Here is a 114,520-nt window from a genome sequence, read left to right on the forward strand (position 1 = left end):
GCTGGAAGTGGTGACCTCGAAAGCGGGCGCCATCAGCTCTACCTATTACCAGCCGAACCTGGGCGGCGATATGGCCGCGGTGCGCGGCATGGTCAAGGCGCTGGCGGAAACCCATCGCGCCCGCATCGCCGCGGGCGAAAAAGGCCTGTTTGACGAAGCCTTTATTAACGCGGCGACGCAGGGCGTGGAAGATTATCTGGCGGCGGTAGACGCTACCAGCTGGGAGCAGATCGAGCAGCAGTCTGGCCTGAGCGAGCAGCAGCTGCGCGAAGCGGCGGCAATCTATCAGAGCGCCGATCGCGTTATCTGTACCTGGGCGATGGGCATCACGCAGCATAAACACTCCGTCGACACCGTGCGCGAGATTGTTAACCTGCAGCTGCTGTTTGGACAGCTCGGCAAGAAAGGCGCCGGCCTCTGCCCGGTGCGCGGCCACAGCAATGTGCAGGGCAACCGTACGATGGGCATCGATGAGAAGCCGTCTCAGGCGTTCCTCGACGCGCTGGCGAATCACTTCAATTTCGAACCGCCGCGCGCGCCGGGCCACAACACCGTTGAAGCGCTGGAAGCGATGCTGCGCGACGAGATCAAAGTGCTGATCGCGCTGGGCGGCAACCTTGCCGCCGCCGCGCCGGATAGCCCGCGCACCGAAGAAGCGATGCAGCGTTGCGGCCTGACCGTGCATATCAGCACCAAGCTGAACCGCAGCCATCTGGTGCCGGGCAAAGAGAGCCTGATTCTGCCGACGCTGGGCCGTACCGAGCAGGATATTCAGGCGACCGGTTCGCAGTTTATTACCGTAGAAGATTCTTTCAGCATGGTGCACGCCTCTGAAGGCGTCGGCAAACCGCTGGCCGATACGCAGCGTTCTGAAACTGCTATCGTGGCAGGCATCGCCAATGCGGTGCTCAGCAGCTTTAAGGTCGACTGGCTGGCGCTGGCGGCGGATTACAACAAAATCCGCGATCATATCGCCGCGACCATCCCGGGCTTTGCCGATTTCAATAAGAAGTGCGAGCAGCCGGGCGGCTTCTATCTGGGCAACGCCGCGGCGGAGCTGCGTTTCAACACGCCGGGCGGCAAAGCGCATTTCAGCGCCGCCGCGCTGCCGACCTCGCTATTCCCGCAGCTGGGCGACGTCAAAGTGCCGTTTACGTTGCAGTCGCTGCGCTCGCATGACCAGTACAACACTACGATTTACGGCCTCGATGACCGTTATCGCGGCGTGTACGGCCAGCGCGAAGTGCTGTTCATCAACCCGGAAGATATGAGCGAACTGGGCTACGAGGCCGGTCAGAACGTTGATATCGAAACCCTGTGGAATGACGGCATCACCCGTCGCGTCAGCGGCTTTAAGCTGGTGCCTTATAACATTCCGCGCGGCAACCTGGCGGCCTACTACCCGGAAACCAACCCGCTGGTGCCCCTTTCCAGCTTTGGCGACGGCAGCGGCACGCCGACCTCCAAATCGGTGCCGGTGAAAATTTCTTTGACGCCTGAAGTGGTCACGCAGCGTATTGCCTGATAGCCTGTAAGCCCGTGTAAAAAGCCGGATCTTTCCGGCTTTTTACGTTTATTACACCTTGCCGCAGAACAGGTAATCGCGTAAAACTGTCTGCCGCTCTTAGGCCACGAAACTGAATTCAACTATGTTCCAGGATAATCCGCTGCTTGCGCAGCTCAAAGAGAAGCTCCATGCCCAGACGCCGCGTGTCGAAGGGTGGTAAAAGGCACCGAAAAAGGTTTCGGTTTCTTAGAAGTCGATGCGCAGAAAAGCTACTTTATTCCGCCGCCGCAGATGAAAAAAGTGATGGCGGGCGACCGCGTTATCGCTGCGTTGCAAACCGATAAAGACCGCGAAATCGCCGAGCCGGAGACGCTGGTTGAGCCATTCCTGACGCGCTTTGTTGGCCGGGTGCAGAAAAAAGATGACCGCCTTTCTATCGTTCCCGATCATCCGCTGATTAAAGACAACATTCCCTGCCGTCCTGTGCGTAGCCTGCAACATGATTTTCAGGCAGGCGACTGGGCCGTGGCGGAAATGCGTCGCCATCCGTTAAAAGGCGATCGTGGATTTTACGCGGAGCTTACCGAATTTATCACCACCGGCGACGATCATCTGGCGCCGTGGTGGGTGACACTGTCACGTCACAATCTGGAGCGCGAAGCCCCAGCGGTTGAATTCAGCGAGATGCTGGACGAGCAACTGGCACGCGAAGATCTCACCGCGCTCGATTTCGTCACCATCGACAGCGCCAGCACCGAAGATATGGACGATGCGCTCTATGTCGAAGAACTGGCGGACAACGCGCTGCGTCTGACCATCGCCATTGCCGATCCGACCGCCTGGGTGCCGGCCGACAGCAAGCTGGACGCCATGGCCGCCGAGCGCGCGTTCACCAACTATCTGCCGGGCTTTAATATCCCGATGCTGCCGCGCGAACTTTCTGACAACGTCTGCTCACTGCGTCCCAACGAACGCCGCCCGGCGCTCGCCTGTCGCGTTACCGTGGCGCAGGACGGCGCGCTCTCCGACGTGCAATTTTTCGCCGCCTGGATCGAATCGAAAGCCAAGCTGGTTTACGACGAGGTTTCCGACTGGCTGGAGAACAGCGGCGAATGGCAGCCGCAGAGTGAAGCGATCGCGCAGCAGATCCGTTTACTGCATCGTCTCTGCCAGGCGCGCGTCCAATGGCGCCAGCAGCATGCGCTGGTGTTTAAAGATCGCCCCGACTACCGCTTCCTGCTGGGTGAAAAAGGCGAAGTGCTGGACATTATCGCCGAGCCGCGCCGCATCGCCAACCGCATTGTGGAAGAAGCGATGATCGCCGCCAACATCTGCGCCGCGATGGTGCTGCGCGAGAAGCTTGGCTTCGGCATCTATAACGTTCACCTGGGCTTCGATCTTGCAAATGCCGAACAGGCGGCGGCCGTGCTGGCGAACCACGGCGTGACCGCCGACGCCGCCGCGATGGCGACGCTGGAAGGTTTCCGCGAGCTGCGTCGCCAGCTGGACGCGCAGCCGACCCAGTTCCTCGACAGCCGTATCCGCCGCTTCCAGTCGTTTGCGGAAATCAGCACCGAGCCTGGCCCGCATTTCGGCCTCGGCCTTGAAGCATACGCCACCTGGACTTCCCCGATCCGTAAGTATGGCGATATGGTCAACCATCGTCTGCTGAAAGCGATTATCCGTGGTGAAAGCGCCCAGCGCCCAACCGAAGAGGTGACGCTGAAGATGGGCGAGCGTCGTCGTCTGAACCGTATGGCTGAACGCGACGTTAGCGACTGGCTCTACGCGCGCTTCCTGCAAAAAGCGGCGGGCAGCGATACCCGTTTCAGCGCCGAGATCATTGACGTTTCCCGCGGCGGCATGCGCGTGCGCCTGCTGGATAACGGTGCCGTCGCCTTTATTCCGGCCCCGTTCATTCACGCCGTGCGCGATGAGCTGGTATGCAGCCAGGAAAACGGTACGGTACAGGTAAAAGGCGAAGTGGTGTATCGCGTGACCGACGTGATTGAGGTGACCATCGCCGAAGTACGGATGGAAACTCGCAGCATCGTCGCACGTCCGGCAGCCTAATTAGATTGCCCCCAGGGACAGCGTCTGCGCTGTCCCTTCTTTTTTCCTTATCGCGTTGCCCGCCCCGCAGTAAAAAACGCCTGCCGCCTCACACTTCTCTTAAATATCCCTTTCTTTAACAATTCATTAAATTATTTTTAACTTGTTATTCCTTCCGACCCTCTTCCCTCTGGATCTAACAAGGAGTTAGTCATGAGAAACGTCAAAACCGGTTTGATCTGGTTAGCCGTGGCGTTGATTGGCGCGTTTGCATTCGCCATGCTGGCGATTAATCGGGGCGAGCCGGTTAACGCCGTCTGGCTGGTGGTCGCTGCGGTGGCCAGCTACAGCATCGCCTATCGCTTTTACAGTCTGTTTATCGCCAGAAATATTTTTGAGCTTAACGACAATCGAATAACCCCTGCCGAGCGCTATAACGACGGACTCGACTACGTGCCCACCAACAAATGGGTGCTGTTTGGCCATCACTTTGCCGCTATCGCCGGAGCCGGTCCGCTGGTTGGACCGATTTTGGCGGCGCAGATGGGTTTTCTGCCCGGCACTATCTGGATTCTGGTGGGCGTGATGCTGGCGGGCGCAGTGCAAGATTTTCTGGTGCTGTTTATCTCTACGCGCCGCGACGGTCGCTCGCTGGGCGAAATGGCGCGTCAGGAACTGGGCGCGTTCGCTGGCGTGATCACCATGCTCGGCGCGCTGGGCGTGATGATTATCATCCTCTCGGCGCTGGCGCTGGTGGTGGTAAAAGCGCTGGCGAACAGTCCCTGGGGCCTGTTTACTATCGCCGCCACCATTCCAATCGCGCTGTTTATGGGCATCTGGATGCGGTTTCTGCGCCCCGGCAAAATCGCAGAGGTATCGATTATCGGCTTTGTGCTGATGATGGCGGCAATTATTTACGGCGGCGATATTGCGCAGCACCCTTACTGGGGCCCCTTCTTTACGCTGAAGGGGACCACCCTGACCTGGGTGCTGGTCGCCTACGGCTTTATCGCCTCGGTACTGCCGGTATGGCTGCTGCTGGCGCCGCGTGATTATCTTTCCACTTTCCTGAAAATCGGCGTAATCGTCGGCTTGGCGATCGGCATTCTTTTTGCCATGCCGGAGATGAAGATGCCGGCAATTTCACGCTTTATCGACGGCAGCGGCCCGGTTTTCTCCGGCGCGCTGTTCCCCTTCCTGTTTATCACCATCGCCTGCGGCGCGATTTCCGGCTTTCATGCGCTGGTCTCCAGCGGCACGACGCCCAAGCTGGTGGAGCGGGAAAGCCACATCCGCTTTATCGGCTACGGCGCGATGCTGATGGAGTCGTTTGTGGCGATCATGGCGCTGATCTGCGCCTCGGTGATCGATCCGGGCGTCTACTTCGCGATGAACTCCCCGGCGGCGCTGATCGGCACGACCGTGGAAAACGCTTCACAGGTGATTAACGGTTGGGGCTTTGTGGTGACGCCGGAGATGCTGAACGGCATCGCGCGCGACGTCGGCGAAGCGTCGATCCTGTCGCGCGCCGGCGGCGCGCCTACTTTCGCCGTCGGCATGGCGCATATTATTACCGACGTGTTTAACAGCCGCGCAATGATGGCCTTCTGGTATCACTTCGCTATTCTGTTCGAGGCGCTGTTTATTCTTACCGCCGTCGACGCCGGGACCCGCGCCTGCCGTTTTATGGTGCAGGACCTGGCCGGTACGCTGATTCCGGGCCTGGCGAACAACCGCTCCTGGCTCGGCAATATGGCGGGCACCACCGTAGCGGTGGCGGGCTGGGGCTTTTTCGTTTATCAGGGCGTGGTCGATCCGCTGGGCGGCATCAATACCCTCTGGCCCCTGTTCGGCATTGGCAATCAGATGCTGGCGTCGATGGCGCTGATTCTGGGCACCGTGGTGCTGTTTAAGATGAAGAAACAGCGCTACGCCTGGGTGACGATTCTGCCAACGGCGTGGCTGTTTGTTACCTCAATGACCGCTGGCTGGCAGAAAATCTTCCATGAAAAACCCGCGATCGGTTTTCTTGCCCAGGCCAATAAGTTCAGCAAGGCGATTGATGAAGGCGTGGTGATCGCGCCGGCGAAAAGCGTCGCGGATATGCAAACCATTGTGTTAAGCAATCAGATTAACGCCGCGCTCTGCGCTTTCTTTATGCTGGTGGCGGTTACCATGCTGATCGCCGCGTTCTTTGTCATTCGCCGCGCGCTGAAAAGCGAACGCCCCACTACGCATGAGACCGACGCGGCGCTGCGTAAGGAGGCCCGTCATGTCTGATTTTTTTTCGCTGGCGCCTCCTAAAACGGGAAAAATTTATCGCTGTCGTCCGCTGGCGCCGGCCAGCGCGCCGTCACCGCGAGGGCTGCGCCTGTTCTGGCAACGTCTGGCGCAAAGTTTCCGTCTGATGGTGGGCGTGCAGGATTATCAAAACTATCTGCGTCATATGCAACAGCATCATCCAGCGGCGACGCCGATGACGGAAAAAGCCTTTCATCGCTACTGTCTGGAAGCGCGCTTCCCCAGCAAGGGCGGCAAAATCGGAAAGTGCCCCTGTTGAAACATCAACAAGTGTTACCTTTCGACGATGGCTGTTAGCATCACAATGTAAATTCAATCCATCCGGCGCCATAATACATGGCGCCTTATTGTTGTCGGCCGCGTAAAATGTTAATTTTTTGCGAGAAAAATATTCTTCCATGAGTGTGCTGTGCTTATATATTTGGCCGGAAAGTATTACTAAAATAACAATAGTCGCGCGATCTGCTTACAGGACGGTCCATATGCTTGAAGATCAGGGACAAACGTTGCTCTTTACGCTGTTTGGCACCCGCAGCCCCTACTGGCACCTTACATCCGACAGCGATGCACTCCGGCTGTCACGCGAAGAGCTGGCGGAAACGAATCTCGCCGTGCCGCTCTCTTCCTCTCAGGCGCAGCTGCTGCGCGCTATGACGGTGGTGACCTCCAGCGTTAACCTGGTGATTAATTTACGCGGCGAAGAACTGCCGATGCATTTTGTCGGCCGCAAGATCAATCAGGATGAATGGGCCGGCACCGCCTCCGCCTGGGGTGACACCTCATCCGTGGCGCGGGATCTAACCCAGGGGCTTTCTTTTGCCGAACAGGTGGTTTCAGAAGCCAATTCGGTCATCGTTATTCTCGATCAGCACGGCAACATTCAGCGTTTCAATCGCCTCAGCGAAGAATATACCGGCCTGAAAGAGCAGGAAGTGATTGGCCGCAACGTGTTTAAGCTCTTTATGACCAAGCAGGAAGCGCTGGCGTCGCGCCGCAATATCACCGGCTTTTTCCGTGACGGCAGCTCTTATGAGGTGGAGCGCTGGGTCAAAACGCGCAAAGGTCAGCGCCTGTTTCTGTTCCGCAATAAATTCGTCCACAGCGGCAGCGGCAAAAATGAAATCTTTCTGATCTGTTCCGGCACCGATATTACTGAAGAACGCCGAGCGCAGGAGCGACTGCGCGTGCTGGCCAATACCGATACCGTGACCGGTCTGCCGAACCGCAACGCCATTCATCAGCGCATGACCGAAGTGCTGGAAAAGCGTGAAGATCGGCAGGTCGGCGTGGTCTATATGGATCTTGATAACTTTAAAAAGGTCAACGACGCCTACGGGCATATGTTCGGCGATCAGCTGTTGCAGGCGGTTTCGCTGGCGGTGCTCTCCTGCCTGGAGCCGGAACAGACGCTGGGACGACTCGGCGGCGACGAATTTATCGTGCTGGCGGAAAAAACCACCCAGGAAGCGCTGGAGGCGTTGGCCGTGCGCATCCTGGCGCGTCTGCGTCAGCCTTTCCGCATCGGTCTGATCGAAGTTTATACCGGCTGTTCAGTGGGCATCGCGCTGGCGCCGCACCATGGCGAAGATCGCGAAAGTCTGATTCGCAACGCCGATACGGCGATGTATCACGCCAAAGAGAACGGCCGCGGTCAGGCTTGCGTCTTTTCGCCGGAAATGAACCAGCGGGTCTTTGAATATCTCTGGCTCGATACCAACCTGCGCAAAGCGCTGGAGCACCAACAGCTGATAATCCATTATCAGCCTAAAATCAGCGAAGGCGGCAAAGTGGTCGGCGCCGAGGCGCTGGTGCGCTGGCTTTCGCCGGAACGCGGCATGATCCCGCCTAACGAATTTATCTCCTATGCCGAAGAGTCCGGTCTGATTGTGCCGCTCGGACGCTGGGTGATGCTGACGGCGTTACAGCAGATTATCGCATGGCGGCGCCAGGGCATTCACCTGCGCGTCGCGGTGAACGTCTCCGCACGGCAGCTGCTCGATCAAAGCATCTATAACGATTTAAAAGAGGCGCTGCAACAGAACGGCATCAGCGTCAGCCCTATTGATATCGAGCTGACCGAAAGCTGTTTGATTGAAAATGAGCAGCAGGCGCTGCGTCTGATGAATCAGTTCCGTGAGTTGGGCGCCGAAGTGCATCTTGATGATTTCGGTACTGGCTATTCGTCGCTGTCGCAGCTGGCGCGCGTGCCGATTGACGCCATTAAGCTCGATCAGAGTTTTGTCCGCAGCGTTAATGAACGTCCGGTTTCACAGTCGCTGGTACATGCGATCGTGGCGGTAGCGAAGGCGCTGCATCTGCGCGTGATTGCCGAAGGCGTGGAAACGGAGCTGGAGGAGCAGTTTCTGCTGGAGAACGGCGTAGATGAGCGGCAGGGTTACTATTACGGGAAGCCAATGCCCGCAGACCAACTGGAGCATTGGCTTGCTCAGCGTCCTGCCAAGCCTTAATTTAATCCGTTAGCTGGCTTTACGCAGCTGCGAACTGAGACGGTTTTGCAGCTGAACCAGCCGCGCCATATAGGCGATATCCTTTTCTTCAATGGAAAAAGCGAAATCGACCCAGTCTTCCGTGATATCCATCAGCTCAGCGCGAGTTAACTGCAGCACGCGCTGACGCGCTTTCAGCATCGCCTTAACGCCATTGAGCTTGGGACGCAGCGTATCGATAAAAGTGCGGGTGGCGCGATAGCTCTCGCCCGGCTGGAACAGCCGGTCCACCAGACCGCGCGTTTCAAACCATTCGGCGGTATGGCTCTCCCCTTCGCAAATCAACTCCTCCGCCAGCTTCATCCCCGCGCGCCGCGCCACCAGCGAGTAGCCCCCCATTCCCGGAAAAAGGTTAAATGCGATCTCCGGAAAACCCATGCGGGCATTATTCTGTGCCAACAGAAAGTGATGCGCCAGCGCCGCTTCAAAGCCGCCGCCCAGCGCGCTGCCTTCCACCATGGCGATAGTCACCGCGCCGGTGTCGAAACCGCGCGCCGCCGCGTGAATGCAGTCCACGCAGGCGCGCGCATAGGCGCGCAGCGCTTCACGCCGTCCATTTTGTATGCAATCAACGAAAAAGCTTAAATCGCCGCCCGCGTTAAACATCTGCGGCACCAGCGAACCAGTCACCCAAAAATCGATGGGCAGGCCGGAGCGCTGCGCGGCATAGCTCAGGTTCATAATCTCCTCTATCAGCCCGTGATTAAAGGAAGGACGCGGCTCCGCACGCAACATCATCCACATGGTGCGGCGCTCCTCTTCGTAATAAGCATCGAGTTGGGTAGTTTGTCCAGCTTCGGTGAACAGTCTGCAGGTGGGTTGGTTAATCACTGACATAGTCTCATCCTCTGTATAATTGATGCGTTAAACGCAACACCAGCGTAATGCAGAGCGAGACAACACTGAATGAAGGACTGATTTTTAAGATAAAAAACAGAAAACCTCCCCGATTGCGCAACCGGAGAGGCGAAAGGAGTCTTATTTAATCGCGGCGCGCTGACTGGCTGCGACGCGGTGGCTTTTCACTCTCTTCGAGTAAACCGCAGTAATGATTGGCACCAGAATCGAGGTAACGATAACCGAGGTGGCGACCAGCGCCGTGGCGGCTGGCGCTACCGGTTTGAACTGCGGCACCATCTCTGCAATCAGCACCGGCGTTGCGACCGCCGCGCCCGCCGAGCTGGAGGCGGCCACGCCTGCCGTGCCGTCCCCGCCGCCAATCAGTCGATCGGCGATAATCAGCGGAATGCCGGTCACGACAATGACGGCGATGCCCAGCATAATGCCCAGCAGGCCGGTTTGCGCAATCACTGAGAGATCGATGGTGTTGCCCAGTGCGAAAGCGAAGAACGGGATGAGCGTCTGCACCGCTTTGCCGAAAAACTCACGCAGTTCCGGATCAAGATTGCCCAGCGCGAAGCCCACCAGGAACGGCAGTACCGCGCCGACAAAGACGTGCGGCTCAAACGAGGCGATGCCGGCAGTGCCCAGAATAACCATGGTCATTAACGGACCGGATTCCAGCGACATCAGCACAAAAGCGCCTGCCTCTTCCTTAGTGCCGTACTGCTGCATCAATGAGGCGTAAAGTCCGCCGTTGGTCATATCCATTGCGGCGACCAGCGCCAGCGTTGACAGCCCGGCGAACATGCCGACTTCAAAGCCGTTCTCCGGCACGATGCGCGAGGCAATGGCGGCAACCACCCAGGCAACGGCGATTTTAGTCACTACCAGCGTGCCCGATTTGCGCAGTACGGTGCCGGTGGCGCTCAATTTAATCGATGCGCCCATACAGAAGAACCAGACGGCCAGAATCGGAACGGTTCCGCTCATCAGTCCGTTGGTAAAAGAGCCGAGATACTTCCCGCCTTCCGGCGCCAGCGTATGGCAAAGCGCCCCCAGAAACAGAGGCACCAGCATCATGCCGCCCGGAATTTTATCGATAGCGCGTTTAATTTGCATGTTGTCTCCCACCTTAGTTAAGCAAGACGACGGATCAATCCTGCGTGCCCATAAGGGCGATGGCGACAACATAGCGCTATTCACTTTCAGAAACAGTGATCTTGTCTGTGAAATTAAAACGCTGTTTCATTATTAAATGAACAGCAGTTTGTTTTTGTGAAGGGCGTCAGCTTTTTTGCCCGTAATAAGCATTGGCGCCATGCTTGCGCAACCAGTGTTTATCAAGCAGCGCCTGCTGCATAGCCGGAAGCGCCGGCGCGAGCTGCTGGCTGAACAGCGCCATATAAGCCAGCTCCTCCAGCACCACTGCGTTATGCACTGCGGCATGCGCGTCTTTGCCCCAGGCGAACGGTCCGTGGGAGTAAACCAGCGCCGCCGGGATTGCCAGCGGCGCAATATCGCGCTGACGCAAGGTTTCAATAATCACGTTACCGGTTTCCCACTCATAACGATCGGCAATCTCCTCATCGGTCATCATGCGCGTACAGGGAACGGCGCCGTAGAAATCATCCGCGTGGGTGGTGCCCCAGGCGGGAATATCACGTCCCGCCTGCGCCCAGATGGTCGCATGGCGCGAATGGGTATGAACGATGCCGCCGACATCGGGCCAGGCGAGATAGAGCGCGCGATGGGTATCGGTGTCGGATGAAGGACGTTTATCCCCTTCTACGATCTCGCCGCTTTCTAACGCCACGACCACCATATCCTCTCGTTTCATGCTGCTGTAGCTGACGCCGGAAGGTTTAATCACCAGCAGACCGTGCTCGCGATCAATCGCGCTGACGTTGCCCCAGGTAAATGTCACCAGATTGTGCTCCGGCAGCGCCAGGTTTGCTTCAAGCACCTGTTCTTTGAGTTGTTCCAGCATAATTTTCCCTTCCAGCATTCTGTGAATGCACTATTGTTAAGGGGCTGGCGCGGCAAAGGTATGGAAGCGCTGGCTGATTAGGCGGCGCAATTTTGCTGTGAAGCGATTTTTGCGCGCTTATTTAGGAGTTTTTAACCTGTTGTAACTTTTGGTAGTGCCTATAATTAGTTTATGCAATTGAACCGGGGGTGATTGTTAGCACCCTTATGGTTAGAAGGTAATTGCTGTTCCTGGCGCATAAAGCAGGATCGGGATCTGTGCAGTTCTGTTGCGCAAGCGGCATGAACAGGGATGTGAACCGATCTAAAATAAACCGTCAGCGGACCTGATACGCAGAGTGAGCCGTCTATACTTAAAGGGTTTCCTCTGTGAGCAACAATTAAGGAGAAGTTATTATGACAAAGAATGCAAAACGCATTTCCGCTACTGTACTGGCCGCTGTGGTCGTGATGTCGCTTTCAGGCTGTAGCAACTGGTCCAAACGCGATCGCAACACAGCTATCGGCGCTGGCGCCGGCGCAATTGGCGGCTCCGTGCTGACCAACGGCAGCGGTTTAGGCACCATTGGCGGCGCCGCAGTTGGTGGTATTATCGGTCACCAGATTGACTGATGCATAATTTATAATAATTACAGGCTACGCAGCGCATCTGCTTATTATTCTCTGACGAGGCCGCTTATTGAGCGGCCTCGTTTTTTATTAACCGCCGGCCAGCTTGACCTTAAAGCCTTTCGCTTCCAGCAGCGCTTTCAGCTCATCGCGCTTATCGCCCTGAATCTCGATAACGCCCTCTTTCGCCGCCCCGCCGCAGCCGCATTTTTTCTTCAGCTCCGCCGCCAGCTTCGTCAGTTCCGCATCATCCAGATCGAGGCCGGTGATCAAGCACACGCCTTTACCCTTGCGCCCGCTGGTCTGCCGTTGAATACGCACGATGCCGTCGCCTTTTGGCCGCGCCGCTTTCAGCTCCGGCTGTGCGATGCGCCCGCCGTCGGTAGAATAGACCAGTGGATTGTCTTTACTCATACGCGCTCCTTCAGTGAAGTCAGAATAGCTTGCAGCGTGGCGGCCGGATCGTCGGACTGGGTGATCGGACGTCCAATCACCATATAGTCCACGCCCGCCTGCTGCGCCTCTACCGGCGTCATAATGCGCCGCTGATCGCCCACCTCGCTGCCTGCCGGACGAATGCCCGGCGTCACAAGCTGAAACGCCTGACCCCGCTGCTGCCTGAACTGCGCCGCCTCGTGCGCCGAGCAGACTACGCCATCAAGGCCGCACTGCTGCGTCAGTCGCGCCAGACGCGCCGCATGTTCCGCCGGCGTCGCCGTAATGCCGATATCAAGCAGATCGGCGGCTTCCATGCTGGTCAACACCGTTACCGCAATCAGCAGCGGCGCGTCATCGCCAAAGCCATTCAGCGCTTCGCGGGCAGCTGTCATCATACGCGCCCCGCCGCTGGCATGGACATTCACCATCCAGACGCCCAGCTCGGCGGCGGCGGCCACTGCATGCGCCACGGTATTAGGGATATCGTGGAATTTCAGATCGAGAAATACCTCAAAACCACGCTGGTGCAGGTCACGCACAATCTGCGGCCCAAAGAGCGTGAACATCTCTTTGCCTACTTTCATTCTGCAACTGGCGGGATCGATACGGTCGACAAAGGCCAGCGCGCGGTCGCGGTCAGCATAATCAAGCGCGACCAGAACAGGCGAATCAGTTCGGTTTTGAGATTGTGACATGTCTATTCCTTCAACTGTGGGGCACCGCACGGCGCAGGGGAAAACGGCAAGCATTCTACCTGCGCGGCGCAGTGGAAAACAGTCTTAAGCTACGCCGCACATCGCCATTCTCGCTCTGTCAGGCGAATTTTCCGCGCCGTTGAGGCGGAGAATAAGGTTTAGCCTTTAGTATGTTGTAACTAATAGGGATAATTCACGCCTGGCGATTGCGGCGCGAACAGGGATTTCAACAGGGAACGTCGGGGCGGAGACAGACGCGACGCAGGGCGGCGCGCCGTTACTGGCCATCCAGCCCGCGGATCGGCTTAACGGTAGACCATGCCCGACAGGATGGGCAGTGCCAGTAAAGCGCGTGGGCGGTAAAGCCGCATTTCTGGCAGCGGTAACGCGGTTTGGTGCGGATCTGCTCACCCACCATATCGCGCAGCACCATCAGGCTCTCTTTGGCGCGCCCATCTTCTGCTTCATGCAGGTGAAAGTCCATCAAGCGATGAAAGACGCGCATTGTCGGATGGCGTTGCAACTGACGATTGATATAGACCTGCGCCACTTCGGCGCCCTGCTCATGTTCAAGTATATCGGCCAGATAGAGCTCAGCCTGCGCGCCGGTATTTTCCTCCACGCAACGGCGCAGATAGTCCGCCCAGGCTTCCGGCTGCGCCAGATGTTGATAGCAGATTTCCAGCATTTCCAGCGTTTCGCTGACCAGCTCTTTGTCCTGCTCGATCACCCGTTGCAGATGACCGGTCGCTCTGGCGTAATCCCCCTTCGCCATAAAGATACGACCCATCATAATGGAAACGCGCGCGCTCTGACGATCCGCCGCCTCCCCTTTTTTCAACAGGCCGAGCGCGCGATCGAGATCGTCGCTGCCCATCGCCTGCAGGGCCAGCTCGCAGTAGAAATGGGCGATTTCCATCTGATGGCGGCTTTTGCCGAGCTTCACCAGCTTTTCAGCGACATCGATCGCTTTCTGCCATTCGCTGGTGGCCTGATAAATGATCAACAGCTGCTGTAGCGCGCTGAGACGAAAATCGGTTTCGTCGGTCAGCTGGCCAAACATCTCTTCCGCCCGATCGTACAGCCCCGCCGCCATGTAATCGCGGCCCAGCTGCTGCACCGCCAGCAGACGCTGGTCGTAGCTTAGCGAGGCGCTTTCCATCAGCGACTGATGGATACGTATCGCGCGGTCTACCTCGCCGCGAGAGCGAAACAGGTTGCCCAGCGTCAGGTGCGCCTCCACCGTGCCGCTGTCCTCTTTCAGCATGTCAAGAAACAGATCGACCGCTTTATCTTGCTGGTTTGAGAGCAGAAAGTTTACGCCGGTCACATAGTCGCGCGACAGACGGTTGGCTTCCTGCTGTTTATCCTGCTGCGCACTTCTGCGCCCCATGTACCAGCCGTAGGCGGCGGCCACGGGCAGTAACAGAAACAGCAGTTCCAACATGGAGAGTTATTCCTTGACGACGGTCGTGGGTGACGGAGTCACGTTTTCAGTCTGCACAGTTTGCTGCTGCAGACGCTTCAGCTTGCGCTGGGCATTCGCCAGCGCCACGCGCACCCGCAGCCAGAAAAGGCCGCATATCGCCCAGCCCAGTACAAATCCCGCGCCGAACAGCGAAGCCAGCAGCGTGGAAATACGATATTCGCCCTGTGCGATCAGGAAGTTAAATGAGACAACCTGGTCATTATGCGCGCCGAGCGTAACGGAGATGATGAATATCACCAGAACCAGTAAAAAGAGCAGTAAATATTTCACGTTTCGTCCTGTAATTCGGTGTAAGCCAAAGGATTATGCCAAAAATGTTATAAGGATGCTTGATCAGAAACCGGCTAAAGATAACATCCCGGTCATTATTTTGTTGTCATGTACAGGTTATGGGGCCGGAAAAGCGCTTTGCAATCAGGATTTTTTCTCTTCTTCACGCTGCGCGATCTCCTGATGTTCGTCCGGCGGGATGGTTAACGGCCCGCACAGCCGCTGCGCCAGCCAGGTCGCCAGCGTCACCAACAGCCAGCTGATCCAGGTAGCGACCAGCAGATCGCGCGGCCAGTGCATTCCCAGCAGCACCCGGCTGCCCATTACCGCGGCTGCCCAGATCATCAGCAGCGCGACGGTTTTGCGGTGGCGACGCGGCCACAGCAGTCCGACTCCCAGCAGCGCCCAACTGGCGGCAAACATGGTATGCCCGGACGGAAAAGCGAAGCCCGTTTCAAATGCCCAGTGGCGCTTCAGCCACAGCGGAATATGATTATCATCGGCCACCAGCCGCTCTACCATCTGGCCGCGCGCCTGCCGATCGAGCTGATAAAAGCGATCGCCCGGCACGCCGTGCGTCTTCTCAAGCCAGAGCACATAGGGCCGCGGCTCCTGCACCAGCGTTTTGATCCAGGATTTGGTGTACTGCCCCGCCACGATCGCCGTAATCATGATCGCCAGCAGAAACAGCGCAGGCTTTAACCGAAAGCGCAAACACCAGAGAAACCATGCGCAGAGAATCGCACTGGTCAGTATACCCCAGGGCCGCGTCACGGTTTCCGTCATCCAGAACAGGAAGCGTAGCCCCGGTCCACTGGCGCCAGGCTGCCACTGCCAGCCGGAAAGCCATATCAACAACGGCATCACCGACAGTAACAGAGCGCCCAGGGCGGTGCGTTTTGCTATCTCCAGCATGCTGCTTCCTTATCATTAACCTGAAAACGAATAGAGAGATTTAATAATAGTTTATAAATGAATAACATAACCATAATAACGTGGATAATCGTGCGTTATCGCATCAATCGTTGTGACGGATTACCTGTAGCACGGCGGGTTATGGCAAAATAGCACGCATTGATTTCGGTCAAGCTGACCACGACGCGCTACTTTGATGATAGCGCAACCTATGACGGTTCTGGAGAGTCACATGCAGCTTAAACGGGTGGCAGAAGCTAAACTGCCCACGCCCTGGGGCGATTTCCTCATGGTGGGATTCGAAGAATTGGCTACCGGCCACGATCATGTCGCGCTGGTATTTGGCGATATTAGCGGCAGCGAAGCGGTGCTGGCGCGCGTACATTCCGAATGTCTGACCGGCGACGCGCTGTTCAGCCTGCGCTGCGACTGCGGCTTCCAGCTGGAAGCGGCGCTGAACGCCATTGCGGAACAGGGGCGCGGCGTTCTGCTCTATCATCGTCAGGAAGGCCGCAATATCGGCCTGCTGAATAAAATTCGCGCCTATGCGCTGCAGGATAAAGGCTACGATACGGTCGAAGCTAACCACCATCTCGGCTTCGCCGCAGATGAGCGCGATTTCACGCTGTGCGCCGATATGTTCAAGCTGCTGGGCGTAGATGAAGTCCGTCTGTTGACGAATAACCCGCGTAAAGTGGAGATCCTCAGCGAAGCGGGCATCAATATCGTTGAGCGCGTGCCGCTGATTGTCGGGCGCAACCCTGAAAACGCGCACTATCTCGATACCAAAGCGGAAAAGATGGGACATCTGCTGCCGAAATCGTGATAAAGAAAAGCCGGGCTAAGCCCGGCTTTTTTATCAGTTCAGCATATTGCGAATCACATAGTGCAGGATGCCGTCATGCTGATAGTAGGTCAGCTCATTGCCGGTATCGATGCGGCAGCGCGTTTCCAGCACCTCCTGACGGCCGTCCGGGCGCGTCAGCGTCACCTTCACCGTGCCGCCCGGCGTCAGGTCAGCCAGATTTTCAACATCAATCAGCTCGTCGCCCGTCAGTTGCAGAGTCTTACGCGTGACGCCCTGCGGGAACTCCAGCGGCAGGATGCCCATTCCGATCAGGTTGGAACGGTGAATACGCTCAAAAGATTCGCAAATCACCACGCGTACGCCTAACAGACGTGGCCCTTTCGCCGCCCAGTCACGGCTGGAGCCGGAGCCATACTCTTTCCCGGCGATCACCGCCAGCGGGACGCCCTGCTGCTGCCAGATCATGGCGGCGTCATAGATCGACATCGGTTCGCCATCCGGCCCGACGCGCGTCATGCCCCCTTCCACGCCGGGCACCATTTCGTTGCGGATGCGGATATTGGCGAAGGTGCCGCGCATCATCACTTCGTGGTTACCGCGTCGCGAACCGTAGGAGTTAAAGTCGCCGCGCTCTACGCCGCGCTCCAGCAGATAGCGCCCGGCCGGGCTTTCCGCCTTGATGCTGCCTGCGGGCGAAATATGGTCGGTGGTGACCGAATCCCCCAGCATTGCCAGAATGCGTGCGCCTTTAATGTCTTCTACCGGTCGCGGCGTTTTCTCCATATCGTCGAAGAAAGGCGACAGACGAATATAGGTTGAGCCCTCATCCCAGTTATAGGTCGCCGCTTCGCTGACGCTGATCTGCTGCCACTCCGGCGTGCCGTCGAACACCTCGGCGTACTCTTTATTGAACATATCGCTGGAGACCTGCTGCACTGCCGCAGTGATCTCATCCGGCGTCGGCCAGATATCGCGCAGATAAACCGGTTTGCCGGTCTTGTCTTCGCCGATCGGATCGTCCTGCAGATTAATATTCATATTGCCCGCCAGCGCGTAGGCGACCACCAGCGGCGGCGAAGCGAGCCAGTTGGTTTTAATCAAAGGATGAATACGGCCTTCAAAGTTACGGTTGCCCGACAACACCGCGCCCACGGTCAGATCGCCTTCTTTAATCGCGCCTTCGATATTTTCCGGCAGCGGGCCGGAGTTGCCGATACAGGTGGCGCAGCCATAGCCCACCAGGTTAAAGCCGAGCTTATCGAGATAAGGCGTCAGGCGCGCCGTCGCCAGATAATCGGAAACCACTTTCGATCCCGGCGCCAGCGAAGCTTTCACCCACGGCTTGCGCTGCAGTCCCAGCGTCACGGCTTTTTTCGCCAGCAGGCCCGCGGCCATCAGCACGCTGGGGTTGGACGTGTTGGTACAAGAGGTGATGGCGGCGATCGCTACCGCGCCGTCACTCAGCTCATATTCATTTTCGCCGTCGCGGTAGACTACCGGATGATGTTCTTTCTGCGCATGGTTCAGCTCCAGCTCATGGCTCTGCTGGAACGCCTGCGGCACAGCCGCCAGCGATACACGATCCTGCGGGCGTTTCGGGCCAGCTAAACTCGCTTCCACCTCGTGCATATCAAGCGCCAGCGTGCTGGTGAAAACCGGCTCTTCGCCAGGCTCGCGCCACAGCCCCTGCGCTTTCGTGTAGGCTTCAACCAGTGCTACCTGTTCTGTGCTGCGACCGGTGAGCTTCATATAGCCCAGCGTGACGTTATCGACAGGAAAAAAGCCGCAGGTCGCACCATACTCCGGCGCCATATTAGCGATGGTGGCGCGATCCGCCAACGGCAGATCGTCAAGGCCGTCGCCGTAAAACTCAACGAATTTACCGACAACGCCATGTTTACGCAGCATCTGCGTAACGGTCAGCACCAGGTCGGTAGCGGTAATGCCCGGACGCAGCTTGCCGGTCAGCTTAAAGCCCACCACATCCGGGATCAGCATCGATACCGGTTGACCCAACATGGCGGCCTCCGCCTCAATGCCGCCTACGCCCCACCCCAGCACGCCGAGGCCGTTGATCATCGTGGTATGGGAATCGGTGCCAACCAGCGTATCGGGATAAGCGATCTGTCTGCCGTCCTGCTCTTCATGCCAGACAGCCTTACCCAAATATTCAAGGTTAACCTGATGGCAGATGCCGGTGCCGGGCGGCACGACGCGGAACTTGTCGAAGGCTTTTTGCCCCCAACGCAGGAAAACGTAACGCTCGTGGTTGCGCTCCATCTCAAGACGGACGTTTTCGCCAAACGCATCGTCGTCGCCAAAGCGATCAACGGTGACAGAGTGGTCGATTACCAGATCCACCGGCGAAAGCGGATTCACGCGCGACACATCGCCGCCGAGACGTTTAACCGCCTCGCGCATCGCCGCCAAATCCACGACCGCCGGCACACCGGTAAAATCCTGCATCAGTACGCGCGCGGGACGATAGGCGATCTCGCGATCGGCATGGGCGGTTTTCTGCCAGTCGGCCAGCGTCTGAATATCTTCGGCGGTAACAGAGCTTTCATCCTGCCAGCGCAGCAGGTTTTCCAGCAAAACTTTCAGGGATTTCGGTAAGCGGGAGAGATCGCCTAACTGCTGAGCGGCACGCGGAAGACTAAAGAAATGGTAGCGTTGACCATTCACATCCAACGTATCCAGGCTCTTATCTCGCAGGGATAACGACATAGCTCCTCCTTTTTATAATGATCTTAATAACCCGAGGGATGACAAGGTCTGTGTTAAAGATAGTACAAACTCAAGTTAACGTTTTGATAACAACACGAATTGACACGTCGGGAAGGAAAAGCGCACGGGCGGAAAAGCAAAACGCCCCGCTGTAGACAGACGGGGCGCCGAATCGAAAATCACGGTGAGAGAGGTTATTGCATGAACAGCCAGGCGGCAGTCACCCACACCAACAGTGAATAGGCAGAAGCGCTAAAAAACGAGAACATTGAAATATTCATTAGACACCCTCTCAGGTCGATTTCCGACCACCAGACAGAGAACACCGAATCTATTTAACGCTCTAAATAGATTCTACCGAATGCTGTGATTGTTTAAATTTATCAGGCGGTATAAAGACGCCCCGATCGCGCTGGCGATAAACAGGAAGGAAAAATGAATAGTTATTTTTGATTGCTGTGTTAATGCGAATAATTATGATTTATTTATTTTTGTTATCGAGCATTAATTCAATAAAACTGCGCTGAGCATCGTTAAGACTCCACTCTTCCGGAATCATCACTTTTTCCTGCGGCTTAGGTGGGCAGCCGCCCGTTTTTAATTTGCGGACCGGCTGCGCTTTGATACGCAATGCTTGTTCCCACATAATTAACTCCACATCTGCCAAACCAGTAAGGCGACAACTATCCAAAACAGGCCGGAAGCAGCAAACACTGCAAGCCAAGCTTTACGACGAATGCTCATGCCGTTGCGGGCTGTGTTGGTAGAATTGTCCTGAACGCCAGGTTGTACTGATATTCTCATAGCCATAGTTTTTGATAATCACTCTCAATAAAATGATTGTTAACACCAATCAGCTTTTAGGAGAAATCCTAAACATTTTAAGACCAAAAATCCAGCTATTTTTCTTGCATTCAACGATTAGTACTATTTATCGTTGATATAAATTCCTATCAGCAAAACTTAACTAACCCACCCGTTTTTAATCTTTACTTAACTCAAATAACGTTACGAAATCGGCTAACCGGTCCAATTAATACCTGATAAAACATTTCCGAACTGCCTGTCGTCTACGGTTGCGGCTTGGTTTAACTTGAGTATGAGAATAGTCCTGGCAGTGTGCAAAAACGCCTGTACAAAAATGTGTACTGTTTCGCATTTAATTAATAACAATAAAAAAACATGTGATGAATGTTTCATTTACAGAAAAATGATCCTAAAGATTCTGAAATCTGTGCAATCAGTTGGTATTAAAGAAAAAAGGCCGCGAAGGCGGCCTTATTCCCTGTTAATTTCTGGGGTTTAATTATTTATAGGGCAGGCGAATATCTTTAAACATCGCTTCAATATCTTCGTTAGAGCGCAAAGCGACGGCGGCATCTACTACGTCGCGGGTCAGATGCGGCGCAAAACGCTGAATAAAATCATACATATAGCTGCGTAAAAAGGTGCTGCGCCTGAAGCCGATTTTCGTTGTGCTGTTGGTGAAGATTTCAGAGGCTTCAATACGCACCAGGTCGGGATCGGAGACCGGATCGACCGCCATGCTGGCGATAACGCCTACGCCCAGCCCCAGCCGTACATAGGTTTTAATCACGTCGGCATCGGTCGCGGTGAAGACGATGCGCGGCGACAGTCCTGCCCGATTAAAGGCAGTATCCAGCTCAGAACGCCCGGTAAAGCCGAAGGTATAGGTGACCAGCGGATATTCCGCCAGTTCCTCAATGGTGACATTGCTTTTCCCCGCTAACGGATGATCGGGCGTGACGACAATCGCCCGGTTCCAGTGGTAGCAAGGCAACATAATTAAATCATCATAAAGATGCAGCGCTTCGGTGGCGATGGCGAAATCGGCGTTCCCTTTTGAGACTGCCTCCGCGATCTGCGTCGGCGAGCCCTGATGCATATGCAGCGAGACACGCGGATAGCGTTCGATAAAGCCTTTAATCACGCCCGGCAAAGCGTAACGCGCCTGCGTATGGGTGGTCGCGACATAAAGCGAGCCTTTATCCGGCCAGGTGTGTTCGCCAGCGACGGATTTAATCGCATCCACTTTTGACAGCACTTCACGCGCGATCCGAATAATTTCTTCGCCAGCTGGCGTGACCTGCGTCAGATGTTTGCCGCTGCGGGCAAAAATCTGAATGCCCAGCTCATCTTCCAGCATGCGCACCTGCTTGCTGATACCCGGCTGCGAGGTGTACAGCCCTTCGGCGGTAGAAGAAACGTTCAGATTGTGATTAACCACTTCCACGATGTAACGCAGCTGCTGCAATTTCATAGTTATTCATCCCGAGATAACGCCACGCGCTGAACCCGCGCGCAATCAGGGGAAACGCCTCTAAGCAAAGGCGCCGCGGACGGGTATAGCACCAGGAAAATTCAGAAGGTAAAGCTATAACAACTATAACATTTTCGTGTCTGATGTATAGCTTTTAGCTATAAGGCAGTAAAAGAAAAGGCCAGTCGATGACTGGCCTTGTGAAGCGGGACGCTTATTTTTCCGTGACGCGCCATTCGCCGTCGACATAGAAGGCGGACCAGCCGGTGGCCTTTCCCTCCTTCTCGGAGCTGACGTACTGCTGCTTCGTCTTACGACTGAAGCGCACCAGCGTCTTATTGCCCTGATCGTCTGTTGCTGGCGCATCGGCTAAATAGCGCAGCTTTTCCGGCAGGCGATCGCGGAAGCGTTGCAGCTCCTCGACCAGCGGCGCGCGGGTTTCACGCGATTTCGGGAAGGTGTTGGCGGCCAGGAATACCCCAGCGGCGCCGTCACGCAGCACGAAGTAAGCATCCGATTTTTCGCACTGCAATTCAGGCAGCGGCACCGGATCTTCTTTCGGCGGCGCCACCTCGCCGTTACGCAAGATTTTGCGAGTATTTTTACACTCGTCGTTGGTGCAGGCCATATATTTGCCGAAGCGCCCCATTTTCAGGTGCATTTCAGAGCCGCATTTTTCGCACTCAACGATCGGGCCGTCATACCCTTTGATGCGGAATTCGCCCTGTTCGATCTCATAGCCGTCGCAGCTGGGGTTGTTACCACAGACATGCAGTTTGCGCTGGTTATCGATCAAATAGCTGTCCATCGCCGTGCCGCATTTCTGGCAGCGACGACGGGCGCGCAGCGCGTTAGTTTCCGCATCGTCCCCCTCCAGAATATTCAGAACCTCGTTTTCCGGGATCAGGTTGATGGTCTGTTTGCAGCGCTCTTTCGGCGGCAGCGCATAGCCGGAACAGCCGAGGAACACCCCGGTGCTGGCGGTACGGATGCCCATTTTGCGGCCGCAGGTCGGACAGTCAATGGAGGTCAGCACCATCGGGTTCGGCTGCATGCCGCCCTCTTCAGGATCTTTCTCCGCCTGCTCCAGCTGCTTGCTGAAATCGGCAAAGAAGTGATCCAGCACCGCTTTCCATTCGGCCTGGTCGTTCGCTACCTGGTCAAGACTGTCTTCCATATGCGCGGTGAAATCGTAATTCATCAGCTCGCGAAAGTTCTCTTCCAGACGGTCGGTGACGATCTCGCCCATTTTTTCCGCATAGAAACGGCGGCTTTCCACGCGCACATAGCCGCGATCCTGAATGGTGGAAATAATCGAGGCGTAGGTCGACGGACGGCCAATGCCGCGTTTTTCCAGTTCGCGCACCAGCGAGGCTTCGCTAAAGCGCGCCGGTGGTTTGGTGAAATGCTGGCTCGGATTAAGCTGTTGCAGGCTCAGCTCATCGCCGATTTCAATCGCCGGCAGAATGCGATCTTCATCGCCTTTGCGCAGCGCGGGCATTACTTTCGTCCAGCCGTCGAAGCGTAAAATACGCCCTTTCGCTTTCAGCTTAAAGTCACCCGCCGCCACTGTCAGCGTGGTGGAGTCATACTGCGCTGGCACCATCTGGCAGGCGACGAACTGACGCCAGATCAGCTGATAAAGCTTCTGCGCGTCCGCTTCCATATCCTTCAGCTGTTCAGCCTGAATCGTCACGTCGGACGGGCGAATCGCTTCGTGCGCTTCCTGTGAATTTTCTTTGCTGGCGTAGGCGTTCGCGGTCTTCGGCAGATATTTTTCGCCGAAATTGCTTTCAATATAACCGCGCGCCATCGCCACGGCGTCCTGGCTCAGGTTGGTGGAGTCGGTACGCATATAGGTGATATGGCCCGCCTCATAGAGCCGCTGCGCCAGCGCCATCGTGCGTTTTACGCCGAAACCGAGACGGGTGCTGGCCGCCTGCTGTAACGTGGAGGTGATAAAAGGCGCCCCCGGCTTGCTGCTGGTCGGCCGGTCTTCACGATCTTCCACATGAAAGCGGGCTTTTTCCAGCAGGCTGACCGCCGCCTGGGTCTGCTCTTTATTTACCGGGCGGAAAGGCTTGTCGCCCTGATGCGTTACCTGCATCGGCAGATCGCTGCCTTTCGGCGTAGTCAGATCGGCGCTCAGTTCCCAGTACTCTTCCGGCACGAACGCTTTAATTTCACGCTCACGCTCCACCACCAGCCGCACCGCCACCGACTGCACGCGCCCAGCGGAAAGACCGCGGGCGATCTTTTTCCACAGCAGCGGAGAGACCATATAGCCCACCACGCGGTCCATAAAGCGGCGCGCCTGCTGCGCATTGACGCGCTCGATATTCAGTTCGCCCGGCTTTTCAAACGCCTGACGAATCGCATTTTTGGTGATTTCGTTAAACACTACGCGGCTGAAGCGTTTGTCGTCGCCACCGATCACTTCCCGCAGGTGCCAGGCGATGGCTTCCCCTTCGCGGTCAAGGTCGGTTGCGAGATAGACGTGATCGGCTTCCTGCGCCAGCGCTTTCAGTTCGGAGACAACTTTCTCTTTGCCGGGCAAAATTTGATAGTCAGCTTTCCAGCCATGCCAGGGATCGACGCCCATACGGCTAACCAGCGCCGTTTTTTCATCTTTCTTGCCTTTTTTGGCTGGTTTAGCGTCAGCGCTCTTTTTCACCGTCGAGCCACTGGTCGGCAAATCACGTATATGACCCACGCTGGACTTCACAACGTAGTCTTTACCGAGATATTTATTAATCGTTTTGGCCTTTGCCGGGGACTCGACTATTACGAGAGCTTTACCCATATTTACCTTTACCTGATGAATACGTCCGAATGTAATGATGGCGTTTTTCAGCGTTGCCAGTCAGCGTGCCAATCTATATTGCTGCGGGTCGCGAAGAATTCAACCCGACCTGATTTAAAGCAGAAGACCACGTTGAAGCCAGCCTATGATGCTGATTAACGGCCCCTTTTAGCCGAAAACCGGCGCTTCCTGCTGCCAGCGTAAAGCCATTTTTACGCCCGGACCCTGAAACGCCCACACTGTACCTGATAAAATCGGATACGCAACTTAATTAGCATCTCGCCTGGTTTTGCGCCACCTTTATGACTTTTTTCTGCTGTCAGAATATCCACACTTAATTTGCGGTCAGCCACGACAGGCCAGTAATATAGAAGAGAATGTAGTTCTGTCAAAATGGGGTTAAATAATGAACGCAAAAACGATGCCGCTTTCACGAGACGCCATCCTTGAAAAAGCCAGTGCGTTAATCCGCGAGCATGATGATTATTTTGCCGGGGTTGAGGTCAGCGACGTGGAGCAAAATGGCGGGCTGCTGGTGTTTCGCGGCAACTATTTTCTGGATGAAAATGGTCTGCCGACGGCGAAAAGCACGGCGGTGTTTAATATATTTAAAGCGTTGACGGTGGCGCTGTCAGAAAAATACCACCTGGCGAAATAGTGCCCGGACGCGCCGGGCACATAAGTTTTACAGCAGCGGTTTGTCGCCGCGCTGCCACAGCTTTAACAGCTGGCGCGCGGCGCTGTCGGCGGCGCTTTGTGTAAAGCGATCCATCAGCTTTTTACGGCGCGTGTAGCGGACGTTAACGACGTTAAACTGCTCCATGCGTCCGATAATAATATCGTCGCTGGTGCCCAACGCGTCGATAAGCTTGTTCTCCAGCGCCTGGCTTCCGTACCAGTATTCACCGGTAGCGACGCGATCGATATCCAGTACCGGACGCATTTGCTGCACGAACGATTTAAACAGCTGATGCGTTTCGTTTAAATCTTCGCGGAATTTATTGCGGCCCTGTTCGGTATTTTCGCCAAACAGCGTTAGCGTGCGCTTATATTCGCCCGCCGTATGCAACTCAACATCAATATCATTGCGCTTCAGCAGACGATTAAAGTTGGGCACCTGCGCCACCACGCCAATCGAGCCGATAATGGCGAACGGCGCGGCGATAATCCGATCGGCCACACAGGCCATCATATAGCCGCCGCTGGCGGCGACCTTATCCACCGCGACCGTTAAGCGGATATTTTTTTCGCGCAGCCGTTGCAATTGCGACGCCGCCAGGCCGTAGCCGTGTACCACGCCGCCTGGGCTTTCCAGCCGCAGCAGCACTTCATCCTGTTCACGCGCCACCGCCATCACTGCGGAAATCTCCTCGCGCAGCGACGAGACTTCGCCAGCATCCATGCTGCCTTTAAAGTCGAGCACATAGAGTGTAGGCTTGTTATCCTGACGCGGCAGCCCTTGCTTCGCGCGCTGCTTTGCCGCCTTCGCCTCCTGTTTCTGCTTTTTCTTTTCCGCTTTTTGCCGCAGCTTCTGCTCATGCGGCGGCAGCGCCGCCAGCAGCATCTCATTTTTCATTTCCCGGTAGCGCTCGTTAAGCTGCGCAACCTGAAGCTGTCCGGCCCGTCCGCGCTTGCGCTGCGTCACATTGACTAAAATGACGGCAATCGCCGCAATGGCGACGACAACGGTAACAACTTTCGCTAAAAACAGGGCATACCAAAAGAGTAAATCCATGCGTTCCGCCTTTGCTTATTTCCTTTCTGAAACCAGTGCGTAGTGTAGCCGAGTCGGTCCGCTTCGTCGCCTGTAAAGCAGCGCGGCACCCGAAATGGCGGCGGCGACGTTGAACTGAAATGCGTTTTCAGGCATAACACCCCTATTAGCCGCCCTCAGCCCTGCTGAGCTATTATCGCCGAGGAAGACGTTTTGCATTATCAACCGAAAAGCGACCTGCTTGATCACCGTATTATTCTTGTTACCGGCGCCAGCGACGGCATTGGCCGTGAAGCGGCGTTGACCTACGCCCGCTATGGCGCCCAGGTTATTTTGCTGGGCCGCAACGCAGAGAAGCTGCAGCGCGTCAGCGACGACATCAGCGCGCTGGGAAAAGCGGCCCCGCTGATCCGCCTGCTCGATCTGGCGGAAGTCACGCCTGAAAGCTGTCGTCAGTTTGCCGATGAGCTGGCGCAGCAGGTTCCGCGTCTTGACGGCGTGCTGCACAATGCCGGGCTGCTGGGCGAGATCGTTCCCCTTGCCGATCTCGCACCGGAGATATGGCAGCAGGTAATGCGCGTCAACGTCGACGCCACCTTTTTCCTGACTCAGGCGCTGCTGCCGCTGCTGCTGAAATCGGAAGCGGGATCGCTGGTGTTCACCACCTCCAGCGTCGGTCGCATCGGGCGTTCCGGCTGGGGCGCCTACGCCGTATCGAAATTCGCCACCGAAGGCATGATGCAGGTGCTGGCGGAAGAGTATAAAAACCGTAATCTGCGGGTAAACTGCATCAATCCAGGCGGAACGCGCACGAAAATGCGCGCCAGCGCCTTCCCGGAAGAAGATGCCGGCAAGCTGAAAACGCCCGCGGAAATTATGCCGATTTATCTCTATCTGATGGGTGACGACAGCCGCCGTAAAACCGGCGTCAGCTTCGATGCGCAACCGGGCCGCAAACCGGGGCCGGCGGAATAATGGCGCAGGATCGTCACCAGCAGCGCCAGCAGCGCCTGAAAGAACAGGTGGATGCCCGCATCGCCGCCGCCAGCGAAACGCGCGGTATCCTGATGGTATTTACCGGCAACGGCAAAGGGAAAACCACCGCCGCCTTTGGCACGGCCGCACGCGCCGTCGGGCATCAGAAAAAAGTGGGCGTGATCCAGTTTATTAAGGGAGAGTGGCCGAACGGCGAACGCAACCTGCTGGAGCCGCACGGCGTCGAGTTCCAGGTAATGGCCACCGGCTTTACCTGGGAAACGCAGGACCGCGCAGCGGATACCCATGCCTGCCTTGCCGTCTGGCAGCATGCGCGGCGGATGCTGAACGATGAAACGCTCGATTTAGTCCTGCTGGATGAGCTGACCTATATGGTCAGCTTCGACTATCTGCCGCTGGATGAGGTTATTACCGCGCTGCGTCAGCGTCCGGCGCATCAGAGCGTGATCATTACCGGCCGCGGCTGCCATCGCGATATTCTGGCGCTGGCCGACACCGTCAGCGAAATGCGTCCGGTCAAACACGCCTTTGACGCCGGTATTCAGGCGCAGCAGGGCATCGACTGGTAGCCGTGAAGCGCTTTCCCGCAGTCGCTTATCTGCCGGGCACGTCAACGTTAGCGTCGTCGGCAATCGAGCGGCGGCAAGGTAACGCGTCTTTCCGGTGATAACCGGCTGGCTGGAAAGTAAAAAGGCATCCCGGAGGATGCCTTTTTTATTAACCGCGTTTTGCCGGCCGGCGATTATTGCCCAGCTGCGCATGGCGCTTCACGGCGCGACGGATCTGATTTGCTTTGGTGCGGCGGCGATCTTTTTCCACCGGCACCTTGCTGACGATTTCCGGCGGCAGCTCCACCAGCTCGCGCAGGTAGTTTACCGGCTGCAGATCCAACTCGGTCCAGCCGCCGCGCGGCAGGCCTTTCGGCAGCGTAATGTCGCCGTAGCGCACGCGGATCAGACGGCTGACCTGTACGCCTACCGCTTCCCACAGGCGACGCACTTCACGGTTGCGCCCTTCTGTCAGGGTGACGCTGTACCACTGGTTCATGCCTTCGCCGCCGGTGAACTTAATGGTGCGGAACGAGGCCGGGCCATCTTCCAGCTGGACGCCCTGGCTTAGCTGACGAATTTTCGTATCGTCAACCTGGCCGAAAACGCGCACGGCATATTCACGTTCAACCTCACGGCTCGGATGCATCAGGCGGTTCGCCAGCTCTCCGTCAGTGGTGAACAGCAGCAGACCGCAGGTATTGACGTCCAGACGGCCTACGGCGATCCAGCGCGCGCCACGTAAACGCGGCAGGCGATCGAATACCGTCGGGCGGCCTTCCGGGTCGTTACGGGTGCACAGCTCCCCTTCCGGCTTGTAATAAGCCAGCACGCGGCAAACCTGTTGGGCGGATTCGCTGATGGAGACGACATGGCCGTCGATACGGATTTTCACCGTGGCGTTGGGTTCGATACGGTCGCCCAGGGTCGCCAGTTTGCCGTCGACGCTGATGCGTCCGGCAGAGATCATTGCTTCGATTTCACGACGAGAACCGTGACCGGCCCGCGCCAAAACTTTTTGTAACTTTTCGCTCATTGAGCTGCCTCGCTGTCGCCTTCACAGGCGTCGTTTGTTGCTTCTGTCACGGCGTGGCGAGCCATGACCTGAAAGGAGGGATTGCCCTGAAACGTTGGTTTTCCAGCGTCCAGGGTCAATGTGGCCGCACAGTATACATGAAGTTTAGTGACTTGCCTGTGTTTCCTCTCTGAGGCTGTAGTTTTCCGCAGCGCTGCCGATAGGCGATTTGGCGATCGTCTATCATAAAAACGAGATCAACACGCGGCCGGTCGGTGATTAGCGGAAGGGACGGCTGTCGCCCACGCCTTCGCGGATCACTTCCGGCGTATCGCTGGTTAAATCCACGACCGTGGTCGGCTGTTGTCCCAGCGTGCCGCCGTCGATAATCAGATCCACCAGCTTGCCGATGCGATCCTGGATCTCCTCAGGATCGGATTCGGTAAAGTCGTTGCCCGGCAGCATCAGCGACGTGGACATCATCGGCTCGTTAAGCGCCTCCAACAGCGCCAGCGCCACCGGATTAGACGGCACGCGCAGACCAATGGTTTTACGCTTATCGTTCATCAGGCGGCGCGGCACCTCTTTGGTTCCTTTCAGAATAAAGGTGTAGCTGCCAGGCGTATTGTTTTTAATCAGGCGAAACGCGCTGTTATCAACGTGCGCGTAGGTCGACAGCTCAGAGAGATCGCGACAAACCAGCGTGAAGTTGTGGCTGCCGTCCAGCTGACGAATGCGACAGATACGCTCCATGGCGTTTTTATCCTCCAGCCGACAGCCCAGCGCATAGCCGGAATCGGTGGGATAGACAATCACGCCGCCTTTATTAAGGGTGTCAACCGCCTGGCTAATCAGACGCGGCTGCGGATTATCAGGATGAATATGGAAAATTTGATTCATAGCTAACCTCTTATCCCCTCTCCGCAGAAGGCATCAACACAGGAAAACGACTCCATACGGCTTCGACGCCGCCCGGCAGCCACAGCTTTTTACCCAGCTCAATCCACGGACAGGGTTGGTGAAAATCAGAGCCCTGAGACGCCGCCAGATTATAGTCCTGTGCGTAGCGTCCCAGCTGGCTGCGTTCGTTTGGCGGCTGCTGGCACTGCGCCACCTCCATCGCATCGCCGCCGACGTCGGCGAAATGCGCAATCAGGCGCTTCAGCCATTTGGCGGACAACCCGTAACGCCCGGGATGCGCCAGCACGGCATAACCGCCGGAATGATGAATAGCATCAACGGCTTGTTTAATTGTACACCATTGTGGCGGCGCATAGCCGGTTTTGCCGCGCGCCAGATAGTGCTTAAAAACATTCGCCATATTGTCGGCCTTGCCCTGCGCGATCAGCCAGCGGGCGAAATGCCCGCGCGTAATCGCGCCGCCTTCCGCCAGCGCCAGCGCGCCTTCCAGCGCGCCGGGGATCTGCGCCTTCTCCAGACGCTCCGCCATCAGTCTGGCGCGCGCCAGACGACATTCCGTCTGTCCCGCCAGAAAATCGACGATAGCGGGATGCGCGGGATCGATGCCGAGACCCACAATATGAATTTCGTGATTTTCCCACAGCGTTGAGGCTTCAACGCCGTTAATTAAATGCAGCGGAAGCTGCCGCGTCGCAATCGCTTCCCTGGCGGCCGCCAGGCCCGCCACGCTGTCATGGTCGGTGATGGCCAGCACGCCTACGCGCATCTCGACGGCGCGCTGCACCAGCTCCGCGGGCGTCAGCAAACCATCCGACGCGCGGGTGTGGCTGTGCAAATCATAAATGGGAAACGCGCTTATCGACGTGGTTGCGGTCAAAATAACTCCTGAGAAACATAACGATTCGACGCATCATAGCGGATTAACCGCTATATAAAAAAGTATTGACATTCACCTCCTGAACCCGTTAACTAGTACACAAGTTCACGCGAGGGTGTCCATGATGATGTTTAATCACGAATTGATGACTGGTTGGTGGCGCGCTTCCGTTCAAGGGCGACGACGTCACGCATAACGATCACCATGCTGATACCTGAGCCCGCCAACAACGCGGGCTTTTTTTTGAGCGAATTTCAGAGAACCGATTATGTTGAATGCAAAACCACAATTAAAACTGATTACCGGATCGGCGCCCTACCGTGAAGATCCCGCCGCGGTTTTCCATCAGCTGTGCGGCGCCCGCCCGGCGACCTTACTGCTGGAGTCAGCGGATATCGACAGCAAGCGCAACCTGAAAAGCCTGTTGATCGTCGACAGCGCGCTGCGCATCACCGCAATGGGCAACCAGGTCACCGTACAGGCGCTGTCGGAGAACGGCGCCCAGCTGCTGCCGCTGCTTGACGCCGCGCTGCCAGCAGAAGTGAAAAACCAGGCGCGTCCCGATGGCCGCCTGCTTGATTTCCCACAGGTTGATGATGAGCAGGATGAAGATTCCCGCCTGAAATCACTGTCGGTGTTTGACGCGCTGCGCATCATCGCCCAGCTGGTTAAGGCGCCGCAGGAGGAGCGCGAGGCGCTGCTGCTCGGCGGTCTGTTCGCCTACGACCTGGTGGCTGGCTTTGAGCCGCTGCCGCCGCTGCGTAACGAGCAGCGCTGCCCCGATTACTGTTTCTATCTGGCGGAAACGCTGTTGGTAATTGATCACCAGCGCCAGAGCGCGCGGCTGCAGGCCAGCCTGTTCGCGCCCTCCACCAGCGAATTCCAGCGCCTGCAGCGTCGCATTCACCAGTTGCATGAACAGATGCTGCAGCCCGCACAGCCGCTGCCGGTGCAACGCGTCGAGGAGATGGCGCTTAGCTGCAGCCAGAGCGATGAAGAGTACTGCGAAGTGGTGCGTTCCATGCAGGAGGCGATCCGCATCGGCGAAATCTTTCAGGTCGTGCCGTCGCGCCGCTTCTCCCTGCCCTGTCCTTCACCGCTGGCGGCCTACGAAACGCTGAAAAACAACAATCCCAGCCCCTATATGTTTTTTATGCAGGACGGCGACTTCACGCTGTTCGGCGCCTCGCCGGAAAGCTCGCTGAAATATGACGCCGCCTCGCGCCAGATAGAAATTTACCCGATTGCCGGTTCGCGCCCGCGCGGCCGCCACGTCGACGGCTCGCTGGACCGCGATCTCGACAGCCGCATCGAACTGGAGATGCGCACCGATCATAAAGAACTGGCGGAACATCTGATGCTGGTCGACCTGGCGCGCAACGATCTGGCGCGCATCTGCGAACCGGGCAGCCGCTATGTCGCCGACCTGACCAAAGTGGATCGCTACACCTTTATTATGCATCTGGTGTCGCGCGTCGTCGGCACGCTGCGCAACGATCTGGATGTGCTGCACGCCTATCGCGCCTGCATGAACATGGGCACCCTGAGCGGCGCGCCGAAAGTGCGCGCGATGCAGCTTATTGCCGGCGCGGAAGGTACGCGCCGCGGCGCTTACGGCGGGGCCGTCGGCTACTTTACCGCCAGCGGCGATCTCGACACCTGCATCATCATCCGTTCCGCCTGGGTAGAAGATGGCATCGCCACCGTACAGGCTGGCGCTGGCGTGGTGCTCGATTCGCAGCCACAGGCTGAAGCGGATGAAAGCCGCAATAAGGCGCGCGCGGTGCTGCGCGCCATCGCTACCGCACATCACTGCAAGGAGACGTTCTGATGGCCGATATCCTGCTGCTCGATAATATCGATTCCTTTACCTATAACCTGGTCGATCAGCTGCGTACCTTTGGTCATCGCGTGGTGATCTACCGCAACACCGTTGCGGCCGATACGCTGACTGAACGGCTGCAACAGATGGAAAATCCGGTGCTGATGCTGTCGCCCGGCCCCGGCGCCCCGGCCGATGCAGGCTGCATGCCTGAACTGCTGCGCCGCCTGCGCGGCCGCCTGCCGATTATCGGCATCTGCCTTGGACATCAGGCGATCATCGAGGCCTACGGCGGCCGCGTTAGCCAGGCGGGCGAAATCCTGCACGGCAAAGCGTCCGCCATTACTCATGACGAACAGCAGATGTTCGCCGGATTAAGCAATCCGCTGCCGGTGGCGCGCTACCACTCGCTGGTGGGCAGCGATACGCCCGATGAGCTGGTGGTGAACGCCACCTTTAACGGTATGGTCATGGCGGTGCGTCACGACGCCGACCGGGTGTGCGGCTTTCAGTTCCATCCCGAATCTATTCTGACCACGCAGGGCGCGCGCCTGCTGGAACAAACCCTGGCCTGGGCGCTGGCATAAGCGGAGGAGAACGCGATGCACCATATTCTGGAGAAATTATATCAGGCGCAGACCCTGACGCAGGCGGAAAGCCACCAGCTGTTTACCGCGATTATCACCGGTCAGCTGGAGCCGACGCAGCTGGCGGCGGCGCTGGTGGCGATGAAAGTGCGCGGCGAGCGGCCGGAAGAGATCGCCGGCGCCGCCTCGGCGCTGCTGGCCGACGCGCGCCCTTTCCCGCGCCCCGGCTACGCCTTCGCCGATATTGTCGGCACCGGGGGCGACGGCAGCAACAGCATTAATATTTCTACCGCCAGCGCCTTTGTCGCCGCCACCTGCGGCCTGAAAGTGGCAAAGCACGGCAACCGCAGCGTTTCCAGCAAATCCGGCTCCTCCGATCTGCTGGCGGCTTTCGGCATCAGCCTTGATCTGCCGGCGGAACAGGCGCGTCAGGCGCTGGACGATCTGAACGTCTGCTTTCTGTTCGCGCCCCAGTATCACACCGGCTTCCGCCATGCGATGCCGGTTCGCCAGCAGCTGAAAACCCGTACGCTGTTTAACGTGCTGGGGCCGCTGATCAATCCGGCGCGGCCGCCGCTGGCAGTGATTGGCGTCTACAGCCCCGAACTGGTGCTGCCGATTGCCGAAACGCTGCGGGTGCTGGGCTATCAGCGAGCGGCGGTGGTGCACGGCGGCGGCATGGATGAGATCGCGGTCCACAGCGCGACCCAGGTGGCGGAGCTGCGCGACGGCGATATCACCTGTTATCAGCTGACGCCGGAAGATTTTGGCCTGCCGTATCACAGTAAGGAATCGCTGGCGGGCGGCACCCCGGAAGAAAACCGTGACATTCTGGCGCAATTGCTCCAGGGTAAAGGCGAACGCGCGCACCAGCATGCGGTGGCCGTCAATGTGGCTATGCTTTTGAAAATATTCGGCAATGAAGATTTACGCGATAACGCCCAGCGGGCGCTGAGCGCCATCGCCAGCGGTCAGGCTTATGAACGCGTGGTCGCGTTAGCAGCAAGAGGCTAAAAATGCAGGAAACCGTACTGAATCATATCGTCAGGGATAAAGCGCTGTGGATCGAAAAACGCAAGCAGACGCAGCCGCTCTCCTCATTTCAACAGCAGCTGACGCCCTCTTCGCGCAGTTTCTATGATGCGCTACAGGGCGCGCGCACCGCTTTTATCCTGGAGTGCAAGAAAGCCTCGCCCTCCAAAGGGGTCATTCGCGAAGATTTTGATCCGGTCGCCATCGCGGAGGTTTATAAAAATTACGCCTCGGCGGTGTCGGTACTGACCGACGAAAAATATTTTCAGGGCAGCTTTGATTTCCTGCCGCTGGTCAGCGCAGCGATTACCCAGCCGGTGTTGTGCAAAGATTTTATTATCGATCCGTGGCAGATCTATCTGGCGCGCTACTATCAGGCCGACGCCATTTTGCTGATGCTCTCAGTGCTGGATGATGAACAGTATCGCCAGCTGGCCGCCGTGGCGCATAGCCTGGAGATGGGCGTCCTGACCGAAATCAGCAACGAAGAGGAACTGGAGCGCGCGCTGGCGCTGGGCGCGAAAGTGGTCGGCATCAATAACCGCGACCTGCGCGATCTCTCGGTCGATCTGAACCGCACCCGTCAGCTGGCGCCGCGTCTCGGCCACGGCGTGACGGTGATCAGCGAATCGGGCATCAACAGCTATGCACAGGTGCGCGAACTAAGTCACTTCGCCAACGGTTTCCTGATCGGCTCGGCGCTGATGGGCGAAGACGATCTGCATCTGGCAGTGCGCCGCGTGCTGCTCGGCGAGAACAAAGTGTGCGGCCTGACGAAACCGGAAGACGCGCAGGCAGCCTGGCAAGCAGGCGCGATCTACGGCGGACTGATTTTCGCCGAAGGTTCGCCGCGTCAGCTGACGCTTGCTGAAGCCCAGCCCATCGCTGCGGCGACGCCGCTACGCTATGTCGGCGTTTTCCGCGACGCGTCCCTGAGTGACGTTGTCACTTATGCGGAGGCACTGTCGCTGTATGCGGTACAGCTGCATGGCCGTGAAGATCAGGATTACATCACTGCCCTGCGCGCCCGGCTGCCGCAGAATACGGCGATCTGGAAAGCGTTGAGCGTGGGAAGCGCCCTGCCGACGCGCGACCTGCAGCACGTTACGCGCTATGTCTTTGACAACGGCGCAGGCGGTACCGGTCAGCCCTTCGACTGGTCACTGCTGACGGGCCAGACGCTGAACAATGTACTGCTGGCGGGCGGACTGGGCGCCGACAACTGCGTCACCGCTGCTCAGGCGGGCTGCGCCGGGCTCGATTTTAATTCCGGCGTGGAAAGCGCGCCGGGCGTCAAGGATGCCAATAAGATCGCCGCCGTGTTTCAGACGCTGCGCGCCTACTGACAGACAACGCCTGCCTGCGGCGGGCGCTTAAAAGGAAAAAGCACATGACATTACTGAACCCCTATTTCGGCGAATTTGGCGGCATGTATGTGCCGCAAATTCTGATGCCGGCGCTGCGCCAGCTGGAAGAAGCCTTCGTCAGCGCCCAGCGCGACGCGGAATTTCAGGCGCAGTTTCTCGACCTGCTGAAAAACTACGCCGGCCGTCCAACCGCATTGACCCTTTGCCGCAACCTGACCGAGGGCACGAAAACGCGCCTTTACCTGAAACGCGAAGATCTGCTGCATGGCGGCGCACATAAAACCAACCAGGTGCTTGGCCAGGCGCTGCTGGCGAAACGGATGGGCAAGACGGAGATTATCGCCGAGACCGGCGCAGGACAGCATGGCGTCGCCTCCGCCCTCGCCAGCGCGCTGCTGGGGCTGAAATGCCGTATCTATATGGGCGCGAAAGATGTCGAGCGCCAGTCGCCTAACGTGTTCCGCATGCGCCTGATGGGCGCGGAAGTGATCCCGGTGCACAGCGGCTCCGCCACGCTGAAGGACGCCTGCAACGAGGCGCTGCGCGACTGGTCCGGCAGCTATGAAAACGCGCACTATATGCTTGGCACCGCCGCCGGTCCGCATCCTTACCCCACTATCGTGCGCGAGTTCCAGCGCATGATCGGCGAAGAGACCAAAGCGCAGGTTCTGGAAGCGGAAGGACGCCTGCCGGACGCGGTGATCGCCTGCGTCGGCGGCGGCTCCAACGCCATCGGCATGTTCGCCGATTTTATCGATGAGAAAAATGTCGCGCTGATTGGCGTGGAGCCTGCGGGTCACGGTATTGAAACCGGCGAGCACGGCGCGCCGCTGAAGCATGGCCGCACGGGCATCTATTTCGGCATGAAGGCGCCGATGATGCAGACCGAAGACGGCCAGATCGAAGAATCCTACTCTATCTCCGCCGGGCTCGATTTCCCGTCGGTAGGCCCGCAACATGCCCATCTGAACAGCATCGGCCGCGCCGACTATGTTTCGATTACCGATAACGAAGCGCTCGACGCCTTTAAGCAGCTCTGCCGGGCGGAAGGCATTATTCCGGCGCTGGAATCTTCCCATGCGCTGGCGCACGCCATGAAGATGATTAAGCAGAACCCGGATAAAGAGCAGCTGCTGGTCGTGAACCTTTCCGGGCGCGGCGACAAAGATATTTTCACCGTTCACGATATTCTGAAAGCGCAGGGAGAGATTTAATGGAACGTTATCAGCAGCTGTTTAAACGTCTGCAGGCGAACAAAGAAGGCGCGTTTGTTCCTTTCGTCACGTTGGGGGATCCGACGCCTGCGCTCTCCTTGCAGATTATCGATACGCTGGTGGAAGCGGGCGCCGATGCGCTGGAACTGGGCATTCCCTTTTCCGATCCGCTGGCCGACGGCCCGACAATTCAGAACGCCACGCTGCGCGCCTTCGCCGCAGGCACCACCCCGGCGCACTGTTTTGAGATGCTGGCGACCATTCGTCAGAAATACCCGGATCTGCCCATCGGCCTGCTGATGTACGCCAACCTGGTATTTACAAACGGCGTGGATGCGTTTTATGCCCGCTGCGAGCAGGCTGGCGTCGATTCGGTGCTGGTGGCCGACGTGCCGGTCGAGGAGTCCGGTCCGTTCCGTCAGGCGGCGATGCGCCATAACGTCGCGCCGATTTTCATCTGTCCGCCCAACGCCGACGACGACCTGCTGCGCGCCATCGCCTCCTGGGGTCGCGGCTATATCTATCTGCTGTCGCGCGCGGGCGTGACCGGGGCGGAAAAGCGCGCCAGTCTGCCACTGAAGCACCTGGTGGATAAACTACGCGAATATAACGCCGCGCCTACGTTACAGGGCTTCGGCATTTCAGAACCGGCGCAGGTGAAAGAAGCGATCGCCGCTGGCGCTGACGGGGCCATCTCCGGTTCCGCCATTGTTAAAATCATCGAACAGCATCACGCAGAGCCGGAAATTATGCTGGCCGAGCTGAAGCGCTTTGTCAGCGGCCTGAAAGCGGCCACCCGCTAATCACCGTGTGCCTTACGTTCAGTAAGGCACTCTTTATACACATCTTTTTCTGCGGCGGTTTGTATTTTTGCCGATCCTCAACCACACTTAGCTGGCCGTTAATCGCAGCGGCAACAGCTTTTTTCATGACAGGGAGCAGCAAGATGAAATTGATGAAATTTTTTAGCGGCGCTGTGGCGGCCGTCGCAGTCGCGGTAATGCTGAGCGCCTGCGCGCCGACCTCTAAACAGGAAGGCACCGGCGGCTATATTGACGACACCGTAGTGACCACCAAAGTCAAAGCGGAATTCCTGCGCGACGAGTCGCTGAAGGCGCGTGAAATTAACGTGGAAACCTTTAAAGGCCGGGTGCAGCTGAGCGGTTTCGTCTCCTCACCGCAGATGGCGAATCACGCAGTGGAAGTGACGCGCCGGGTGCCGGGCGTAAAATCGGTCGTTAACAATATGCAGATTAAGTAATTTCTCTTTTCAGGCCGCGACGCTGCGGCCTGAAAAACCTGCCGCCTGGCTGTCTGAGCCTCAGAAACGGTAGCCCAGACCGAAGAAAAAGACCCACGGATCGATACGCGTATCAATATTCTGCTGCTTACCGTTGGCTTTGAATTTAACTTCGGTATCGATATCCATATACCAGACCGACATATTCAGCATCCAGTTTTGATCCAGCTCGTAATCCAGCCCTACCTGACCCGCTAATCCCCAGGAATCTTTTACACTGAGATCGCTCAGACCCGCATCACGTCCCGTCTGGTTAAAGTCGGTATCGTAAAAGGTGGTGTAGTTAATACCGGCGCCAACATAGGGACGCAGCTTGCTGTTGCTGTCGAAAAAGTAGTACTGCGCCATCAGCGTCGGCGGCAGCTGGCGCACGGTCGCCAGCGTACCGGTGGCGGCCAGCCCAACCTTATGGCGAAACGGCGTGGCCGCCAGCAACTCGACGCCGATATTGTCTGTCGCCATCCAGGTAAACGTCAGACCCAGCTGCGTATTGTTGTTAACGTCGAACGATCCCATTCCCAGCACATTGTCTGAACCTTCGGTGGGCCTTACGGTAGCGCTGCCCGCACGCATAAAAAAATCACCCGCCTGATGCGCGCTGGCCATTGCCGGAACGGCTGTCAAAAATGCCAATGCCAATGCTGCCCTTTTCATACCTGCTCCTTGTGTCATTAAAAGGGGGGTTACCCACTACCTGGTTAGAGGTACCCCAAATGTTCCAGGGCTTTTTACAACGAAAAAACATAAAAATCATCCAGATCAATTTGGTTAACCTGATTAACAAACCGACAATTGATTTGAATCAAAAAACACAGCGCTCACACAAGGTCGTCACGTTTTTGAAATAGCCATTGCAGTAAATTCGCCAACGGATTATTTTGCTGATCTTCCTGTGTGATTTTGGTTCGATGCCTCGGAGGGGCGGGCGATCAAATGAGCGATAATTTTAATCCTTGTGTGTCCTGTGGCGCCTGCTGCGCCCACTTTCGCGTTTCCTTTTACTGGGCCGAGGCCGATGACGCCGGCGGCCAGGTACCCGTCGGGCTGACCGAGCCGCTAAACCTGCTGATGCGCAATATGCGCGGCACCAACGCGCGCGCGCCGCGCTGCGTTGCGTTACAGGGCGAGATCGGCGAATGTGTCTCCTGCGGCATCTATGAACAGCGTCCCACGCCCTGCCGCGAGTTCGCTATGTCCGGCGAAAACGGCGTGGAGAACGAGGCGTGCGACCGCGCGCGCGCGAAATATGGTCTGCCGCCGCTGTTTTCTTCTTCCCTGCCGTCGATTACGGAAAGTTATGTAAGTCTGGGTGCCAGTTCGCCGCCAGACCATGTACAATCGCCGGATCTGTAATCCGGTTATTATCAAAGGAGTGTACATGTCCATCACGGCGGGCTCGCTATACCGTGACACGGGAAATTTTTTGCGCCATCAGCTGGCGACCATTGTGCTGATTGCGCTACTGACGTCATTTATTACGGTGATGATTGGCCATGCGCTGACCCCTGACGCCGATCAGCTTTCCATACTGAGCGAAGGCGACAGCGGCGGCGCCAGTTCGTTGATTGAAGTGATTCAGACAATGACGCCGGAACAGCAGCAGGTACTGCTGCGCGCTTCCGCTGCTGGCACCTTCGCATCGCTGGTGGGTAACACGCTGCTGCTCGGCGCAATGCTTTGCCTGATCCCGCTGGTGTCGGCTGGGCAGCGCATCAGCGCGCTGCGCGCAATCGGCGCTTCCGCCCCGCTCTTGCCGCGTCTGCTGCTGTTAACCTTCCTGATGACGCTGCTGGTGCAGCTGGGCTTTATGGTGCTGGTGATCCCAGGCGTGATGCTGGGCATCCTGCTCTCGCTGGCGCCGGTGGTGCTGGCGGTCGAGAAGACCGGCGTGATCGCCGCGATGCGCGCCAGCTTCCGTCTCGCCTGGGCGAATCTGAAACTGATCGCGCCGGCGGTAGTCGTCTGGCTGCTGGCTAAACTGCTGCTCCTGCTGTTGGCCTCTTCTTTTACCGTATTGCCCGCTAACGTCGCTTCGGTTCTGCTCAATGCGCTAAGCAACCTGGTGTCGGCGGTACTGGTGATCTACTTGTTCCGCCTGTATATGCTGGCACGATAAGACCTGACGGCATACTTCGGTATGCCGTTATGTTTTTCTTCTCAGGCACGATCTGGAATTCACAATGAAGCAACTACTCGACTTTCTTCCCCTGGTGGTCTTTTTTATTTTCTATAAGCTGTACGATATTTATATCGCCTCCGGCGCGCTGATTGCCGCCACCGGCCTGGCGCTGGTGGCCAGCTGGGTGCTCTACCGCAAGCTGGAGAAAATGACCATCTTTACCTTTGTGCTGGTGGCGGTTTTCGGCACCCTGACGCTGGTTTTTCATAATGATGAATTTATCAAATGGAAGGTCACGGTGATCTATACGCTGTTCGCCGTCGCCCTGCTTTTTAGCCAGTTCTTTATGGAGAAACCGCTGATTCAAAGCATGCTGGGCAAGGAGCTGCAGCTGCCGCAGCACGCCTGGCGCAAACTCAATATCGCCTGGGCGCTGTTTTTCCTCGCCTGCGGTCTGGCGAACATCTATGTCGCCTTCTGGATGCCTCAGGCATTTTGGGTGAACTTTAAGGTGTTCGGCCTGACCGGTCTGACGCTGCTGTTTACGCTGCTGAGCGGCGTTTATATTTATCGTCTGATGCCGCAGGATCAGAAATAACGCTTTCCCCGGCGGCGCGCCTGCCGGGTTTTCCCGTTCATACAGAAGATCATGCAATGGATAATAATCGCAAGCCGCAAGGCGAAATGGTGTTACGCACGCTGGCGATGCCGGCAGATACCAATGCCAACGGAGATATTTTTGGCGGCTGGCTGATGTCGCAAATGGACATCGGCGGGGCGATTCTCGCTAAAGAAATCGCGGAAGGACGCGTCGTCACCGTGCGCGTCGATGGCATGACATTTCTTAAGCCGGTGGCGGTGGGCGACGTGGTAAGCTGCCATGCACGCTGTATTCGTACCGGCAGCAGTTCGATGACCATTAATGTCGAAGTGTGGATTAAGAAAGTTTCATCCGAGCCGTTGGGCCAGCGCTACTGTACGACGGAAGCGATTTTCGTTTACGTGGCGGTGGATGAACAAGGTAAATCCCGACCCTTGCCTGCCGATAAAAGCCACTATCAGGCGCCGGAATAATAACCGCGCGTTAACGGCGGCACAGATACAGAACAGCGCGGCTGCCTTTACCGGCGGCCGCGCTGCTATGAGCGGTTGGCGGCGACGTTATTCGAGGCTGGAGCCGCCGTTGATGCGGAAAACGATGGTCATCGTCAGGTTACTGCCCGGTTTACCACTCTCGTAGCGCCACTTTCTCATCGCCTGTTTCACGTCGCGCTCAAACATATTGCGCGGCTCGGCGGAGAGAATGCGAATATTGTCCACGCGTCCGGCGCTGTCGACATCATACTGCACGCGCACCCGTCCCTCGATACGCAGCGCAAAGGCGCGCGCCGGATAGGCGGGCTTGCTGACGGTCAACGCGCGCGGCCCGGTCGAGATTGACTGCGAAGGCGCGGATGAGGCCTTCGGCGCGGTGGCCGGCCGGGTGGCGGCGCTTTTCGGCGCGTCATTTTCAAACGGCGAAGCGTGACGCGGCTCCGTCTGCGGCTTCACTTCTTTACGCGGCTTCACCACCTCTTTCTTCACCGGCTTCGGTTTAGGCTTCGGCTTGGGCTGCGGTTTAGGGATCGGCACCGGCTCCGGCTTCGGCGGCTCAGGGGCCGGCTGCGGTTCAGGTTCAGGCTGCGGTTCAGGCGCTGGCTGCGGCGCGGGTTGTGGCGCGGGCTGGACTTCCGGCGCCACCAGCGAAACGCTGATGGGCTGTGATGTTTTCGGCGCTTCAATTACCTGATGAAACGAAGCATACAGCAATGCGGCGATCACGCTGCCGTGCAGCGCCACTGAAAGCAACACGGGTATCGATAAGCGGCGGGGTAAAGGAGTCGTCAGCGTCGTCATAACTTTTCGGTCAGTTAAGTGAAGCGCCAATTTTAAATGCAAATAGCAATCAGTTTCAACAACTCACCCAGGGCGGGCGGCAGAAAAAAGCGTAAAACGCGGGTTCGTTGCGACAGGTCAACAACGCATTATCTTTTCATTTGCACAAAACTTTACGATAACTTAACGTAACTGCCAAATTGACCCGCCCCCTACAGGAGTAACTATCGTGCTGTATGTCATTTATGCTGAAGACAATGCCGATTCGCTGGAAAAGCGTAACGCTGTGCGTCCGGCTCACCTTGCTCGTCTGCAGCTGCTGCAAGATGAGGGCCGTTTGATTGTGGCAGGCCCGATGCCTGCCGTTGACAGCAACGACCCTGGCGCGGCTGGCTTTACCGGTTCGACGGTGATCGCGGAGTTCCCTTCTCTGGAAGCGGCCCAGTCCTGGGCTGAGGATGATCCCTATATCGCCGCTGGCGTCTATAAGCAGGTCGCCGTGAAGCCGTTTAAACGCGTATTTTGATTGTCGCGACAATAAATAAAGCGGATTCAGGCCAGCGGGAGAACAGCCAAATGGCCTGTTTTCCGTTGGCTTTGCTCCTGCGAAGCCCCTGTCAGAAAGCAGAGCCGTAGCCACTATAAGTCGTTGCCTGAGCAGATCGTGCGATGCAGGCTGGCTTAATTCATTTTTTCACAGTCGTAGAGGCCGTGAATACGGATCTGATGCTGACTGGTACGCACAACGTCAACATCAAGCGTCGCCCTGCCGTCCTTATTCACATACTTCATGCTGTAGTTGCCCTGAAATTTCGTGGCCGGCACGATCCATTTCATCTGTACATTGTTATAGTCACCCTTCTGCTGCAAAAAAGTGACCTTCTGGCTGAGCGGTTTTACGCCGTTGATTTTCGTCCATCCTGCCGGGGAAGGAATATCGCCAATCTGAAACGGGCCGCAATGGGAGTCGGCCGCAGAGATGAGCGGCGCTGAGGCCATCAACGCGGCAACGGCGGCCAGAATGAATTTCATGTTCATCACGCATACCTTGTGTGGCGCTGTCTTAATCTGATAAAGCGGCAGTGCAGGTGTAGCGATGCGCCCTGCCGCGATCGACACAAAATGCTTACCAAAACTGATTGATGAATAACACTGAACGGCGCTGCTGCTGCGCCAGCTGATGACGGAAGGCGTGAATACGCCGGTAGCGACGCGACTGCCCTTCCAGCCAGCGCGCCCGCTTGCGTTGGGCCTGGCGCAACATGCGCCAGCGAGCAACTTCGTTTTTGCTGCGCTTCATAATACATACCTGATTGCATAACAACGCGCCGCATTATAGATCCTTTTATAACGGACAACATCCTTCTCTGCCGCCCGTTGCCGACAAAGGGTTTCGCAGGGGAGGATCTCCACGTACACTTCCTGCATCAAAGCGCGAACAGGATTTCCACTTAATGACCACATTTTATACGCTAATCAGCTGGCTGTTATTTTTTGGATACTGGTTACTGATCGCTGGCGTAACGCTACGGATTCTGATGAAGCGCCGCGCGGTCACCTCGGCGATGGCGTGGCTGTTGATTATCTACATCCTGCCGTTGGTCGGCATCGTCGCCTACCTCTCTTTCGGCGAACTCTACCTTGGGAAACGACGGGCCGAGCGCGCGCGCACCATGTGGCCTTCCACCGCCAAGTGGCTTAATGATTTAAAAAGTTGCAGCTCGATTTTCGCCACCGAACACAGCGATGTGGCGCGTTCGTTGTTTCAACTGTGCGAAAACCGTCAGGGGATCGCTGGCGTAAAAGGCAACCAGCTCCAGCTGCTTACCAGTACCGATGACACGATGAAAGCGCTGATTCGTGATATTCAGCTGGCGCGTCACAATATCGAGATGGTGTTCTATATCTGGCATCCGGGCGGCCTGGCTGACGAGGTAGCGGAATCGCTGATGGCGGCGGCGCGGCGCGGCGTGCATTGTCGCCTGATGCTGGACTCCGCTGGCAGCGTCACCTTTTTCCGCAGCCAGTGGCCGGCGATGATGCGTAATGCCGGCATCGACGTGGTAGAGGCGCTCCAGGTCAGCCTGCTGCGTGTCTTCCTGCGCCGTATGGATCTGCGTCAGCATCGCAAAGTGGTGTTGATTGATAACTATATCGCCTATACCGGCAGCATGAACCTGGTCGATCCGCGCTACTTTAAGCAGGACGCTGGCGTCGGCCAGTGGATCGATTTGATGGCGCGCATGGAGGGGCCGGTCGCCACCACCATGGGCATTATCTACTCCTGCGACTGGGAGATAGAGACCGGCAAACGTATTCTGCCGCCGCCGCCCGACACCAATATTATGCCGTTCGAGCAGGAGAGCGGACATATTATTCAGGTGATCGCCTCCGGCCCCGGCTTCCCGGAGGATATGATCCATCAGGCCCTGCTGACCGCCGTTTATTCGGCGCGCGAGCAGCTGATCATGACCACCCCCTACTTTGTGCCCAGCGACGACCTGCTGCACGCCATCTGCACCGCCGCGCTGCGCGGCGTGGAGGTGAGCATTATCGTGCCGCGACATAATGATTCGTTGCTGGTGGGCTGGGCAAGCCGCGCATTTTTTACCGAGCTGCTGGAAGCGGGCGTGAAAATCTATCAGTTCGAAGGTGGCCTGCTGCATACCAAAAGCGTACTGGTCGACGGTCAGCTTAGCCTGATTGGCACGGTAAACCTTGATATGCGCAGCCTGTGGCTGAATTTTGAAATTACTCTGGTGATCGACGACGACGGATTCGGCAGTGATTTGGCACACGTGCAGGACGACTATATCGCGCGTTCCCGCCTGGTCGATGCCAGACGCTGGGCCCGCCGCGCCTGGTGGCAGCGGATCGTTGAACGACTGTTTTACTTCTTCAGTCCGTTGCTGTAAAACGTGCGGAAAATGCTATTACGCCTGCGGGCATACAGGACAGATTATGGACTTAAATAACCGTCTTACCGAAGATGAAACGCTGGAACAGGCTTACGATATTTTTCTGGAGCTGGCGGGAGACAATCTCGATCCGGCCGATATCATTCTGTTTAATCTACAGTTTGAGGAGCGCGGCGGCGCCGAGTTGTTCGATCCCTCAGAAGACTGGCAGGAACATGTCGATTTCGATCTGAACCCGGACTTTTTCTCGGAAGTGGTGATTGGGCTGGGCGAAGCGGAAGGCGAGCCGGTAACCGATGTGTTCGCGCGCGTGCTGCTCTGCCGTGAGAAAGATCATAAGCTGTGCCATATCCTGTGGCGCGAATAAGCCCGACAGCGTCCTAACCGTAAAACGGCTGCCTCAGGCAGCCGTTTTTTTCTGATTACAGCGGATCGACCTTCAGGCAGGAAACCGCATGGCGGAAACTGCCCTCCAGCAGCGGACGCGTTTTTGCGCACTCCGGCCCGGCGATCGGGCAGCGGGTACGGAACACGCAGCCCGATGGCGGATTGATCGGCGATGGCAGCTCCCCTTCCAGCAGCTGAATTTGCTTATTCTTTTCGCGGTCGGGATCGGGGATCGGCACGGCGGACATCAGCGCGCGGGTATAGGGATGCTGCGGATTGTTGTAGACCTCGCTATAGGTGCCCAGTTCGACCGCATGACCCAGATACATCACCAGCACGCGATCGGAGATATGCTTCACTACCGCCAGATCGTGCGCGATGAAAATCAGCGACAGCCCCATCTCACGTTGCAGCTGTTGCAGCAAATTCACTACCTGCGCCTGAATCGAAACATCCAGCGCGGAGACCGGTTCATCGCAGATAATTAGCTTCGGCTCCAGAATCAGCGCGCGCGCGATGCCGATGCGCTGGCACTGACCGCCGGAGAACTCATGCGGATAGCGGTTAATCAGGTTCGGCAGCAGCCCCACCTTCATCATCATCGCCTTAACGCGATCTTTTACTTCCTGACGCGGCATTGCGGGATGATAGGTGCGCAGCGGCTCGGCAATAATATCGCCGATGGTCATGCGCGGGTTCAGCGACGCCAGCGGATCCTGAAAAATCATCTGAATATCGCTGCGCGCCTGGCGCCATTCCGCCTCGCTCTGGCCGAGCAAATCACGCCCCAGCCAGGCGACGCGCCCTTCGGTCGCCTTGACCAGACCGATAATAGCGCGCGCCAGCGTCGACTTGCCGCAGCCCGATTCGCCGACCACGCCAAGCGTTTCCCCTTCATACAGACGCAGGCTGACGCCATCAACCGCTTTCAGAGTCTTAGGCGGCTGCCAGAACCACTGCTTGCCGTCTTTAATATCGAAATGCACTTTCAGATCGGCGATTTCAAGCAGAACTTTTTTCTCAGCTACGGCGCTCATACTAATTCCTCCACCGGCTTAAAGCAGGCGCGCAGACGGCCTTCGCCAAAGGCTTCCAGCGGCGGCGCGTTGGCGCAGATTTCCATCGCATAAGGACAGCGCGGCTGGAACGGACAGCCGCCCGGCAGACGCAACAGGTTGGGCGGGTTGCCCGGAATGGTCATCAGCGTCTCGCCATCGGTATCAAGACGCGGCACCGCGCTAAGCAGCCCCAGCGAGTAAGGATGCGCCGGATGATAAAAGACATCGCGCGCTTTGCCATATTCCATGGTGCGGCCGGCGTACATCACCAGCACCTTGTCGCAGATCCCCGCCACCACACCCAGATCGTGAGTGATCATAATAATGGCAGTATTGAATTCGCGCTTCAGATCGTTAAGCAACGTCATGATTTGCGCCTGCACCGTCACGTCGAGCGCAGTGGTCGGCTCATCGGCGATCAGCAGCTTCGGCCTGCAGAGCAGCGCCATGGCGATCATCACGCGCTGGCGCATGCCGCCGGAAAATTCATGGGGGTACATTTTCATGCGTTTGCGCGCTTCCGGCATTTTCACCGCATCAAGCATGCGCACCGCCTCTTCAAACGCCTGCGCTTTGCTCATCCCCTTATGCAGCTGTAATACTTCTATCAGCTGATCGCCGACGCGCAGATAGGGATTCAGCGAGGTCATCGGGTCCTGGAAAATCATCGCCACCTGTTCGGCGCGCAGCTGATTGAGCTGCTTTTCCGGCAGGTTGAGGATTTCGCGGCCGTTGAAGCGCGCCGATCCTTCAATGTGTCCGTTGCTGGCGAGCAAGCCCATCAGCGCGAACGCGGTTTGTGATTTGCCGGAGCCGGACTCGCCGACAATGCCCAGCGTCTCGCCCGCGCGCAGGCTGAAGTTAAGGTTGTTGACCGCCGTCACAGCGCCATCCGGCGTGGAGAAGGTTACGCGCAGATCCTTTACGTCGAGCAGTAAGTCGCTTCCCGCGCTTTTCGCCATCGCTGGCTGAACTTCAATCGTACTCATCGGGAAACTCCTTAACGATCTTTCGGGTCGAGGGCATCACGCAGGCCGTCGCCGATAAAGTTGAAACAGAACAGGGTCACAACCAGGAAGCCAGCCGGCCAGAGCAGCAGCCAGGGCGAAACCTCCATTGAGTTGGCGCCGTCGCTGAGTAATGCGCCCCAACTGCTGAGCGGCTCCTGGGTGCCGAGACCGAGGAAGCTGAGGAAAGATTCAAACAGAATCATTCCCGGCACCAGCAGCGAGGCGTAAACCACCACTACGCCCAGCACGTTCGGCACGATATGCCGCAGCACGATATTCAGCGTGGAGACGCCGCCGACCTGCGCCGCCTCGATATACTCTTTACGCTTCAGGCTCAGCGTCTGGCCACGCACGATACGCGCCATATCCAGCCACGATACCATGCCGATGGCGATAAAGATCAGCAGGATATTTTGACCAAAAAAGGTCACCAGCAGGATAACGAAGAACATAAACGGAAAGGAGTTGAGGATCTCCAGCAGACGCATCATCACCGAGTCGGTTTTGCCGCCCAGATAGCCTGCCAGCGTGCCGTACAGCGTACCCACCACTACCGCCACCAGCGCGGCGGCGATGCCGACCATCAGCGAGATACGCCCGCCGATCGCCACGCGCACCAGCAGATCGCGGCCTGATGAGTCGGTGCCGAAATAGTGGCCGGAGGCCATATCCGGCGCGGCGGACATCATCGCCCAGTCGGTATCGTCGTAGGCGAAAGGCGACATCCAGGGCGCAACGATCACGAACAGCGCGATTAGCAGCAGAATAAACAGGCTGACCAACGCTGCGCGGTTATGTATAAAACGACGGCGTGCGTCCTGCCATAAACTGCGCCCTTCCACTTCCAGCTTTTCACTGAACGTATCAAGAGCTTCGCTATTTTTCTTACTCAATAACATGGCGAGCCCCGGTATTAATAACGAATCTTCGGATCGATAACGGCATAGAGCACGTCAACGATGGCGTTAAATAAAATGGTCAGCGTGCCGACCAGGATTGTCAGGCTCAGCACCAGCGAATAGTCGCGGTTAAGCGCGCCGTTGACGAACAGCTGGCCAATGCCGGGCAGTCCGTAAATGGTCTCGATAACCATCGAGCCGGTAATAATGCCGACAAAAGCGGGACCGAGATAAGAAAGCACCGGCAGCAGCGCAGGCTTTAACGCATGACGCAGCACGATGCGGCGCATCGGCAATCCTTTCGCACGCGCGGTGCGGATAAAGTTGGAGTGCATCACCTCAATCATCGAGCCGCGCGTAATACGCGCGATGCTGGCGATATAGGCGAGCGACAGCGCCACCATCGGCAGAATCATAAATTTCAGCGCCCCACCGTTCCAGCCGCCGCCGGGCAGCCATTTCAACGTAATAGAGAAAATTAATACCAGCAGCGGCGCCACCACAAAGCTGGGAATCACCACGCCGGTCATCGCCACGCTCATGACCGCATAGTCCCATTTGCTGTTTTGCTTTAAGGCCGCGATAACGCCCGCCGTCACGCCCAGCACCACAGCGAAAATAAAGGCGGCCGCGCCCAGTTTCGCCGACACCGGGAATGAACCGGCGACCAGATCGTTAACGGTATAATCCTTATATTTAAACGAGGGGCCGAAATCGCCGTGCGCCAGCTGGACGAGATAATCGACGTATTGTTTCCACATCGGATCGTTTAAATGATATTTCGCTTCGATATTGGCCATCACTTCCGGCGTTAAGGCGCGCTCCCCGGTAAATGGACTGCCGGGCGCGAGGCGCATCATAAAGAAAGAGATGGTGACCAGAATAAAGAGCGTCGGGATGGCTTCAAGAAAGCGACGCAGAATGAACTTTAACATTGCCCGTACCCAATAACATTGGCTTCAGCCCGAAGACCGAAGCCATTTTGCTGACAAAGGGCGACATTACGCCGCCCGGAATCCTGCATTAATGTTTGATGATATAGAGATCTTTATCGTGTGAATTGTCCAGCGGATCTTTACCGGTATAACCGCCGACGTAAGGTTTCACCAGACGCAGGTTTTTGTAGTAGTAGATCGGCACAATAACCGAATCTTTATCCAGCTGCTTCTCCGCCTCGCCATACAGCTTATTGCGCGTCACGTCGTCCTTCGCGCTCAGCGCCTGGGCCAGCAGCTTATCGAACTGCTCGCTCTTATAGTGCGAGGTGTTGTTGCTGCTGTCGGAAAGCATGGTGTTCAGGAAGCTGGTCGGTTCGTTATAGTCGGCACACCAGGCGGCGCGCGCCACATCGAAATTGCCCTGATGACGCGTGTCGAGGAAGGTCTTCCACTCCTGATTTTGCAGCTTCACGTCGACGCCCAGGTTCTTTTTCCAGATGGAGGCGGCGGCGATCGCCAGCTTTTTATGCAGGTCGGAGGTGTTGTAAAGCAGACTGAACGACAGCGGCTTGTCCGGGCCGTAACCCGCTTCCGTCAGCAGCTTTTTCGCTTCTTCGTTGCGCTGCTGCTGCGTCCAGGTGATCCATTCCGGTTTTTCCAACGTCAAACCTTCGGTAAACGGCGGCGTGTAGCTCCACGCGGGATCTTCGCCCTGCGCCTTCACTTTATTGACAATAATATCGCGGTCGATGCCCAGCTTCAGCGCGGTGCGCACGCGTACATCGTTAAACGGCGGCTTCTGGTTATTGATTTCGTAATAGTAGGTGCAGAGATACGGGTCGGCGTGGATCTCCTGCGGGATCTCTTTTTTCAGTTTCTGATAAAGCTCAATCGGCAGGTAGTTATAGGTCATGTCGCTGCCGCCGCTTCGATAGCGGTTGGTATCCGTTACTTCTGACGAGATCGGCAGGAAAGTCACTTTATTCAACACGGTGTGCGCGTTGTCCCAGTATTTCGGATTACGCTCCAGCACCAGACGCTCGTTGATCACCCACTCTTTCACCTTAAAGGCGCCGTTGCCGACAAAGTTTTCCGGCTGCGTCCACTTATCGCCGAATTTTTCCACGACCGGGCGGTAAACCGGGGACATGGAGTGGTGAATCGCTAACTTAATAAAATAGGGCACCGCTTCGCTCAGGGTGACTTCCAGCGTATGATCGTCGGTCGCCTTCACGCCCAGCGTATCCGGCGCTTTTTTACCGGCAATAATATCATCCACATTCAGCAAATGGCCGTACTGCAAATAGCTGGCGTAAGGCGATGCGGTTTTCGGATTAGCCAGGCGCTGCCAGCTGTAAACGAAATCCTGCGCCGTTACCGGCTCGCCGTTTGACCATTTCGCATCTTTACGCAGGTGGAAAATCCACATCTTGCCGCCCTCTTTGCTTTCCCAGCTTTCCGCCACGCCCGGCTGAATTTTGCCGTCGGCGTCGTTGATCACCAGGCCTTCATAGAGGTCGCGACTGACGTACGCTTCAGGCACCCCTTCCACTTTATGCGGGTCGAGCGACTGCAGCTCCGCGCCGTTTCCTCGGGTCAGCTCCTGTTTGTCCGCCAGCTGCACGCCCGCCGGCACGTTAGCCGCCAGCGCATGCGTTGCGGTCATCGCGCTCAGCGCGGCCATAATGCCCAGTGCAGCCAGGCTTTTCTTTGTGATGTTGGTCATGTTTACTCCAGTTTTTTTATAATAACCACGGCGTCTGCCTGTGGCTTCCCCCGCTGTACGGGCAACCTGTCGCGGTCTTCGGAACCTGAAGCCGGACAGGGTCTGCTCCCTGTTTCAGAGCTGTCATCTTCTGGCGCCCGGTCTGCGCCGGGCGGTAAGTTAATGTTTGATAATGTAGTAGTGCTTAATGTCCTGCCGGTCCTGCGGATCATGGCCGGTATAACCGCCGACCCAGGGTTTGACCAGCCGCACGCTAACGCGGTAATAGACCGGCACCAGCGCTGAATCCTTATCCAGCTGCGCCTCCGCCTGCTGGTAAAGCGCTGCGCGCTGCTTCGCGTCGGCGGCGTTAAGGGACTGGGCGATCAACGCATCAAACGCCGGGCTGCGATAAAAACCCGTATTGGTGGAAGCGTCGCTGAGCATCATATTGAGGAAGGTAGATGGCTCGTTATAGTCGGCACACCAGGTAGCGCGCGCGACGTCGTAATTGCCTTCATGCCGGGTATTCAGCATGGTTTTCCATTCCTGATTTTGCAGCGTGACGTTAGCGCCAAGGTTCTTTTTCCACATCGACGCGGCGGCGATCGCCTGCTTTTTATTCTGATCGGAGGTGTTATAGAGCAGCGTAAAGGAGAGCGGCTTTTGTTCGCCGTAGCTCGCCTGCGCCAGTAGCTGCTTCGCCTGCGCGTTGCGTTCCGCCTGCGTCAGCCGAAACCAGGCCGGAGCGCTGAAATGGACGCCGTCGATATAGGGAGGCGTGAGGCTGAAGGCGGGGATCTGTCCCTGCCCCATCACTTTCTCCGCAATGATCTGGCGATCGAGCGTGAGCTTTACCGCGGCGCGCACGCGCGCATCGTTAAACGGCGCGCGCTGGTTATTCAGCTCGTAATAGAAGGTGCAGAGATAGGGGCTGACGCGCACCTGAGATCCCAGATCTTTCTTCAGCATCGGAAACAGCTCTGGCGGAATAGCGCTGTTGGTAATATCGACGCCGCCGCTGCGGTAGCGATTGATGTCGCTGGTTTCCGAGCTGATGGGCAAGAAAGTTACCGTTTCAATAACCGTATGCGCATTATCCCAGTATTGCGGGTTGCGCTTCAGCGTGATCTTCTCATTCACTACCCAGTTGTTCAGGGTAAAGGCGCCGTTGCCGACGTAATGCTCCGGCCGCGTCCATTTATCGCCCCACTGCTCTATCGTCGGACGATAAACCGGCTTCAGCGCGGTATGGGCCAGCATGGCGGTAAACCAAGGTACCGGCTGGCTGAGCGTCACCTGGAAACGGCGGGCATCCAGCGCCTTTACGCCTAACGCCGCAGGCGGCAAACGTCCGGCAATAACCTCATCCACGTTGGCGATATGCGCATATTGCAGATAGCTGGCGTAAGGGGATGCTGTTTTCGGATCGGCAAGCCGCTGCCAGCTGTAGACAAAATCCTGCGCCGTCACCGGCTCGCCATTGCTCCAGCGAGCCTCAGGACGCAGAGTAAAAGTCCAGACGTTCTGCTGCCGATCCCACGACTGAGCCACGCCTGGCACCAGTTGCCCTGCGCTATCGGTCGTTATCAGCCCTTCCAGCAAATTGGTAATAACGTCACTTTCCGGTACCCCTTCGGTTTTATGCGGATCGAGCGAGGCGACCTCGGTTCCATTATTAATGGTAATCGATTGATCCTGCGCCAGCTGCGTACCCGGCGGTATGCTGGCTGCCTGCGCATTGCATAACGAAGCAAAAACGATCGCCGTTGCCAGACTGCCACAGCGCTTAAGCTTAACTGTTGTCATTAATACCTTTGCTCTTGGAGCGTCACCGTGCAGGCTGTTAAGCAAAATCCGTTCTCACTTTACCGGGCTCGGAAAAAAATCTTTTACCGGAAATTAACAGATGTCTTTTTTTTGCGCCAAACACAAATATGAAAAATGTTAGCTGTTTCTCTTTTATCATGTTCATTCAGAAGCTGAAAGCGTTATTTTTCCCGGAAAATTATTCCTAAAACCGATGATTTAAAAAGAAAAATAACAATGATTCAGTACAGGGGCAGCGGTTTTGTAAACCATATGCTTACAAAACGCTCAAAAACTCATAACGAAGGATTAACCCAGTTTTTTTACCTGGCGGGCGGCGCGAACCCCCTGATAAACGCCTTATAAATGAAAAAAATAGCGCATGAGATGATGTGAAAATAGTCACATTTTTTCGCACGAAAAGATTAATAGCCGTATCTTGAGCAGCAAAGCTAATAACCGTCAGCTGTCATTAAGCGGAATGAATAAACGCACCAAAATAGTGCATAAAATCAATCTTATGCACTATTTAGAAGCAGAAAGGTATTTTACAGCGGAAATTAAGTCGCGTTTAAAGTGTTAGCCGAGGCAAAGTAAGTCGGTTGTTTTAGTAACGAAGCGTCAGTTCAGCAGGCCGGGAAAAATTGCTTTCATGCCGGTGACAATAAACTCAATGCCCAGCGCCATCAGCAGCAGCCCCATAATACGGGTGATCACGTTAATGCCGGTCTGACCCAGCACGCGTACCATCATCGGCGCGGCGCGAAACAGCAGCCAACAGCAGAAGGCAAAAAGCGCAATCGCTACGCTGAAGGCAAACAGATTGACCCAGCTATGGTAGCGCGTGCTCCAGACGATGGTGGAGCTGATGGCGCCGGGCCCCGCCATCAGCGGCAGCGCCAACGGCACGACGCCAATACTTTCCCGCACGGCGGTTTCTGATTTCTCCTGCTTATTCTGTTTATCCTCGCCCAGCTTGCCGCTGATCATCGACATGGCGATGGTCACTACCAGGATGCCGCCGGCGATACGGAAGGAATCGATTGAAATACCGAAGATATGCAGGATGGCGTCGCCGAGAAACAGCGAAGTCCAGAGGATGATAGCAACGGCAAGGTTTGCCGTCAGGTTGGTTTTATTCCTTTCCGCTACCGCCTGGTAGCTGGTCATACTAATAAATACCGGAATAATGCCGACCGGATTTACCAGCGCGAACAGGCCGACAAAAAACTTAATGTAGCCAGACAAATCCAGTGCCAGGGTATTCACAAACCACTCCGTGATTGCGCCAATGAGAACGGCTTTAATTTAATGGAAAAAACCGTTATTCGCCAGCCATATATATCAGTTTAAAGATTTGAATAAAGGCGCTCAAAGAGTAATAAAAACTGCTTATCGTAACTTTCATAGCATTTATCTCGCCATGACATGACACTTGCCGAGCATCGTATGAGGTGTGACAAAGATCAAAAAATAATCATGCTGAAAGGTGTCAGCTTCAAGGAATATTGATCTAAATCAACAAGGCCATACCTCATTCCAGGTAAGCTCAACTCATCAAAAGGACGTGATAACGACAGCGCTTCGCCTGATAGCGGCGCGCCATCGCCATAGAAACTTTTTCAGTAAACGGTTGGAGCCAGTAACACGCAAATCGCGCGCCCTGCATAACGGTAATGCTCAGTTGTTCAGGCAGCAAGCTTGCATTCAGGCTCGTTTACTAAAAAAGTTTAACTTCCATCAGGAGAGCATTATGGCCGTTACCAATGTCGCTGAACTTAACGCACTTGTTGAACGTGTAAAAAAAGCACAGCGCGAATACGCCAATTTCACTCAAGAACAGGTCGACACCATTTTCCGCGCTGCCGCGCTGGCTGCTGCCGACGCCCGTATTCCGCTGGCTAAAATGGCCGTTGCCGAATCAGGTATGGGTATTGTGGAAGATAAAGTGATTAAAAACCACTTTGCCTCCGAATATATTTACAATGCCTATAAAGATGAAAAAACCTGCGGCATCCTCGATACTGACGATACTTTCGGCACCATCACCATCGCCGAGCCTACCGGCCTGATCTGCGGTATCGTTCCTACCACCAACCCGACATCCACCGCTATCTTTAAAGCGCTGATCAGCCTGAAAACCCGTAACGGTATTATCTTCTCGCCACATCCGCGCGCCAAAGACGCCACCAACAAAGCGGCGGATATCGTACTGCAGGCGGCTATCGCCGCTGGCGCGCCGAAAGATATTATCGGCTGGATCGATCAGCCTTCCGTCGAGCTTTCTAACCAGCTGATGCACCATCCTGACATCAACCTGATCCTCGCTACCGGCGGACCGGGCATGGTGAAAGCGGCTTACAGCTCAGGCAAACCGGCTATCGGCGTCGGCGCTGGCAACACCCCGGTGGTGATTGACGAAACCGCCGATATTAAACGCGCAGTGGCATCTATTCTGATGTCCAAAACCTTCGATAACGGCGTTATCTGCGCTTCCGAACAGTCCGTTATCGTTGTGGATTCAGTGTATGACGCAGTACGCGAACGTTTCGCCAGCCACGGCGGCTATCTGCTGCAGGGCGCTGAATTGAAGGCGGTACAGGATATCATTCTGAAAAACGGCGCGCTCAACGCCGCTATCGTTGGACAGCCAGCGGTGAAAATCGCTGAAATGGCGGGCATCAACGTTCCGTCCAGCACCAAGATTCTGATTGGCGAAGTGCAGCTGGTGGATGAATCCGAGCCATTCGCTCATGAGAAACTCTCTCCGACGCTGGCGATGTACCGCGCGGAAAACTTCGAACAGGCGGTAGAAAAAGCGGAGAAACTGGTCGCGATGGGCGGCATCGGCCATACCTCCTGCCTCTATACCGACCAGGACAACCAGCGCGAACGCGTGAACTATTTTGGCGACAAAATGAAAACCGCGCGCATCCTGATCAACACGCCTGCTTCTCAGGGCGGCATCGGCGATCTGTATAACTTTAAACTGGCCCCTTCTCTGACGCTGGGCTGCGGCTCCTGGGGCGGCAACTCCATTTCGGAGAACGTCGGTCCTAAACATCTTATCAATAAGAAAACCGTGGCCAAGCGAGCTGAGAATATGTTGTGGCATAAACTTCCTAAATCCATTTACTTCCGTCGTGGCTCTCTGCCGATCGCGCTGGAAGAAGTGGCGACCGACGGTGCGAAACGCGCATTCATCGTCACCGACCGCTTCCTGTTCAATAACGGCTATGCCGATCAGATCACCTCAGTGCTGAAATCTCATGGCATCGAAACGGAAATTTTCTTTGAGGTGGAAGCTGACCCGACGCTGAGCATCGTGCGTAAAGGCGCCGAGCAGATGAACTCCTTTAAACCGGACGTGATTATCGCTCTTGGCGGCGGTTCGCCGATGGACGCCGCGAAAATTATGTGGGTGATGTATGAACATCCAGAAACCCATTTTGAAGAGCTGGCGCTGCGCTTTATGGATATCCGCAAACGTATCTATAAATTCCCGAAAATGGGTGTTAAAGCGAAAATGGTGGCGATCACCACCACCTCCGGCACCGGTTCAGAAGTTACGCCTTTCGCCGTAGTGACCGACGACGCTACCGGTCAGAAATATCCTTTAGCTGACTATGCGCTGACCCCGGATATGGCGATTGTCGATGCCAACCTGGTGCTGAATATGCCGAAATCCCTGACCGCTTTCGGCGGCCTCGATGCGGTGACCCATGCGCTGGAAGCTTATGTCTCCGTGCTGGCAAACGAATATTCAGACGGCCAGGCTCTGCAGGCGCTTAAGCTGCTGAAAGAAAACCTGCCGGCCAGCTACCGTGACGGTGCGAAAAATCCGGTGGCGCGTGAACGCGTGCATAACGCTGCGACTATCGCCGGCATCGCTTTCGCCAACGCCTTCCTCGGCGTATGTCACTCCATGGCGCATAAACTGGGCTCCGAGTTCCATATTCCGCACGGTCTGGCCAATGCCCTGCTGATTTCGAATGTTATTCGCTACAACGCCAATGACAATCCGACTAAGCAGACCGCGTTTAGCCAGTACGACCGTCCGCAGGCGCGCCGTCGCTACGCAGAAGTGGCCGATCATCTGGGCCTGAGCGCACCTGGCGACCGCACCGCGCAGAAAATTGAAAAACTGCTGGTATGGCTTGAAGAGATCAAAGCACAGCTGGGCATCCCGAAATCCATCCGCGAAGCGGGCGTACAGGAAGCTGACTTCCTCGCGAAAGTGGATAAGCTGGCTGAAGATGCGTTCGACGACCAGTGCACCGGCGCTAACCCGCGTTACCCGCTAATCGCCGAGCTGAAACAGATTATGCTGGACACCTTCTACGGCCGTGAATATGCAGAACCCTTCGATTCTGTATCTGAAGCGATTAGCGCACAGCCGGTTCAGCAGACGAAGGTCGAAAAGAAAACTAAAAAAGCCTGATTGTAAGGCCTGATAAAAAACCCGCTTCGGCGGGTTTTTTATTGCTGCGGCAAACGCGTTTATCATTATCTCTTATAGCTGTTGAGGAGGTGCCGACGCGGTGACACTGAGCGCTATAAAACCTGCCAGCCGTGCTTAAACGCGCTGTAAGCCGCGCTGAGCGGCGATTCTCTTTGTGTGGTAGCTACCCCTTTACTTCCGGCGAAACAGGCGCCAGAAAGCCGCTGGAAAGCGCATCTTTATAGTGCTTACGGCAGACGGAAACATAACGCTCATTACCGCCGATGACGACCTGCTCCCCTTCCGCGTAAGGCCGACCGTTGCTGTCCAGACGCAACACCATGCCCGCTTTGCGGCCGCAATAACAAACCGTTTTTAATTCGATAAGCTTATCAGCCCAGGCTAATAAATACTGGCTGCCGCTAAATAATTCCCCGAGGAAATCAGTACGCAAGCCATAACACAACACGGGAATATCCAGATAATCGACAACATCAGAAAGTTCTCGTACCTGATCGCGCGTTAAAAATTGGCACTCATCAATCAGGATGCAATGTATCGGTTTTTTTTGATGTTCTTCAGTAATTTCACGCATCAGCAAAGTCTGATTATTAAACAATTTAGCGGGCGAAGAAAGGCCGATGCGCGAACTGACTTTGCCGCTGCCAAAGCGATCGTCTATCTCCGCAGTCCAGACCAGCGTACGCATCCCCCTTTCCTGATAATTATAAGAAGACTGCAACAATGCAGTAGATTTGCCGGCATTCATCGCCGAGTAATAGAAATAAAGCTGAGCCATAAGGGCGAACTCCGCCAAAAGGGTTAAACAGGAAGACAGCAGCGCGGATTGTATCACAGCGCTTCCAGGCAGGAAGTCCTTACCTCGCTATATCTATATCCGGTTAACCGCAACGCTTGTTTATCGTCTCAGCCCGCCGAATCGTAATGTATGACAGGGGCATAAAATGATAAAACTTCAGGCCCGATTGTTATTATACGGCTTTTAAGCAGCGATAACGTAGGCGGATTTACACCTATTGTCGCCCGTACTTTAAGTTATGCGATGTTTTAATGCGTTAACCTGAACCGATAACCCCTCAGAACCCTGGGGATGTTTAAGTCATCGTTTAAATGCAGCACGCTTATTTTCGCTTCCGGCATCTATAACTTTCCATCAATTACGTTAAGCAAATCTCACTTTAAAAAGGCTTTGTGAATTTCTTACAAAATTAACTATTGCAGTTCCTTTTTTCCACCTCTATTATTATCAGGCAGAACATTTCTCCCACCCAATATATTTTGAGATTAGGACAATGAGCGAAGCACTTAAAATTCTGAACAACATCCGTACACTGCGCGCCCAGGCCAGAGAATGTACTCTGGAAACTCTGGAAGAAATGCTGGAAAAGCTGGAAGTGATCGTTAACGAACGCCGTGAAGAAGAAAGCCAGGCGCAGGCTGAAATTGAAGAGCGTACGCGTAAACTTCAACAGTACCGTGAAATGCTGATCGCTGACGGTATTGACCCGAATGAACTGCTGCAGACGATGGCTGCGACGAAAACCAGCGGCAAAGCTAAACGCGCTGCACGTCCGGCTAAATATAAGTACGTTGATGAAAATGGCGAAACGAAAACCTGGACCGGCCAGGGCCGCACGCCTGCGGTAATCAAGAAAGCCATTGAAGAGGAAGGCAAACAGCTGGACGATTTTCTGCTGTAATTCCTGTTCAGGGTGCTTCTCTTAACCCCATTTAGCGATGGGGTTTTTTATTGGTCATTTTGTTGTACTTAGTTTCACCAGGCCACACCCATAAAAAAAGGAAGCCAGCGGCTTCCTTTTTTTATATCTGAGATTATACCTCTCAAACGTTATAAAACGCCCGGTACCACTCTACAAAGCGTTTAATACCCTCTTCCACGCCCGTCTGCGGTTTAAAGCCGATAACGTCAAACAGCGCCTGCGTATCCGCGCTGGTTTCCAGCACGTCGCCTGGCTGCATCGGCAGCATATTTTTACGCGCCTGCATGCCTAACGCCTTCTCCAGCGCTTCGATATAAGCCATCAAGGTTACCGGCTGACTGTTACCGATATTATAAACCCGATACGGCGCCGAGCTGGTGGCTGGAGAGCCTGTCTCTACCGTCCAGTTTTCATCCTTTTGGGGAATGACGTCCTGAAGACGGAAGATCGACTCGGTAATATCATCTATATAGGTAAAGTCTCTGCGCATTTCGCCGTTGTTATAAACGTCAATACTTTCACCCGCAATAATAGCGCGAGTGAATTTAAACAGCGCCATATCAGGACGGCCCCACGGACCATATACGGTAAAGAAACGCAGCCCGGTGGTAGGAATGCCATACAGATGCGAATAAGTATGGGACATCAGCTCATTGGCTTTTTTCGTCGCGGCATAAAGCGATACCGGATGGTCGACGCTGTCGTCGGTTGAGAACGGCATTTTCCGATTCAGGCCATAAACCGAACTGGACGAGGCGTACAACAAGTGTTCGATTTTATGGTGACGGCAACCTTCAAGAATATTGAGATGGCCGATAAGATTGGCATCGGCATAGGCGTGGGGGTTATCAATGGAATAACGCACTCCGGCCTGGGCGCCCAGATGGATAACGCGCTGGAAACGCTGTTCGGCGAACAGTGACGCTATTGCATCACGATCGGCTAAATCGCATTCAATAAAAGTGAAATCTGAAGAAGTGATTTGATTAAGACGGGCACGTTTAAGATTTACATCGTAATAATCATTCAGGTTGTCGATGCCGACAACCTGGTGACCGGCCGACAGGAGGCGTTGGGTAACGTGAAAACCAATAAATCCTGCCGCGCCGGTAACCAGATAGTTCATATTTTCCCCATTAATTATGCAATTTGAATAGACGCTCCGCGGCCAATTGCATAATAAACAAAACCGCGTTTGCTGATTCTTTCTGGATCATACAGGTTACGACCATCAAAAATCACGGGTTGTTTTAATGAGTTTTTAATAACGTCAAAGTCTGGCGCGCGGAAGTTCTGCCATTCGGTACAAATAACCAGCGCATCAGCACCCTGCAGCGCCGCTTCTTTGGTCCCCATCAGCTTCAGGTCTTCACGGTGGCCGTAAATACGCTGAGCTTCATCCATCGCTTCCGGGTCAAATGCCTGCACCGTCGCGCCAGCGGCCCACAGCGTCTCCATCAGGACGCGGCTGGAGGCTTCACGCATATCGTCGGTGTTTGGTTTAAACGCCAGCCCCCACAGCGCGAAGGTCTTTCCTTTCAGATCGTCGCCGAAGTGACGTTTAATAAAGCCTGGCAGCTTCATTTTCTGATCGTCGTTGACATCTTCTACTGCCTGCAGCAGACGCGGTTTATAACCGATATTTTCCGCCGTACGGATCAGCGCCTGCACATCTTTCGGGAAGCAGGAACCGCCGTAACCGCAGCCCGGATAGATAAAGTGGTAGCCGATGCGGGAATCGGAACCGATGCCCTGACGTACTTTTTCTATATCCGCGCCCAGGCGCTCTGCGAGGTTAGAAATCTCGTTCATAAAGCTGATTTTCGTCGCCAGCATGCAGTTAGCGGCGTACTTGGTCAGCTCTGCACTGCGGATATCCATCAGGATCAGGCGATCGTGGTTGCGGTTGAACGGCTCATACAGCTCGCGCAGCAGCTCCACCACTTCTTCATTATCAGTACCCACGACGATACGCTCAGGACGCATACAGTCACTAACCGCCGCGCCTTCTTTCAGGAACTCCGGGTTAGAGACCACGTCGAAGGTCAGATCGACGCCGCGCGCCTGCAGGGTTTCCTGCATCACGCCGCGTACGCGGTCAGCGGTGCCCACCGGCACGGTCGATTTATCCAGCACGACTTTATGCTCATTCATATGCTGAGCAATAGTGCGGGCGACGGCGGTGACATATTTCAGATCGGCAGAACCATCCTCGTCCGGCGGCGTACCTACGGCGATGAACTGCATCACGCCGTGATTTACGCCCTCTTCGGCATTGGTAGTGAAGTTCAGACGGCCCGCTTCGTAGTTTTGCTTAACCAGCGGCGTCAAACCTGGTTCATAAATAGGAATGATCCCTTTCTTCAGATTTTCGACTTTCTTTTCGTCGACATCAATACAAAGAACGTCATGTCCGACTTCGGCCAATACCGCAGCCTGAACCAGACCCACATAGCCGATACCAAATACGGTGACTTTCATTGCGTTATCCTGTTGCTGTGTGAATTACTTTTTATTTTCAACGGTATCATTCAGCCACTGTTTGAAATCATTGCCCAGTGACGGATGACGCAGGCCATATTCTACGAAAGCCTGCATATAACCCAGCTTGTTGCCGCAGTCATGGCTGATCCCTTTCAGGTGATAAGCCTCAACCGTTTCTTTTTCCATCAGCATGGCGATAGAGTCGGTCAGCTGAACTTCGCCGCCTGCGCCCGGAGGCGTTTTAGCCAGCAGAGGCCAAATGTCGGCAGACAGTACATAGCGGCCAACGACGGCCAGATTGGACGGCGCTTCGCTCGCCTTCGGTTTTTCCACTACGCCTACCATCGGCGCGCTGTCGCCAGGCTGCAGCTCTGCGCCCTGGCAATCAACCACGCCGTAAGCGGTCACATCAGCTACCGGCTCAACCATAATCTGACTACGGCCGCTTTCCTCGAATCGGTTCAGCATTTCCGCAAGGTTATCTTTGGTTGGGTTGGATTCGTACTCGTCGATAATGACGTCAGGCAGAATCACCGCAACCGGCTCGTCGCCCACTAACGGATGCGCGCACATTACCGCATGGCCCAGACCTTTAGCTATGCCCTGACGAACCTGCATGATGGTCACGTGCGGCGGACAGATGGACTGGATTTCATCCAGCAGCTGACGCTTAACGCGTTTTTCCAGCATCGCCTCCAGCTCAAAACTGGTATCAAAATGGTTCTCAATGGAGTTTTTAGAAGAGTGCGTAACCAGCACAATCTCATTAATCCCGGCAGCGATACATTCGTTAACGACATACTGAATTAACGGCTTATCAACCAGCGGCAACATTTCTTTTGGAATGGCTTTGGTTGCGGGCAGCATACGCGTCCCCAAACCGGCAACAGGGATTACCGCTTTTTTTACTTTTGACTTATAGGCAGACATTAAGATACCTCTCTTATAGGCCGTTCAAGTTAATACTTGATATGTCGATTTAAAAAACGAAACGAGTATATCAGCTCAGGGCCGCCGGATTTATCCTGGATAAGATGATTCCGGCGAAATTAAGATTATTACCCAAGTGTAAAACGTATAGTCGCAACTGTCTGCGAGACGCAAAAAATAAAAAGCATTCGCTTATTATTCAGGCGACAACATCAGCCGCAACCGCCCTCCATTGCCCCACACCTGGCATTGCCAAGCGCTACCCTGCTGGCTAATTTGATTGAGATGTGTACTACCGAGCGTACCTAAAGGCACACCGTTATTGAGCTGTATTTCTTGCCCGCCGATGTTTAGCGTTGCGTTTAAGCCTGCCGAGACCAGAATCAGGTTTTTATACGGCTGGTGATAATAGCCGACTAATAATGGAAACTGCCCTTTAAGATTAGCCTGACGCAATAACAGATTAACCTGTTTCAATACGCTGTTTAATTCAGGCAAGCGCTGTTTTTGACCAGAGAGCTGTTCCTGCAACAGACCATTGAATAGCGCGCGCAGCAGCAGCGCGGCCAGCACGCCGTTATCGCCGGCGCGCGTCACGTCGAGGCAGTAAAAGGCGAGATCTTTGTCCGATAGCGCAGCGATATCCAGGACCAGCCCCGGCTGTTCCGCCATCGTCAGCTGACGATAGTTGATACGGCAGTTGGCGATAGTTTGCTGAACCGGCGGCTGCAGCTGCTTAAGCAGCTTAGCGGCCGCGGTCGGATCGCTGACCAGCGCGTCCCAGTCCTGAAACAGCTGTTCTTCTTCTTCAACCTGCGAAGTAAACATTGAGGGATAGAGGCACTCGTAGACCGCTTCGCGCAGGCGCTCCATATCTTTAATCGGCTTAAGCAATACATCCTGCACGCCAAGACGCAGGACATGCGCGATATCGGACATCTGCTCCGTAGCGGAGATGACCAGAATGGGAACCTGATTGCCGCGTGTGCGTAAGTGTTCCACCAGCTTAATGCCGTTCATACGCGGCATTTCCAGATCGCAAATCAGCAGATCGGGCTGGTGAAAGCGCAACGTTTCGATTGCATCAAGACCATCGCTGGCGACAAGGAGTTGAGCGCCAAGCGAATATAAGTAATTTTCCAGCAGGGAACGAAAAACGACCTCATCCTCTACGATCAGGATCTGTTTTCCAGTTAATGGTTTTTCCATTGTTTCCCCCCGTCAGCCAGATAATTCAATAGTGGTCCAGGATGCGCACTTGTGCCTGTCAGAATTGCCTGAAGTAACATGTGTGATTGACCCATTTTCATTACCGGCTTCGTACTAACGGTAATAATTCATCCATTTTCTTCTCAACTGCCGCCTGTCCGGCGGCAATCGCTTCCTCTGCACGGTGAAAATCAAGCGTACTGATTTGGGGACAATAAGGTTGTAGTAAAACATCCGGCGGGTCCCCCGCCATACGGTTGCGTTTCAAACGGTTTTCCAGCACCTGAATTGAGGTGGTCATGATTTCCATCGCGCCGGGCGAAAGCATCGTGCGCCGCTGCGTCAGACGCTGCGCAAGGTGATGACGTAACCGGGCGCGCCAGGAGGTCATCTCTGTTTCCGGCGCCGTTTGCGCGGGCGACGCGGAGAGAAGATCCTGCTGCATTAAGTGCGCATCGTGCTGTAAATCGACGGCGATAACAATATCTGCTCCCAGCGCGCGGGTTAGCGATATCGGCACCGGATTAACCACCGCGCCATCCACCAGCCAGTAACCGTTATGGCCGACCGGCGGCAACAGCCCTGGCATACTGCAGGAGGCGCGCAGAGCCTGATGTAAATCGCCTTCGGTCAGCCACAGCTCGCGTCCGGTGCTCAGATTAGTGGCAACGGCGCCAAAACGTATATGACACTGTTCGATAGACTCATCGGGCATCAAACGCCGAATATGGTTGAATACGCGATTTCCGCGTAGCAAACCGCCTCGCCGCCATGAAAAATCCATCAACCGAATCACATCCCAGTAACTGAACGACCTTACCCACTTTTCCAGCAGCGGCAGCCGACCGGTCGCGCTCGCGGCCCCGACCAGAGCGCCAACGGAGCAACCAGCAATAACGTCAACCTGAATACCCGCCCGCTCCAGCGCATTAATTACACCGATGTGCGCCCATCCCTTGGCGGCGCCGGAACCTAGCGCCAGTCCAATTTTAACCTGTCTCATTGCATTCCTGTATTAACCCTTCTTCACTGAATGGCGTCAAACGCCAGGGTCAGATAACATAACGTAAAATAACGTCTTTAGCCCTGTTATTGCAAAACCTGGAGTCAACGTGTCTGAAAACTGTCCATGCTGCAGCGGATTGCAGTATAGCCTATGTTGCGGTCGCTATCTAAGTGGCGATTATATTCCCTCTACCTCGGAAGCGTTAATGCGCTCGCGCTATACAGCATACAGCCAGCGAAACGTCGATTACCTGCTGGCCACCTGGCACAGTACGCACCGCACGGCGCAGCTGCGCCAGGCATTGTCTGAAAGTTTTGCTCATACCGAATGGCAAGGTTTGAGGGTTATCGCCTGCGAATCTGGAGGCGATGATGATGAGGCTTATGTGACATTTTTTGCGCGTTACCGCGAAAACCAGCGTTCCGGCGCGGTTCATGAACGTTCGCGCTTTGTCCGTGAGGATCAACGCTGGTACTATATTGACGGAACCGCGCCACAGGTGGGTCGAAATGACCGCTGTCCCTGTGGCTCCGAAAAAAAATACAAAAAATGTTGCGGCCAGTAACGCTGGCACCATTCAGATTCACCGCTATCTCGCTTCGACAGGATCGATAACTCAATGCAAGCGCAAAATTTACAACGCAAAGTACTACGCACCATCTGCCCTGACGCCAAGGGCCTTATCGCCAAGATCACCAACATTTGCTACAAGCACGAGCTGAACATCGTCCAGAACAATGAGTTCGTCGATCACCGCACCGGTCGCTTCTTTATGCGCACCGAGCTGGAAGGCATTTTCAATGACGCCACGCTGCTGGCCGATCTCGACGGCGCGCTGCCGCAAGGCTCGGTGCGCGAACTCCAGTGCGCCGGACGGCGTCGCGTGGTCATTCTGGTCACCAAAGAGGCGCACTGCCTTGGCGATCTGCTGATGAAAAGCGCGTTTGGTGGGCTGGATATGGAGATTGCGGCGGTTATCGGCAACCACGACACGCTGCGCTCGCTGGTGGAACGCTTCGATATTCCTTTCGTTCTGGTCAGTCATGAAGGCCTGACGCGCGAAGAGCACGACAATAAAATGGCGGAGCAGATCGATCGTTATCAGCCCGATTATGTGGTGCTGGCGAAATATATGCGCGTGCTGACCCCAGCATTCGTTCAGCGCTATCCCAACCAGATCATCAATATTCACCACTCTTTCCTGCCCGCGTTTATCGGCGCGCGGCCTTATCACCAGGCGTACGAGCGCGGCGTGAAAATCATCGGCGCCACGGCGCATTATGTTAATGACAACCTCGACGAAGGTCCGATCATTATGCAGGATGTGATTAACGTCGATCACAGCTATACCGCGGAAGAGATGATGCGCGCCGGACGCGATGTAGAAAAAAATGTGCTGAGCCGCGCCCTGTATAAAGTGCTGGGCCAGCGCGTGTTTGTTTACGGCAACCGCACGATCATTCTTTAAGAGCGACGGCGTCGGTTGCTCAGCAAACCGACGCCATGAATAAAAAAGCGTCGAACGATACGCTTTTTTCCCCTGGGCGCTTTACAGCATCGATTCATTTGGTATGATGCGCCCCGCTTTCAGGCAATATGTCCTGACCCGTGGTGGGATTCCCGAGCGGCCAAAGGGAGCAGACTGTAAATCTGCCGTCACAGACTTCGAAGGTTCGAATCCTTCTCCCACCACCACTCTTCTTTAACAGAAGAAAGATGAGCAAGCCGGTAATAAAGGCGAACTTTGGGTTATGCGGCAGTTGACGAGATGGAAAGCGACAATCATTATCTGAACAGAATGACCTGGTGGGATTCCCGAGCGGCCAAAGGGAGCAGACTGTAAATCTGCCGTCACAGACTTCGAAGGTTCGAATCCTTCTCCCACCACCATCTTCGCATTACGCACCACACTCCCTTTATTAATAAAGTTGCATCTTCCCGTTGGGAGAAGGTGAGAAGCTTCGACAAGGTTCGCGTCGAGCAACGCGAGACAACGTGCGCAGCACGGCCCGCAGGGCGAGGAGCGCAGCGACGAGTCATCCTTCTCCCACCACCATCTTCGCATTACGCACCACACTCCCTTTTATTAATAAAGCTGCATCTTCCCGTTGGGAGAAGGTGAGAAGCTTCGACAAGATTCGCGTCGAGCAACGCTGTTCCCTGTCGTTTACCGCCCGTGCCCCGCGCCGCCGCTTCCCGTGACATTCTTAACCTACTTCTGTTAACATCCTGCCATCTTTTTACCAAGTAGTTGCCGCAATATGAAATTCATCTCTTTTAATATCAACGGGCTGCGCGCTCGTCCTCACCAGCTTGAAGCGATCATCGCCCAGCACAATCCTGATGTCATTGGCCTGCAGGAAACCAAAGTGCACGATGATATGTTTCCACTGGAAGAGGTCAGCAAGCTGGGCTATCACGTCTTTTATCACGGACAGAAAAGCCACTATGGCGTCGCGCTGCTGACGCGTGAGATGCCGGTTAAGGTGCAACGCGGTTTCCCTGATGACGATGAAGAGGCGCAGCGCCGTCTGATCATGGCAGAGATCCCTGCGCCGTCAGGCAATATCACCGTGATTAACGGCTATTTTCCACAGGGCGAAAGTCGTGAGCATCCCACCAAGTTTCCGGCGAAAGAGAAGTTTTACCGCGACCTGCAAAGCTACCTGGAAAATCACCTGACGGCAGACGATCGCATCGTTGTTATGGGCGATATGAATATCAGCAGCACCGATCTTGATATCGGCATTGGCGAAGATAGCCGTAAGCGCTGGTTGCGCACCGGCAAATGTTCCTTCCTGCCGGAAGAACGGGAGTGGATGGCGCGCCTGCTGAGCTGGGGGCTGGTGGATACCTGGCGCGCAGCGAATCCCGACTGCGCCGATCGTTTCTCCTGGTTTGATTACCGTTCCAGAGGGTTTGATGACAATCGCGGCCTGCGCATCGATCTGCTGCTGGCGACCCGCGTCCTGGCGGAGCGCTGCGTGGCGACCGGCATTGATTATGATATTCGCGCTATGGAAAAACCGTCCGACCACGCGCCGATTTGGGCTGAATTCAGCGTGTAAAAAAAGAGGCGCTGCGACGCTGGTCGCAACGCCTGCGCTTATTTTACGATACGCCAGATTAAATTATTGGTGCCGAGAGATTTCTCATCGCGCACGCACTGCAGCAGCACATCTTCCGCTTTGACTACCGCGCCTTCGGAGTAGCTGCGGTTTTCATAGGTGCAGCAGTGCAAACAGGGCGGGCTGGATGAATTTTGCCCCTGAGTCCAGACTTCGGGCGGCATATCCACCACCACGTCGCTGTTACTTGTCGAGCCGCCATTATTGCCCGAACCATAATCGCCCGAGCCGTAATCATGCCGGTGCGCCTGTGCCGCCGTAGCGACCAGCAGCATCAGCGCCATGCCCCATGCCAGTTTCATTATTCCGTCTCCTTTGCCTTTGCCTTTGTCTTTTTAGGCCGCCGTTTGCTGTTTCCGGCGGGCGCCGTGACGCCGCGAAAGGCTCGCGCCGAGCTTTGCTGACGCGCCAGCGCGATCAGATCATGCAGCGTAGTAACCAGCGGCTGCATAAAATCCTGATAGCGACAGGCCTTTTCACTGATTTTCGTCAGCGTCGATTCCCATTGAGCGGTCATATCTGGCCGCGCGGCCATTTCCGGCAATGAGTGAATCAGCGCCCTGCCCGCGTCGGTCGCATGAATATAACGCCCTTTCTTGATCAGGAAAGCGCGCCGGAACAGCAGTTCGATAATGCCGGCCCGGGTCGCCTCCGTACCTAAACCATCGGTCGCGCGCAGGATTTTCTTTAGATCTTTATCCTGCACGAAGCGGGCAATACCGGTCATTGCGGATAACAGCGTGGCGTCGGTGAAGGGACGCGGCGGCTGCGTTTGCTTTTCTGCAATTTCGCCTTTCTCGCACAACAGCTCATCGCCCTGCGCCACCACGGGCAGCGGCGTGCCGTCATTCTCCTCATCGCGCTCTTTGCTTCCCAGCAGCGCGCGCCAGCCTGCCTCCGCCAGAAAGCGCGCTTTGGCGACAAACTTGCCGCCAGCGATATCCAGCTCGATAACGCACTTCCGGTAAACCGCGTCAGGACAGAACTGCATCAGATACTGGCGGGCGATCAGGCCGTAAATATTGGCCTCATTGTCCGTCAGGCGCATGGCACTGCTGCGCGCCGTGGGGATAATGGCATGGTGAGCGTCAACTTTTTTATCGTCCCAGCAGCGATTTTTACGTTCGGTATCAAAATCAGCCGGCGTTTTCATTGCCGTCTGATGCGCGCTAATGGCATTCAACACCGCATGGCGCCCGGCAAAATGCTCCTCCGGCAGATAGCGGCTGTCCGAACGCGGATAGGTGATCAACTTGTGGGTCTCATAAAGACGCTGACAGGTATCCAGCACCGTCTGCGCGCTGAGGCCGTAGCGTTTCGCCGCCTCTATCTGCAGGCTGGAGAGCGAAAACGGCAGCGGTGCCGTATCGTTTTCCCGCCGATCCTGATAGTTGGTCACCCGCGCCGGTTTTCCGCCGATGCGCGCCAGCACATGCTCCGCCAGCGGACGATGCAGCAGTCTCCCCTCTTCATCCTGCCAGGGTTCGCAGGCGTCGCTGGGCTGCCAAAGCGCGACGAAACGCTCCTCTTTGGGCGTCACGATATGCGCTTTGACTTCAAAGTAATCTTTGGGAATGAAGTTCTCGATCTCTTCATCGCGCCGCACCACCAGCCCCAGCACCGGCGTCTGCACCCTGCCGACCGACAGTACGCCGTCATAGCCGGCGTTGCGGCCCAGCAGCGTCCATGCGCGGGTCATATTGATGCCGTACAGCCAGTCGGCGCGCGCGCGCGCCAGCGCCGAGACGCACAGAGGAATAAATTCTTTATTCTGGCGCAGGCGACCCACGGCACGTTCCACCGCCTGCGGGTTAAGATCGTTGATTAAACAGCGCTGTACCTTTTCGCGCTTCGCAGGCGGCAGCGCCAGATAGTCCAGCACCTCATCTACCAGCAGCTGCCCTTCCCGATCCGGGTCACCAGCGTGAATAATCTCATCCGCCTGCTCCAGCAGCTTTTTGATCACGTTCAGCTGCTTCGCCACCGAGGGGCGCGGCTGTAATCGCCACTTTTCCGGCACGATAGGCAAGTCGGCCAGCGACCAGCGCGCATAGCGGCTGTCGTAGCTGTCGGGCTGAGCCTGCTCCAGCAGGTGCCCTACGCACCAGGTGACGATGTGATCATTTCCGCAGGCGATATAGCCCTCTCCGCGACGGTGAGGCTTGGGCAGGATATCGGCGATGGCGCGGGCCAGGCTCGGCTTTTCAGCAATAAACAGGCGCATTAACGGGGCAAGGCTCTCTTACGACAAAACATCAATCAAAGGAACGCCGGCCTGCGCCGGCACTAACTCGCTAATCGCGCTGACCAACAGCGACAGGCTTTCCGACAGCGGGTGGAAATCGGCGACGGCCTCAGGGCGCACCGCCAACAGCAGACTGCCAGAGGTTTGCGGATCGTGAAACGCCATCAGCTCGCTTTGCGGAATGGTTTCCAGCACCTCAGGGGAAATTTTACAACCGCATCCTGTGCCGTGGCTGTACTGGGTAAGACGAATCATCTGATTTATGGGGGCTCCTTCATCCAGATCGCTGGCGTATATGTTAACGCGTTACCCCTGGAGTGATAAGCCACCTCTGACGCGACGCAGTTAAAAAGCAGGGCTGGTACCTTACCCTGCCAAAATAAACACGGCGAATCTGTCAGAAATAACTGACAAACGGAGCGGTATCGGGAGGCAATACCGTGGTGGAAGATTTCAGCTGCGGCGTGCCGAGGTAGAGGAAGCCGACAATGGCGTCCTGTTGGCGGCAGTTGAATGCGGCGCGCACCGCCTCATTATCCGTCCAGGCGCCGCTGCGCCAGATGCCGTTAAAGCCCTGCGCGGCAGCGGCCATCTGCATCGCCATCACCGCACACCCCGCCGACAGCAGCTGCTCCCAACGCGGCACTTTCGGGTGATCTTCACAATGCGCCACGACAGTAATGATCATCGGCGCGCGAAACGGCGCCTGCTTCGCTTTTTCGATAGCCTTGTCATCCATGTTGCCATCGCGCGCCGCCTGCTCCAGCAGCTGACTAAAGCGCTCAAGGCCCTGTTTCTCAATAATATGAAAGCGCCAGGGCTGGAGCGTGCCGTGATCCGGCGCGCGCATGCCAGCGCGCAGAATATTATCCAGCGCTTCGCCCGTCGGCGCAGGCTCGGCTAAACGCGATGCGGAGCGGCGATTAACCAGTAAATCCAGTGCTTCCATCTCTTCCTCCTGATAATGATTAGCATTCGTTGCAAACTAACACAGGCTGACGTTTTGTTACAGCCGCGCGCGATTTCCTGCTGACATTTGCCCGGCTGCTCTTTAGGATGTGGATGAAATTCTGGCAGAAAAGCTGCTTTTCTGCGCCCTGTCTGGCGATTATGGAGAAAACATGCGCACCTTGTGGCGAATCATAGCAGGCATCTTTAAGTGGATATGGCGGGTGCTGAACTTTATCCGCGAATGCATTCTTAACCTGTTTCTGATCTTTTTAGTCTTGGTCTGTGTCGGCATCTGGCTACAGGTGAAAAACGCCAGCGCGCCTGTGGAAGTGCCGCGCGGCGCGCTGAAGGTCGATCTTTCCGGCGTGGTGGTGGATAAGCCGTCGGTCAGCAACAAACTGAGCAAAATTGGCCGTCAGCTGCTGGGCGCCAGCAGCGACCGGCTGAAGGAAAACTCGCTGTTCGATATCGTGGCGGCTATCCGGCAGGCGAAAAGCGACAGCAAAATTACCGGCATCGTGCTCGATTTGCGCAACTTTGCCGGCGCCGATCAGCCTTCGTTGCAGTATATCGGCAAGGCGCTGCGCGAATTCCGCGACAGCGGCAAACCGATCTATGCCAGCGGCGACAGCTATTCTCAGGCGCAATATTATCTGGCCAGCTACGCCAGCAAGATTTACCTCTCCCCGCAGGGCACGGTCGATCTGCATGGCTTCGCTACCAATACCCTTTACTATAAGAGCCTGCTCGATAAGCTGAAGGTGACGTCGCATGTATTCCGCGTCGGCACCTATAAATCAGCGGTTGAGCCGTTCCTGCGCGATGATATGTCGCCTGCGGCGCGCGATGCCGACAGCCGCTGGGTCGGCGAGCTGTGGCAAAACTACCTGAACGTAGTCGCAGCCAACCGCCAGATTACGGCACAGCAGCTCTTTCCCGGCGCGCAGAGCCTGCTGAGCGGCCTGCAACAAACCGGCGGCGATACCGCGCGCTACGCCAAAGAGAACAAGCTGGTCGATCAGTTGGCGACCCGCGCCGAAACGGAGCAGCTGTTCGCAAAGCAGTTTGGCTGGAACAAGCAGGCTCAGGACTACAACGCCATCAGCATCTACGACTATCCGGTGCAGGATAACAGTTCGCAGAACGGCAACGTGGCGGTGATTCTGGCCACCGGCGCGATTATGGATGGCGAAGAGACGCCGGGCGCGGTAGGCGGCGACACCACGGCGGCGCAGATCCGTCAGGCGCGTCTCGATCCGAACGTTAAAGCGATCGTCTTCCGCGTCAACAGCCCTGGCGGCAGCGTCACCGCTTCCGAGGTGGTGCGTCAGGAACTGGCGGCGGCGCGTGCGGCCGGCAAACCGGTCGTGGTATCGATGGGCGGCATGGCGGCCTCCGGCGGTTACTGGATCTCCACCCCCGCCAACTACATTATCGCCAGCCCGGCTACGCTCACCGGCTCAATCGGCATTTTCGGCGTGATTAATACGGTGGAAAATTCGCTGGATGCGATCGGCGTGCACACCGATGGCGTAGCGACATCGCCGCTGGCCGACGTTGCCAGCACCAAGGCGTTGCCGCCTGAAGTTCAGCAAATGATGCAGCTGAGCATCGAAAACGGCTATCGCAACTTTATCGGCCTGGTCGCGAAAGCGCGTCAGAAAACACCGGAGCAGATCGACCAGATTGCGCAGGGTCACGTCTGGACCGGCAGCGACGCCAAAGGCAACGGGCTGGTCGACGCGCTGGGCGATTTCGACGACGCTGTCGCCAAAGCGGCGGAACTGGCGAAGCTGAAAGAAGTGCAGCTGAACTGGTTTGCGGATGAGCCTGCCCTTATCGATATGGTACTGGGCCAGATGGACGCTTCGGTGCGCGCCGCGTTGCCGAACGCCCTGAAAGCCTGGCTGCCCGCGCCGATGGTCGACGTAGTCAGCGCGATGAAGCAACAGCCGGGCCTGTTTGGTCGTCTTAACGATCCACAAAACCGTTACGCCATCTGCCTGACCTGCGGCGAGGTGCGCTAACCTTTACAGCCCGATCGGCGCCATGCTGGTCGGGCTGCTCTTCCCTGCGCTTTACCGTATACTGCATTTTTTCCGCAAAGCTGAGTCGCTTTTCATGCAAAAAAAATCTATTTACGTTGCCTATACCGGCGGAACGATCGGTATGCAGCGCTCTGCACAAGGCTATATTCCGGTTTCAGGTCACCTGCAGCGGCAGTTAGCGGCGATGCCGGAGTTTCACCGCCCGGAAATGCCTGCCTTTACTATTCATGAGTATCAGCCACTGATCGATTCTTCCGATATGACGCCGCAGGACTGGCAGGCGATTGCGGAAGATATTCGCCAGAACTACGACCTTTATGACGGTTTTGTCATTCTGCACGGCACGGATACGATGGCGTTTACCGCCTCGGCGCTCTCTTTTATGCTGGAAAACCTGGCGAAGCCGGTCATTGTGACAGGGTCACAGATCCCGCTCGCCGAGCTGCGCTCCGACGGTCAGCAAAACCTGCTTAACGCACTGTTTGTAGCAGCCAACTATCCGGTAAAAGAAGTTTCGCTGTTCTTTAACAATACCCTTTATCGCGGCAACCGCACGACCAAGGCACACGCGGACGGCTTTAACGCTTTCGCCTCGCCTAATCTGCCGCCGTTGCTGGAGGCGGGCATTCATATTCGTCGTCTGAACACGCCGCCTGCACCGCAGGGAGATGGCGATCTGATCGTCCACCCTATTACGCCGCAGCCTATCGGCGTCGTCACCATCTATCCCGGCATCTCTGCGGAAGTGGTGCGCAACTTCCTGCGCCAGCCGGTGAAGGCGCTGATCCTGCGCTCTTACGGCGTTGGCAATGCGCCGCAAAACGCTGAGTTTCTCGCGGAGCTTCAGGCCGCTTCGGAACGCGGCATTGTGGTGGTCAACCTGACGCAGTGCATGTCGGGCAAAGTGAATATGGGCGGCTACGCCACCGGCAACGCGCTGGCGCATGCCGGGGTGATCGGCGGATTCGATATGACCGTTGAGGCGACGCTGACCAAGCTGCATTATCTGCTTAGCCAGCCGCTGAGCTGTGATGAAGTGCGTCGTCTGATGCAGGTTAACCTGCGCGGCGAATTGACCCTGAAGAACGTTAAGGAGAAGCGCGGATGAAACAGGCGCTGATTTTAATCGACCTGCAAAATGATTTTTGTCCGGGCGGCGCGCTGGCGGTCAACGACGGCGACGCCGTTATCGCCGTGGCTAACCGTCTGGCGGCGGCGTTTCATCAGCGCGGCGAGCCGGTTGTCGCCACGCAGGACTGGCATCCCGCCGATCATGGCAGTTTCGCTTCTGTATCGGGCGAGGCGGTGAATACCGTCGGCGAATTAAACGGACTGCCGCAGATCTGGTGGCCCGATCATGCCGTGCAGGAGAGCCATGGCGCCGATTTTCATCCGGCGCTGCAACGAGAGCTGATTGAGGTGGTGTTTCATAAAGGCGAACAGCGCGATATCGACAGCTACAGCGCCTTTTTCGACAACGGCCACCGGCGCCAGACCGGTCTGGATGCCTGGCTGCGCGCGCGCGGCATTACCCGTTTGGTGATGATGGGGTTGGCGACCGACTACTGTGTCAAATTCAGCGTGCTGGATGCGTTACAGTTGGGCTATGAGGTGGAAGTCATTAGCGAAGGCTGCCGCGGCGTTAATTTGCAGCCGCAGGACAGCGTCGAGGCACTGGCGCAAATGGCCGCAAGCGGCGCCCTTATCCGCTAATAACGCATCCCGCCAGCGGGCGGGATGCGTTATACCGCGTCAGGCTTTACCCTTTACTGCAGCGTAATGCGCGTGACATCGTCACCGATGCCGAACTCTTCCTTCAGCTCGCGCTTGGAACGCGTCACCAGCTCGCCGCCCTGCCCGATGCTCATATGCTGCGGCTGATGGTTATGACGCGATTGCCACAGCATTACCAGCTGCATACAGTTCTCTTTTTGCTCATCGGTCAATGCCACCCCGTCCGGCCATTTGCCGGTTTCCACGGCGGTAGCCAGACGCTGATAGATTTCCGGCGTCATCGCCTCGATCATCGCATCAAGTTCTGATTTCATCACTTAACCTTTGGTCTGGTTGCCATCATTATCGCTGAAACTCAGCGATGCCGAGTTCACACAGTAGCGTTCGCCGGTCGGCTGCGGGCCATCGGGAAAGACGTGTCCCAAATGGGAATCGCAGTTGCCGCAGCGAATTTCAATGCGATGCATCCCGTGCGAGTTGTCTTCCAGATAATGAATCGCATCTTCGGTATAAGGCTGATAGAAACTCGGCCAGCCGCAGCCGGAATCATATTTGGTTTCCGACAGGAACAGCGGCGCATTGCACACCAGGCAATGATAAATCCCTTCCGCTTTGTTGTGCAGCAGCGCGCCGCTGAAGGGCGGCTCCGTCCCACGCTGCTGGGTGACATAGAGCTGCATTTCGGTCAGCTGATTATCAGGCGTACGATCGTTCAATTCTTTAGCCATTTTCATCGTCTCTGGCAATGTCATTCTGGAAAAATCGGCTAGTATTCTAACAAGTAGTTAACAAGAACAGGTTAATATTTTGTGCCTGACAAGCTTTGACACGCGCTCAACGTGCAAATTGTGATGCGGATCACTTTTCGTTAAAGCGAGCCCTTTATATTCGGTAATCAGGCCGCAAAATTGATGTAGCAGAATAGTCGCGGAAGCGGTTTCAAACCCAAAAATTCTCCGTAATGGGTTTGACTTGTCGCAATAATTGACACGATTCCGCTTGACGCCTGGTAAGGATTTTGTAATTTTACAGCCAACCTTTTATTCACTAACAAATAGCTGGTGGAATATATGACTATCAAAGTAGGTATTAACGGTTTTGGTCGTATCGGTCGCATCGTTTTCCGTGCTGCGCAGCAGCGTTCAGACATTGAAATCGTTGCCATCAACGACCTGCTGGACGCCGAATATATGGCGTACATGCTGAAGTATGACTCAACGCACGGCCGTTTCGATGGCACCGTTGAAGTACAGGACGGCGCGCTGATCGTTAACGGCAAGAAAATCCGTGTTACCTCAGAAAAAGATCCGGCTAACCTGAAGTGGGACGAAGTCGGCGTTGACGTGGTAGCTGAAGCGACCGGTATCTTCCTGACTGACGAAACCGCACGTAAACACATCACCGCTGGCGCGAAGAAAGTGGTAATGACCGGTCCGTCCAAAGATGACACCCCGATGTTCGTTCGCGGCGCCAACTTTGACAAATATGCCGGCCAGGACATCGTTTCCAACGCGTCCTGCACCACCAACTGCCTGGCGCCGCTGGCGAAAGTCATCAACGACAAATTCGGCATCGTTGAAGGTCTGATGACTACCGTTCACGCCACCACCGCTACCCAGAAAACCGTTGACGGCCCGTCTCACAAAGACTGGCGCGGCGGCCGCGGCGCATCTCAGAACATCATCCCGTCTTCTACTGGCGCAGCTAAAGCCGTAGGTAAAGTTCTGCCGGAACTGAACGGCAAACTGACCGGTATGGCGTTCCGCGTTCCGACCCCGAACGTATCCGTTGTTGACCTGACCGCGCGTCTGGCTAAACCGGCTTCTTACAAAGAAATCTGTGAAGCGATCAAAGCCGCTTCTGAAGGCGACATGAAAGGCGTTCTGGGCTACACCGAAGACGCAGTGGTTTCTACCGATTTCAACGGCGAAACTCTGACTTCCGTGTTCGACGCCAGCGCAGGTATCGCACTGAACGACAACTTCGTGAAACTGGTTTCCTGGTACGACAACGAAACTGGCTACTCACATAAAGTACTGGATCTGGTCGCGCTGGTTGCTTCTAAATAAGCCGCGTTGACAGACTAAACTTTGAGGGCGACTACGGTCGCCCTTTTTTATCGTCTGAATTCAGCAAGGTAATATCATGACCGAAAAACTGTTTTCGCTTCCCGTGGTTAACCAGCTCTCCCCTTACCTCAGCCTGCGACAGATGGGCGAACTGCCGGTGCTGGTGGTGAATCATCCTAAAGTGCGCGCCGCCGTTACTTTACAGGGCGCTCAGCTTATCGCCTGGCAGCCCAACGGCGAGAAGCCGGTAATCTGGCTGAGTGAGAAAAGCGCCTTTGCCAATGGTAAAGCGATTCGCGGCGGCGTGCCGATCTGCTGGCCGTGGTTTGGTCCCGCAGGCGAACCGGCGCACGGCTTCGCGCGCAATCAGCCGTGGACGCTTTCCGCTCATGATGAAAACGACGACTGCGTGCTGCTGACGCTGGAGCTGGCGAGCAATGCGCAGACCAAAGCGCTCTGGCCGCACGATTTCACCCTGTTCGCCCGTTTCCGTCTGGGCGAACGCTGCGAAATTGAACTGGAGGCGCACGGCGATTATCAGGCTACCTGCGCGCTGCACAGCTACTTCTGCGTAGCGGATATTAACGAGGTGGAGGTCAGCGGTCTGGGCCAGCACTTTATCGATAAGGTGAAGGATGGCGAGCCGGGCGATTCCGCGGATGGCAAACAACGCTATGACGGACGCGTCGATCGTATCTACACCCAGCCGGATGATTGCAGCCTGATTCATGATAAAGCGGGCCAGCGCGTGATCGAGGTTTATCATCACCATCACAGCGATGTGGTAACCTGGAATCCGGGCGTGGAGCTTTCCTGCAGCATGGGAGATATGGCGAACGACGGTTATCAAACCATGGTGTGCGTCGAAACCGCGCGCATCAATGCGCCGATGAAGAGCGCCGTTGAGCAACCCGCGCGGCTGGCCACGACGTTCCGGGTGCGGAAAAAACGTTAAAAAAGCCGGGCCTTTGCGCCCGGCTTTCTTTTAGTCCCTCAGACCACGTCCAGCGGCTGCTTGCTTTGCGGGGGCGGAAACAGGCTATCCAGCCGCATCAGCTGTTCATCAGTCAGCGTTATTGTTAACGCCGCCGCATTTTCCCTGACGTGCGTCACGCTGCCCGCTTTCGGGATCGCCATAACGCCAGGCTGACGGATGACCCACGCCAGCATCAGCTGCGCTACGCTGATGTCCTGCTGCTGCGCCACCTCATGCAGCGCCGGATGCATCATTAAATCCCGGCGCAAACGCCCCGCCTGCGCCAGCGGACAATATGCCATTACCGGCAGCTGACGCGCCTGACAGGCTGGCAGCAGCTCAAACTCAATGCCGCGCGAAGCGAGATGATAAAGTACCTGATTGGCCGCGCAAGCCGTACCGCCCGGCGCCTGCCACAGCTCCTGCATATCCTCGGTATCGAAATTAGATACGCCCCAGCGACCAATTTTCCCCTGTTGCTGTAGCTTTTCCATCGCCCGAATGGTCTCTTCCAGCGGGATATTGCCGCGCCAGTGCAGCAGATAGAGATCGAGATAGTCCGTTCTCAACCGCTGCAAACTCCGTTCGCACGCTTCCACCGCGTCAACAACGCCGGCGTTCCACGGATAGAATTTAGAGACCAACCAGACGCGGTCGCGTCTTCCCTGTAGCGCTTCGCCGACTACCCGCTCCGCTCCACCGTCAGCGTACATCTCTGCGGTATCGATCACCGACAGGCCGCACTCAATGCCCGCCTGTAGAGCAGCAATCTCCTGTCGTCGCAGATCCGGGCTTTCGCCCATATACCAGGTTCCCTGGCCTATTGCCGGCAGGGCCATACCATCAGCAATGTTCACTGTTCTGCTCATATTCTCTCCCTGGTGCGCCGCATTAGCCCCGTTAAGGTGCAACGGGGCGCCGTACGCCCCGTTGACATGCAGCCGATCAGAAGCTGTAGCTTACTCCGGTCCAGGCGGTAAGCTGAGAATTATTGTCCACCATCGGGCTGTCTTTGATCTCGTCCGCCAGGCGGGTGTAGCGCGCATAGATACCGGCGTTCCAGCGATCGGTCAGGCGATAATTGGCGCTCAGCTCGACGTAAGGGCTCCAGCTGTCGTCAGGCTGATAGCGGCTGATACCGGTGCGTGCTGATTCATGACCGGAAACGCCATAATAGTAACGGTTCTGATTGGAACTGGTCCAGGTGGCGCCGATGCCAGGCGTCAGGCTGAAATCGCCGAAGTCGAAACGGTAAAGATAGGTCAGATCCCAGACGATGCCATCGCTTTTGCCCAGCACGTCGCCTAACAGGTTAGTGCGCACAATCCCCCAGTCGGCGATATGGCGATACTCTACCCCGCCCATCAACGTCATACGGCGTTTGTCCAGGCCTTTCATATTGCCCAGATCGTTATCGCCCGGATCGTACTCCTGCGCTGAACCGGCCAGCGTCAGGGAGAGCTGGTCTTGCTGATCTTTCCACAGGTAGTAGCCGCCCTGTAAGGTGCGCAGCCAGAAATCGTCGCCCTCATAGTTGATGACCGGCACCGGCAGATAACGATCCTGACCACCTTTATAAGGACTTTGCGCGTAAATCACCGAGGCGCCCAGCGTAAGCGGATGGGCATCATCAGCCTGAGCCAAACCACAAATCGGCAGAAGCAGAGCAAGGATGCTAATTTTGAATTGGTTCACAATTTATTTCTTCCATAAATATAACAATCAGAGAGGTAGTTTAACGCTATTGCGCGACAGGTTTAAATCTTTATACATTTTGACGTATCTGGAACCACACGCCACGCCGCGCCGCAAAAGAAATGCAGGCGCTTATTTACAAAAACGCTACAGGCCGCGCCCCGCAAGGGCACCCGTTATTACCTGAACGACTTTCCTGTTGAAATTAAATAGCATTAAAGAAATTTCCTGAAATGCCATCTACAGTTAAAAGTAGGCTAAATGATTCGTTCGAGCAGAGTAACCATCAAATCTGTGTACCCCGATAAAAATACGTCAGGTTGGCATAAGGGTTGCTGTACTCCCAAGAGAATACCTTCCGGAAGCTGATAAACCTTTTATAACGCTTCCATTACCTGTGCTAAAAACGAAAGGACGGGCATCGCTATGAATATATTCGATCACTATCGTCAGCGTTATGAAGCTGCCAAGGACGAAGAGTTCACACTGCAGGAATTCCTGACCACCTGTAAGCAGGATCGCAGTGCATACGCCAACGCGGCAGAAAGACTATTGATGGCTATCGGTGAGCCAGTCATGGTCGATACTGCCCAGGAGCCTCGCCTTTCCCGCCTGTTCTCAAACCGTGTTATCGCACGTTATCCGGCGTTCGAAGAGTTTTATGGGATGGAGGAAGCCATTGAGCAGATTGTTTCCTATCTGAAGCATGCCGCTCAGGGCCTGGAAGAGAAAAAACAGATCCTGTATCTGTTAGGTCCGGTCGGGGGCGGTAAATCATCGCTGGCCGAACGGTTAAAATCACTGATGCAGCGCGTTCCCATCTATGTGCTGAGCGCCGACGGCGAACGCAGCCCGGTAAACGACCATCCGCTCTGCCTGTTTAATCCGCAGGAAGACGCCAATATTCTGGAGAAAGAGTACGGCGTGCCGCGCCGCTACTTGGGCACCATCATGTCGCCATGGGCGGCCAAACGCCTGCACGAGTTCGGTGGCGACATTACCCGCTTCAAGGTAGTAAAAGTCTGGCCTTCTATTCTGGAACAGCTGGCTATCGCCAAAACGGAGCCTGGCGACGAAAATAACCAGGATATCTCCGCGCTGGTAGGCAAAGTCGATATCCGTAAGCTGGAAAACCACGCCCAGAACGATCCCGACGCCTATGGCTATTCGGGCGCGCTCTGCCGCGCCAACCAGGGCATCATGGAATTTGTCGAGATGTTCAAGGCCCCGATCAAAGTGCTGCATCCGCTGCTGACCGCCACGCAGGAAGGCAACTACAACGGTACCGAAGGTATCTCCGCCCTGCCGTTTAACGGCATTATCCTCGCGCACTCGAACGAATCGGAGTGGGTGCAGTTCCGCAACAATAAGAACAACGAGGCGTTTCTCGACCGCGTCTATATCGTTAAGGTGCCTTACTGCCTGCGCGTCTCGGAAGAGATCAAGATTTACGAGAAGCTGCTTAACCACAGCGAGCTGACCCACGCGCCCTGCGCGCCCGGTACGCTGGAAACGCTGGCGCGCTTCTCTATCCTGTCGCGCATGAAAGAGCCGGAAAACTCCAGCATCTATTCCAAGATGCGTGTCTATGACGGCGAAAGCCTGAAAGATACCGATCCAAAAGCGAAGTCGTATCAGGAGTATCGCGACTATGCTGGCGTGGATGAAGGGATGAACGGGCTTTCGACGCGTTTCGCCTTTAAGATCCTGTCGCGCGTGTTTAACTTCGACCACACCGAGGTGGCCGCGAACCCGGTTCATCTGTTCTATGTGTTGGAGCAGCAGATTGAGCGCGAACAGTTCCCGCAGGAGCTGGCGGAGAAATATCTGGAGTTCCTCAAAGGCTATCTGATCCCTAAATACGCCGAGTTTATCGGCAAAGAGATCCAGACTGCCTATCTGGAATCCTATTCCGAATATGGACAGAACATTTTCGACCGCTACGTTACCTACGCGGACTTCTGGATTCAGGATCAGGAGTATCGCGATCCCGATACCGGTCAGCTGTTCGACCGTGAGGCGCTGAACGCCGAGCTGGAGAAGATCGAAAAACCGGCGGGCATCAGCAATCCGAAGGATTTCCGCAACGAAATCGTCAACTTCGTGCTGCGCGCGCGTGCGCAGAATAACGGGCGAAATCCCAACTGGACCAGCTATGAGAAGCTGCGCACGGTTATAGAGAAGAAAATGTTCTCGAATACTGAGGAGCTGCTGCCGGTTATCTCGTTTAACGCGAAAACGTCAACCGACGAACAGAAAAAACATGATGATTTTGTCGACCGTATGATGGAGAAAGGCTATACCCGCAAGCAGGTGCGTCTGCTGTGCGAATGGTATTTGCGCGTGCGCAAATCGAGTTAAGTCATGTAAGCACATAAACGCGTAACGGAAGCGAAAGTAAAGAGGTCGGGCGTTGCGCCCGACTTTGCTTGTAACGTTGTTTGGGGGAGCTATGGCCTATTTCATCGATCGGCGACTCAACGGCAAAAACAAAAGCGCGGTCAATCGTCAGCGCTTTTTGCGCCGCTATAAGTCGCAAATCAAACAGTCGATCTCCGAGGCCATTAATAAACGTTCGGTGACCGACGTTGAGAGTGGTGAGTCTGTTTCTATTCCGGTAGACGATATCAACGAACCCATTTTTCATCAGGGACGCGGCGGCACGCGCCATCGCGTTCATCCTGGTAACGATCACTTTGTGCAAAACGATCGCATCGAGCGTCCTCAGGGAGGCGGCGGAGGCGGCGGCAGTGGTCAGGGCAACGCCAGCCAGGATGGCGAAGGTCAGGACGACTTTGTCTTTAATATCTCAAAAGATGAATATCTCGACCTGCTGTTCGAAGATCTGGCGCTGCCGCACCTGCGCAAAACGCAGCAGCGGCAGATGAACGAGTATAAAACGCACCGCGCCGGTTTCACCTCTAATGGCGTGCCGGCCAATATCAGCGTGGTGCGCTCTTTACAGAACTCGCTGGCGCGACGTACCGCCATGACCGCGGGCAAACGACGTATGCTGCACGAGCTGGAGGCGTCGCTGGAAACGGTAGAGAAAGCGGAGCCGGCGCAGCTGCTGGAAGAAGAGCGGCTGCGTAAAGAGATTGCCGAACTGCGCGCGCGCATTGAGCGCGTGCCTTTTATCGATACCTTCGATCTGCGTTATAAAAACTTTGAAAAACGGCCTGAGCCGTCCAGCCAGGCGGTGATGTTCTGCCTGATGGACGTTTCAGGCTCGATGGATCAGGCCACCAAGGATATGGCGAAACGCTTTTATATTCTGCTCTATCTCTTCCTGAGCCGGACTTACAAAAACGTTGAGGTGGTCTATATCCGTCACCATACTCAGGCGAAAGAGGTGGATGAACAGGAGTTTTTCTATTCACAGGAGACCGGCGGCACCATCGTTTCCAGCGCGCTGAAGCTGATGGATGAGGTGGTGAAAGAGCGTTACGACCCGACGCAGTGGAACATCTATGCCGCACAGGCGTCTGATGGCGATAACTGGGCGGACGATTCGCCGCTGTGCCACGAAATCCTGGCGAAGAATATTCTGCCAGTGGTGCGCTACTACAGCTATATTGAAATCACCCGGCGCGCCCATCAAACCCTGTGGCGTGAATATGAACATTTGCAGGCGTCGTTTGATAACTTCGCCATTCAGCATATTCGTGAACCGGAAGATATTTACCCGGTATTCCGCGAGCTGTTTCACAAACAGGCGACAGAGAGCTAGCTGTCCTGGAACTCGTTGCCTGACTGGCGCTGTCCTGAGAGAGAACGGACGACGTTGCATCTTCAGCGGAAAACCGCCGCAGCGCTTTCCACTCTCGCCGCATTCGTAAAAGGCGGAACGCGAGCAACAAAAAAGCCGGTCGTTGACCGGCTTTTTACTCTCTGTCGCATCCTTTCATCATCTTATCCTGTTTAACCGTCAGGCCGCTGCGCCCTTAGGCTGTGATGCGAGGTGGCCTGCCCACAGGCTGGCGACCCATTTAACCCCTTTCGGCGTAAAGCGCGCCTGTGAAAAGGCATGCTGATTTTCGCCTACCCCGGAGCGCAGAGTGAAACGTCCGGCGTTGAGATGCTGCTGATGCGGCGTTAAGGTGCCGCTCATACGGTACATGATATTTCGTTCCAGCAGGAACTGACGAAAATCGGGCTCTTTCACCTTCAGCATTTTGCATACCTGACGGAAGCCCATTGATTCCTCTTCAACCGTGACGTAACGGTCGAAGAATTCCGCCTTGGGGGCGAAAAGCGCCAGCTGCTGCTCTGCTTTCTGGCGCTGCTCGAACTGCTCAGCCCAGGCGCGCGCCGCTTCGGCCGGATTGGTGAAATCGGGCAGATGCGCCACTTTTTCCCGCTCCTGCCAGCGATCGAGCGCTTCCGCCGTAAAGGCCGGCGACAGGCGCGCGACGGCCAGCACCGAATCGCGTTTGTTAAGACGATACTCCTGTCGCACCGTTCCGTCGGCTTCATAATCCCATGCCGTCAGCGGCTGCGACAGCCGTTGCGCGGTTTCCAGACTTTTAATCAGACGTTTCACTTCGCCATGGGTATTGCCGGTCATCTCAGCGATTTCACGGCTACTCATTGTGACGGATTGATGAAGAGCGTTCAGGCTCTCAGTTGAAATCATCATAGCTTCACCATTTACTTGCAAATAGCAACAGCCCCGTGAGGGAGTACAAATAGTATACTGATTACTGTGTGGATATCCAGTATTTTTTTTAATCAACGCAGATTTGCGAGGCGTTACAAGGAAAATGAAAAACTTTTTTGTCCGCTTATGACAAGCTATTGATAAAGCATTATCTTTTGAAAACGGCTATAGTAGAGCCACACCTGCATCGCCCCCTGTTATCCTGTATCGCGAGGAGAGTCCGCCTTGAATGCCAGCACCATTTACAGTCTTTTCATTATTGGTTCCGTGCTGGTGGCTTCAAGCATCCTGCTCAGCGCTTTCTCTTCTCGCTTAGGCATTCCCATTCTGGTGATCTTTCTGGCGCTCGGCATGTTGACCGGCGTGGACGGCATCGGCGGCATCGCCTTTGATAATTATCCGCTGGCCTATATGGTCTCTAACCTGGCGCTGGCGGTGATCCTGCTGGATGGCGGCATGCGCACCCGCGCCAGTTCGCTGCGCGTGGCGCTGGGCCCGGCGCTGTCGTTGGCGACGGTCGGCGTGATGATCACCGCAGGGCTGACCGGCGTGGCCGCCGCCTGGCTGTTTCAACTTGATATGATGCAGGGTTTTCTGATCGGCGCGATTATCGGCTCGACCGACGCCGCCGCGGTGTTTTCACTGCTGGGCGACAAAGGGCTGAACGAGCGCGTCAGCTCGACGCTGGAGATCGAATCGGGCAGCAACGATCCGATGGCGGTGTTTCTGACCATTACGCTGATTGAGATGATTCAACAGGGCGAAACCGGGCTAAGCTGGATGTTCGTAGTTCATCTGATTCAACAGTTCGGCCTGGGCATCGTGCTGGGCCTGGGCGGCGGCTGGGCTATTCAGCAGCTGATCAACCGTATTTCGCTGGCAAATGGCCTCTATCCTCTGCTGGCGGTCAGCGGCGGCATTCTGGTCTTCGCCCTGACTACCGTACTGGAAGGCAGCGGCATTCTCGCCGTCTACCTGTGCGGCTTCCTGTTAGGCAATCGCCCGATCCGCAACCGCCACGGCATTTTACAGACTTTCGACGGCATGGCCTGGCTGAGTCAGATCGGCATGTTCCTGGTGCTCGGCCTGCTGGTGACGCCTTCCGATCTCTGGCATATCGCCGTGCCGGCGATGCTGCTTTCGCTGTGGCTGATCCTCTTTGCCCGTCCGGTTTCAGTATTTGTCGGCCTGCTGCCTTTCCGTAGTTTCACGCTGCGTGAGCGCGTCTTTATCAGCTGGGTCGGCCTGCGCGGCGCGGTGCCGATTATTCTGGCGGTCTTCCCGATGATGGCCGGGCTGGAAAACGCCTCGCTATTTTTTAACATCGCCTTTTTCGTGGTGCTGGTCTCGCTGATGTTGCAGGGCACCTCGCTCGGTTTCGCCGCGAAAAAGGCGAAGGTTATCGTCCCGCCTACCGCCTCGCCCATTAGCCGCGCCGGGCTTGATATCCATCCTGAAAACCCATGGGAACAGTTTGTGTACCAGCTGAGCGCGGATAAATGGTGCGTCGGCGCCGCGCTGCGCGATTTGCAGATGCCGCGTGAAACCCGTATCGCCGCGCTGTTCCGCAACAATGTGCTGATGCACCCTACCGGCAATACGCGTTTGCGCGAAGGCGACGTGCTGTGCGTTATCGGCCGCGAACGCGATCTGCCCGCGCTCGGCAGGCTGTTCAGCCAGTCGCCGCCGGTGGCGCTCGATCAGCGCTTCTTTGGCGACTTTATTCTCGACGCCGACGCGCGGTTGCGCGACGTGGCGCAGATTTATGGTCTGGAGTTGAATGAAGATACCAACGATCAACAGTCGCTGGGGCAGCTGATTCTGGGCATGCTGGGCGGCGCGCCGGTTGTCGGCGATCAGGTGGAATGGAATGCGCTGATCTGGACCGTAGCGGAGAAAGAGGATAATCAGGTGATCAAAATTGGCGTGCGCGTGCCGGAAGAGAAGGAATAATCCTGGGCGCAGCGCCTCGAAATTCCCGCCAGAACGACTACGCTTAAAGTTCACGTCTTTCCTGGAGGGAAATAACCCATGGGTCATGTAGTCAAAATTGGTCGCTACGAGATTATTGATGCAGATCTGAATGCTGAAACGGCTGATACCATCAGTATTCCCTGTCAAACCAATCCCGGTCTTAGCTACCAGCTTGACGGCTGGGATGAAGAGACCAGCGTTCCCGCGTGGATTGACGGCAAGCCGGTAGATCTTGAGATCGGGCATTACGATAAGCAGCAGGATCGCTGGATTTTAAAAAAACCCGCCTGAGCGACAGCGTCGATTCTGTCCGCGCTCAACTAACGGGTGGGTTAAAGGGGCAGTCGCCAGGCTGCTCCTGATTTTTGAGTTTCCGCTTTCCTTTTTCTTTACTTCTCTCTACCCTGTGCAGCTCAAAAAAATACAGGATGTTAACTTCCTTAATGCAAAAATTTACCCTTTTATTGTTGAGTCTGGTGCTGCTGGCGCCGCTGGGCATCGATCTCTATTTGCCGACGCTGCCTGATATTGCCGTGGGATTATCGACGCCTGTCGCTATCGTGCAGACTACCATTCCCATCTTCCTGCTGGTGATGGGGCTGGGGCAAATCATCGCCGGACCCCTGGTCGATAACTTTGGCCGTAAGCCAATCGCGATGATTGGCCTGCTGCTCTATATCTGCGGCAGCGCGCTGGCCGCCTGCGCGCTGAACTGGCCAATGTTTCTGCTGGCGCGCGTGGTGCAGGGCTGCGCCGTCTGCTGCACCGCGGTCGTCGCCTTCAGCGGCGTGCGCGATCGGCTGGCGGGCGATGAAGCGGCGCAGGCCTACGGCTTTCTGAACGGCGCGCTGAATATCGTCCCGGCGCTGGCGCCGATGCTGGGCGGCTTTCTGGCGGAAGCGTTCGGCTGGCGAGCGCCCTTCTGGTTCCTGGTCTGCTACGCGCTGTTTATCAGCCTGCTGATCGGCCTGCTGCTGCCGGAAACGCGTCCGGCGGATACGCGCAAGGTTAAAGGTCTGCCGCTGCGTCAATACGGCGCCATTTTGCGAGAGCCGCGCTTTCTGGCTTTCGCCTTCGCCAATGCAGGCGCGCTGGGTATGGTGTTGACCTATGTCTCGCTGGCGCCGCATGTGCTGATGACCGAAGGCCGCCTGAGCGCTCTGCAATTTTCCATCGCCTTCGGCGCTAACGGTTTCTGGATTATGCTGGTCAGCGTGCTGGTGAATAAGATGATCCGTAAGGTGGGCCGCCCGCTCTGTCTGGCGATCGGCACGCTGGCGATGCTGTTGGGCGCCGCGCTGCTGTTCGCTGGCGAGATGCTGTTTCCTGCGCATCTGCAGACGCACTGGGCGCTCTATATGCTGCCGGTGGCGATCTCTGTTGCCGGGCTCGCCTTTACCGTCGGACCGGCTACCAGCTATGCGCTGGAGCCTTATCAGCAGCAGGCTGGCGTCGCATCCGCGCTGGCGGGATTTATTCAGATGGCGGGCGGATCGTCCGCCAGTCTGTTGATGATGGCGCTGCCGCTGGCAGAAAAAGATGCGCTGGCGCTGATGATGCTGGCGGGCGCAGCGCTCACGTTTCTGGCGTGGCGCTGCAGTAAAAAGATGCGCGGCTCGCTCACCGCGCTGTAACGCTTATTGCACGTCAACCGGCACCCGCGGCGCGAGCGCGCACATCAGCTCATAGCCAACGGTGCCGGCGCTGCTGGCCACCTCGTCAATTTTGATCTGATCGCCCCACAGTTCGACCTTCGATCCAATGCCCGCCTGCGGACAGGGCGTCAAATCGACCATTAGCATATCCATCGATACCGCGCCCAGCGTGTGCGTACGCACGCCGTCCACCATCACCGGCGTGCCGGTAGGCGCATGGCGCGGATAACCATCGGCGTAGCCGCAGGCGACGACGCCGATGCGCTGCTCCGCCTGAGCATGATAACGATAGCCGTAACCGACGCCCGCGCCCGCCTTCAGCGGCTGAACGCCGATAATATCGCTGGTCAGGGTCATCGCCGGTTTCAGGCCGGTGCCGGCGATATCCTGCCACTGACCACTTGGCGACGCGCCGTACAGCACAATGCCGGGGCGCACCCAGTCAAAGTGCGCTTCGGGATGCCAGAGCGTCGCCGCCGAATTAGATAACGAGCGCGGGCAGTTCAGCCCTTCTGCCGCCCGTTCGACCTGCTTCATTGGCTCGACAATGCCCTCTTCTCTTTCCGCCTCGGCGAAATGGGTCATGAGCGTCATTTCGCCGACATTGTCCAGCGCGCGCAGCTTTCGCCATACGTTATGCACCTGCTCCGGCAGAAAACCCAGCCGGTTCATACCGGTGTTCACCTTCACATAAATATCCAGCGGCGCGCTCAGCTGCGCCTCGGCGATCGCCTTAATCTGCCAGTTGCTGTGAACGCTGGTGGTCAGACGATAGCGATCCAGCAGTTCCAGCTCATCGCGGTGAAAAAAGCCTTCCAGCAGCAGGATCGGTTTTTTCCAGCCGCGCTCGCGCAGCAGAATCGCTTCTTCAAGGTTCAGCAGGGCAAACCCATCGGTATCGGCAAGATGTTGCCAGATACGATCGATGCCGTGGCCGTAGCCGTTAGCTTTTACAACGGACCAGACGCGGGAATGGGGCGCGGCCTGGCGAACAATCGCCAGGTTTTGCCGCAACGCAGCACTATGTATGGTTGCGACAATTGGACGTGACATAACCTCTCCTTGTAACTCGTTAACGTGTAACGTTAGCGTTATGCAGCTGCTGGTGGGTTACCGGCGAAAAACCGGGCAGATAACGCAGTACCGACAGGTCATCTGCGGCGATAGCCGGCTTTTTGCCAGAGATAATATCAGAAAGCAGCTGACCTGAACCGCACGCCATCGTCCAACCGAGTGTCCCGTGACCGGTATTCAAGTAAAGATTCTTCAGCGGCGTAGCGCCGACGATCGGCGTGCCGTCCGGCGTCATCGGGCGCAAGCCGGTCCAGAAGCTGGCCTGCTCGATATGGCCGCCGTTGGGATAGAGATCGCGCACCACCATCTCCAGCGTTTCGCGCCGCGCCGGCAGCAGCCGGGTATTGAAGCCGACGATTTCCGCCATGCCCCCCACGCGGATGCGCTGGTCGAAACGGGTAATGGCGACCTTATAGGTTTCATCCAGCACGGTAGAGACCGGCGCGCCCGCCTCATCGCGCAGAGGAATGGTCAGCGAGTAGCCTTTCAGCGGATAGACCGGAATTGACACGATATCTTTCAACAGCGCGGTGGACCAGGAACCAAAAGCGACCACATAGCTGTCCGCCGTCAACACTTCATTGCCGCACTTCACGCCTGCGATACGATTGCCCTCGCGCAGCAGCCGATCGACGGCGGTATTGAAGCGGAAAGTGACGCCCGCCTGCGCAGCCATCTCCGCCAGCCGCTGAGTAAACAGCTGGCAGTCGCCGGTTTCATCGTTCGGCAAGCGCAGCCCGCCGGTCAGCTTATGACAGGTCGCCGCCAGCGCTGGCTCTACGCGGGAGAGCTGCTGCGCCTCCAGCAGCTCGTAGGGCACGCCCGCCTCTTTCAGTACGGCGATATCCTTACTGGCGCTTTCATACTGTTGCGCGGTGCGGAACAGCTGCAGCGTGCCGCCCTGTCGTCCTTCATAACCGATGCCGGTCTGCTCGCGCAGCGCTTTGATGCAGTCACGGCTGTACTCCGCAATACGCACCATACGGCTTTTGTTTTCCTGGTAGTGACGGATATCGCAGTTGCGCAGCATCTGCCACATCCACTCCAGCTGGAAGCGGCTGCCGTCAAGACGGATCGCCAGCGGCGCATGGCGCTGAAACATCCACTTCATGGCCTTCAGCGGCACGCCCGGCGCCGCCCAGGGCGCCGCGTAACCCGGCGAGATCTGCCCGGCGTTGGCGGCGCTGGTTTCCTGCGCCGGCCCAGGCTGACGATCGACGACCGTGACTTCATGGCCTGCCTGCGCCAGATACCATGCGCTGGCGACGCCCACTACTCCACTTCCCAGAATGACAACTCGCATAACTCCCCCGCGGCAAACCATTAAGAACAATATACTGAAGACAGGCCGATATGACGGATGATAATTTTGCAGCATCCGAGCCTACATAACGGTGACATATTTCACATCTTTTTTACCTCACCGATAAGTAAAAACAAGCTGGCAGGGTAATTTTGGTGGAAAATAGTGTGTTTGCAGGAAAATCAGCAGCAAGTGATGTCGGCATCGGGAAAAGATACGGCGTTCAGCAGAAATTATCTGCGTCATATAAAAAAGAAATAAACGATATTATATTCTGCAAAACATTCCTTTAATCGCATCATTCATTATTTAAAAGTTCGTTTTTCCCCGCTGCTTTATTTTGTATTGCAGTTTCATATTGCATTCCGGTTTCGGATGGAAAACAGTGAACTATCATTAACAGTGTTCGCTCAGTTTTTTGGGCTGTCTTGTTCGGGATGAGCCTTAAACAACAGGAATCTGCGCGGCGGATGCCGCACGTTCAGATTCATCAACGAGGAGTGCGCTATGGCGACAATATTTGACGATCCGGTTAAGGACAGCAAACGACTCAGTGACGGACCCGACTGGACCTTTGAGCTACTTGACACCTACCTGGCGGAAATCGATCGCGTGGCGAAACATTACCGTCTGGAGACCTACCCGCATCAAATTGAAGTCATTACCTCCGAGCAGATGATGGATGCTTATTCCAGCGTCGGTATGCCGATAAACTACGCACACTGGTCCTTCGGCAAGAAATTTATTGAAACCGAACAACGCTATAAGCACGGGCAGCAGGGGCTGGCCTATGAGATTGTGATTAACTCCAATCCCTGCATCGCCTACCTGATGGAAGAAAATACCATCACCATGCAGGCGTTGGTAATTGCCCATGCCTGTTACGGGCATAACTCTTTCTTTAAAAATAACTACCTGTTCCGCAGCTGGACCGACGCCAGTTCGATTATTGATTACCTGCTGTTTGCGAAAAACTATATCGCCGAATGCGAGGAGCGCTACGGGGTCGAAGAGGTCGAGCGGTTGCTCGATTCCTGTCATGCGCTGATGAACTACGGCGTCGATCGCTACAAGCGTCCGCAGAAGATTTCATTGCAGGAAGAGAAAGCGCGGCAGAAAAGTCGTGAGGAGTATCTGCAAAGCCAGGTCAATACGCTGTGGCGCACCCTGCCGCGGCGGGAGAAAGAGGAAGTGCATCAGGAGAAAGTGCGTTTTCCTTCTGAACCGCAGGAAAACTTACTCTATTTTATGGAGAAGAACGCCCCGCTGCTGGAGCCCTGGCAGCGTGAGATCCTGCGCATCGTGCGTAAGGTGAGCCAATATTTTTATCCGCAGAAGCAGACCCAAGTGATGAACGAAGGCTGGGCGACTTTCTGGCACTACACCATCCTGAACCATCTTTATGATGAAGGGAAAGTGACGGAACGCTTTATGCTGGAGTTCCTGCACAGCCACACCAACGTGGTATTTCAGCCCGCCTACAACAGCCCCTGGTATAACGGCATCAATCCTTACGCGCTCGGCTTCGCCATGTTTCAGGATATCAAACGCATCTGCCAGTCGCCGACCGAAGAGGATCGCTACTGGTTCCCGGATATCGCTGGCTCCGACTGGCTGGAAACGCTGCATTTCGCCATGCGCGAGTTTAAGGACGAAAGCTTTATCAGCCAGTTCCTGTCGCCGAAGGTGATGCGCGACTTCCGTCTGTTCACCGTGCTGGACGACGACCGCAACAACTATCTGGAAATTGCGGCGATCCATGATGAAGCGGGCTATCGCGCCATTCGCCAGCAGCTCTCTGCGCAGTATAACCTGAGCAACCTGGAGCCGAATATTCAGGTCTACAATGTTGATCTGCGCGGCGATCGTTCTCTGACGCTGCGCTATGTTCCCCACCAGCGCTCGCCGCTGGATAAGAGCCGCCGCGAGGTGCTGAAACATGTGCATCGCCTCTGGGGATTTGACGTGCATCTGGAACAGCAGAATGAAGATGGCAGCGTGGAGATCCTCGAACGCTGCCCCCGCGTCCTGGTACTCTGTAGTTGACGCGGAAGCGGAAAAGCAAAAGGCCGGATAGCTATCCGGCCTTTTTTATTGTTGCCAGTTCCGCTAGCGACGCTGCAGATCGTCCGGCATGGTTTTATGCATGCTGTGCCAGATCTCGCCGCTGCGGCGACCGTAATCGCGCACGGCGATAACGATGTTTTCCGGTTCGGTGCCGTCGCAGAAGGTCAGCAGCTGCTGATAAAAACGCAACGCCACCGCGCGCGCTTCCGGGTTGGAAAAATAGTGGCGGCCGACGCGGGTATAGAGCCCCTTCAGACCATTGAGAATCAGGCCGTAAATCGGGTTGCCGGAAGCGAAAGCCAGCCCGCGGAAAATGCGATAGTCCAGCTCGGTATAGGCGTCCGCCTGATCTTCGACGTCGTCGGCGCTTTTCAGCACTTCGCGCGCCTGGTCAGGGAAATGACGAATGGCGCGACGAATAAAAATCGAGGAGATATTGGTGCGCACGGAGAGCAGATTATCAATCAATTGCGGCACGCTGTCGTGATCGAGGCGCGCCAGCGTTTCGAGAATATTCAGGCCGGACGTTTCCCAAAAATTATTCACCCGCGTCGGCTTGCCGTGCTGAATCGTCAACCAGCCGTCGCGCGCCAGACGCTGAAGCACTTCACGCAGGGTGGTGCGCGTTACGCCAATCAGTTCAGAAAGCTCGCGTTCGGCGGGCAGGATGGATCCAGGAGGGAAACGGCTGTTCCAGATACTTTCGATGATATACTCTTCCGCGAACCCGGCCGGGCTCTGCGCCTTTATAACCATAGCGTTATATTCTCGTTGCTTCATCATTAGGCAATATGCAGCTCATCATACCAGAGGCCCCAGGCATCACCTAGCTTCGCTGCGTTTAAAACTTTAACCTGGCGCAAATATCGAGGAAATCTCGGTCAGATAAACGGGAAGCGCATTGCCAGCGCCAGAAGCGCCGTTTACCCTTTGCATCTTAAATTTTTTAATCCTGTATGAGGATATCATTGCATATGGATATTTCCGCCGGACGCGCCTTTACGCGCAATTTTCTTGGGCAGTCCCCCGACTGGTATAAGCTAACGCTGTTAGGCTTTCTGGTAATCAATCCCCTGCTGTTCTTTTTTGTGAGCCCTTTTCTTGCCGGCTGGCTGCTGGTGGCGGAATTTATTTTCACTCTCGGCATGGCGCTGAAATGCTATCCCCTGATGCCCGGCGGTTTGCTGGCGCTGGAGGCGGTGGCGATCGGCATGGCGAGCGCGGAGCAGGTTAAAGAAGAGCTGGCCAACAACCTTGAGGTGCTGCTGCTGCTGATCTTTATGGTCGCCGGCATTCATTTTATGCGTCAGCTGCTGCTGTTCGTCTTTACCCGCCTGCTGCTGTCGATCCGCTCAAAGGTCTGGCTGGGCCTCTCATTTTGCCTGGCCGCCGCCTTTTTGTCCGCTTTCCTGGATGCGCTGACGGTCGTCGCGGTCGTGCTGAGCGTAGCGACGGGCTTTTACGATATCTACCATCGCGTGCTCTCTGAAGGCGACGCGACGGCCGGACTGACCAATGAGCAAGAACACCGTGAGACGCTGGATAAGTTCCGCTCATTTCTGCGCAGCCTGATGATGCAGGCGGGCGTGGGCACGGCGCTGGGCGGCGTAATGACCATGGTTGGCGAGCCGCAAAACCTGATTATCGCCAAGGCGGCCGGCTGGGATTTTGTCGACTTCTTCCTGCGTATGGCGCCGGTGACCGTTCCGGTACTGGCTTGCGGCCTGATAACCTGCGTGCTGCTGGAACGCTTTCGTCTGTTCGGTTATGGCGAACCGCTGCCGGAAAAAGTGCGTGTAGTGTTAATGGCGTACGATAGCGAATCGCAGCAGAAGCGCACCCGCCAGGAGCGGCTGAATCTCTGGATTCAGGGAATAATCGCCGTCTGGCTGATTTGCGCGCTGGCGCTGCATCTGGCGGAGGTCGGGCTGATTGGCCTGTCGGTGATTATTCTGGCCACCTCGCTGTGCGGTATCACCGACGAGCATGTGATTGGTCGCGCCTTTTCCGAAGCGCTGCCCTTTACCGCGCTGCTGACGGTCTTTTTCGCCATTGTCGCGGTGATTGTGCAACAGGATCTTTTCAGCCCGCTGATCCACTTCGTGTTACAGGCGGAGGCGAGCATGCAGCTGACCTGGTTCTACATCTTTAACGGCCTGCTCTCTTCCATCTCGGATAATGTATTCGTCGGCTCCGTCTATATCAACGAAGCGAAACACGCGTTCACCAGCGGCGCTATTAGCCTGCAGCAGTTCGAACTGCTGGCGGTGGCGATCAATACCGGCACTAACCTGCCTTCGGTGGCGACGCCCAACGGTCAGGCGGCATTCCTGTTTATGCTGACCTCGGCGCTGGCGCCGTTAATCCGTCTTTCTTATGGCCGCATGGTCTGGATGGCCCTGCCTTATACCATTGTGCTGTCGCTGATTGGGCTGTTGTGCATTATGTTCGCGCTTGAGCCGATGACGCTCTGGTTTACGCAGCACGGCTGGCTCAGCCAGCCTGCGCTGTAAGGAGACGGATAACCGGACCTGCGTCATTTTTACCGCTGTTTTTTCGCTGCCCTGGCTGGCAGCGAAAACTTTTTGCTTTACACTGCCGATTCAACGCTAATCATATGGAAAGATTTATGTTGCGATACCTGAAACAATGCTCAAGAGGACGAGGCGCCTGGTTGCTGATGGCGTTGACTGCGTTTGCGCTTGAAATGGTCGCGTTGTGGTTTCAGCATGTGATGATGCTTAAACCCTGCGTAATGTGTATTTATGAACGCTGCGCGCTGTTTGGCGTAATGGGCGCCGGACTGGCAGGCGCCGTGGCGCCGAAAACGCCGCTGCGCTATGCGGCGCTGGCGATCTGGATCTACAGCGCCTGGGAAGGCCTGCGTCTTTCTTACCGGCATACGATGATTCAGCTGCACCCGAATCCTTTCGTCACCTGCGATTTCGCCGCCCGTTTTCCCGACTGGCTGCCGCTGGACAAATGGCTGCCTGCGGTGTTCGTCGCGACCGGCGACTGCTCAGAGCGCGTCTGGTCGTTCCTGACGCTGAGCATGCCGCAGTGGCTGATGGTCATTTTCGCCGCTTATCTGATCGTGGCGCTGCTGGTGCTGATCGTTCAGCCGTTTAAACCAAAGCGCCGCGACCTTTTTAGTCGCTAAAGCGCTTCACTGACCCGGAGCGGAATTACGCTTTCCACTCCGGCCGGTTAATGATGTGATCTTCCCAGTCTCTTACCTCGCTTTCACGCACCGCAATATGACGCACCGAAATACGTGCGGCATGCATGGCGGCTTTCGATCCGCTGCGTAGCGGATGCCACACCGGCAGGCCTTTTCCTTCCGCCAGCAAACGATAGGCGCAGCTGGGCGGCAGCCAGGAAAAGGTAGGCAGGTTTTCGCGCGTCAGCTTGATGCAATCCTCTTCATATTCGAAGCGGCGTTCATAGTTGCGGCACTGGCAGGTTTTGATATTCAACTGGTTGCAGGCGACGTTGGTGAAATAGATTTCATCGGTATCGGCGTCCTGCAACTTATTCAGGCAGCACTGTCCGCAACCATCGCACAAGGATTCCCATTCCTCATCACTCATTTGTTCCAGGCTTTTCGCCTGCCAGAAAGGGGTCTCAGTCATTGTGATGTCCGGTTAAGCAAAAGCGCACCTTATAAACAGTTCAGGCTTCAGATGCAAGCGTCACAGCACGCGCGTGCTGATGCCGTGGCCCGCCAGCGACACTTCCAGCGTATCGCCAGCGTGCAGCGGACCTACGCCTTCCGGCGTGCCGGTCAGAATCACGTCGCCCGCGCGCAGGGTGAAATACTTGCTCATATAGGCGATCAGCGGCAGGATCGGCGTGATCATATCCGCCGTGCTGCCCTGTTGCCGCATTTCGCCATTGACCAGCAGCTTCAGTTCGCTCTGCTGCGGATCGCCAGTAAACTGGTTAGCGGGAATAAAGCCGGAAAGCGGGCAGGAATTATCGAAGCCTTTGGCTTTTTCCCACGGCTGGCCCGCTTTTTTCAGGCCTGCCTGAATATCGCGCAGCGTCAGATCGAGCGCGACGCCGTAACCAGCGATCGCCTGCGCCACATGCGCTTCGCTGGCCTGCTTCAGCGTGGCGCCGATCAGCACCGCCATTTCCACCTCATGATGCACGGCGCCCAGATCTTGCGGAATAGAGAGCGGCTGACGCAGATCGCACAGGGCCGTTTCCGGCTTAATAAATATCACCGGCTCCTGCGGCGTGGCGCTGCCCATCTCTTTAATATGCTTTGCGTAGTTGCTGCCGACGCAGACAACCTTACTTACCGGAAAATCTAACAACGCGCCCTGCCAGTTACGATGTTGGTACATGCTTTTCCCCTTGCTGAGAGTGACAGCGCCAGACCGGCGCCGATAGCTACTGTTGCGCCACCGCATCCGCCATTTTGCCGATGCTGATAGCAAAATAATAAGAACGGTTCCAGCGCATGATGGTGCGGAAGTTTTCATACACCATGAAGGCGCGGCCGCCGACGTTATCCGGCAGAATGATCCAGGCGCGCTGTTTGGTGTCGGGCAGCGTCGCGCCTTCCGTCAGCCGCACGCCAAGTTTTTCCCACTCCCCGACCGTTTTCGCCTGCTGGGTTTTCGTCCCCGCCAGGCTGGCGTCGAAATCAACCGGCAGCACCGCTTCCTGGCCCCAGCCTTCGTCAGCGCGCCAGCCCTCTTTCGCCAGATAATTCGCTGTCGAGGCGAAGACGTCGCGGCTGTTGCGCCAGATGTCGATTTTGCCGTCGCCGTCGCCATCCGCGCCGTAGCGCAGATAAGAGCTGGGCATAAACTGGTTCTGCCCCATCGCGCCCGCCCAGGAGCCTTTCATCTCCTGCGCGCTGATATGGCCCTGTTGAATCATTTTCAACGCGGCGATCAGCTCATTGGTAAAGAAGGTTTCGCGGCGACCTTCAAAGGCCAGCGTAGCGAGCGCGGAAATAATGTCTTCGCGGCCCTGCAACTGCCCGAAGTTGCTCTCCATACCCCACAGGGCGACGATATATTGCGGCGGCACGCCATACTGCCGGCTGGCTGCCATCAGCTCGCTTTGATGTTCCTGAAAGCAGCTGCGGCCCAGCGCCATTTTTTTCTCGGTTAACACGCGCGCCAGATAGTCATCCAGCGTAATCTTCTGCTCAGGCTGATTGCGATCCGATTTAATCACCCGATCGACAAAATGGATATTGGCGAAGGCGCTGTTGAGGGTCTGCTCATTAATACCCTGCGCGCGCGCCTGGGTTTTTAACTGTTCCACATAAGCGGGAAATTCCGCCGGATCGCGTCCCTGCTGTGCCAGCGTGCTGTTGCCCGTCGCCGGCTTGAGGAAGCCGCCGCTCTGCTTCGCGGCGGCGGGAGCGGCGGGTGAATTTGCCGGCGGCGCTGACGAGACGCTATTTTTGCTGGCGCATCCCGCCAGCATTATTGAAATCAACGTCGCATTCAGAACATTTAGCTTCATACCTGTTCCTTATTAATCATTTGGGCCAGCGGAAATTAAAATGAAGATTTATTCAGCGACGTATTATTTTACAGATGAATCTGAATTAAACCGGGTCGCCTTTTCCCAGATGTATTTTCAACAGATCTTCCGGCGGCGGAGGAAGCTGTAAATAATAGCCCTGATCCTGAAGCGCCTGTTTCACTTTTTCGATGTCGGCGTTGGCCAGTTTCTTAGTGCGTTCAAGGGGTAACACCATCGCCAGCTGCGGTTTGCCGAAACCGCGCAGCAGTTCCTGCGGCACGCGAGAGAAATCGTCTTTTTTTTCAACATAAAGATAAGTCTGGTCACGCAGAGGACTTCTGTAGATCACACAAAACATATTTTTTACTCGAATTAACCGGGGTGGTGGCTTGCCTGAATATAGCAGTAACTATAACATGCTTGCAGTGGTTAGGAATAATCTCCCGCCTTGATTACGCGCTGGCTAAATCAGGCATAATTTGGTCGGGTTTAGACATAACAGGACTGAGCCAGGACAGATGTCGCAAACGCCAATAGAGTTTAAAGGCAGTAGTTTTACTCTGTCTGTTGTTCATTTACACCACACGCATCCCGATGTGGTTCGTCAGGCGCTTCAGGACAAAATTGACCAGGCACCTGCCTTTCTCAAAAATGCGCCCGTTGTTCTGAATGTGGCCGCCCTGGATGGCGACGTGAACTGGAAGCAGATGCAGCAGGCTATCGCTTCTACGGGCTTACGCATTGTGGGCGTGAGCGGCTGCAAAGATGAAGCGCTGAAGCGCATGATCGCGCGCGCCGGCCTGCCGATTTTGTCCGAAGGTAAAGAACAAAAGAAAAGTCCCGAGCCGGAGCCGGTAGCGGCGCCTGCGCCGGAAAACGTGGTGACGAAAACCCGCCTGGTGACAACGCCGGTGCGTTCGGGGCAGCAGATTTACGCGCGTAACGCCGATCTGATCGTCACCAACAGCGTTAGCGCCGGCGCCGAGCTGGTCGCCGACGGCAATATTCATATTTACGGCATGATGCGCGGACGCGCGCTGGCTGGCGCCAGCGGCGATCGCGACTGCCAGATTTTTTGCACCAGCCTCTCTGCGGAGCTGGTTTCCATCGCTGGCGAATACTGGCTGATGGATCAGATCCCTGCGGAATATTTTGCAAAAGCAGCGCGCCTTAGCCTGAAGGATGGCGCGCTGACTATACAGACATTGAATTAGGCCCCTTTTTATTTATAAGGAATTCTTATATATGGCACGCATTATTGTAGTTACATCCGGCAAAGGGGGCGTTGGCAAGACCACGTCAAGCGCGGCCATCGCAACCGGTCTGGCTCAGAAAGGGAAAAAAACCGTCGTGATCGATTTCGACATCGGTCTGCGTAATCTCGATCTGATCATGGGCTGTGAAAGACGCGTGGTTTATGATTTCGTCAACGTAATCCAGGGCGACGCCACGCTGAACCAGGCACTGATTAAAGACAAACGAACAGAAAACCTCTATATCCTGCCTGCTTCACAAACGCGTGACAAAGACGCCCTGACGCGCGAAGGCGTCGAAAAAGTCCTGAATGAATTAAACACGATGGAGTTTGACTTCGTCCTGTGCGACTCGCCGGCGGGCATTGAAACCGGCGCGCTGATGGCGCTCTATTTCGCCGATGAAGCGATTATCACCACCAACCCGGAAGTCTCTTCCGTACGCGACTCCGACCGTATTTTGGGTATTATCGCCTCAAAATCACGCCGCGCGGAAAATGGACAGGAGCCGGTGAAAGAGCATCTGCTGCTGACCCGTTACAATCCCGGCCGCGTCAGCCGCGGAGACATGCTAAGTATGGAAGACGTGCTGGAAATTCTGCGTATTCCGCTGGTCGGCGTGATCCCGGAAGATCAGTCGGTGCTGCGCGCTTCCAACCAGGGCGAACCCGTCATTCTGGATAAAGAGTCCGATGCGGGCAAAGCCTACGCCGATACCGTTGACCGGTTGCTCGGTGAAGAACGCCCCTTCCGCTTCATTGAAGAAGAGAAGAAGGGATTCCTGAAACGTCTGTTCGGGGGATAAACCATGGCCTTACTCGATTTCTTTTTATCCCGTAAAAAGAACACCGCCAATATCGCCAAGGAAAGGCTGCAGATCATCGTGGCAGAACGCAGGAGGGGCGATAGCGAGCCCCACTATCTTCCACAACTGAAGCGCGACATCCTGGAAGTGATTTGCAAATATGTGAAGATCGATCCAGAGATGGTGACCGTGCAGCTCGATCAGCGCGGCGATGATATCTCGATACTGGAACTTAACGTGACGCTGCCGGAAATGGAAGAAGCTGCGAAATGACCTTTTTCCTTTCCTGATCTTCCCCTGCCTTACGCAGGGGAAACTTTTCGCGGGCTATTGCGGATAGTCAGCCAACACCTGCCTGATTTCCTGCTCCATCAGCTCGCCCCGCCAGCCGCTTACCAGTTCGGGCAGACGCTCGCGCGGTTTGATCTGCCAGTGCCAGCTCAGCAGCTGATTAATCTGACGGCGTGACGCCAGCAGCTCGGTACTCAGTCCGCTGCGTTCGCTCACCTCCTGAACCACCGCTTTCAGCGCCTTAAAGGCTTTTTTATAGAGCGGGTGCTCATTGATATTCATCAGCACCGGCGGCAGTTCTTCCTCCGGCAATGCGTTAGCCGCGCTGACGATATCCAGCAGCGTTTTACCATGAAAACGAATTTCATGGCCGCTCAGCCCTAAGTGGTCCAGCTCGCCCAACGTGCCCGGCAGATAGCGCGCTACCTTCCACAAGTTTTCCTCACGCACCACGAAATTCACCGCCATGTTTTTTTCACGCGCCAGCTTCAGACGCCAGGCCGCCATGCGCTGCAAGGCCGCCAGCTGACGCGGACGCAGCAACGACGCGTTGCTGATTTCGCGGTATGCCTCTTCCGGCTGCAAAATATCGGTACGACGCTGGCACAGCAGCAGACATTCGCTGCGCGCCGCCTCCAGCTGGCCTGCGGCGGCCGTTTCGTCCATCAGCGTATGGGCGATCGGCAACAGCCAGAAGACATCCGCCGCGGCATATTCGCACTGACGCGCGGAAAGCGGACGCGCCAGCCAGTCGGTGCGCGATTCGCTTTTATCCAGTACTTCGCCGGTAAAGTTTTCCACCATCGCCGCAAAGCCCATCGACAACGGACGGCCGCTGAACGCCGCCAGAATTTGGGTATCGATTAGCGGCGTCGGCAGTACGCCGAAACTGTGCAGAAAGACCTCAAGATCTTCGCTGCCGGCATGCAGGAATTTAGTGACGCGACTGTCGCTCAGCAGTTCGATCAGCGGCTGCCATGCAGTGATAGTTAGCGGATCGACCAGGGTCACCTGCTCGCCGTCATAAATCTGCAGCAGGCCCAGCTGCGGGTAATAGGTGCGGGTACGGACAAATTCGGTATCAAGCGCAATCGCGCGATGTTGGCGCGCCGCCTCACAGCAGACTTGCAGCGCTTCATTGGTCGTGATGTAGGTGTAATTCAAATCCTTGCTCTCTTGGCAGCGGAACGTGCATCGCTGATGCTCAGTGAAATGACAATAAAAACGCCGGTTTCCCGGCGTTTTCATCAACATTCTATCACATTACGGGCGGTCAGGCGGCAGGCGCTTTGCTTATCTCGTCGCGCAACGCGCGGCGCAGAATTTTGCCAACGTTGGTTTTCGGCAGGTCGTCACGGAATTCGACAATCTTCGGCACCTTGTAGCCGGTCAGGTGACGACGGCAGTGAGCGATCAGCTCCTCTTTGGTCAGCCCAGGATCTTTTTTCACGATGCAGATTTTAACCGCTTCACCGGAGAGGTCGCTGGGCACGCCGATCGCCGCCGCTTCGCGCACTTTCGGATGCTGCATCACCACATCCTCGATTTCATTGGGGTAGACATTGAAGCCGGAGACCAGAATCATATCCTTTTTACGATCGACGATGCGTAAAAAGCCCTCTTCATCGACGGTCACGATATCGCCGCTGTAGAGCCAGCCATCTTTCAGCACTTCTTCGGTGGCATCAGGCCGCTGCCAGTAACCGATCATCACCTGCGGGCCTTTGATGCAAAGCTCGCCCGGCTGCCCTTCTGCCACTTCAAGGCCGTTATCATCCACCAGCTTAATATCGGTCGAGGGTACCGGCAGGCCGATGCTGCCGTTATGACAGGTAATATCGTAAGGATTGACCGACACCAGCGGCGAGCACTCGGTCAGGCCGTAACCTTCCAGCAGATAGTGGCCGGTCAGCTTTTCCCAGCGCTCCGCTACCGCCTTCTGTACCGACATGCCGCCACCGGCAGACAGGCGCAGCGTAGAAAAATCGAGTTGCTGGAACTGTTTGTCATTCAGCAGCGCATTAAACAGCGTGTTGACGCCGGTAATCGCGGTAAAAGGATATCTGCTTAGCTCTTTTACAAAGCCGGGAATATCGCGCGGATTGGTGATCAGCAGATTCTGGCCGCCCAGTTCGATAAACAGCAGGCAGTTCACGGTCAGCGCGAAGATGTGATAGAGCGGCAAAGCCGTCACCACCAGCTCTTTGCCGTCGCGCAGCAGCGAACCATAGGTGGCTTTAGTCTGTTCGAGATTGGCCTGCATATTGCGGTGCGTCAGCATTGCCCCTTTGGCGATGCCGGTAGTGCCGCCGGTGTACTGCAAAAAGGCGAGATCGTCGTTGAAGATAGCGGGTCTGATATAGCCCAGCTGTGCGCCCTGCTGCAATACGCTGCGGAAAGAGACCGCATCCGGCAGATTATATTTCGGCACCAGGCGCTTGATGTATTTCACCACGAAGTTGACCAGCGTGGCTTTCGCGGGCGAAAGCTGATCGCCCAGGCGCGTCAGAATAACGTGTTTAACCGGCGTCCTCGCCACCACTTTTTCCAGCGTGTGGGCGAAGTTAGAGACAATGACAATCGCTTTGGCGCCGCTGTCATTGAGCTGATGCTCCAGCTCGCGCGGCGTATAGAGCGGATTGACGTTCACCACTACCAACCCGGCGCGCAGCACGCCGAACAGCGCCACTGGATATTGCAGCAGGTTCGGCATCATAATGGCGACGCGATCGCCTTTGCTCAGTCCCAGCTTATGCTGGAGATACGCGGCAAAAGCCCGGCTACGCTGCTCCAGCGTACGGAAACTCATCGACTGTCCCATATTGGTAAACGCGGGACGATCGGCGTAACGCTGGGACGCCTGTTCAAACAGATCGATAAGCGACGTATAACGATCGGCATCGATCTCGGCCGGAACATCGGCGGGGTAACGGTTCAGCCAGACCTTATTCAAGGATTCACCTCGGAAATCATATTTATTCGCCATCGCAGCCTCAGCGTTGCACACCGTTAACAATATTTTAACTCATTGTACCAGTATGTCTGGTTCGCTGATTTCAGGCTGCGAAGCCCATCACTAAATTTTTATTGGCGTTAAAACGAAACGGCCCGGTCACATCGCATGTGGCCGGGCCGTCAACATCTGCCGCCGCGCTTATTCGGTGAGAATCGTCTGCACCTGCGCGGGACCGGTATTGTAATAACCCATCCAGGGATTTGGGCCCCAGTAGCCCGGATGATGCCGCGTCGGTCCATACCAGATCCAGGGATCGATCGGCTGCGTCGGCATAATGACCTGCTGCTGTACGCGCCAGCGCTGGTAGCCGGTGACATCCACTACGATAAAGGTATAGCTGGCCTTGCCAATTTCCCCTTTCTCGCTGCCTTTAATCGTTCCGACGACCGTCACCATCTGGTTCGTGACATCGACCGGATCGATAAATCCGTTAACGTCCGCCCAGATGCGGCCGACTGACGCGGCGCCCAGCCGGGGCCGCGCACTCTCATCCAGCGGTTGCGTGGCGATTTCAAGCCGCGTACGGCCGTCCAGGTTAGTCACCTTCACCACTTTGCCGCCGAAGCGGGCTTCCTGACCGACATAAAGCTGAGGCGCGTTCATTACGCGCAGCAGATCCTGCTGCGGCACAGGTGAACGACCTTTCACCGAGTCAGGAACGGTAACGCAGCCGCTCAGCAACAGCGCAGCCAAAACGATGGCTGACGCACTTATCAGATTTTTACGCATAGCTTTCTCCAGCAACCTGCCAGATTAGACTATTACCTAATAAATAAGTTGCCGCCAGCTATGCGCGCCCCGGCAATTTTTTCCATGTCACTTCGTTGCGCAGATAGGTTGGTTCGGCCTGCTCCGGCGGCAACGCTTTGCCCTGTTGCCAGAGCTGTTGCGCCAGCGCCAGCATCGCTTCCGCCGTCGGCAACGTCACGTCGCTTGCCAGCAGCGTCAGCGGGCTTTCCGCCGCCAGATTCGGCCAGGCCTGCCAGCCGGTGCCAACGGTGGTCCATTCGCCTGATAGCTGCTGCATGCGCGCCAGCGCCGCCTCAGGCTTCAGCACGGCTTCGCTCTCTTCGCCGCGCCATGCGCCATCTTCCTCACGCTGATATTCCGCCCAGTAGACTTCGCCCATGCGCGCGTCGATCGCCGCCAGCACGCGCGTGGCGCCGTGACGCTGCCAGGCGGCTTCGGCCATGGTCATCAAGGTGGAAACGCCCAGCAGCGGCAGACTGGCGCCGAAGGCGAGCCCCTGCGCAATGCCGATGCCGATGCGCACGCCGGTAAAGCTGCCGGGACCGCGGCCAAACGCCAGCGCGTCCAGCTGCGTCAGCGCCAGCTGATGGCGCGTCAGCATCTCTTCCACCAGCGGCAGTATGCGCTGGGTGTGCTCACGCGCGCAGAGTTCAAAATGGGCGTCGACGACGCCGTCCAGCAATAGCGCTACCGAACAGGCTTCGGTAGCCGTATCAAGAGCTAAAATTCGCGCGGACATGACAACCTCAGGCGAGAAAATTTTTCGGCGCGCATCTTAGCACAGCCTGACGGGAATTACTCATCATCAGACCGACGCAGAAAACGCGCCGCCTGCTGCAGATCGCGGGTGCGCGGCGTCGGCGGCAGGCTGTTAAGGAATACCGCGCCGTAAGGACGCATCACCAGCCGGTTATCGCAAATTACCAGCACGCCGCGATCGTCCACGTCGCGAATCAGACGTCCTACGCCCTGCTTCAGCGTAATCACCGCGTCAGGAAGTTGAACGTCGTCAAACGGATCGCCGCCGCGCAGACGACAATCTTCCATCCGCGCCTTCAGCAGCGGATCGTCCGGCGAGGTGAACGGCAGTTTATCGATGATCACCAGCGAGAGCGCGTCGCCGCGCACGTCCACCCCTTCCCAGAAGCTGCTGGTCGCCACCAGCAGGGCGTTGCCCGCCTCGACGAACTGCTTCAGCAGCTGCGCCTTGCCGGTTTCGCCCTGCAACAGCACCGGCAGCGTCAGACTGGCGCGGAACTCCTCCGCCAGCGCGCGCATCATCTGATGGGAGGTGCAGAGGAAAAAACAGCGGCCGTTGTTGGCCTCAATCAGCGGCAGCAGACGCCGCGCCAGCTGACGCGCGCCGCCGGGTTGATTAGGCGACGGCAGATCGCGCGGCACGCAAAGCAGCGCCTGACGCGCGTAGTCAAAGGGGCTGTTCAGGATCATGCTCTGCGCTTTGTGCACGCCCAGGCGGTCTTTAAAGTGGGTCATTTGCTCATTTACCGCCAGCGTGGCGGAGGTGAAAACCCAGGCGGCGGGACGTTCGTCCATCACTTCGCGGAAACGCTCGGCCACCGAGAGCGGCGTCAGCGCCAGCACGAAGTGGCGCGAGCTGCATTCATACCAGTAGCTAAAACCCGGCTCGTTAATATTTTTTAAGCGTTTCAGACGGCTGCGGTAGAGCGACGCGCGATCGAAGGCGGCGTCCAGCAGCGCCGAGCGCCCCAACGACATCTTCGCCACGTCGTAGCAGAGCTCCAGCGCATCATCCAGCAGCGTCAGCGCCCGCTGCACGTCGCGGTCGGCCAGCACCTCGCGCAGATTGCCGCGGAATCCCGGCTCGCCCAGCGCCAGGCGAAAATCCTGCGCGCTTTGCGCCAGTCGATCGGCTGATTTTTGCAGTTGCTGCACGTCACGCACCTCGGTGCGATAGGCGATGATGATATCCTTCGCCAGATCCAGCAGCTGACGGCTGGTGAGCTGCTGGCCAAAATACTGGCTGGCGATATCCGGCACCTGATGCGCCTCGTCGAAGATCATCACGTCCGCTTCCGGGATCAGTTCGGCGAAGCCGCTCTCTTTCACCACCATATCTGCCAGAAACAGATGATGGTTGACCACCACCACGTCGGCGTCCATTGCCCGACGACGCGCTTTCACTACAAAGCACTCTTTATAAAGCGGGCAATCGTTGCCCAGGCAGTTATCGTTCGTGCTGGTGACCAGCGGCCAGATGGCGCTGTCTTCCGCCACGCCGCCGCAGTTGCTGATATCGCCGTCTTGCGTTTCGCTGGCCCAGCTGCGCAGATAAACCAGATCGCTGAGCGTCTGCACGTTCAGCTCGCCGCCGGTCATCGCCTGCTGTTCCAGACGTTCCAGGCAAAGATAGTTGGATCGCCCTTTCAGCAATGCGGTTTTGCCTTTGTAATCCAGCGCCCGCGCCACGCCCGGCAGGTCGCGGCTGTAAAGCTGATCCTGAAGCGCTTTCGAACCGGTGGAAATGATCGCCTTTTTCCCGGCGCGCAGCACCGGCGCCAGATAGGCGTAGGTTTTACCCGTACCCGTGCCCGCTTCGACCACCAGTTCGCTACGCTGTTCTATCGCCTGCGCGACCGCCGCCGCCATCTGCTGCTGCGCTTCGCGCGGCCTGAAGCCGGGTATTGCCTGCGCAAGAGCGCCATCGGCTGCAAAATCGTCTGCCACATATCCTCACTGGTCGCGTTAAAACGGCCTGATTATGTCAGCATTCCCACGCGGTCTCTACAACAGATGACAGCGCAGGGCTAACTGTGCCAGGCTAACGGCGTCAAAAAATGGAATAAGGAAGCTCGCTATGTCTGTTACCCGTATCGATCCTGAACACCGCATGTCGGAAGCGGCAATTTACCATTTAGTTCAATAAATTACCCTATATCTGCCGCGCTCACACGCCCCGCGATGCGAAAACATGCAAAGCTTTGGCAAAGGTCACAAAGCCCTGCATGTCCCAAATTTGTCTCACCTCTTACTCAGCACTTTCTGGTCTCTCTTCCGGCGGAGTTCCCTTCTCCGGCATCTGCAGGCGGATATCTATCCAGCTGGTAAGGGGCACGTCTATCAATGGCCCTTTCGTCAGTACGATTTCACCATCATCACTGAGCATGTACTTGCGCTTATAGAGACGAACGGTAATGCCACCGCTTTCGGTCTCTTCCGCTTCGACAATCCCCATATCACCAGAGCCCATCGGGTCACGCGGTGGCGACAGCTGCCAGCCTTCTTTTGCCAGTCCCAGCGAACCAGTCAGAGCATAAACGCCAACGTCCATACGCGTAATTGTAATTCCAGCTGCTTCTGAGTTGCGCGTGCCAGCACCGCACCATTCAAAATCCATTTCATCTATATCTGCCCGCTGGCTCTCTTCCTGAGATTTAACGATTCGGGCAACAGGTGAGGCAGCTTTCAGCGTGCCGTCTGCGGCGCGGGTTGTATTTAGCGTTCCGTACAGCGTGTTAAGCATCCGAGCGCCATTGCTTTTACGGATTGTTCTGGCTCTGGCTATACAGTCACTGCCGATAAAGATTTGGTGGATGAGATCGCTTGAGTATGCTCCGTTAAATGTTACGCCATAGGATTGCCCCAGATCTGGGTCCTGATTACCTCCGCCATACCTCCATGCCCCGGTTACAGCTGGCAATGTGCCATGGCTCGCTGACACGTATCCAGAGTCGGCAATGCCGCCAAGGCCATAATCCCCCTCAGTAAGTACACTGCCAGTACCTACGGTGTCCTTTACTGCTGCCGACCCTAATCCCAGGTTTTTTCTGGCCGTTGCTGCATCTTTAGCGCCAGTACCTCCCTGTGCAACAGAAATAGCAGTCGTCAGGGCGGACAGTGACGTAATATCGTTGTTATCACCTTTAGCCGCTTTGTTATTGAGCAATGCGGTAATAGCACTCCATGCCGGGCCTGTAAATTGACTGCCATCCGGCAACGTTACCGTTATATTTCCCGTTCCGCTGAAAACCTGCTGCCAGTTGGCTTTATCCAGATTCATTCCACGAATGGCTTTAGCCACATCGGCGGCAACTTGCGCAGTAATTCCGACAAGCGTTGCGTTTGGCACTGGCGTCCATGCAAGGCCGGTTGTGGTAGGACCGTTATAAGCGGCTGCCAGAGTTAATCCGGTATTAGATTCAACAGATTTAACGCCGAGCGTATAGGTTACCCCGCCCACAACAGCGACCAGAAAATCATTTGCTGCTAATTCCGTGGTGAATGATGTGCCGGTACCAGTAACGGCAGCTGAGTTGTTTGTTAGCTTGATAGTGCCTGCTGGCATAATTATCTCCGTGCACTAAATGATTAATTAAAATAATGTGAGGCATCAAGTACGATTAATGGCAAGGTCATGTTTGGAAATTCAGGCTGATAGTAATCAGTGTACCAGTTTGCTAATAATCTTCCCCTTGTCGCCCCGACACTCGATCCATTCATCATGAGACCCTTTGACCATATTTCCCATGATTCACCGCCATTTATGGCATTACCCTGCAAACCATAAACGCCAAGAGGAACCAATGGTCTTGCGATTCCAGTATTAACAACGCCGCCAGAATTAAAATTAACGGTGTTCTTGTAAAACATTGGAATATAATTTGAATTGTAAGTGCACTGACCTGATGAATTAAAAATATAAAGACCATAATCAGGCATTGTTAAATTGAATCCGTTACTGAATATCGCAATGTTAATTGTTACTGTGGTATTCCTAACATAAACCGTCTTGTTTGTACTGACATATTCAACCGATGCCCCTGAGTTGCTCCAGTTACCGAACACAGAACAATTATCCCTGCCTGGTATGTTAGTTGGAACTGTCCATGATTGGTTATTACCCAGCGTGATAGTGGTTCGATACACACAAAACCCCGCCTTCGTGGCATTCGTTATGGCAGAAAAATCAGATGAATCAGGAAGGTAAAGACCATACGTTCCCGTTCCTGTTGCTGATGTCTCATAAACGTCATAAAGTAAATTTCCATCCTTACTTATTAGTGGAATCCCGGCAGTATCACCTGTCAGACTTATTATTACATTAGATCCTGACATGGAAATACTTTTAGTAATTGAAGCCCACACAGCAAGTGAAGGCCCAAAGTCCTGAAAAAATTCCCCAGGATGAACCGGAACAACAACCAATGTGCTTCCGCTTGATTTCTCCGTTATATTTGTCGTTACTGTCAGACTACCTCCTGCTCCGACAGATATTGATAACCTGCGTAAAAATGTCAGAGATCTGGCCCCTCCTTGGGCCAGGTTGAAGTAAGTTTTCCCGTTGTCATTCGTTATCCAAAGTCCCGCTTCTGCCATTATGGTCTTAGCCCCATTTTAACCAATACAACGCCAGCACTGCTTTTAAGTCCGGCGCCTGTAGAATCAATAAAGAAGCCACTGTTTGCCGAGCGGAAATTAAGCTGGTTATTGTCCTTACCAAATTGCCACCCATTACCAGACGCGTAACCGACAGATTCCAGCGTCCCTGCTATTTTCGCATTCGTAATAGCCGCGTCTTTTATTTTTGCACTATCAATGCTGGCGTCCTGTATCAGTGCAGAGCGGATAAATATTTGCCCGTTAATTGCAGCGAAAGCCAGTTGATAGTTTCCGGGGTTATTTCCAGTATAAATGCCGAATTGGTCAGCACTAAAAGCCAGCGTTGATTTATAACCACCACCCGAAGGCTCAATGCCCATTGCCATTCCGGCCTTGTAATACTGACCGTTTCGAAGAATCTGCAGGCCCACATCATAGAACGCACTGGCGCTACCATCTGAATTTACGGTGGCTGTCAGCTTCTGATTAACTGAAGAAGTCAGGTTGCTGATTTGAGCCTGTACGAGCGTGTTCTGCTCTGCCATCGCTTTACTGACGTCTGCGATAGTGGTGCGAACAGTCAGAATGTCAGCCCTTACCTCGCCATATTGCCGGAACTGGTGATCGACACTGGATTTATTATCAAGCGCGTTCTGCAGCATTCCTTCAATGTTGGTATCAATCTGGCTTGAAAGGCGATCAAATGCTCCTGATTCGCGTATCTGCTCATCGATATAATCGATTAGCTCGCCGGTATCGGTGTTACACACCACGGGAACCTCAATAAATGCTGATGTCCCGAATGCGTTAATAGTCCTGACATACCAGTAATAAACCGGGCCTATCTGCAGCTCATAAGCCGTCCAGGTGGTTCCTGTGCCGGCCCTGCTGGCATTTCCCTCTACAGTATCTGCATTAATGTTCGCCAGTTTTGTTTGCCCTGAAGTCCAGAAATCAAACTGAGTGGAAATGTTGGTTATCTCAGCCAGCCGCGGGATTAACGTTACTGAAAAATATCCCTGCTTCTGCTCCACTTTTGACGGAGGCGGAGGTGCTTCAATGCTGAACTCAAGGTATGCTTCAGGCGACTCTGCCCCCATCTGGTTTACCGCGATAACATGAGCAGTGTATGTGTCACGCATCAGGCCGGTCAGCCTGGTAAAAAAACCCGGAACCTGTACAGACATCACCAGTTCACCATCACGACGGATGAGCACTTTGTTATAAATAAATTGCCCCACGTTCTGCCATGACAGCACGCCCTGTACTACCTGCCCGATTTCTTCGACCGTATATTTCAGATTCTGGGGCTGCGCAACGCCTCCGGTAGGGAGTTGAGTGAAAGGCGGTCGATCTATTGGCTTGCCAATGGCGTCACCCCAGACCTCTGCCGTTTCCTGTTTGAGTGTCAGCTGGACACCGTTCTGCACGCCAAACTTCCAGTCTGTCACGCGCATTTCAACGTTAATGATACCCAAAGAAGGAAAATTCACTTTCACATACATGCCCGGCCGGTAGCGGTAACCGCTCAGATTAAGCGTCACGTTCATCGTTCTGGAGATGCGCGTGCGCTTAAGCTTGATATCGGCCAGGCGCTGCGCCTGATATTCTGAGGTGACAAAGCGCAGCTTTAAATCCTGTGAAATCTCAACGCCATCTTCTGTGACCCATTCGGAAACAGAGACCGCCGGGAAATCTACTTCAGAGAAGCGCTGCTGTGGGTCAATGAATGTCCCGTTAATAGTATTAACCCGCTCGGACTGGGATACTTCCGGCATAATTTCAATGTCACCGGCAAGCTGGCTTTCGCTGATTACCTCTACTGCCGGTCCGTAATAGGCGCCGACGATAATCCCATGCTTACCGGCGATATATGTAGCTTCACCAGAGCAGGCAGAAAGCATGGCTTCAAGGATGCTTGCCTTGTTCTCGCTCAGGTCAAACTCGCCGTTAATGGTGTACCGCGGCTCTGTTTTACCATCTGCACGGGTTACAGTTTCATCACAGATATTTGCCGCTTCCTGAAACTGATCCCAGTTGATATCTGCGTCGGCCACCTTCAGATAGTTCCGGTAATAATCCAGGATGCACAGCGCCGCGTTATTGCTGTAAACAGTCTTACCCATCCGCGGGTCGTAAACGGCGCGGCCAAGCTTCTCGACCGTTACATTCGGTATGCCTGATGGGAATTTCTCGGCATCAAACTTCAGCGTCAGGCGAAGCCAGCTGATGCCCTTGCCGATCATGTCCTCTTTCCATGAGGGTGCATTTTTCAGGAGATAAGGGTCGGCGGTCTGGCGGTCAATATGCACTTCGTAAGTCGCGCTATCACCATACGTATCGATAGTGTCATCACCGAGATAGATTGCGCCAATACCGGTTATTGGATGCCCGGCCAGCGTAATGGCGAGGTGGAGCAATTCGCCGTCTGCCTGATCGCCTTCCTGCTCTTCTGAGAAAAACAGAGTGCCGGCAGAAAGAGAACGACCATAGACTACTGTCTTTGCACTCGCGGCAGCACGGAGAACCTGCTTTCTCTCCTGAGTGTTTCTGTACGAATCCAGCGCGGGTGTTTTGGTCAGCGCCTGAGTCGCTATCTGAGCGGCTACAGTAATAACCATCGCAATAGCATACGCTTCGTTTGCTACTGCAATCCCTGCGGCAACAGACGCAATAACAGGAATAGCTGCAGGCATCAGCGGACCCTCCACACGCTCAGCGGATTGAGTCGTAAACCGACCAGCCCGCTCTCACCCGGCACCCAAACGGCACCACCATAAATGACCCCGGCACATTTCCGGCCTGCATTCTCAATCACGGCGATATCACCGCGCTGTGCCAGCGCCGGGGTTACTTCATCCAGAAATTGAGCCAGTACTTTTTCCAGAGAGCCACCGCTGCGCAGCAGCGTCTTTTTGGCGCCTGTTTCGCTGTTGTATGTTCCCCGAAACCCGACAGCAAAATCTTCCCCGCTCATCGCTTTGGCACAGTCGGCAGCAAACAGGCAACAGTCATGCTCACCCCATAAAAAAGGCCGCTTTTCAGCGGCCTTAATCACGGTTACCAGTCTTTTCTGCCAGTCAGGATGTTTCATAAAACCTCACGAATAGGTAAAGCCTGGGGCATCCTTTTTACTGCCCCAGAAAATAGAGCGTTCTGACATCTGCGCTACATAGCGAAAAATCCGGTCTCCGGGCTCTGCCGCCTGATGTGACTCATCGGTATAGCGATCCGGAAATGGACGTTGCCAGTCCTCAAAGATATTGCTGACAGTGTATTGAAGCGCATTGGTTTCTCCGGCCGTCGCCCCTGTGCTGGAGACCTTACCCTTGAAGATGAGATCTGCCACCTGCGGCTTGCCGTTGTCGTCAATCGCAACCAGATATATCTCTGCCGGCCGACCTACACACCGCTCATTCAGGGTGCTGGCGAACAGCGCCATATCCAGACCGGAAAGCGTCATTTTTAACTGCGTGGGGCTGGTTGTATTGGTTTCGCTGACATCATCAATGGCACCCAGGCGCCCCATGCCATAATAAACAAAACCATTGAGAACCAGCGGGCCGGTTCCTGAATGCACATAAACCGTGCCTGATTCGAACTGGATGTTCGCAGCAATGACTACCGTCACGCGGTCGCGTGAAAGCCAGTCGACCATGGAGTCAGAAAACGGGGAATAAAGCATTAAAACGCCTCCTCAAATTCAATCGTCATTGACGTTACACCGCCCGGCGCCCTGGCATATGATCCCTGTGAGTTATCTGCCAGCTTGAAAATTCCCCATGGTTGTTTCACTTCGACCGCACTGTTCGCTGCTGGCGAAGACCGCAGCATCGGCGCAATGGGGATTACTGCCACACCGTAAGCATTACTCTTGACGTCCGCAGTCACTTTTTTCAGCTCCGAGTTCACTGTCAGATAATCACCCGCACGCAGCACCACCGTGTTTGCAGTCCACCCTTTGGTTGAAAGCGTGGCGCCGGTCTGGTCAGGGTCTGACACAACAGGACTCCCCGCCGGCGCTTTACCATCCCTGCCCCAGTCCCGAATCCGAACGCGACCATATTCGCCATCCAGCGCAGCCAGGACTGCTTCAATTTTTCGGGACTGAGCCTCTTCCAGCACTGAATACTCGACCGTGCATTTCCAGCGAGAGCCGGGAAAGCGGACAACCTGCGAAGCACCATTAAAGGGAGAGCGGAAGGTTTTGGTGTTTGATTCGAGATGCCAGTTAAGCGAGGAAGGATTGGGGCCGGGCCATTCAAGTACATCCGCCATTGTTTACTCCTGAGTTACACTCCCAACAGGCGACGCGCCTGTCCTCTGTTCTGGAAATCCTGCAGCATATCCTGACGGGCTCGTTTGGCGCCGTCATTTGCCCCTTTACGCGCAGCTTCCTCCATTGCCTTCTGTAGCGCCGCATCGCCATTACCGGAGACGTGGATAGTCTGCTGAATGATGATGTCACCAACGCTGCCTCCTGATGCCTGGCCGCCGCTGTGCAGCTGAACACCCAGGGAGCCGTCCGGCCCGCGCTTCAGCGGCATGATTGCTTCGGGACCAGCCTCACCGAACACCCCTGCACCTTTAGCGAAAGCAAAGAACTTCGGAGAGTCGTAGATGCCGCCACTGTAAGCGCTTAGTGATGGCGAATCATAAACCCCACCTTTCGCGTTCAGGCTGAGGTTGTTATAGGCACCACTGGAAAAGGCATTACTCGATGAGCTGGAGGCAGATGCTGCAGCACCGCCGGAAAACATGCCGCCTGCAGCACTGAAGATGCTGGTACCCAACCCGACCAGAGCCTGACGGGCTGCAATGCGTGCTATATCGGAGAGAACCGAGTTGGCGAAGTCGCTAAAGGATACTTTGCCTGTAGTGACAAAGCTGACCAGAGAGTCTTCCATGCCAGTAAAAGCATTCGTGAATAGCTGCTCTGACATTGCTGACACATTGGTCGCGCTGTCCTGATATTCCTGCCACGCACGGGATGCACCGGCAGTAAAAGACCCGCGAGCTTCATTCATCCGCTGAATGTGCGCATCGTAGTTGCTAAGCTCAGTCTGCAATGCCTGCTGCTGAAGCTGAATCTCCTGGTCAATCTCTTCGCGGGCAATGTCACTCGTCGCCGATGCCCTTTGCTGGCGCAGCTGAGTGATTTTGTCGTTGTAGGATTGCTCAAGGGAGAGGCGTTGCGTGTACTGCTGCTGCTCGTACTGGCTGAGCCCGCCGCCGGCAAAAAGCTCGTCTGTTGCATACTGGCTTTGCCGGTTGGTGATGGTGCGCTCAATGTCAGCCCGGGCTTTATCCAGCGCCAGCAGCTTCTCGCGAGTCTCGATTTGCTTCTCCAGCGCCGCGTTCTGCTGCAGTTGCGCAGTGATGAGGTCGGCACTCGCGAGCAGCGATTTCTGGTCAGCGGTTAGCGTCTGCTTGGTCTTGATATCAGCCAGTTGTTGCTCCCACTTGATGAGCGCCTGTTGCTGAGTGCCGATCTTGTCACTGGTATCGTACTGGCTGAGTAACACTTGCTGTTGCTGACGTAGCTGGTCGAGCATCCGGGCGCCCGCATCTTCAGGGTATGCGTGGCCTTTTGGCTGCTGCGGGTCTTTATAAATATCATTGATGCGGGCAATATTTTTAGCGTATTGCTCCTGAGTGATAGCGCCAGCCTTAAGGAAATCATTTTGCTGCCTAATGGCCTTAACCCGCCGGTCTGCATTAGTCAGGTACTGCTGATTAACCCTGTCAGCTTCCTGCTGGGTTTTTATGGACTTATCCTGCGCAGCCTGACCTGCGGCTATTGCGCTTGTCATGTCATTCT

At 55.8% G+C, this 114,520-nt stretch carries 105 protein-coding genes, 2 tRNA genes, 1 other RNA gene, 2 pseudogenes and 1 other annotated feature (2 of these 111 cut by a window edge); of the genes and pseudogenes, 48 read left to right on the top strand and 62 right to left on the bottom strand.

Going from position 1 to position 114,520, the window contains the following annotated elements; all coding sequences use genetic code 11:
- The 5 genes and pseudogenes from C2E16_RS11040 to pdeR all read left to right on the top strand — a co-directional run.
- A protein-coding gene (locus tag C2E16_RS11040) for an FdhF/YdeP family oxidoreductase (protein WP_038625943.1) crosses the window boundary here: on the top strand, positions 1 to 1,525 show its 3' portion. It extends 782 nt beyond the left edge of the window; only the last 1,525 of its 2,307 coding nucleotides appear in the window; its start codon lies off the left edge, out of view; the stop codon is at positions 1,523 to 1,525.
- A gap of 124 nt (positions 1,526 to 1,649) precedes the next feature.
- A pseudogene (locus C2E16_RS11045) lies at positions 1,650 to 3,580 on the top strand (exoribonuclease II).
- 192 nt (positions 3,581 to 3,772) lie between these two features.
- Positions 3,773 to 5,839, top strand: a complete 2,067-nt coding sequence (locus C2E16_RS11050) for a carbon starvation CstA family protein (RefSeq protein WP_084970156.1) — start codon at positions 3,773 to 3,775, stop codon at positions 5,837 to 5,839.
- The gene (locus C2E16_RS11055; RefSeq protein ID WP_084970155.1) at positions 5,832 to 6,119 is read left to right on the top strand and encodes a YbdD/YjiX family protein; all 288 of its coding nucleotides are present in this window, start codon (positions 5,832 to 5,834) and stop codon (positions 6,117 to 6,119) included. The genes C2E16_RS11050 and C2E16_RS11055 overlap by 8 nt, the downstream gene beginning before the upstream one ends.
- 223 nt (positions 6,120 to 6,342) lie before the next feature.
- Positions 6,343 to 8,328 carry a cyclic di-GMP phosphodiesterase gene (gene pdeR, locus C2E16_RS11060; protein ID WP_084970154.1) on the top strand — a complete coding sequence of 662 codons (1,986 nt, stop codon included), beginning with the start codon at positions 6,343 to 6,345 and terminating at the stop codon, positions 8,326 to 8,328.
- Positions 8,329 to 8,337: 9 nt separating this feature from the next.
- Here the strand turns inward: pdeR and C2E16_RS11065 are convergent, their stop codons facing one another.
- The 3 genes from C2E16_RS11065 to araD all read right to left on the bottom strand — a co-directional run bounded on the left by C2E16_RS11065 (position 8,338) and on the right by araD (position 11,197).
- Positions 8,338 to 9,204 carry a crotonase/enoyl-CoA hydratase family protein gene (locus C2E16_RS11065; protein WP_038625937.1) on the bottom strand — a complete coding sequence of 289 codons (867 nt, stop codon included), beginning with the start codon at positions 9,202 to 9,204 and terminating at the stop codon, positions 8,338 to 8,340.
- A gap of 141 nt (positions 9,205 to 9,345) precedes the next feature.
- Positions 9,346 to 10,329: a 2-keto-3-deoxygluconate transporter gene (kdgT, locus tag C2E16_RS11070; protein WP_084970153.1), complete on the bottom strand. Its 984-nt coding sequence runs from the start codon at positions 10,327 to 10,329 to the stop codon at positions 9,346 to 9,348.
- 166 nt (positions 10,330 to 10,495) lie between these two features.
- Positions 10,496 to 11,197 carry an L-ribulose-5-phosphate 4-epimerase gene (gene araD, locus C2E16_RS11075; RefSeq protein WP_038629983.1) on the bottom strand — a complete coding sequence of 234 codons (702 nt, stop codon included), beginning with the start codon at positions 11,195 to 11,197 and terminating at the stop codon, positions 10,496 to 10,498.
- 395 nt (positions 11,198 to 11,592) lie between these two features.
- Here araD and osmB point away from each other — a divergent pair, with 395 nt between their 5' ends.
- Positions 11,593 to 11,808: an osmotically-inducible lipoprotein OsmB gene (gene osmB / locus C2E16_RS11080; protein WP_038625935.1), complete on the top strand. Its 216-nt coding sequence runs from the start codon at positions 11,593 to 11,595 to the stop codon at positions 11,806 to 11,808.
- An 87-nt stretch (positions 11,809 to 11,895) separates the two neighbouring features.
- Here the strand turns inward: osmB and yciH are convergent, their stop codons facing one another.
- From yciH to pgpB, 5 genes are all read right to left on the bottom strand, one after another.
- Positions 11,896 to 12,219, bottom strand: a complete 324-nt coding sequence (gene yciH, locus C2E16_RS11085; protein WP_038625934.1) for a stress response translation initiation inhibitor YciH — start codon at positions 12,217 to 12,219, stop codon at positions 11,896 to 11,898.
- On the bottom strand, positions 12,216 to 12,938 hold the full coding sequence (pyrF, locus tag C2E16_RS11090) for an orotidine-5'-phosphate decarboxylase (protein WP_038625933.1): 723 nt from the start codon (positions 12,936 to 12,938) through the stop codon (positions 12,216 to 12,218). The genes yciH and pyrF overlap by 4 nt, the downstream gene beginning before the upstream one ends.
- Before the next feature lie 277 nt (positions 12,939 to 13,215).
- Entirely contained in the window at positions 13,216 to 14,385 is a 1,170-nt protein-coding gene (gene lapB, locus C2E16_RS11095) for a lipopolysaccharide assembly protein LapB (protein WP_038625931.1), read from the bottom strand.
- A 6-nt stretch (positions 14,386 to 14,391) separates the two neighbouring features.
- Entirely contained in the window at positions 14,392 to 14,697 is a 306-nt protein-coding gene (locus C2E16_RS11100) for a LapA family protein (RefSeq protein WP_084970152.1), read from the bottom strand.
- Between the two features lie 144 nt (positions 14,698 to 14,841).
- Positions 14,842 to 15,612, bottom strand: coding sequence for a phosphatidylglycerophosphatase B (pgpB, locus tag C2E16_RS11105; RefSeq protein ID WP_038625927.1), 771 nt, complete (start codon positions 15,610 to 15,612; stop codon positions 14,842 to 14,844).
- Positions 15,613 to 15,844: 232 nt separating this feature from the next.
- Here pgpB and ribA point away from each other — a divergent pair, with 232 nt between their 5' ends.
- Positions 15,845 to 16,438: a GTP cyclohydrolase II gene (gene ribA, locus C2E16_RS11110; protein ID WP_038625925.1), complete on the top strand. Its 594-nt coding sequence runs from the start codon at positions 15,845 to 15,847 to the stop codon at positions 16,436 to 16,438.
- Between the two features lie 33 nt (positions 16,439 to 16,471).
- Here ribA and acnA read toward each other — a convergent pair whose 3' ends face one another.
- From acnA to topA, 5 genes are all read right to left on the bottom strand, one after another.
- Positions 16,472 to 19,147 (bottom strand): aconitate hydratase AcnA, encoded by a 2,676-nt coding sequence (gene acnA / locus C2E16_RS11115; RefSeq protein ID WP_084970151.1) that lies wholly within the window; start codon positions 19,145 to 19,147, stop codon positions 16,472 to 16,474.
- 481 nt (positions 19,148 to 19,628) lie between these two features.
- Entirely contained in the window at positions 19,629 to 19,793 is a 165-nt protein-coding gene (locus C2E16_RS20840) for a hypothetical protein (protein WP_156462395.1), read from the bottom strand.
- Between the two features lie 2 nt (positions 19,794 to 19,795).
- The gene (locus C2E16_RS11120) at positions 19,796 to 19,957 is read right to left on the bottom strand and encodes a YmiA family putative membrane protein (protein ID WP_084970150.1); all 162 of its coding nucleotides are present in this window, start codon (positions 19,955 to 19,957) and stop codon (positions 19,796 to 19,798) included.
- A gap of 496 nt (positions 19,958 to 20,453) precedes the next feature.
- Positions 20,454 to 21,428 (bottom strand): HTH-type transcriptional regulator CysB, encoded by a 975-nt coding sequence (cysB, locus tag C2E16_RS11125; RefSeq protein ID WP_038625921.1) that lies wholly within the window; start codon positions 21,426 to 21,428, stop codon positions 20,454 to 20,456.
- Between the two features lie 214 nt (positions 21,429 to 21,642).
- Entirely contained in the window at positions 21,643 to 24,231 is a 2,589-nt protein-coding gene (topA, locus tag C2E16_RS11130) for a type I DNA topoisomerase (protein WP_038625919.1), read from the bottom strand.
- Between the two features lie 406 nt (positions 24,232 to 24,637).
- On the opposite strand from topA, the gene C2E16_RS11135 reads away from it, so the two are divergent.
- On the top strand, positions 24,638 to 24,889 hold the full coding sequence (locus C2E16_RS11135; protein ID WP_038625918.1) for a DUF2498 family protein: 252 nt from the start codon (positions 24,638 to 24,640) through the stop codon (positions 24,887 to 24,889).
- Positions 24,890 to 24,916: 27 nt separating this feature from the next.
- Here the strand turns inward: C2E16_RS11135 and sohB are convergent, their stop codons facing one another.
- Complete coding sequence (gene sohB, locus C2E16_RS11140; RefSeq protein WP_038625916.1) at positions 24,917 to 25,966, bottom strand: protease SohB; 1,050 nt, start codon at positions 25,964 to 25,966, stop codon at positions 24,917 to 24,919.
- A 192-nt stretch (positions 25,967 to 26,158) separates the two neighbouring features.
- Here sohB and C2E16_RS11145 point away from each other — a divergent pair, with 192 nt between their 5' ends.
- Both C2E16_RS11145 and cobO read left to right on the top strand, forming a co-directional pair.
- Positions 26,159 to 26,920, top strand: a complete 762-nt coding sequence (locus tag C2E16_RS11145; RefSeq protein WP_084970149.1) for a YciK family oxidoreductase — start codon at positions 26,159 to 26,161, stop codon at positions 26,918 to 26,920.
- Complete coding sequence (gene cobO, locus C2E16_RS11150) at positions 26,920 to 27,510, top strand: cob(I)yrinic acid a,c-diamide adenosyltransferase (RefSeq protein ID WP_038625911.1); 591 nt, start codon at positions 26,920 to 26,922, stop codon at positions 27,508 to 27,510. Before C2E16_RS11145 ends, cobO begins: the two co-directional genes overlap by 1 nt.
- Positions 27,511 to 27,658: 148 nt before the next feature.
- Here the strand turns inward: cobO and rluB are convergent, their stop codons facing one another.
- The 3 genes from rluB to rnm form a co-directional block, all read right to left on the bottom strand.
- Positions 27,659 to 28,525, bottom strand: coding sequence for a 23S rRNA pseudouridine(2605) synthase RluB (gene rluB / locus C2E16_RS11155; protein ID WP_038625909.1), 867 nt, complete (start codon positions 28,523 to 28,525; stop codon positions 27,659 to 27,661).
- A gap of 258 nt (positions 28,526 to 28,783) precedes the next feature.
- Positions 28,784 to 29,404: an L-threonylcarbamoyladenylate synthase gene (locus C2E16_RS11160; RefSeq protein ID WP_038625907.1), complete on the bottom strand. Its 621-nt coding sequence runs from the start codon at positions 29,402 to 29,404 to the stop codon at positions 28,784 to 28,786.
- A gap of 10 nt (positions 29,405 to 29,414) precedes the next feature.
- A complete protein-coding gene (rnm, locus tag C2E16_RS11165) occupies positions 29,415 to 30,302 on the bottom strand; it encodes an RNase RNM (RefSeq protein ID WP_038625905.1) in 888 nt (295 codons plus the stop codon).
- Between the two features lie 148 nt (positions 30,303 to 30,450).
- Positions 30,451 to 30,547 (top strand) — a sequence feature (Trp leader region).
- A 23-nt stretch (positions 30,548 to 30,570) separates the two neighbouring features.
- On the opposite strand from rnm, the gene C2E16_RS11170 reads away from it, so the two are divergent.
- The 7 genes from C2E16_RS11170 (at position 30,571) to C2E16_RS11200 (ending at position 37,585) form a co-directional block, all read left to right on the top strand.
- The gene (locus tag C2E16_RS11170) at positions 30,571 to 32,133 is read left to right on the top strand and encodes an anthranilate synthase component 1 (protein ID WP_038625904.1); all 1,563 of its coding nucleotides are present in this window, start codon (positions 30,571 to 30,573) and stop codon (positions 32,131 to 32,133) included.
- Complete coding sequence (locus C2E16_RS11175) at positions 32,133 to 32,711, top strand: glutamine amidotransferase-related protein (protein WP_038625903.1); 579 nt, start codon at positions 32,133 to 32,135, stop codon at positions 32,709 to 32,711. The genes C2E16_RS11170 and C2E16_RS11175 overlap by 1 nt, the downstream gene beginning before the upstream one ends.
- A gap of 15 nt (positions 32,712 to 32,726) precedes the next feature.
- The gene (gene trpD, locus C2E16_RS11180) at positions 32,727 to 33,725 is read left to right on the top strand and encodes an anthranilate phosphoribosyltransferase (protein ID WP_038625902.1); all 999 of its coding nucleotides are present in this window, start codon (positions 32,727 to 32,729) and stop codon (positions 33,723 to 33,725) included.
- A 2-nt stretch (positions 33,726 to 33,727) separates the two neighbouring features.
- The gene (trpCF, locus tag C2E16_RS11185; RefSeq protein ID WP_038625901.1) at positions 33,728 to 35,089 is read left to right on the top strand and encodes a bifunctional indole-3-glycerol-phosphate synthase TrpC/phosphoribosylanthranilate isomerase TrpF; all 1,362 of its coding nucleotides are present in this window, start codon (positions 33,728 to 33,730) and stop codon (positions 35,087 to 35,089) included.
- 44 nt (positions 35,090 to 35,133) lie between these two features.
- Positions 35,134 to 36,324 carry a tryptophan synthase subunit beta gene (gene trpB, locus C2E16_RS11190; RefSeq protein ID WP_038625900.1) on the top strand — a complete coding sequence of 397 codons (1,191 nt, stop codon included), beginning with the start codon at positions 35,134 to 35,136 and terminating at the stop codon, positions 36,322 to 36,324.
- A complete protein-coding gene (trpA, locus tag C2E16_RS11195) occupies positions 36,324 to 37,127 on the top strand; it encodes a tryptophan synthase subunit alpha (protein WP_038625899.1) in 804 nt (267 codons plus the stop codon). Before trpB ends, trpA begins: the two co-directional genes overlap by 1 nt.
- Positions 37,128 to 37,270: 143 nt before the next feature.
- On the top strand, positions 37,271 to 37,585 hold the full coding sequence (locus tag C2E16_RS11200) for a BON domain-containing protein (protein WP_038625897.1): 315 nt from the start codon (positions 37,271 to 37,273) through the stop codon (positions 37,583 to 37,585).
- Positions 37,586 to 37,645: 60 nt separating this feature from the next.
- Here C2E16_RS11200 and ompW read toward each other — a convergent pair whose 3' ends face one another.
- Positions 37,646 to 38,278: an outer membrane protein OmpW gene (gene ompW / locus C2E16_RS11205; RefSeq protein ID WP_038625895.1), complete on the bottom strand. Its 633-nt coding sequence runs from the start codon at positions 38,276 to 38,278 to the stop codon at positions 37,646 to 37,648.
- A gap of 279 nt (positions 38,279 to 38,557) precedes the next feature.
- Here ompW and C2E16_RS11210 point away from each other — a divergent pair, with 279 nt between their 5' ends.
- The 4 genes from C2E16_RS11210 (at position 38,558) to yciA (ending at position 40,817) form a co-directional block, all read left to right on the top strand.
- On the top strand, positions 38,558 to 38,977 hold the full coding sequence (locus C2E16_RS11210; protein WP_084970563.1) for a YkgJ family cysteine cluster protein: 420 nt from the start codon (positions 38,558 to 38,560) through the stop codon (positions 38,975 to 38,977).
- A 25-nt stretch (positions 38,978 to 39,002) separates the two neighbouring features.
- Entirely contained in the window at positions 39,003 to 39,740 is a 738-nt protein-coding gene (locus C2E16_RS11215) for a YciC family protein (protein WP_038625891.1), read from the top strand.
- A 64-nt stretch (positions 39,741 to 39,804) separates the two neighbouring features.
- Positions 39,805 to 40,341: a septation protein A gene (locus C2E16_RS11220; protein ID WP_038625889.1), complete on the top strand. Its 537-nt coding sequence runs from the start codon at positions 39,805 to 39,807 to the stop codon at positions 40,339 to 40,341.
- A gap of 56 nt (positions 40,342 to 40,397) precedes the next feature.
- Positions 40,398 to 40,817 (top strand): acyl-CoA thioester hydrolase YciA, encoded by a 420-nt coding sequence (gene yciA, locus C2E16_RS11225; RefSeq protein ID WP_038625887.1) that lies wholly within the window; start codon positions 40,398 to 40,400, stop codon positions 40,815 to 40,817.
- A gap of 87 nt (positions 40,818 to 40,904) precedes the next feature.
- Here the strand turns inward: yciA and tonB are convergent, their stop codons facing one another.
- Positions 40,905 to 41,639: a TonB system transport protein TonB gene (gene tonB / locus C2E16_RS11230; protein ID WP_038625885.1), complete on the bottom strand. Its 735-nt coding sequence runs from the start codon at positions 41,637 to 41,639 to the stop codon at positions 40,905 to 40,907.
- A gap of 208 nt (positions 41,640 to 41,847) precedes the next feature.
- Here tonB and C2E16_RS11235 point away from each other — a divergent pair, with 208 nt between their 5' ends.
- A complete protein-coding gene (locus tag C2E16_RS11235) occupies positions 41,848 to 42,144 on the top strand; it encodes a YciI family protein (protein ID WP_038625883.1) in 297 nt (98 codons plus the stop codon).
- A 155-nt stretch (positions 42,145 to 42,299) separates the two neighbouring features.
- Here C2E16_RS11235 and C2E16_RS11240 read toward each other — a convergent pair whose 3' ends face one another.
- Both C2E16_RS11240 and C2E16_RS20560 read right to left on the bottom strand, forming a co-directional pair.
- Complete coding sequence (locus C2E16_RS11240) at positions 42,300 to 42,656, bottom strand: hypothetical protein (protein ID WP_038625881.1); 357 nt, start codon at positions 42,654 to 42,656, stop codon at positions 42,300 to 42,302.
- 88 nt (positions 42,657 to 42,744) lie between these two features.
- Positions 42,745 to 42,918: a YciY family protein gene (locus C2E16_RS20560; RefSeq protein ID WP_133052071.1), complete on the bottom strand. Its 174-nt coding sequence runs from the start codon at positions 42,916 to 42,918 to the stop codon at positions 42,745 to 42,747.
- A 154-nt stretch (positions 42,919 to 43,072) separates the two neighbouring features.
- Between C2E16_RS20560 and cls the strand changes: the two genes are divergently transcribed.
- Positions 43,073 to 44,533, top strand: coding sequence for a cardiolipin synthase (cls, locus tag C2E16_RS11245; RefSeq protein WP_038625879.1), 1,461 nt, complete (start codon positions 43,073 to 43,075; stop codon positions 44,531 to 44,533).
- A gap of 46 nt (positions 44,534 to 44,579) precedes the next feature.
- A complete protein-coding gene (locus C2E16_RS11250) occupies positions 44,580 to 44,903 on the top strand; it encodes an HI1450 family dsDNA-mimic protein (RefSeq protein WP_038625878.1) in 324 nt (107 codons plus the stop codon).
- Between the two features lie 55 nt (positions 44,904 to 44,958).
- Here the strand turns inward: C2E16_RS11250 and oppF are convergent, their stop codons facing one another.
- The 7 genes from oppF to C2E16_RS11285 form a co-directional block, all read right to left on the bottom strand.
- Positions 44,959 to 45,960 carry a murein tripeptide/oligopeptide ABC transporter ATP binding protein OppF gene (gene oppF, locus C2E16_RS11255; protein ID WP_038625876.1) on the bottom strand — a complete coding sequence of 334 codons (1,002 nt, stop codon included), beginning with the start codon at positions 45,958 to 45,960 and terminating at the stop codon, positions 44,959 to 44,961.
- Entirely contained in the window at positions 45,957 to 46,970 is a 1,014-nt protein-coding gene (gene oppD / locus C2E16_RS11260; RefSeq protein WP_038625874.1) for an ABC transporter ATP-binding protein, read from the bottom strand. The genes oppF and oppD overlap by 4 nt, the downstream gene beginning before the upstream one ends.
- Positions 46,971 to 46,981: 11 nt before the next feature.
- Entirely contained in the window at positions 46,982 to 47,890 is a 909-nt protein-coding gene (gene oppC, locus C2E16_RS11265; RefSeq protein ID WP_038625872.1) for an oligopeptide ABC transporter permease OppC, read from the bottom strand.
- A gap of 14 nt (positions 47,891 to 47,904) precedes the next feature.
- On the bottom strand, positions 47,905 to 48,825 hold the full coding sequence (oppB, locus tag C2E16_RS11270) for an oligopeptide ABC transporter permease OppB (RefSeq protein WP_038625870.1): 921 nt from the start codon (positions 48,823 to 48,825) through the stop codon (positions 47,905 to 47,907).
- A gap of 88 nt (positions 48,826 to 48,913) precedes the next feature.
- Positions 48,914 to 50,554, bottom strand: coding sequence for an oligopeptide ABC transporter substrate-binding protein OppA (gene oppA / locus C2E16_RS11275; RefSeq protein ID WP_084970562.1), 1,641 nt, complete (start codon positions 50,552 to 50,554; stop codon positions 48,914 to 48,916).
- Between the two features lie 159 nt (positions 50,555 to 50,713).
- A complete protein-coding gene (locus C2E16_RS11280) occupies positions 50,714 to 52,342 on the bottom strand; it encodes an ABC transporter substrate-binding protein (protein ID WP_038625866.1) in 1,629 nt (542 codons plus the stop codon).
- A gap of 621 nt (positions 52,343 to 52,963) precedes the next feature.
- Positions 52,964 to 53,611: a YchE family NAAT transporter gene (locus tag C2E16_RS11285; RefSeq protein WP_038625864.1), complete on the bottom strand. Its 648-nt coding sequence runs from the start codon at positions 53,609 to 53,611 to the stop codon at positions 52,964 to 52,966.
- A gap of 484 nt (positions 53,612 to 54,095) precedes the next feature.
- On the opposite strand from C2E16_RS11285, the gene adhE reads away from it, so the two are divergent.
- A complete protein-coding gene (adhE, locus tag C2E16_RS11290) occupies positions 54,096 to 56,783 on the top strand; it encodes a bifunctional acetaldehyde-CoA/alcohol dehydrogenase (RefSeq protein ID WP_038625862.1) in 2,688 nt (895 codons plus the stop codon).
- Between the two features lie 184 nt (positions 56,784 to 56,967).
- On the opposite strand, the gene tdk is transcribed toward adhE, so the two are convergent.
- A complete protein-coding gene (tdk, locus tag C2E16_RS11295) occupies positions 56,968 to 57,582 on the bottom strand; it encodes a thymidine kinase (protein ID WP_038629981.1) in 615 nt (204 codons plus the stop codon).
- 514 nt (positions 57,583 to 58,096) lie between these two features.
- On the opposite strand from tdk, the gene hns reads away from it, so the two are divergent.
- Positions 58,097 to 58,504, top strand: a complete 408-nt coding sequence (hns, locus tag C2E16_RS11300; RefSeq protein WP_038625860.1) for a histone-like nucleoid-structuring protein H-NS — start codon at positions 58,097 to 58,099, stop codon at positions 58,502 to 58,504.
- 142 nt (positions 58,505 to 58,646) lie between these two features.
- Here hns and C2E16_RS11305 read toward each other — a convergent pair whose 3' ends face one another.
- The 5 genes from C2E16_RS11305 to rssA all read right to left on the bottom strand — a co-directional run bounded on the left by C2E16_RS11305 (position 58,647) and on the right by rssA (position 64,151).
- Positions 58,647 to 59,651 carry an NAD-dependent epimerase gene (locus C2E16_RS11305; protein WP_038625858.1) on the bottom strand — a complete coding sequence of 335 codons (1,005 nt, stop codon included), beginning with the start codon at positions 59,649 to 59,651 and terminating at the stop codon, positions 58,647 to 58,649.
- Positions 59,652 to 59,665: 14 nt separating this feature from the next.
- Positions 59,666 to 61,006 (bottom strand): UDP-glucose dehydrogenase family protein, encoded by a 1,341-nt coding sequence (locus tag C2E16_RS11310; RefSeq protein WP_038625856.1) that lies wholly within the window; start codon positions 61,004 to 61,006, stop codon positions 59,666 to 59,668.
- Between the two features lie 24 nt (positions 61,007 to 61,030).
- Positions 61,031 to 61,939, bottom strand: a complete 909-nt coding sequence (gene galU, locus C2E16_RS11315; RefSeq protein WP_038625854.1) for a UTP--glucose-1-phosphate uridylyltransferase GalU — start codon at positions 61,937 to 61,939, stop codon at positions 61,031 to 61,033.
- A 195-nt stretch (positions 61,940 to 62,134) separates the two neighbouring features.
- A complete protein-coding gene (gene rssB / locus C2E16_RS11320) occupies positions 62,135 to 63,148 on the bottom strand; it encodes a two-component system response regulator RssB (RefSeq protein WP_038625852.1) in 1,014 nt (337 codons plus the stop codon).
- Between the two features lie 100 nt (positions 63,149 to 63,248).
- Positions 63,249 to 64,151, bottom strand: coding sequence for a patatin-like phospholipase RssA (gene rssA / locus C2E16_RS11325; RefSeq protein WP_038625850.1), 903 nt, complete (start codon positions 64,149 to 64,151; stop codon positions 63,249 to 63,251).
- Positions 64,152 to 64,260: 109 nt separating this feature from the next.
- On the opposite strand from rssA, the gene C2E16_RS11330 reads away from it, so the two are divergent.
- The 6 genes from C2E16_RS11330 to xthA all read left to right on the top strand — a co-directional run bounded on the left by C2E16_RS11330 (position 64,261) and on the right by xthA (position 67,222).
- Positions 64,261 to 64,719 (top strand): YchJ family protein, encoded by a 459-nt coding sequence (locus C2E16_RS11330; RefSeq protein WP_038625848.1) that lies wholly within the window; start codon positions 64,261 to 64,263, stop codon positions 64,717 to 64,719.
- Positions 64,720 to 64,773: 54 nt separating this feature from the next.
- Positions 64,774 to 65,622: a formyltetrahydrofolate deformylase gene (gene purU / locus C2E16_RS11335; RefSeq protein WP_038625847.1), complete on the top strand. Its 849-nt coding sequence runs from the start codon at positions 64,774 to 64,776 to the stop codon at positions 65,620 to 65,622.
- A 142-nt stretch (positions 65,623 to 65,764) separates the two neighbouring features.
- A tRNA-Tyr gene (locus tag C2E16_RS11340) sits at positions 65,765 to 65,849 on the top strand.
- A 110-nt stretch (positions 65,850 to 65,959) separates the two neighbouring features.
- Positions 65,960 to 66,044 (top strand) — tRNA-Tyr (locus C2E16_RS11345).
- 41 nt (positions 66,045 to 66,085) lie between these two features.
- Positions 66,086 to 66,210, top strand: a non-coding RNA gene (locus tag C2E16_RS11350) — RtT sRNA.
- A gap of 205 nt (positions 66,211 to 66,415) precedes the next feature.
- Positions 66,416 to 67,222, top strand: coding sequence for an exodeoxyribonuclease III (gene xthA / locus C2E16_RS11355; protein ID WP_038625845.1), 807 nt, complete (start codon positions 66,416 to 66,418; stop codon positions 67,220 to 67,222).
- 38 nt (positions 67,223 to 67,260) lie between these two features.
- Here xthA and C2E16_RS11360 read toward each other — a convergent pair whose 3' ends face one another.
- The 4 genes and pseudogenes from C2E16_RS11360 to C2E16_RS11375 all read right to left on the bottom strand — a co-directional run bounded on the left by C2E16_RS11360 (position 67,261) and on the right by C2E16_RS11375 (position 70,476).
- Positions 67,261 to 67,584: a YnjH family protein gene (locus tag C2E16_RS11360; RefSeq protein ID WP_084970189.1), complete on the bottom strand. Its 324-nt coding sequence runs from the start codon at positions 67,582 to 67,584 to the stop codon at positions 67,261 to 67,263.
- Complete coding sequence (locus C2E16_RS11365; RefSeq protein WP_084970188.1) at positions 67,584 to 69,506, bottom strand: DNA topoisomerase III; 1,923 nt, start codon at positions 69,504 to 69,506, stop codon at positions 67,584 to 67,586. Before C2E16_RS11365 ends, C2E16_RS11360 begins: the two co-directional genes overlap by 1 nt.
- A gap of 168 nt (positions 69,507 to 69,674) precedes the next feature.
- A pseudogene (locus C2E16_RS21140) lies at positions 69,675 to 69,782 on the bottom strand (selenide, water dikinase SelD); the annotation flags it as partial.
- A 142-nt stretch (positions 69,783 to 69,924) separates the two neighbouring features.
- Complete coding sequence (locus C2E16_RS11375) at positions 69,925 to 70,476, bottom strand: NAD(P)H nitroreductase (protein ID WP_038625839.1); 552 nt, start codon at positions 70,474 to 70,476, stop codon at positions 69,925 to 69,927.
- A 172-nt stretch (positions 70,477 to 70,648) separates the two neighbouring features.
- On the opposite strand from C2E16_RS11375, the gene sppA reads away from it, so the two are divergent.
- The 3 genes from sppA to pncA all read left to right on the top strand — a co-directional run bounded on the left by sppA (position 70,649) and on the right by pncA (position 74,239).
- Positions 70,649 to 72,505: a signal peptide peptidase SppA gene (sppA, locus tag C2E16_RS11380; protein WP_104951635.1), complete on the top strand. Its 1,857-nt coding sequence runs from the start codon at positions 70,649 to 70,651 to the stop codon at positions 72,503 to 72,505.
- 94 nt (positions 72,506 to 72,599) lie between these two features.
- Positions 72,600 to 73,634 carry an asparaginase gene (gene ansA / locus C2E16_RS11385; protein WP_104951636.1) on the top strand — a complete coding sequence of 345 codons (1,035 nt, stop codon included), beginning with the start codon at positions 72,600 to 72,602 and terminating at the stop codon, positions 73,632 to 73,634.
- Positions 73,631 to 74,239 (top strand): bifunctional nicotinamidase/pyrazinamidase, encoded by a 609-nt coding sequence (gene pncA, locus C2E16_RS11390; protein ID WP_038625837.1) that lies wholly within the window; start codon positions 73,631 to 73,633, stop codon positions 74,237 to 74,239. The genes ansA and pncA overlap by 4 nt, the downstream gene beginning before the upstream one ends.
- Before the next feature lie 53 nt (positions 74,240 to 74,292).
- On the opposite strand, the gene C2E16_RS11395 is transcribed toward pncA, so the two are convergent.
- Positions 74,293 to 74,574: a YeaC family protein gene (locus C2E16_RS11395; protein WP_038625835.1), complete on the bottom strand. Its 282-nt coding sequence runs from the start codon at positions 74,572 to 74,574 to the stop codon at positions 74,293 to 74,295.
- Positions 74,575 to 74,577: 3 nt separating this feature from the next.
- On the bottom strand, positions 74,578 to 74,988 hold the full coding sequence (msrB, locus tag C2E16_RS11400) for a peptide-methionine (R)-S-oxide reductase MsrB (RefSeq protein ID WP_104951637.1): 411 nt from the start codon (positions 74,986 to 74,988) through the stop codon (positions 74,578 to 74,580).
- A 342-nt stretch (positions 74,989 to 75,330) separates the two neighbouring features.
- Here msrB and gapA point away from each other — a divergent pair, with 342 nt between their 5' ends.
- Together gapA and C2E16_RS11415 are read left to right on the top strand one after the other, a co-directional pair.
- Positions 75,331 to 76,329 carry a glyceraldehyde-3-phosphate dehydrogenase gene (gene gapA / locus C2E16_RS11410; RefSeq protein WP_038625833.1) on the top strand — a complete coding sequence of 333 codons (999 nt, stop codon included), beginning with the start codon at positions 75,331 to 75,333 and terminating at the stop codon, positions 76,327 to 76,329.
- Positions 76,330 to 76,405: 76 nt separating this feature from the next.
- On the top strand, positions 76,406 to 77,284 hold the full coding sequence (locus C2E16_RS11415; RefSeq protein ID WP_038625831.1) for a D-hexose-6-phosphate mutarotase: 879 nt from the start codon (positions 76,406 to 76,408) through the stop codon (positions 77,282 to 77,284).
- Positions 77,285 to 77,322: 38 nt separating this feature from the next.
- Here C2E16_RS11415 and C2E16_RS11420 read toward each other — a convergent pair whose 3' ends face one another.
- Both C2E16_RS11420 and C2E16_RS11425 read right to left on the bottom strand, forming a co-directional pair.
- Positions 77,323 to 78,174, bottom strand: coding sequence for an aldo/keto reductase (locus C2E16_RS11420; protein WP_038625829.1), 852 nt, complete (start codon positions 78,172 to 78,174; stop codon positions 77,323 to 77,325).
- A 76-nt stretch (positions 78,175 to 78,250) separates the two neighbouring features.
- Entirely contained in the window at positions 78,251 to 79,000 is a 750-nt protein-coding gene (locus C2E16_RS11425; RefSeq protein WP_038625826.1) for a MipA/OmpV family protein, read from the bottom strand.
- A gap of 426 nt (positions 79,001 to 79,426) precedes the next feature.
- Between C2E16_RS11425 and yeaG the strand changes: the two genes are divergently transcribed.
- On the top strand, positions 79,427 to 81,361 hold the full coding sequence (yeaG, locus tag C2E16_RS11430) for a protein kinase YeaG (RefSeq protein WP_038625824.1): 1,935 nt from the start codon (positions 79,427 to 79,429) through the stop codon (positions 81,359 to 81,361).
- Between the two features lie 91 nt (positions 81,362 to 81,452).
- On the top strand, positions 81,453 to 82,730 hold the full coding sequence (locus tag C2E16_RS11435) for a YeaH/YhbH family protein (protein ID WP_038625822.1): 1,278 nt from the start codon (positions 81,453 to 81,455) through the stop codon (positions 82,728 to 82,730).
- Between the two features lie 198 nt (positions 82,731 to 82,928).
- On the opposite strand, the gene C2E16_RS11440 is transcribed toward C2E16_RS11435, so the two are convergent.
- The gene (locus C2E16_RS11440; RefSeq protein WP_038625820.1) at positions 82,929 to 83,639 is read right to left on the bottom strand and encodes a phage antirepressor KilAC domain-containing protein; all 711 of its coding nucleotides are present in this window, start codon (positions 83,637 to 83,639) and stop codon (positions 82,929 to 82,931) included.
- A gap of 246 nt (positions 83,640 to 83,885) precedes the next feature.
- Between C2E16_RS11440 and C2E16_RS11445 the strand changes: the two genes are divergently transcribed.
- The 3 genes from C2E16_RS11445 (at position 83,886) to C2E16_RS11455 (ending at position 87,268) form a co-directional block, all read left to right on the top strand.
- Positions 83,886 to 85,613, top strand: coding sequence for a potassium/proton antiporter (locus tag C2E16_RS11445; protein ID WP_038625818.1), 1,728 nt, complete (start codon positions 83,886 to 83,888; stop codon positions 85,611 to 85,613).
- 78 nt (positions 85,614 to 85,691) lie between these two features.
- Positions 85,692 to 85,925 (top strand): DUF1480 family protein, encoded by a 234-nt coding sequence (locus C2E16_RS11450; protein WP_038625816.1) that lies wholly within the window; start codon positions 85,692 to 85,694, stop codon positions 85,923 to 85,925.
- 152 nt (positions 85,926 to 86,077) lie between these two features.
- Positions 86,078 to 87,268, top strand: coding sequence for a multidrug effflux MFS transporter (locus C2E16_RS11455; RefSeq protein ID WP_038625814.1), 1,191 nt, complete (start codon positions 86,078 to 86,080; stop codon positions 87,266 to 87,268).
- A gap of 3 nt (positions 87,269 to 87,271) precedes the next feature.
- On the opposite strand, the gene dadX is transcribed toward C2E16_RS11455, so the two are convergent.
- Both dadX and C2E16_RS11465 read right to left on the bottom strand, forming a co-directional pair.
- A complete protein-coding gene (gene dadX / locus C2E16_RS11460) occupies positions 87,272 to 88,342 on the bottom strand; it encodes a catabolic alanine racemase DadX (RefSeq protein WP_084970187.1) in 1,071 nt (356 codons plus the stop codon).
- Positions 88,343 to 88,361: 19 nt separating this feature from the next.
- Positions 88,362 to 89,666 (bottom strand): D-amino acid dehydrogenase, encoded by a 1,305-nt coding sequence (locus C2E16_RS11465; RefSeq protein ID WP_038625812.1) that lies wholly within the window; start codon positions 89,664 to 89,666, stop codon positions 88,362 to 88,364.
- 507 nt (positions 89,667 to 90,173) lie between these two features.
- On the opposite strand from C2E16_RS11465, the gene C2E16_RS11470 reads away from it, so the two are divergent.
- Entirely contained in the window at positions 90,174 to 91,712 is a 1,539-nt protein-coding gene (locus C2E16_RS11470) for a SpoVR family protein (RefSeq protein WP_104951498.1), read from the top strand.
- Positions 91,713 to 91,775: 63 nt separating this feature from the next.
- On the opposite strand, the gene fadR is transcribed toward C2E16_RS11470, so the two are convergent.
- Positions 91,776 to 92,489 carry a fatty acid metabolism transcriptional regulator FadR gene (fadR, locus tag C2E16_RS11475; protein WP_084970186.1) on the bottom strand — a complete coding sequence of 238 codons (714 nt, stop codon included), beginning with the start codon at positions 92,487 to 92,489 and terminating at the stop codon, positions 91,776 to 91,778.
- 218 nt (positions 92,490 to 92,707) lie between these two features.
- Between fadR and nhaB the strand changes: the two genes are divergently transcribed.
- Together nhaB and dsbB are read left to right on the top strand one after the other, a co-directional pair.
- The gene (gene nhaB, locus C2E16_RS11480; RefSeq protein WP_084970185.1) at positions 92,708 to 94,246 is read left to right on the top strand and encodes a sodium/proton antiporter NhaB; all 1,539 of its coding nucleotides are present in this window, start codon (positions 92,708 to 92,710) and stop codon (positions 94,244 to 94,246) included.
- Positions 94,247 to 94,362: 116 nt separating this feature from the next.
- Entirely contained in the window at positions 94,363 to 94,893 is a 531-nt protein-coding gene (dsbB, locus tag C2E16_RS11485; protein ID WP_038625808.1) for a disulfide bond formation protein DsbB, read from the top strand.
- Positions 94,894 to 94,918: 25 nt separating this feature from the next.
- Here the strand turns inward: dsbB and C2E16_RS11490 are convergent, their stop codons facing one another.
- The 4 genes from C2E16_RS11490 to C2E16_RS11505 all read right to left on the bottom strand — a co-directional run bounded on the left by C2E16_RS11490 (position 94,919) and on the right by C2E16_RS11505 (position 97,584).
- Positions 94,919 to 95,365: a YcgN family cysteine cluster protein gene (locus C2E16_RS11490; protein WP_038625806.1), complete on the bottom strand. Its 447-nt coding sequence runs from the start codon at positions 95,363 to 95,365 to the stop codon at positions 94,919 to 94,921.
- A 60-nt stretch (positions 95,366 to 95,425) separates the two neighbouring features.
- Complete coding sequence (locus C2E16_RS11495) at positions 95,426 to 96,085, bottom strand: fumarylacetoacetate hydrolase family protein (protein WP_038625804.1); 660 nt, start codon at positions 96,083 to 96,085, stop codon at positions 95,426 to 95,428.
- Positions 96,086 to 96,131: 46 nt separating this feature from the next.
- On the bottom strand, positions 96,132 to 97,223 hold the full coding sequence (locus C2E16_RS11500; protein ID WP_084970184.1) for a lytic murein transglycosylase: 1,092 nt from the start codon (positions 97,221 to 97,223) through the stop codon (positions 96,132 to 96,134).
- An 85-nt stretch (positions 97,224 to 97,308) separates the two neighbouring features.
- Positions 97,309 to 97,584: a YcgL domain-containing protein gene (locus C2E16_RS11505; RefSeq protein ID WP_038625801.1), complete on the bottom strand. Its 276-nt coding sequence runs from the start codon at positions 97,582 to 97,584 to the stop codon at positions 97,309 to 97,311.
- 160 nt (positions 97,585 to 97,744) lie between these two features.
- Between C2E16_RS11505 and minC the strand changes: the two genes are divergently transcribed.
- From minC to minE, 3 genes are read left to right on the top strand one after another with little or no spacing between them, the layout of a single operon-like run.
- Positions 97,745 to 98,440, top strand: coding sequence for a septum site-determining protein MinC (gene minC / locus C2E16_RS11510; RefSeq protein WP_038625799.1), 696 nt, complete (start codon positions 97,745 to 97,747; stop codon positions 98,438 to 98,440).
- A 31-nt stretch (positions 98,441 to 98,471) separates the two neighbouring features.
- A complete protein-coding gene (gene minD / locus C2E16_RS11515; RefSeq protein ID WP_104951499.1) occupies positions 98,472 to 99,284 on the top strand; it encodes a septum site-determining protein MinD in 813 nt (270 codons plus the stop codon).
- A 3-nt stretch (positions 99,285 to 99,287) separates the two neighbouring features.
- A complete protein-coding gene (minE, locus tag C2E16_RS11520) occupies positions 99,288 to 99,557 on the top strand; it encodes a cell division topological specificity factor MinE (protein ID WP_038625795.1) in 270 nt (89 codons plus the stop codon).
- A 54-nt stretch (positions 99,558 to 99,611) separates the two neighbouring features.
- Here the strand turns inward: minE and rnd are convergent, their stop codons facing one another.
- The 12 genes from rnd to C2E16_RS11575 all read right to left on the bottom strand — a co-directional run.
- A complete protein-coding gene (gene rnd / locus C2E16_RS11525) occupies positions 99,612 to 100,739 on the bottom strand; it encodes a ribonuclease D (protein ID WP_038625793.1) in 1,128 nt (375 codons plus the stop codon).
- A 109-nt stretch (positions 100,740 to 100,848) separates the two neighbouring features.
- The gene (fadD, locus tag C2E16_RS11530; RefSeq protein WP_133052055.1) at positions 100,849 to 102,528 is read right to left on the bottom strand and encodes a long-chain-fatty-acid--CoA ligase FadD; all 1,680 of its coding nucleotides are present in this window, start codon (positions 102,526 to 102,528) and stop codon (positions 100,849 to 100,851) included.
- A 201-nt stretch (positions 102,529 to 102,729) separates the two neighbouring features.
- Complete coding sequence (locus tag C2E16_RS11535; protein ID WP_038625789.1) at positions 102,730 to 103,320, bottom strand: Slp family lipoprotein; 591 nt, start codon at positions 103,318 to 103,320, stop codon at positions 102,730 to 102,732.
- Between the two features lie 58 nt (positions 103,321 to 103,378).
- Positions 103,379 to 104,080, bottom strand: coding sequence for a tRNA (adenosine(37)-N6)-threonylcarbamoyltransferase complex dimerization subunit type 1 TsaB (gene tsaB / locus C2E16_RS11540; protein ID WP_038625787.1), 702 nt, complete (start codon positions 104,078 to 104,080; stop codon positions 103,379 to 103,381).
- A 56-nt stretch (positions 104,081 to 104,136) separates the two neighbouring features.
- Positions 104,137 to 106,047, bottom strand: a complete 1,911-nt coding sequence (locus C2E16_RS11545) for an ATP-dependent DNA helicase (RefSeq protein ID WP_038625785.1) — start codon at positions 106,045 to 106,047, stop codon at positions 104,137 to 104,139.
- Positions 106,048 to 106,348: 301 nt separating this feature from the next.
- The gene (locus C2E16_RS21145) at positions 106,349 to 107,665 is read right to left on the bottom strand and encodes a phage tail fiber protein (protein WP_244555278.1); all 1,317 of its coding nucleotides are present in this window, start codon (positions 107,663 to 107,665) and stop codon (positions 106,349 to 106,351) included.
- Positions 107,666 to 107,688: 23 nt separating this feature from the next.
- Positions 107,689 to 108,696 (bottom strand): DUF6453 family protein, encoded by a 1,008-nt coding sequence (locus tag C2E16_RS20565; RefSeq protein ID WP_133052054.1) that lies wholly within the window; start codon positions 108,694 to 108,696, stop codon positions 107,689 to 107,691.
- The gene (locus C2E16_RS11555) at positions 108,696 to 111,395 is read right to left on the bottom strand and encodes a phage tail tip protein J-related protein (RefSeq protein ID WP_084970181.1); all 2,700 of its coding nucleotides are present in this window, start codon (positions 111,393 to 111,395) and stop codon (positions 108,696 to 108,698) included. The genes C2E16_RS20565 and C2E16_RS11555 overlap by 1 nt, the downstream gene beginning before the upstream one ends.
- Positions 111,395 to 111,793 (bottom strand): DUF6950 family protein, encoded by a 399-nt coding sequence (locus tag C2E16_RS11560; RefSeq protein WP_104951500.1) that lies wholly within the window; start codon positions 111,791 to 111,793, stop codon positions 111,395 to 111,397. The genes C2E16_RS11555 and C2E16_RS11560 overlap by 1 nt, the downstream gene beginning before the upstream one ends.
- A gap of 6 nt (positions 111,794 to 111,799) precedes the next feature.
- Entirely contained in the window at positions 111,800 to 112,384 is a 585-nt protein-coding gene (locus C2E16_RS11565) for a hypothetical protein (RefSeq protein WP_084970180.1), read from the bottom strand.
- Positions 112,384 to 112,977, bottom strand: coding sequence for a hypothetical protein (locus C2E16_RS11570; RefSeq protein WP_084970179.1), 594 nt, complete (start codon positions 112,975 to 112,977; stop codon positions 112,384 to 112,386). Before C2E16_RS11570 ends, C2E16_RS11565 begins: the two co-directional genes overlap by 1 nt.
- 14 nt (positions 112,978 to 112,991) lie before the next feature.
- Positions 112,992 to 114,520: the 3' portion of a phage tail tape measure protein gene (locus tag C2E16_RS11575; RefSeq protein ID WP_084970178.1), read on the bottom strand. It continues 1,294 nt past the right edge of the window; only the last 1,529 of its 2,823 coding nucleotides appear in the window; its start codon lies beyond the right edge, outside the window; the stop codon is at positions 112,992 to 112,994.

Origin of the sequence: Mixta calida (genome assembly GCF_002953215.1) — a bacterium.
GTDB lineage: Bacteria > Pseudomonadota > Gammaproteobacteria > Enterobacterales > Enterobacteriaceae > Mixta > Mixta calida.

Excerpts from the sequence above, each read along its gene's own strand:
- C2E16_RS11555 (WP_084970181.1), bottom strand. The coding sequence starts at position 111,395 with ATGCCTGCAGCTATTCCTGTTATTGCGTCTGTTGCCGCAGGGATTGCA.
- cls (WP_038625879.1), top strand. The coding sequence starts at position 43,073 with ATGACCACATTTTATACGCTAATCAGCTGGCTGTTATTTTTTGGATAC.
- kdgT (WP_084970153.1), bottom strand. The coding sequence starts at position 10,329 with ATGCAAATTAAACGCGCTATCGATAAAATTCCGGGCGGCATGATGCTG.
- acnA (WP_084970151.1), bottom strand. The coding sequence starts at position 19,147 with ATGTCGTTATCCCTGCGAGATAAGAGCCTGGATACGTTGGATGTGAAT.
- fadR (WP_084970186.1), bottom strand. The coding sequence starts at position 92,489 with ATGGTTATAAAGGCGCAGAGCCCGGCCGGGTTCGCGGAAGAGTATATC.
- pdeR (WP_084970154.1), top strand. The coding sequence starts at position 6,343 with ATGCTTGAAGATCAGGGACAAACGTTGCTCTTTACGCTGTTTGGCACC.
- oppB (WP_038625870.1), bottom strand. The coding sequence starts at position 48,825 with ATGTTAAAGTTCATTCTGCGTCGCTTTCTTGAAGCCATCCCGACGCTC.
- galU (WP_038625854.1), bottom strand. The coding sequence starts at position 61,939 with ATGTCTGCCTATAAGTCAAAAGTAAAAAAAGCGGTAATCCCTGTTGCC.
- C2E16_RS20560 (WP_133052071.1), bottom strand. The coding sequence starts at position 42,918 with ATGAAGCGCAGCAAAAACGAAGTTGCTCGCTGGCGCATGTTGCGCCAG.
- C2E16_RS11055 (WP_084970155.1), top strand. The coding sequence starts at position 5,832 with ATGTCTGATTTTTTTTCGCTGGCGCCTCCTAAAACGGGAAAAATTTAT.
- C2E16_RS11490 (WP_038625806.1), bottom strand. The coding sequence starts at position 95,365 with ATGACTGAGACCCCTTTCTGGCAGGCGAAAAGCCTGGAACAAATGAGT.
- C2E16_RS11560 (WP_104951500.1), bottom strand. The coding sequence starts at position 111,793 with ATGAAACATCCTGACTGGCAGAAAAGACTGGTAACCGTGATTAAGGCC.
- C2E16_RS11505 (WP_038625801.1), bottom strand. The coding sequence starts at position 97,584 with ATGTTTTGTGTGATCTACAGAAGTCCTCTGCGTGACCAGACTTATCTT.
- adhE (WP_038625862.1), top strand. The coding sequence starts at position 54,096 with ATGGCCGTTACCAATGTCGCTGAACTTAACGCACTTGTTGAACGTGTA.
- araD (WP_038629983.1), bottom strand. The coding sequence starts at position 11,197 with ATGCTGGAACAACTCAAAGAACAGGTGCTTGAAGCAAACCTGGCGCTG.
- oppC (WP_038625872.1), bottom strand. The coding sequence starts at position 47,890 with ATGTTATTGAGTAAGAAAAATAGCGAAGCTCTTGATACGTTCAGTGAA.
- rluB (WP_038625909.1), bottom strand. The coding sequence starts at position 28,525 with ATGAGCGAAAAGTTACAAAAAGTTTTGGCGCGGGCCGGTCACGGTTCT.
- C2E16_RS11170 (WP_038625904.1), top strand. The coding sequence starts at position 30,571 with ATGTTGAATGCAAAACCACAATTAAAACTGATTACCGGATCGGCGCCC.
- tonB (WP_038625885.1), bottom strand. The coding sequence starts at position 41,639 with ATGACGACGCTGACGACTCCTTTACCCCGCCGCTTATCGATACCCGTG.
- msrB (WP_104951637.1), bottom strand. The coding sequence starts at position 74,988 with ATGGCTAAAGAATTGAACGATCGTACGCCTGATAATCAGCTGACCGAA.
- C2E16_RS11440 (WP_038625820.1), bottom strand. The coding sequence starts at position 83,639 with ATGATGATTTCAACTGAGAGCCTGAACGCTCTTCATCAATCCGTCACA.
- C2E16_RS11200 (WP_038625897.1), top strand. The coding sequence starts at position 37,271 with ATGAAATTGATGAAATTTTTTAGCGGCGCTGTGGCGGCCGTCGCAGTC.
- C2E16_RS11435 (WP_038625822.1), top strand. The coding sequence starts at position 81,453 with ATGGCCTATTTCATCGATCGGCGACTCAACGGCAAAAACAAAAGCGCG.
- trpA (WP_038625899.1), top strand. The coding sequence starts at position 36,324 with ATGGAACGTTATCAGCAGCTGTTTAAACGTCTGCAGGCGAACAAAGAA.
- C2E16_RS11310 (WP_038625856.1), bottom strand. The coding sequence starts at position 61,006 with ATGAAAGTCACCGTATTTGGTATCGGCTATGTGGGTCTGGTTCAGGCT.
- C2E16_RS11375 (WP_038625839.1), bottom strand. The coding sequence starts at position 70,476 with ATGGAAGCACTGGATTTACTGGTTAATCGCCGCTCCGCATCGCGTTTA.
- oppF (WP_038625876.1), bottom strand. The coding sequence starts at position 45,960 with ATGAGCGCCGTAGCTGAGAAAAAAGTTCTGCTTGAAATCGCCGATCTG.
- minC (WP_038625799.1), top strand. The coding sequence starts at position 97,745 with ATGTCGCAAACGCCAATAGAGTTTAAAGGCAGTAGTTTTACTCTGTCT.
- C2E16_RS11395 (WP_038625835.1), bottom strand. The coding sequence starts at position 74,574 with ATGAAATCAGAACTTGATGCGATGATCGAGGCGATGACGCCGGAAATC.
- rssA (WP_038625850.1), bottom strand. The coding sequence starts at position 64,151 with ATGAGACAGGTTAAAATTGGACTGGCGCTAGGTTCCGGCGCCGCCAAG.
- C2E16_RS11120 (WP_084970150.1), bottom strand. The coding sequence starts at position 19,957 with ATGGCTATGAGAATATCAGTACAACCTGGCGTTCAGGACAATTCTACC.
- pncA (WP_038625837.1), top strand. The coding sequence starts at position 73,631 with ATGAAACAGGCGCTGATTTTAATCGACCTGCAAAATGATTTTTGTCCG.
- C2E16_RS11365 (WP_084970188.1), bottom strand. The coding sequence starts at position 69,506 with ATGCGCCTGTTTATTGCTGAAAAGCCGAGCCTGGCCCGCGCCATCGCC.
- trpCF (WP_038625901.1), top strand. The coding sequence starts at position 33,728 with ATGCAGGAAACCGTACTGAATCATATCGTCAGGGATAAAGCGCTGTGG.
- lapB (WP_038625931.1), bottom strand. The coding sequence starts at position 14,385 with ATGTTGGAACTGCTGTTTCTGTTACTGCCCGTGGCCGCCGCCTACGGC.
- C2E16_RS11565 (WP_084970180.1), bottom strand. The coding sequence starts at position 112,384 with ATGCTTTATTCCCCGTTTTCTGACTCCATGGTCGACTGGCTTTCACGC.
- C2E16_RS11175 (WP_038625903.1), top strand. The coding sequence starts at position 32,133 with ATGGCCGATATCCTGCTGCTCGATAATATCGATTCCTTTACCTATAAC.
- topA (WP_038625919.1), bottom strand. The coding sequence starts at position 24,231 with ATGGGTAAAGCTCTCGTAATAGTCGAGTCCCCGGCAAAGGCCAAAACG.
- gapA (WP_038625833.1), top strand. The coding sequence starts at position 75,331 with ATGACTATCAAAGTAGGTATTAACGGTTTTGGTCGTATCGGTCGCATC.
- C2E16_RS11455 (WP_038625814.1), top strand. The coding sequence starts at position 86,078 with ATGCAAAAATTTACCCTTTTATTGTTGAGTCTGGTGCTGCTGGCGCCG.
- trpB (WP_038625900.1), top strand. The coding sequence starts at position 35,134 with ATGACATTACTGAACCCCTATTTCGGCGAATTTGGCGGCATGTATGTG.
- oppD (WP_038625874.1), bottom strand. The coding sequence starts at position 46,970 with ATGAGTACGATTGAAGTTCAGCCAGCGATGGCGAAAAGCGCGGGAAGC.
- purU (WP_038625847.1), top strand. The coding sequence starts at position 64,774 with ATGCAAGCGCAAAATTTACAACGCAAAGTACTACGCACCATCTGCCCT.
- C2E16_RS11160 (WP_038625907.1), bottom strand. The coding sequence starts at position 29,404 with ATGAATCAAATTTTCCATATTCATCCTGATAATCCGCAGCCGCGTCTG.
- C2E16_RS11465 (WP_038625812.1), bottom strand. The coding sequence starts at position 89,666 with ATGCGAGTTGTCATTCTGGGAAGTGGAGTAGTGGGCGTCGCCAGCGCA.
- C2E16_RS11470 (WP_104951498.1), top strand. The coding sequence starts at position 90,174 with ATGGCGACAATATTTGACGATCCGGTTAAGGACAGCAAACGACTCAGT.
- osmB (WP_038625935.1), top strand. The coding sequence starts at position 11,593 with ATGACAAAGAATGCAAAACGCATTTCCGCTACTGTACTGGCCGCTGTG.
- C2E16_RS11280 (WP_038625866.1), bottom strand. The coding sequence starts at position 52,342 with ATGACAACAGTTAAGCTTAAGCGCTGTGGCAGTCTGGCAACGGCGATC.
- C2E16_RS21145 (WP_244555278.1), bottom strand. The coding sequence starts at position 107,665 with ATGCCAGCAGGCACTATCAAGCTAACAAACAACTCAGCTGCCGTTACT.
- rssB (WP_038625852.1), bottom strand. The coding sequence starts at position 63,148 with ATGGAAAAACCATTAACTGGAAAACAGATCCTGATCGTAGAGGATGAG.
- C2E16_RS11250 (WP_038625878.1), top strand. The coding sequence starts at position 44,580 with ATGGACTTAAATAACCGTCTTACCGAAGATGAAACGCTGGAACAGGCT.
- hns (WP_038625860.1), top strand. The coding sequence starts at position 58,097 with ATGAGCGAAGCACTTAAAATTCTGAACAACATCCGTACACTGCGCGCC.
- C2E16_RS20840 (WP_156462395.1), bottom strand. The coding sequence starts at position 19,793 with ATGTGGGAACAAGCATTGCGTATCAAAGCGCAGCCGGTCCGCAAATTA.
- C2E16_RS11050 (WP_084970156.1), top strand. The coding sequence starts at position 3,773 with ATGAGAAACGTCAAAACCGGTTTGATCTGGTTAGCCGTGGCGTTGATT.
- C2E16_RS11450 (WP_038625816.1), top strand. The coding sequence starts at position 85,692 with ATGGGTCATGTAGTCAAAATTGGTCGCTACGAGATTATTGATGCAGAT.
- C2E16_RS11135 (WP_038625918.1), top strand. The coding sequence starts at position 24,638 with ATGAACGCAAAAACGATGCCGCTTTCACGAGACGCCATCCTTGAAAAA.
- trpD (WP_038625902.1), top strand. The coding sequence starts at position 32,727 with ATGCACCATATTCTGGAGAAATTATATCAGGCGCAGACCCTGACGCAG.
- C2E16_RS11240 (WP_038625881.1), bottom strand. The coding sequence starts at position 42,656 with ATGAACATGAAATTCATTCTGGCCGCCGTTGCCGCGTTGATGGCCTCA.
- xthA (WP_038625845.1), top strand. The coding sequence starts at position 66,416 with ATGAAATTCATCTCTTTTAATATCAACGGGCTGCGCGCTCGTCCTCAC.
- yciA (WP_038625887.1), top strand. The coding sequence starts at position 40,398 with ATGGATAATAATCGCAAGCCGCAAGGCGAAATGGTGTTACGCACGCTG.
- C2E16_RS11220 (WP_038625889.1), top strand. The coding sequence starts at position 39,805 with ATGAAGCAACTACTCGACTTTCTTCCCCTGGTGGTCTTTTTTATTTTC.
- C2E16_RS11215 (WP_038625891.1), top strand. The coding sequence starts at position 39,003 with ATGTCCATCACGGCGGGCTCGCTATACCGTGACACGGGAAATTTTTTG.
- C2E16_RS11415 (WP_038625831.1), top strand. The coding sequence starts at position 76,406 with ATGACCGAAAAACTGTTTTCGCTTCCCGTGGTTAACCAGCTCTCCCCT.
- dadX (WP_084970187.1), bottom strand. The coding sequence starts at position 88,342 with ATGTCACGTCCAATTGTCGCAACCATACATAGTGCTGCGTTGCGGCAA.
- ompW (WP_038625895.1), bottom strand. The coding sequence starts at position 38,278 with ATGAAAAGGGCAGCATTGGCATTGGCATTTTTGACAGCCGTTCCGGCA.
- C2E16_RS11495 (WP_038625804.1), bottom strand. The coding sequence starts at position 96,085 with ATGTACCAACATCGTAACTGGCAGGGCGCGTTGTTAGATTTTCCGGTA.
- sppA (WP_104951635.1), top strand. The coding sequence starts at position 70,649 with ATGCGCACCTTGTGGCGAATCATAGCAGGCATCTTTAAGTGGATATGG.
- C2E16_RS11360 (WP_084970189.1), bottom strand. The coding sequence starts at position 67,584 with ATGAAACTGGCATGGGGCATGGCGCTGATGCTGCTGGTCGCTACGGCG.
- C2E16_RS11535 (WP_038625789.1), bottom strand. The coding sequence starts at position 103,320 with ATGCGTAAAAATCTGATAAGTGCGTCAGCCATCGTTTTGGCTGCGCTG.
- minE (WP_038625795.1), top strand. The coding sequence starts at position 99,288 with ATGGCCTTACTCGATTTCTTTTTATCCCGTAAAAAGAACACCGCCAAT.
- yciH (WP_038625934.1), bottom strand. The coding sequence starts at position 12,219 with ATGAGTAAAGACAATCCACTGGTCTATTCTACCGACGGCGGGCGCATC.
- sohB (WP_038625916.1), bottom strand. The coding sequence starts at position 25,966 with ATGGATTTACTCTTTTGGTATGCCCTGTTTTTAGCGAAAGTTGTTACC.
- ansA (WP_104951636.1), top strand. The coding sequence starts at position 72,600 with ATGCAAAAAAAATCTATTTACGTTGCCTATACCGGCGGAACGATCGGT.
- tsaB (WP_038625787.1), bottom strand. The coding sequence starts at position 104,080 with ATGTCCGCGCGAATTTTAGCTCTTGATACGGCTACCGAAGCCTGTTCG.
- tdk (WP_038629981.1), bottom strand. The coding sequence starts at position 57,582 with ATGGCTCAGCTTTATTTCTATTACTCGGCGATGAATGCCGGCAAATCT.
- ribA (WP_038625925.1), top strand. The coding sequence starts at position 15,845 with ATGCAGCTTAAACGGGTGGCAGAAGCTAAACTGCCCACGCCCTGGGGC.
- C2E16_RS20565 (WP_133052054.1), bottom strand. The coding sequence starts at position 108,696 with ATGGCAGAAGCGGGACTTTGGATAACGAATGACAACGGGAAAACTTAC.
- cysB (WP_038625921.1), bottom strand. The coding sequence starts at position 21,428 with ATGAAATTGCAGCAGCTGCGTTACATCGTGGAAGTGGTTAATCACAAT.
- cobO (WP_038625911.1), top strand. The coding sequence starts at position 26,920 with ATGGCGCAGGATCGTCACCAGCAGCGCCAGCAGCGCCTGAAAGAACAG.
- C2E16_RS11065 (WP_038625937.1), bottom strand. The coding sequence starts at position 9,204 with ATGTCAGTGATTAACCAACCCACCTGCAGACTGTTCACCGAAGCTGGA.
- C2E16_RS11210 (WP_084970563.1), top strand. The coding sequence starts at position 38,558 with ATGAGCGATAATTTTAATCCTTGTGTGTCCTGTGGCGCCTGCTGCGCC.
- C2E16_RS11500 (WP_084970184.1), bottom strand. The coding sequence starts at position 97,223 with ATGAAGCTAAATGTTCTGAATGCGACGTTGATTTCAATAATGCTGGCG.
- oppA (WP_084970562.1), bottom strand. The coding sequence starts at position 50,554 with ATGACCAACATCACAAAGAAAAGCCTGGCTGCACTGGGCATTATGGCC.
- minD (WP_104951499.1), top strand. The coding sequence starts at position 98,472 with ATGGCACGCATTATTGTAGTTACATCCGGCAAAGGGGGCGTTGGCAAG.
- nhaB (WP_084970185.1), top strand. The coding sequence starts at position 92,708 with ATGGATATTTCCGCCGGACGCGCCTTTACGCGCAATTTTCTTGGGCAG.
- C2E16_RS11420 (WP_038625829.1), bottom strand. The coding sequence starts at position 78,174 with ATGAGCAGAACAGTGAACATTGCTGATGGTATGGCCCTGCCGGCAATA.
- pyrF (WP_038625933.1), bottom strand. The coding sequence starts at position 12,938 with ATGTCACAATCTCAAAACCGAACTGATTCGCCTGTTCTGGTCGCGCTT.
- C2E16_RS11570 (WP_084970179.1), bottom strand. The coding sequence starts at position 112,977 with ATGGCGGATGTACTTGAATGGCCCGGCCCCAATCCTTCCTCGCTTAAC.
- C2E16_RS11305 (WP_038625858.1), bottom strand. The coding sequence starts at position 59,651 with ATGAACTATCTGGTTACCGGCGCGGCAGGATTTATTGGTTTTCACGTT.
- pgpB (WP_038625927.1), bottom strand. The coding sequence starts at position 15,612 with ATGCTGGAGATAGCAAAACGCACCGCCCTGGGCGCTCTGTTACTGTCG.
- yeaG (WP_038625824.1), top strand. The coding sequence starts at position 79,427 with ATGAATATATTCGATCACTATCGTCAGCGTTATGAAGCTGCCAAGGAC.
- dsbB (WP_038625808.1), top strand. The coding sequence starts at position 94,363 with ATGTTGCGATACCTGAAACAATGCTCAAGAGGACGAGGCGCCTGGTTG.